The sequence below is a fragment of the Chromohalobacter moromii genome (assembly GCF_023091865.1).
In the GTDB taxonomy this organism is placed as follows: Bacteria; Pseudomonadota; Gammaproteobacteria; order Pseudomonadales; family Halomonadaceae; genus Chromohalobacter; species Chromohalobacter moromii.
This window is the reverse complement of the sequence record NZ_JAHXDI010000004.1, coordinates 284,631-399,973: the sequence shown is the minus strand read 5'-3', so window position 1 is coordinate 399,973 and position 115,343 is coordinate 284,631. Positions and strand designations below refer to the sequence as shown.

105 protein-coding genes and 4 tRNA genes (2 of these 109 cut by a window edge) are annotated in these 115,343 nt (G+C 59.9%); 34 read left to right on the top strand and 75 right to left on the bottom strand.

The features are described from left to right. Positions 1-491, bottom strand: partial view of an L-2-hydroxyglutarate oxidase gene (lhgO, locus tag KZO83_RS14825; RefSeq protein ID WP_247621317.1) — the beginning only. The gene continues 706 nt to the left of window position 1, outside the view; the window shows 491 of its 1,197 coding nt (coding positions 1-491); it begins with the start codon at positions 489-491; the stop codon falls past the left edge of the window. A gap of 131 nt (positions 492-622) precedes the next feature. Continuing rightward, positions 623-1,585, bottom strand: coding sequence for a glutarate dioxygenase GlaH (glaH, locus tag KZO83_RS14820; RefSeq protein WP_247621316.1), 963 nt, complete (start codon positions 1,583-1,585; stop codon positions 623-625). Positions 1,586-1,734: 149 nt separating this feature from the next. On the opposite strand from glaH, the gene csiR reads away from it, so the two are divergent. The 4 genes from csiR to glpK all read left to right on the top strand — a co-directional run bounded on the left by csiR (position 1,735) and on the right by glpK (position 6,724). Continuing rightward, positions 1,735-2,424: a DNA-binding transcriptional regulator CsiR gene (gene csiR, locus KZO83_RS14815; RefSeq protein ID WP_247621315.1), complete on the top strand. Its 690-nt coding sequence runs from the start codon at positions 1,735-1,737 to the stop codon at positions 2,422-2,424. Positions 2,425-2,719: 295 nt separating this feature from the next. Continuing rightward, complete coding sequence (gene glpD, locus KZO83_RS14810) at positions 2,720-4,240, top strand: glycerol-3-phosphate dehydrogenase (RefSeq protein ID WP_247621314.1); 1,521 nt, start codon at positions 2,720-2,722, stop codon at positions 4,238-4,240. 197 nt (positions 4,241-4,437) lie between these two features. After that, positions 4,438-5,166 (top strand): MIP/aquaporin family protein, encoded by a 729-nt coding sequence (locus KZO83_RS14805; protein WP_247621313.1) that lies wholly within the window; start codon positions 4,438-4,440, stop codon positions 5,164-5,166. A gap of 49 nt (positions 5,167-5,215) precedes the next feature. Then, positions 5,216-6,724, top strand: coding sequence for a glycerol kinase GlpK (gene glpK, locus KZO83_RS14800; RefSeq protein WP_247621312.1), 1,509 nt, complete (start codon positions 5,216-5,218; stop codon positions 6,722-6,724). 43 nt (positions 6,725-6,767) lie between these two features. Here the strand turns inward: glpK and cydC are convergent, their stop codons facing one another. From cydC to KZO83_RS14780, 4 genes are read right to left on the bottom strand one after another with little or no spacing between them, the layout of a single operon-like run. Continuing rightward, positions 6,768-8,477 (bottom strand): thiol reductant ABC exporter subunit CydC, encoded by a 1,710-nt coding sequence (cydC, locus tag KZO83_RS14795; protein WP_247621311.1) that lies wholly within the window; start codon positions 8,475-8,477, stop codon positions 6,768-6,770. Beyond that, positions 8,474-10,189, bottom strand: a complete 1,716-nt coding sequence (cydD, locus tag KZO83_RS14790) for a thiol reductant ABC exporter subunit CydD (RefSeq protein WP_247621310.1) — start codon at positions 10,187-10,189, stop codon at positions 8,474-8,476. Before cydD ends, cydC begins: the two co-directional genes overlap by 4 nt. Positions 10,190-10,192: 3 nt before the next feature. Continuing rightward, on the bottom strand, positions 10,193-11,194 hold the full coding sequence (cydB, locus tag KZO83_RS14785) for a cytochrome d ubiquinol oxidase subunit II (protein ID WP_247621309.1): 1,002 nt from the start codon (positions 11,192-11,194) through the stop codon (positions 10,193-10,195). Positions 11,195-11,197: 3 nt separating this feature from the next. After that, a complete protein-coding gene (locus KZO83_RS14780) occupies positions 11,198-12,619 on the bottom strand; it encodes a cytochrome ubiquinol oxidase subunit I (protein WP_247621308.1) in 1,422 nt (473 codons plus the stop codon). A gap of 324 nt (positions 12,620-12,943) precedes the next feature. Here KZO83_RS14780 and KZO83_RS14775 point away from each other — a divergent pair, with 324 nt between their 5' ends. From KZO83_RS14775 to KZO83_RS14765, 3 genes are read left to right on the top strand one after another with little or no spacing between them, the layout of a single operon-like run. Continuing rightward, a complete protein-coding gene (locus tag KZO83_RS14775; RefSeq protein WP_247621307.1) occupies positions 12,944-14,698 on the top strand; it encodes a carbon starvation CstA family protein in 1,755 nt (584 codons plus the stop codon). After that, positions 14,685-14,981, top strand: a complete 297-nt coding sequence (locus KZO83_RS14770; protein WP_178997480.1) for a cory-CC-star protein — start codon at positions 14,685-14,687, stop codon at positions 14,979-14,981. Before KZO83_RS14775 ends, KZO83_RS14770 begins: the two co-directional genes overlap by 14 nt. Before the next feature lie 42 nt (positions 14,982-15,023). After that, positions 15,024-15,965 (top strand): ArsA family ATPase, encoded by a 942-nt coding sequence (locus KZO83_RS14765; RefSeq protein WP_247621306.1) that lies wholly within the window; start codon positions 15,024-15,026, stop codon positions 15,963-15,965. 12 nt (positions 15,966-15,977) lie between these two features. Here the strand turns inward: KZO83_RS14765 and KZO83_RS14760 are convergent, their stop codons facing one another. Further along, on the bottom strand, positions 15,978-16,952 hold the full coding sequence (locus KZO83_RS14760; RefSeq protein ID WP_247621305.1) for a calcium/sodium antiporter: 975 nt from the start codon (positions 16,950-16,952) through the stop codon (positions 15,978-15,980). Positions 16,953-17,262: 310 nt separating this feature from the next. Between KZO83_RS14760 and KZO83_RS14755 the strand changes: the two genes are divergently transcribed. Genes KZO83_RS14755 through KZO83_RS14745 form a run of 3 tightly spaced genes read left to right on the top strand, consistent with a single transcriptional unit; the run spans position 17,263 to position 20,880 of the window. After that, positions 17,263-18,597, top strand: coding sequence for a paraquat-inducible protein A (locus KZO83_RS14755; RefSeq protein ID WP_247621304.1), 1,335 nt, complete (start codon positions 17,263-17,265; stop codon positions 18,595-18,597). Continuing rightward, positions 18,590-20,233 (top strand): intermembrane transport protein PqiB, encoded by a 1,644-nt coding sequence (pqiB, locus tag KZO83_RS14750; protein ID WP_246922163.1) that lies wholly within the window; start codon positions 18,590-18,592, stop codon positions 20,231-20,233. Before KZO83_RS14755 ends, pqiB begins: the two co-directional genes overlap by 8 nt. Further along, positions 20,230-20,880 carry a PqiC family protein gene (locus tag KZO83_RS14745; RefSeq protein WP_083632939.1) on the top strand — a complete coding sequence of 217 codons (651 nt, stop codon included), beginning with the start codon at positions 20,230-20,232 and terminating at the stop codon, positions 20,878-20,880. The genes pqiB and KZO83_RS14745 overlap by 4 nt, the downstream gene beginning before the upstream one ends. 98 nt (positions 20,881-20,978) lie before the next feature. Here the strand turns inward: KZO83_RS14745 and KZO83_RS14740 are convergent, their stop codons facing one another. The 23 genes from KZO83_RS14740 to fliD all read right to left on the bottom strand — a co-directional run bounded on the left by KZO83_RS14740 (position 20,979) and on the right by fliD (position 45,325). Beyond that, positions 20,979-21,677, bottom strand: coding sequence for an RNA polymerase sigma factor FliA (locus KZO83_RS14740; protein WP_247621303.1), 699 nt, complete (start codon positions 21,675-21,677; stop codon positions 20,979-20,981). Positions 21,678-21,813: 136 nt separating this feature from the next. Further along, positions 21,814-22,188, bottom strand: a complete 375-nt coding sequence (locus KZO83_RS14735; RefSeq protein WP_075369689.1) for a flagellar protein FlhE — start codon at positions 22,186-22,188, stop codon at positions 21,814-21,816. Between the two features lie 53 nt (positions 22,189-22,241). Continuing rightward, positions 22,242-22,679 (bottom strand): hypothetical protein, encoded by a 438-nt coding sequence (locus KZO83_RS14730; RefSeq protein WP_247621302.1) that lies wholly within the window; start codon positions 22,677-22,679, stop codon positions 22,242-22,244. Between the two features lie 7 nt (positions 22,680-22,686). Next, positions 22,687-24,888 carry a flagellar biosynthesis GTPase FlhF gene (flhF, locus tag KZO83_RS14725; protein WP_247621301.1) on the bottom strand — a complete coding sequence of 734 codons (2,202 nt, stop codon included), beginning with the start codon at positions 24,886-24,888 and terminating at the stop codon, positions 22,687-22,689. After that, positions 24,885-26,969 (bottom strand): flagellar biosynthesis protein FlhA, encoded by a 2,085-nt coding sequence (gene flhA / locus KZO83_RS14720; protein WP_040241439.1) that lies wholly within the window; start codon positions 26,967-26,969, stop codon positions 24,885-24,887. The genes flhF and flhA overlap by 4 nt, the downstream gene beginning before the upstream one ends. Then, positions 26,966-28,135, bottom strand: coding sequence for a flagellar biosynthesis protein FlhB (gene flhB, locus KZO83_RS14715; RefSeq protein ID WP_247621300.1), 1,170 nt, complete (start codon positions 28,133-28,135; stop codon positions 26,966-26,968). Before flhB ends, flhA begins: the two co-directional genes overlap by 4 nt. Before the next feature lie 198 nt (positions 28,136-28,333). Next, positions 28,334-29,023, bottom strand: coding sequence for a protein phosphatase CheZ (gene cheZ, locus KZO83_RS14710; protein WP_247621299.1), 690 nt, complete (start codon positions 29,021-29,023; stop codon positions 28,334-28,336). A gap of 22 nt (positions 29,024-29,045) precedes the next feature. Beyond that, on the bottom strand, positions 29,046-29,435 hold the full coding sequence (gene cheY, locus KZO83_RS14705; protein WP_246976929.1) for a chemotaxis response regulator CheY: 390 nt from the start codon (positions 29,433-29,435) through the stop codon (positions 29,046-29,048). Between the two features lie 87 nt (positions 29,436-29,522). Beyond that, the gene (locus KZO83_RS14700; protein ID WP_247621298.1) at positions 29,523-31,226 is read right to left on the bottom strand and encodes a methyl-accepting chemotaxis protein; all 1,704 of its coding nucleotides are present in this window, start codon (positions 31,224-31,226) and stop codon (positions 29,523-29,525) included. Positions 31,227-31,297: 71 nt separating this feature from the next. Then, entirely contained in the window at positions 31,298-32,362 is a 1,065-nt protein-coding gene (locus KZO83_RS14695; RefSeq protein WP_261505795.1) for a protein-glutamate methylesterase/protein-glutamine glutaminase, read from the bottom strand. A 97-nt stretch (positions 32,363-32,459) separates the two neighbouring features. Next, positions 32,460-33,332: a CheR family methyltransferase gene (locus tag KZO83_RS14690; protein WP_418904314.1), complete on the bottom strand. Its 873-nt coding sequence runs from the start codon at positions 33,330-33,332 to the stop codon at positions 32,460-32,462. Then, positions 33,329-35,545: a methyl-accepting chemotaxis protein gene (locus KZO83_RS14685; RefSeq protein WP_247621297.1), complete on the bottom strand. Its 2,217-nt coding sequence runs from the start codon at positions 35,543-35,545 to the stop codon at positions 33,329-33,331. Before KZO83_RS14685 ends, KZO83_RS14690 begins: the two co-directional genes overlap by 4 nt. Positions 35,546-35,614: 69 nt before the next feature. Beyond that, complete coding sequence (locus KZO83_RS14680; protein ID WP_040241454.1) at positions 35,615-36,109, bottom strand: chemotaxis protein CheW; 495 nt, start codon at positions 36,107-36,109, stop codon at positions 35,615-35,617. Next, a complete protein-coding gene (gene cheA / locus KZO83_RS14675; protein WP_247621296.1) occupies positions 36,102-38,285 on the bottom strand; it encodes a chemotaxis protein CheA in 2,184 nt (727 codons plus the stop codon). The genes KZO83_RS14680 and cheA overlap by 8 nt, the downstream gene beginning before the upstream one ends. A gap of 24 nt (positions 38,286-38,309) precedes the next feature. Then, positions 38,310-39,305 carry a flagellar motor protein MotB gene (motB, locus tag KZO83_RS14670; protein ID WP_075369672.1) on the bottom strand — a complete coding sequence of 332 codons (996 nt, stop codon included), beginning with the start codon at positions 39,303-39,305 and terminating at the stop codon, positions 38,310-38,312. Positions 39,306-39,307: 2 nt separating this feature from the next. Next, positions 39,308-40,189 (bottom strand): flagellar motor stator protein MotA, encoded by an 882-nt coding sequence (gene motA, locus KZO83_RS14665; RefSeq protein ID WP_247621295.1) that lies wholly within the window; start codon positions 40,187-40,189, stop codon positions 39,308-39,310. Positions 40,190-40,337: 148 nt separating this feature from the next. Then, positions 40,338-40,949: a flagellar transcriptional regulator FlhC gene (flhC, locus tag KZO83_RS14660; protein WP_040241462.1), complete on the bottom strand. Its 612-nt coding sequence runs from the start codon at positions 40,947-40,949 to the stop codon at positions 40,338-40,340. Positions 40,950-40,960: 11 nt separating this feature from the next. Then, positions 40,961-41,290: a flagellar transcriptional regulator FlhD gene (gene flhD / locus KZO83_RS14655; protein ID WP_040241465.1), complete on the bottom strand. Its 330-nt coding sequence runs from the start codon at positions 41,288-41,290 to the stop codon at positions 40,961-40,963. A 343-nt stretch (positions 41,291-41,633) separates the two neighbouring features. Further along, positions 41,634-41,942 (bottom strand): EscU/YscU/HrcU family type III secretion system export apparatus switch protein, encoded by a 309-nt coding sequence (locus tag KZO83_RS14650; protein WP_040241467.1) that lies wholly within the window; start codon positions 41,940-41,942, stop codon positions 41,634-41,636. Continuing rightward, positions 41,935-43,152 carry a flagellar hook-length control protein FliK gene (gene fliK, locus KZO83_RS16440; RefSeq protein ID WP_040241468.1) on the bottom strand — a complete coding sequence of 406 codons (1,218 nt, stop codon included), beginning with the start codon at positions 43,150-43,152 and terminating at the stop codon, positions 41,935-41,937. The genes KZO83_RS14650 and fliK overlap by 8 nt, the downstream gene beginning before the upstream one ends. Beyond that, positions 43,149-43,532: a flagellar protein FliT gene (fliT, locus tag KZO83_RS14640; RefSeq protein ID WP_052444954.1), complete on the bottom strand. Its 384-nt coding sequence runs from the start codon at positions 43,530-43,532 to the stop codon at positions 43,149-43,151. The genes fliK and fliT overlap by 4 nt, the downstream gene beginning before the upstream one ends. 1 nt (position 43,533) lies before the next feature. Then, entirely contained in the window at positions 43,534-43,932 is a 399-nt protein-coding gene (gene fliS, locus KZO83_RS14635) for a flagellar export chaperone FliS (protein ID WP_175575893.1), read from the bottom strand. 10 nt (positions 43,933-43,942) lie between these two features. Continuing rightward, the gene (gene fliD / locus KZO83_RS14630) at positions 43,943-45,325 is read right to left on the bottom strand and encodes a flagellar filament capping protein FliD (RefSeq protein ID WP_075369670.1); all 1,383 of its coding nucleotides are present in this window, start codon (positions 45,323-45,325) and stop codon (positions 43,943-43,945) included. Positions 45,326-45,574: 249 nt separating this feature from the next. On the opposite strand from fliD, the gene KZO83_RS14625 reads away from it, so the two are divergent. The 8 genes from KZO83_RS14625 (at position 45,575) to KZO83_RS14590 (ending at position 51,081) form a co-directional block, all read left to right on the top strand. Further along, positions 45,575-46,075, top strand: coding sequence for a hypothetical protein (locus KZO83_RS14625; RefSeq protein WP_075369669.1), 501 nt, complete (start codon positions 45,575-45,577; stop codon positions 46,073-46,075). A gap of 72 nt (positions 46,076-46,147) precedes the next feature. Continuing rightward, positions 46,148-46,762, top strand: coding sequence for a CBS domain-containing protein (locus KZO83_RS14620; protein WP_075369668.1), 615 nt, complete (start codon positions 46,148-46,150; stop codon positions 46,760-46,762). A gap of 70 nt (positions 46,763-46,832) precedes the next feature. Beyond that, positions 46,833-47,318 (top strand): hypothetical protein, encoded by a 486-nt coding sequence (locus tag KZO83_RS14615; RefSeq protein WP_247621294.1) that lies wholly within the window; start codon positions 46,833-46,835, stop codon positions 47,316-47,318. A 45-nt stretch (positions 47,319-47,363) separates the two neighbouring features. Continuing rightward, a complete protein-coding gene (locus KZO83_RS14610; protein ID WP_247621293.1) occupies positions 47,364-48,401 on the top strand; it encodes an asparaginase in 1,038 nt (345 codons plus the stop codon). A gap of 132 nt (positions 48,402-48,533) precedes the next feature. Beyond that, complete coding sequence (gene queC / locus KZO83_RS14605; RefSeq protein ID WP_075369665.1) at positions 48,534-49,289, top strand: 7-cyano-7-deazaguanine synthase QueC; 756 nt, start codon at positions 48,534-48,536, stop codon at positions 49,287-49,289. After that, complete coding sequence (gene queE / locus KZO83_RS14600; protein ID WP_247621292.1) at positions 49,289-49,933, top strand: 7-carboxy-7-deazaguanine synthase; 645 nt, start codon at positions 49,289-49,291, stop codon at positions 49,931-49,933. Before queC ends, queE begins: the two co-directional genes overlap by 1 nt. Continuing rightward, positions 49,933-50,772, top strand: a complete 840-nt coding sequence (locus tag KZO83_RS14595) for a 6-pyruvoyl trahydropterin synthase family protein (RefSeq protein ID WP_247621291.1) — start codon at positions 49,933-49,935, stop codon at positions 50,770-50,772. The genes queE and KZO83_RS14595 overlap by 1 nt, the downstream gene beginning before the upstream one ends. Before the next feature lie 48 nt (positions 50,773-50,820). Next, complete coding sequence (locus KZO83_RS14590) at positions 50,821-51,081, top strand: YkgJ family cysteine cluster protein (protein ID WP_247621290.1); 261 nt, start codon at positions 50,821-50,823, stop codon at positions 51,079-51,081. A 101-nt stretch (positions 51,082-51,182) separates the two neighbouring features. Here KZO83_RS14590 and KZO83_RS14585 read toward each other — a convergent pair whose 3' ends face one another. From KZO83_RS14585 to KZO83_RS14540, 10 genes are all read right to left on the bottom strand, one after another. Continuing rightward, complete coding sequence (locus KZO83_RS14585) at positions 51,183-52,994, bottom strand: SurA N-terminal domain-containing protein (RefSeq protein WP_247621289.1); 1,812 nt, start codon at positions 52,992-52,994, stop codon at positions 51,183-51,185. Positions 52,995-53,246: 252 nt separating this feature from the next. Further along, entirely contained in the window at positions 53,247-53,519 is a 273-nt protein-coding gene (locus tag KZO83_RS14580) for an HU family DNA-binding protein (protein ID WP_040241491.1), read from the bottom strand. Between the two features lie 176 nt (positions 53,520-53,695). Beyond that, positions 53,696-56,104: an endopeptidase La gene (gene lon, locus KZO83_RS14575; protein ID WP_178997410.1), complete on the bottom strand. Its 2,409-nt coding sequence runs from the start codon at positions 56,102-56,104 to the stop codon at positions 53,696-53,698. 173 nt (positions 56,105-56,277) lie between these two features. Next, positions 56,278-57,558 carry an ATP-dependent Clp protease ATP-binding subunit ClpX gene (clpX, locus tag KZO83_RS14570; protein WP_040241497.1) on the bottom strand — a complete coding sequence of 427 codons (1,281 nt, stop codon included), beginning with the start codon at positions 57,556-57,558 and terminating at the stop codon, positions 56,278-56,280. Between the two features lie 89 nt (positions 57,559-57,647). Continuing rightward, the gene (clpP, locus tag KZO83_RS14565) at positions 57,648-58,268 is read right to left on the bottom strand and encodes an ATP-dependent Clp endopeptidase proteolytic subunit ClpP (protein WP_040241499.1); all 621 of its coding nucleotides are present in this window, start codon (positions 58,266-58,268) and stop codon (positions 57,648-57,650) included. A gap of 96 nt (positions 58,269-58,364) precedes the next feature. Further along, on the bottom strand, positions 58,365-59,717 hold the full coding sequence (gene tig / locus KZO83_RS14560) for a trigger factor (protein WP_178997407.1): 1,353 nt from the start codon (positions 59,715-59,717) through the stop codon (positions 58,365-58,367). Positions 59,718-59,993: 276 nt separating this feature from the next. Then, positions 59,994-60,068: transfer RNA gene (locus KZO83_RS14555), tRNA-His, on the bottom strand. A gap of 33 nt (positions 60,069-60,101) precedes the next feature. Beyond that, a tRNA-His gene (locus tag KZO83_RS14550) sits at positions 60,102-60,176 on the bottom strand. Between the two features lie 56 nt (positions 60,177-60,232). Then, a tRNA-Arg gene (locus KZO83_RS14545) sits at positions 60,233-60,309 on the bottom strand. Positions 60,310-60,365: 56 nt separating this feature from the next. Next, positions 60,366-60,442 (bottom strand) — tRNA-Pro (locus tag KZO83_RS14540). A 209-nt stretch (positions 60,443-60,651) separates the two neighbouring features. Between KZO83_RS14540 and folD the strand changes: the two genes are divergently transcribed. Genes folD through mtnN form a run of 3 tightly spaced genes read left to right on the top strand, consistent with a single transcriptional unit; the run spans position 60,652 to position 62,767 of the window. Next, positions 60,652-61,515 carry a bifunctional methylenetetrahydrofolate dehydrogenase/methenyltetrahydrofolate cyclohydrolase FolD gene (gene folD / locus KZO83_RS14535; RefSeq protein WP_247621288.1) on the top strand — a complete coding sequence of 288 codons (864 nt, stop codon included), beginning with the start codon at positions 60,652-60,654 and terminating at the stop codon, positions 61,513-61,515. A 54-nt stretch (positions 61,516-61,569) separates the two neighbouring features. Beyond that, entirely contained in the window at positions 61,570-62,037 is a 468-nt protein-coding gene (locus tag KZO83_RS14530; RefSeq protein WP_040241507.1) for an S-ribosylhomocysteine lyase, read from the top strand. Positions 62,038-62,059: 22 nt separating this feature from the next. Next, positions 62,060-62,767 (top strand): 5'-methylthioadenosine/S-adenosylhomocysteine nucleosidase, encoded by a 708-nt coding sequence (mtnN, locus tag KZO83_RS14525; RefSeq protein WP_247621287.1) that lies wholly within the window; start codon positions 62,060-62,062, stop codon positions 62,765-62,767. Between the two features lie 89 nt (positions 62,768-62,856). Here mtnN and cysS read toward each other — a convergent pair whose 3' ends face one another. After that, a complete protein-coding gene (gene cysS / locus KZO83_RS14520) occupies positions 62,857-64,242 on the bottom strand; it encodes a cysteine--tRNA ligase (RefSeq protein WP_246894489.1) in 1,386 nt (461 codons plus the stop codon). Between the two features lie 12 nt (positions 64,243-64,254). Beyond that, on the bottom strand, positions 64,255-65,934 hold the full coding sequence (locus KZO83_RS14515; RefSeq protein ID WP_247621286.1) for a glutamine--tRNA ligase/YqeY domain fusion protein: 1,680 nt from the start codon (positions 65,932-65,934) through the stop codon (positions 64,255-64,257). Positions 65,935-66,101: 167 nt separating this feature from the next. Between KZO83_RS14515 and KZO83_RS14510 the strand changes: the two genes are divergently transcribed. Both KZO83_RS14510 and KZO83_RS14505 read left to right on the top strand, forming a co-directional pair. Beyond that, positions 66,102-66,596: a peptidylprolyl isomerase gene (locus tag KZO83_RS14510; RefSeq protein ID WP_178997395.1), complete on the top strand. Its 495-nt coding sequence runs from the start codon at positions 66,102-66,104 to the stop codon at positions 66,594-66,596. 85 nt (positions 66,597-66,681) lie between these two features. After that, on the top strand, positions 66,682-67,410 hold the full coding sequence (locus tag KZO83_RS14505) for a UDP-2,3-diacylglucosamine diphosphatase (protein ID WP_247621285.1): 729 nt from the start codon (positions 66,682-66,684) through the stop codon (positions 67,408-67,410). Positions 67,411-67,427: 17 nt separating this feature from the next. Here KZO83_RS14505 and KZO83_RS14500 read toward each other — a convergent pair whose 3' ends face one another. From KZO83_RS14500 to KZO83_RS14490, 3 genes are read right to left on the bottom strand one after another with little or no spacing between them, the layout of a single operon-like run. Beyond that, on the bottom strand, positions 67,428-71,303 hold the full coding sequence (locus KZO83_RS14500) for an ATP-binding protein (protein ID WP_247621284.1): 3,876 nt from the start codon (positions 71,301-71,303) through the stop codon (positions 67,428-67,430). Between the two features lie 43 nt (positions 71,304-71,346). After that, positions 71,347-71,973, bottom strand: coding sequence for a MiaE family protein (locus KZO83_RS14495; RefSeq protein WP_040241525.1), 627 nt, complete (start codon positions 71,971-71,973; stop codon positions 71,347-71,349). A gap of 33 nt (positions 71,974-72,006) precedes the next feature. Further along, positions 72,007-72,474, bottom strand: coding sequence for a DUF1289 domain-containing protein (locus tag KZO83_RS14490; RefSeq protein WP_247621283.1), 468 nt, complete (start codon positions 72,472-72,474; stop codon positions 72,007-72,009). A gap of 271 nt (positions 72,475-72,745) precedes the next feature. On the opposite strand from KZO83_RS14490, the gene acnB reads away from it, so the two are divergent. The 4 genes from acnB to KZO83_RS14470 all read left to right on the top strand — a co-directional run bounded on the left by acnB (position 72,746) and on the right by KZO83_RS14470 (position 78,787). Next, a complete protein-coding gene (acnB, locus tag KZO83_RS14485) occupies positions 72,746-75,349 on the top strand; it encodes a bifunctional aconitate hydratase 2/2-methylisocitrate dehydratase (RefSeq protein WP_247621282.1) in 2,604 nt (867 codons plus the stop codon). A gap of 295 nt (positions 75,350-75,644) precedes the next feature. Then, the gene (locus KZO83_RS14480; RefSeq protein ID WP_247621281.1) at positions 75,645-76,247 is read left to right on the top strand and encodes a porin family protein; all 603 of its coding nucleotides are present in this window, start codon (positions 75,645-75,647) and stop codon (positions 76,245-76,247) included. 162 nt (positions 76,248-76,409) lie between these two features. Further along, complete coding sequence (rraA, locus tag KZO83_RS14475) at positions 76,410-76,898, top strand: ribonuclease E activity regulator RraA (RefSeq protein ID WP_247621280.1); 489 nt, start codon at positions 76,410-76,412, stop codon at positions 76,896-76,898. Between the two features lie 74 nt (positions 76,899-76,972). Beyond that, positions 76,973-78,787: a glycerophosphodiester phosphodiesterase gene (locus KZO83_RS14470; RefSeq protein ID WP_247621279.1), complete on the top strand. Its 1,815-nt coding sequence runs from the start codon at positions 76,973-76,975 to the stop codon at positions 78,785-78,787. A gap of 87 nt (positions 78,788-78,874) precedes the next feature. Here the strand turns inward: KZO83_RS14470 and ppsA are convergent, their stop codons facing one another. Beyond that, a complete protein-coding gene (gene ppsA / locus KZO83_RS14465; protein ID WP_247621278.1) occupies positions 78,875-81,265 on the bottom strand; it encodes a phosphoenolpyruvate synthase in 2,391 nt (796 codons plus the stop codon). Positions 81,266-81,532: 267 nt separating this feature from the next. Between ppsA and ppsR the strand changes: the two genes are divergently transcribed. Beyond that, positions 81,533-82,366, top strand: coding sequence for a posphoenolpyruvate synthetase regulatory kinase/phosphorylase PpsR (gene ppsR / locus KZO83_RS14460; RefSeq protein ID WP_178997379.1), 834 nt, complete (start codon positions 81,533-81,535; stop codon positions 82,364-82,366). Between the two features lie 25 nt (positions 82,367-82,391). Here the strand turns inward: ppsR and KZO83_RS14455 are convergent, their stop codons facing one another. From KZO83_RS14455 to KZO83_RS14430, 6 genes are all read right to left on the bottom strand, one after another. Next, positions 82,392-83,495, bottom strand: coding sequence for an enoyl-CoA hydratase/isomerase family protein (locus tag KZO83_RS14455; protein WP_075370253.1), 1,104 nt, complete (start codon positions 83,493-83,495; stop codon positions 82,392-82,394). Between the two features lie 79 nt (positions 83,496-83,574). Then, positions 83,575-84,156, bottom strand: coding sequence for a hypoxanthine-guanine phosphoribosyltransferase (locus KZO83_RS14450; RefSeq protein ID WP_075370254.1), 582 nt, complete (start codon positions 84,154-84,156; stop codon positions 83,575-83,577). Next, a complete protein-coding gene (locus tag KZO83_RS14445; protein WP_247621277.1) occupies positions 84,149-85,477 on the bottom strand; it encodes a mechanosensitive ion channel family protein in 1,329 nt (442 codons plus the stop codon). Before KZO83_RS14445 ends, KZO83_RS14450 begins: the two co-directional genes overlap by 8 nt. A 55-nt stretch (positions 85,478-85,532) precedes the next feature. Next, positions 85,533-86,555, bottom strand: coding sequence for a beta-N-acetylhexosaminidase (gene nagZ / locus KZO83_RS14440; RefSeq protein WP_247621276.1), 1,023 nt, complete (start codon positions 86,553-86,555; stop codon positions 85,533-85,535). A gap of 82 nt (positions 86,556-86,637) precedes the next feature. Further along, a complete protein-coding gene (locus KZO83_RS14435) occupies positions 86,638-87,156 on the bottom strand; it encodes a L,D-transpeptidase (protein ID WP_178997561.1) in 519 nt (172 codons plus the stop codon). Then, positions 87,156-87,815 carry a TetR/AcrR family transcriptional regulator gene (locus KZO83_RS14430; RefSeq protein WP_178997371.1) on the bottom strand — a complete coding sequence of 220 codons (660 nt, stop codon included), beginning with the start codon at positions 87,813-87,815 and terminating at the stop codon, positions 87,156-87,158. Before KZO83_RS14430 ends, KZO83_RS14435 begins: the two co-directional genes overlap by 1 nt. A 193-nt stretch (positions 87,816-88,008) precedes the next feature. Between KZO83_RS14430 and lexA the strand changes: the two genes are divergently transcribed. Next, positions 88,009-88,647 (top strand): transcriptional repressor LexA, encoded by a 639-nt coding sequence (gene lexA, locus KZO83_RS14425; protein ID WP_178997368.1) that lies wholly within the window; start codon positions 88,009-88,011, stop codon positions 88,645-88,647. Between the two features lie 18 nt (positions 88,648-88,665). Beyond that, positions 88,666-89,712: a DNA polymerase IV gene (gene dinB / locus KZO83_RS14420; RefSeq protein WP_247621275.1), complete on the top strand. Its 1,047-nt coding sequence runs from the start codon at positions 88,666-88,668 to the stop codon at positions 89,710-89,712. Positions 89,713-89,718: 6 nt separating this feature from the next. Here the strand turns inward: dinB and purU are convergent, their stop codons facing one another. After that, on the bottom strand, positions 89,719-90,573 hold the full coding sequence (gene purU, locus KZO83_RS14415) for a formyltetrahydrofolate deformylase (protein WP_247621274.1): 855 nt from the start codon (positions 90,571-90,573) through the stop codon (positions 89,719-89,721). 171 nt (positions 90,574-90,744) lie between these two features. Here purU and KZO83_RS14410 point away from each other — a divergent pair, with 171 nt between their 5' ends. Then, the gene (locus KZO83_RS14410) at positions 90,745-92,427 is read left to right on the top strand and encodes a ribonuclease J (protein WP_247621273.1); all 1,683 of its coding nucleotides are present in this window, start codon (positions 90,745-90,747) and stop codon (positions 92,425-92,427) included. A gap of 54 nt (positions 92,428-92,481) precedes the next feature. Here KZO83_RS14410 and KZO83_RS14405 read toward each other — a convergent pair whose 3' ends face one another. From KZO83_RS14405 to KZO83_RS14360, 10 genes are all read right to left on the bottom strand, one after another. After that, positions 92,482-92,778, bottom strand: a complete 297-nt coding sequence (locus KZO83_RS14405) for an H-NS family histone-like protein (protein ID WP_247621272.1) — start codon at positions 92,776-92,778, stop codon at positions 92,482-92,484. 176 nt (positions 92,779-92,954) lie between these two features. Beyond that, positions 92,955-93,944, bottom strand: coding sequence for a GTP 3',8-cyclase MoaA (gene moaA / locus KZO83_RS14400; RefSeq protein WP_247621271.1), 990 nt, complete (start codon positions 93,942-93,944; stop codon positions 92,955-92,957). Then, positions 93,941-94,399, bottom strand: a complete 459-nt coding sequence (gene moaE, locus KZO83_RS14395; protein WP_247621270.1) for a molybdopterin synthase catalytic subunit MoaE — start codon at positions 94,397-94,399, stop codon at positions 93,941-93,943. The genes moaA and moaE overlap by 4 nt, the downstream gene beginning before the upstream one ends. A 10-nt stretch (positions 94,400-94,409) precedes the next feature. After that, on the bottom strand, positions 94,410-95,189 hold the full coding sequence (gene moaC, locus KZO83_RS14390) for a cyclic pyranopterin monophosphate synthase MoaC (protein WP_247621269.1): 780 nt from the start codon (positions 95,187-95,189) through the stop codon (positions 94,410-94,412). Next, entirely contained in the window at positions 95,186-96,457 is a 1,272-nt protein-coding gene (moeA, locus tag KZO83_RS14385; protein WP_247621268.1) for a molybdopterin molybdotransferase MoeA, read from the bottom strand. The genes moaC and moeA overlap by 4 nt, the downstream gene beginning before the upstream one ends. Beyond that, the gene (gene mobB / locus KZO83_RS14380; protein ID WP_247621267.1) at positions 96,454-97,020 is read right to left on the bottom strand and encodes a molybdopterin-guanine dinucleotide biosynthesis protein B; all 567 of its coding nucleotides are present in this window, start codon (positions 97,018-97,020) and stop codon (positions 96,454-96,456) included. The genes moeA and mobB overlap by 4 nt, the downstream gene beginning before the upstream one ends. A 145-nt stretch (positions 97,021-97,165) precedes the next feature. Continuing rightward, positions 97,166-97,765 (bottom strand): molybdenum cofactor guanylyltransferase MobA, encoded by a 600-nt coding sequence (gene mobA / locus KZO83_RS14375; RefSeq protein WP_247621266.1) that lies wholly within the window; start codon positions 97,763-97,765, stop codon positions 97,166-97,168. 96 nt (positions 97,766-97,861) lie between these two features. Beyond that, positions 97,862-98,530 (bottom strand): ABC transporter ATP-binding protein, encoded by a 669-nt coding sequence (locus tag KZO83_RS14370; protein WP_179861074.1) that lies wholly within the window; start codon positions 98,528-98,530, stop codon positions 97,862-97,864. Positions 98,531-98,559: 29 nt separating this feature from the next. Continuing rightward, positions 98,560-99,267, bottom strand: coding sequence for an ABC transporter permease (locus KZO83_RS14365; protein WP_040241559.1), 708 nt, complete (start codon positions 99,265-99,267; stop codon positions 98,560-98,562). 15 nt (positions 99,268-99,282) lie between these two features. Continuing rightward, positions 99,283-100,131 (bottom strand): ABC transporter substrate-binding protein, encoded by an 849-nt coding sequence (locus KZO83_RS14360; RefSeq protein ID WP_247621265.1) that lies wholly within the window; start codon positions 100,129-100,131, stop codon positions 99,283-99,285. Between the two features lie 205 nt (positions 100,132-100,336). On the opposite strand from KZO83_RS14360, the gene KZO83_RS14355 reads away from it, so the two are divergent. The 3 genes from KZO83_RS14355 to KZO83_RS14345 are packed head-to-tail and all read left to right on the top strand — an operon-like array spanning position 100,337 to position 104,437. Further along, on the top strand, positions 100,337-101,698 hold the full coding sequence (locus KZO83_RS14355; protein ID WP_040241562.1) for a sigma-54-dependent transcriptional regulator: 1,362 nt from the start codon (positions 100,337-100,339) through the stop codon (positions 101,696-101,698). Beyond that, positions 101,695-103,791, top strand: a complete 2,097-nt coding sequence (locus tag KZO83_RS14350; protein WP_247621264.1) for a sensor histidine kinase — start codon at positions 101,695-101,697, stop codon at positions 103,789-103,791. Before KZO83_RS14355 ends, KZO83_RS14350 begins: the two co-directional genes overlap by 4 nt. A 58-nt stretch (positions 103,792-103,849) precedes the next feature. Then, positions 103,850-104,437, top strand: coding sequence for a cupin domain-containing protein (locus KZO83_RS14345; RefSeq protein ID WP_075370270.1), 588 nt, complete (start codon positions 103,850-103,852; stop codon positions 104,435-104,437). 3 nt (positions 104,438-104,440) lie between these two features. Here the strand turns inward: KZO83_RS14345 and KZO83_RS14340 are convergent, their stop codons facing one another. The 12 genes from KZO83_RS14340 to KZO83_RS14285 all read right to left on the bottom strand — a co-directional run. Beyond that, positions 104,441-105,682, bottom strand: a complete 1,242-nt coding sequence (locus KZO83_RS14340) for a uracil-xanthine permease family protein (RefSeq protein WP_075370271.1) — start codon at positions 105,680-105,682, stop codon at positions 104,441-104,443. A 287-nt stretch (positions 105,683-105,969) separates the two neighbouring features. Then, entirely contained in the window at positions 105,970-107,712 is a 1,743-nt protein-coding gene (locus tag KZO83_RS14335; protein WP_247621263.1) for an ABC transporter substrate-binding protein, read from the bottom strand. 57 nt (positions 107,713-107,769) lie between these two features. After that, entirely contained in the window at positions 107,770-108,042 is a 273-nt protein-coding gene (locus KZO83_RS14330) for a DUF2160 domain-containing protein (protein WP_040241577.1), read from the bottom strand. 12 nt (positions 108,043-108,054) lie between these two features. After that, positions 108,055-108,951 (bottom strand): carbohydrate ABC transporter permease, encoded by an 897-nt coding sequence (locus KZO83_RS14325; RefSeq protein ID WP_247621262.1) that lies wholly within the window; start codon positions 108,949-108,951, stop codon positions 108,055-108,057. Position 108,952: 1 nt separating this feature from the next. After that, positions 108,953-109,831: a carbohydrate ABC transporter permease gene (locus KZO83_RS14320; protein WP_075370275.1), complete on the bottom strand. Its 879-nt coding sequence runs from the start codon at positions 109,829-109,831 to the stop codon at positions 108,953-108,955. Further along, entirely contained in the window at positions 109,824-110,924 is a 1,101-nt protein-coding gene (locus tag KZO83_RS14315) for an ABC transporter ATP-binding protein (RefSeq protein WP_178997337.1), read from the bottom strand. The genes KZO83_RS14320 and KZO83_RS14315 overlap by 8 nt, the downstream gene beginning before the upstream one ends. 1 nt (position 110,925) lies before the next feature. Beyond that, a complete protein-coding gene (locus KZO83_RS14310) occupies positions 110,926-112,014 on the bottom strand; it encodes an ABC transporter ATP-binding protein (RefSeq protein WP_075370277.1) in 1,089 nt (362 codons plus the stop codon). Between the two features lie 361 nt (positions 112,015-112,375). After that, positions 112,376-113,005, bottom strand: a complete 630-nt coding sequence (gene upp / locus KZO83_RS14305; protein ID WP_040241590.1) for a uracil phosphoribosyltransferase — start codon at positions 113,003-113,005, stop codon at positions 112,376-112,378. A 136-nt stretch (positions 113,006-113,141) separates the two neighbouring features. Further along, positions 113,142-113,834, bottom strand: coding sequence for a uracil-DNA glycosylase (gene ung, locus KZO83_RS14300; protein WP_075370278.1), 693 nt, complete (start codon positions 113,832-113,834; stop codon positions 113,142-113,144). Between the two features lie 36 nt (positions 113,835-113,870). Further along, the gene (gene gpt, locus KZO83_RS14295) at positions 113,871-114,359 is read right to left on the bottom strand and encodes a xanthine phosphoribosyltransferase (protein WP_075370279.1); all 489 of its coding nucleotides are present in this window, start codon (positions 114,357-114,359) and stop codon (positions 113,871-113,873) included. A gap of 63 nt (positions 114,360-114,422) precedes the next feature. After that, positions 114,423-114,968 carry an adenine phosphoribosyltransferase gene (locus KZO83_RS14290; RefSeq protein WP_040241597.1) on the bottom strand — a complete coding sequence of 182 codons (546 nt, stop codon included), beginning with the start codon at positions 114,966-114,968 and terminating at the stop codon, positions 114,423-114,425. A 123-nt stretch (positions 114,969-115,091) separates the two neighbouring features. Then, positions 115,092-115,343 carry the 3' portion of a riboflavin synthase subunit alpha gene (locus KZO83_RS14285; protein WP_247621425.1) on the bottom strand. 363 nt of this gene lie beyond the right edge of the window, so the window shows 252 of its 615 coding nt (coding positions 364-615); its start codon lies off the right edge, out of view; it ends in the stop codon at positions 115,092-115,094.

Sequence of the window (115,343 nt, the reverse complement as noted above, 5' to 3'; positions counted from 1 at the left end):
TCGCCGCCGGCGTTCTGAAACATCTCGGCCATCTTCGCGGCGACCTGACGATAGTCGACGATGCCGCTGGCAGGCACGAAGATACCGCCCTGCCCAGTGATATTGGGCTCTCGCTCGCGGAGTTGGTCGGCGTCGAGCCATTCACGCTCCAGGCCATTGGCCGCGGTGCGCTCCCACAGCGCCTGCATGCGCTGCATTTCCACCTCATTGGTGGCGACCAGCAGCTTGCCGCAGTTGTCATAGGCGATGCCGTGAGTGTCGCAAAACGCCTTGGTGGCGCGATTGCCTTCCAGACAAAAACGCGCTTTGAGGCTCCCCGGCGTGTAGTAGACCCCGGCGTGGATCACCCCGCTGTTGTGGCCGGTCTGGTGATGCGCCGGGCCGCTTTCCTTCTCGACCAGCAATATACGCTTGTCGGGATAGGCCTCGATCAGTTGCATGGCGGTGGACATCCCCAGGATGCCGCCGCCGATGATGATGAAATCGTACACCGCGTTCTCGCTTGTCAGAGTCGAATCGTTACAGCCTGCGCAACGCCCGGTTGGCGTTCAAGACATCCCTCACTCATCGCGCACTCACTACTAACTCAGGCGTGCTTGGCCACTCAGGCGTGCTGGGCCACTCAGGTGTGCTTGGGGTTGGCGAGCGTCTGCTTGTGCGTGAAGTAACCGCGTTGGCGCATCAACTCGCGGCGGAGGTCGGGATGCGGCGTGAAGCGATCGCGCCCATGCAGCCAGAAGTGATTGTTGAGCAGCAGGAAGCTGCCGATGGGCACCGGCACGGACAGGCGCGCCGCGCTACTTTCCAGCGACTCGGAAAGATCGCACAGCCAGTTGCCCTCCTCGAAATCGCGCGGCTGCACGAACTGGTCGATGTAGGACATCACCGGACGCCCCTCGGCATCCACGTCGAACACGGCATGATAGACGTCCTTGCCGACGTTCTTGCTCGGCGGCGCCGCCCAGCGCATTTCGCGACGCGCCATGGGATGCGCGTGGAAACGCTCGAGATCCGCCCAATCGTCGAGATGCAACAACAGAGAATTGCCGCCCTGCATGTGCTGCTCGTCGATTTTCATCATCAACACGTAGTCGGTGTCCTGCTCGACGAAGGTGCCATCGTTATGCAGTTCCATCACGCGATGCGGTTGACGCAGATAGCTGTCGGATTCATCGACGTTCTTGACCACGAAGCGCGCGTAATACTGCCCGCTCATGGCATCGAAGTTGGAGCGCCCGATGCAATGCGCCACCGCCGTGGCCACCTTCACCATGTCATCGGCCTGCGCCACTTCATCGAGCCCTTCCGGCGTTACCAGCAGCCCACCGGTAGCACGATCCACCAGCGTATCCACCAGCCACGGTTTGAGCGTATTGGCGCATAGATCGTCGAGGATTTTAGCCACACGAAAGCGCAGCATCGATTTGTACTCCAGCGCCTGAATCGGCCATTCGGCGGTGGCGTCGAGGAAAGCACGCACGGTCGCGGCGTCCAGGGTTAGCTGTAACAAGCGTGGCGATTGTGCGGAAGGCGCGGCGCTGAATCCCTGAGGAGCGCGATCGGCAAGCGTATTAAGGGCCGTCATGGGCGATCTCCGTGTTGTTTTAGATGCTTATAAAAATATCTACATTTTTATAAAACGTCAAAATTACACCCATGCATCGACGCAAGAACATTCCCCGCCTCTGGTGACGTCCGGTATCATGGCGCTCACATATCTGCTGGAACTGCCCCATGACCCGTGCTTCGCCGCGCCCTAATCTCGCCATCGGCGCGTATCGACATCTCAAACGCGACATCATCCGCGGCGTCTACACGCCGGGCGAAAAGTTGCGCATGAGCGATCTGAAGACACGTTACGATCTTGGCGTGGGACCCATGCGCGAGGCTCTGTCGCAACTCGTCAGCGAGCGTCTGGTGACGGCGGTGAGTCAACGCGGCTATCGCGTCGCCGAGATGTCGATCAAGGAACTCGAGGACCTCTACGACGCACGCGCACAACTGGAAGGCTTGGTACTGGAGCTGGCCATCGCCCGGGGCGGCGATGACTGGGAAGCACAGATCCTGGCTAAAGCGCATGCCTTGAGCAAGGTCGTGGAAGTGCATAGCGCCGACGAGATGCTGGATATCTGGGACACCCGTCACCAGGCCTTTCACGGCGCCATCGCGGCGGGCTGCGACTCGCCGCACTTGCTGCAGACGCGAGCCTGGCTATTCGATCAAGCCGAACGCTACCGCCATCTATGGCTGTGCCAAACCGTGTTCTCCGCGGAGGCGCTTGACGCCAAGCGCCGCGAGCATGCGGCGCTGACCGACGCCATCCTCGCCCGCGACGCAGCAAAAGCCTGCACGATGATGCGTGAGCATCTAATGACGCCGGTACCGATCATCAAAGAGGTATTAAGTGAACAGGGGCTCGTATAAATCCTTGAGTCGACCACGACCGTGCACTGCGCGATCGTACGTCGAATAGCCACACGATAGCCCCTCGCACCTGGCCGCAATGTTCTGATCCGAATTTCGATTTTTCACATCGACTCGCTTTTTCACTGACGAACCCTAGCCGCGAACGGGTTTTAGCGCTATCAGACCGAATCCCGCCCCATATGGCCGTCCTCAGCTATAACCCGAAATAGCGTCTACTACTTTTTGCCTAATTAAAAATGTTCGAATCCGAGCCACAATGATCTAACTCGAACACTGGTGAGCGGATCCGAACATGCGCAACGAAACCTACGACCTGATTGTCATCGGCGGCGGCATTAACGGTGCAGGCATCGCACGTGATGCTGCAGGCCGTGGACTTTCGGTGCTCGTCGTCGAGGCGGACGATCTCGCCAGCCACACGTCATCGGCGTCGACCAAGCTGATCCACGGTGGCTTGCGTTATCTAGAGCAATACGAATTCAAGCTCGTGGCCAAAGCCCTCTCCGAGCGCGAGATACTGCTCAAGGCCGCGCCGCATATCATCTGGCCGATGCGCTTCATCCTGCCTCACCAAAAACACCTGCGGCCGGCCTGGATGATCCGAGTCGGGCTCTTCATGTACGACCACCTGGGTGGACGACAGACGCTAGCAGGCTCCCATGGCGTCAAGTTCGCCGATCATCCGGCCGGGACACCACTGAAACCCGAGTTCACCAAGGGCGTCGTGTACTCGGACGCCTGGGTACAGGATGCCCGACTGGTGGTGCTCAACTGCATGGACGCGGCCAGTCGTGGTGCTTGCATCATGACGCGCACGCGTGCCGAGACTGCCGTACGCAGTCATGACGGTTGGACTATCACCCTGCGTACCGCCGCAGGCGATACGTTCCAGGTCGCCGCTCGCGGGCTGGTCAATGCGGCCGGGCCCTGGGCGGTGCGTTTTCTCGACGAGGTCGCCTCCCAGGATCACCCGTATTCGCTGCGCCTGATCAAGGGCAGTCATATCGTCGTCAATAAGCTGTTCGACCACGACTACGCCTATATCTTCCAGCAACCCGATGGCCGCATCGTGTTCGCCATTCCCTACGAGCGCGATTTCACGCTCATCGGGACGACCGATGTCGAGCATGAGGGCGCCCCCGGCGATACCGCCATCGAGGAAGATGAGATCGGCTATCTATGCGAGGCGGCCAATCGCTATTTCGAACGGCCTATCGGGCCCGACGATGTCGTCTGGAATTACTCCGGTGTGCGCCCCCTTCTCGATGATCGTGAGGACAACGCCAGCGAGATTACCCGCGATTACCGCATTCAGCTCGATACCTCCGGCGGCGCCCCACTGCTCAACGTCTTCGGCGGCAAGCTGACGACCTATCGACGGTTGGCTGAGGACGCCGTCGATCAATTGGCACCTGAGCTCGGCAACCAGGAAAAAGCCTGGACCGGTAAAGGTCATCCGCTGCCCGGCGGTGAAGAAGCGAAACCACAGCACCTGTTCAAGTCGCTACAGGCCAGTCACCCCTTCATTCCACTGGGCATGGCCAATCGCATGGTCTTCAACTACGGCACACGGGTCACGAACATCGTCGGCGATGCAAAAAGTCTGGACGACCTGGGTGAGCATTTTGGTGCCGACCTGTATGCCGCCGAAGTCGATTACCTGCGCGATCACGAATGGGCGCGCACGGCCGAGGACATTCTCTGGCGGCGATCCAAGCTGGGGCTGCGTCTCAATGACAGCGAACGGCGCCGACTCGCCGACTATCTCGACCGTTCCTTAGCTGAACCGACTAACGCCGGTCCAACTACTTAAAACTCACCTAAGGACTTAGCAACGCACCCAGCCGTCGTGAATAACGACCCAAACCCAACTGCCATCGATGTGGGTGGCGCAACAAAGAGGAGGAACACCATGACTCGCCAACCCATTGCTCATATTCCCATCGATATTGCAGGACATGCGTATCCCGCCTTATTCGACCGTAACACTCATTACCGCAAGGCATATTCATGGGAATCGTAGAAACGATACTGGTCCACGAGATCGCTGGCACAGCGTTCCTGACACTACTGGGTTGCGGCGTAGTGGCCAATGTCCTATTGAACAAGACGAACGGTAACGGCAGCGATGGCATCGTGATCTTCTTCGGTTGGGGGCTTGCCGTGTTCTGCGGTGTGTATGTCGCCTACGATACCGGTGCGCATCTCAATCCAGCCGTGACACTCGGTTTGCTCATTGGCCCGGCCAAAGAGTATGCCGAAGGCATTCCGATCAATCTCGTCACGACCGCCACCTATTTAGTGGCCGAATTCATCGGTGGTTTTCTAGGGGCCGTCATTTGCTATCTGGCCTACAAAAAACAGTACGATGACACGGAAGATAGCGCGCTCAAACTGGCCACTTTCTCCACGGCACCGACCATCCGTTCCTATGGTTGGAATCTGCTCAGCGAGATCATCGGCACCTTCGTGCTGATCTTCGTCATCATCATGTTCGGTCACACACCGTCCGGCCTCGGGCCTTTGGCGGTCGCCCTATTGGTGGTCTCGATCGGCGCTTCGTTGGGCGGGACGACGGGGTATGCCATCAATCCGGCGCGCGATCTCGGCCCGCGCATTGCCCACGCCATACTGCCCATCCAGAACAAGGGCTCTAACGACTGGCGCTATGCCTGGGTGCCAGTGGTCGGCCCTGTCATCGGCAGCACTTTGGCGGCGCTTGTGGCTTACGCCTACTAATCGTCCAGATTGATCGGTTTTTTGTAACGAACACGAGGAGTGACCTTCCATGAGCAATGAAAAGAAATACATACTCGCGATCGACCAAGGCACGACCAGCTCCCGCGCCATGCTGTTCGACCACGACGGCCAGATCGCCGGCATCGCCCAACGCGAGTTCGAGCAGATCTTCCCGCAACCGGGCTGGGTGGAGCACAACCCGCGCGACATCATGACCAGCGTGCTGACGACGCTGACCGAGGTGATCAATAACACGCAGGTCGATGTCTCGGAAATTGCTGGGATCGGCATCACCAACCAGCGTGAAACCACCGTCGTCTGGGACAAGCACACCGGCCAGCCGGTCTATAACGCCATCGTCTGGCAATCACGTCATTCGGCCGAGATCTGTGATGAGTTGCGTGAAGCCGGGCATGCGGAGATGGTCCGCGACAAGACCGGGCTGGTCATCGATGCGTATTTCTCGGGCACCAAACTCAAGTGGATCTTCGATAATGTCGAAGGCGTCAAAGAAAAAGCCGACAACGGCGACCTGCTGTTTGGCACCATCGACTCCTGGCTCGTCTGGAACCTGACCGGCGGCAAGGTGCATGTCACCGACGTGACCAATGCGTCGCGCACCATGATGTTCAACATCCGCACTCGCCAATGGGACCCGGAACTCCTCGAGCTGTTCGGCGTACCCGAATCGATGCTGCCCGAGGTCAAATCCAGCAGTGAAGTCTATGGCAAGGTGCTGCCGAAATATTTCTTCGGCAATGAACTGCCGATCGCCGGCATGGCCGGTGACCAGCAAGCCGCCCTGTTCGGCCAGGCCTGCTTCAAACCCGGCATGGCCAAGAACACCTATGGCACGGGCTGCTTCACGTTGATGAATACCGGCCCGGAAGCCACGGCCTCTGAAAATGGGCTGCTCACGACCGTGGCCTGGGAGATAGACGGGCAGCTCGAATACGCCCTCGAGGGCAGCGTGTTCGTGGCCGGTTCAGTGATCCAGTGGCTGCGCGACGGCTTGCGCATGCTGGGCAAGTCGTCTGATTCAGAAGCCTATGCCGAGCGCGCCGGTGACAACGACGGCGTCTACCTCGTACCGGCGTTCACCGGGCTGGGCGCCCCCTACTGGGACTCCAACGTCCGCGGCGCGATGTTCGGCCTGTCGCGCGGCACGAGCAAGGAGCATTTCATCCGTGCGGCGGTGGAATCCATGGCCTACCAGAGCGCAGACGTCCTCCATGCCATGCAGGCCGATGCCGATCTCGAGCTTACCGAACTGCGGACCGACGGTGGCGCCATCGCCAACGATTTTCTCGCCCAGTTTCAGGCCGACATTTTGGGTGTGGATGTGCTGCGTTGCGCGGTCAATGAAACCACCGCACTGGGCGCCGCCTACCTGGCCGGCCTCGCGCTGGGATTCTGGGAGTCGCGCGAACAAATTTCCAAGCAATGGGCCATAGATCACCGCTTCACGCCCAAGATGAGCGTGGAAAAGCGCGACGAGCTCTATGAGGGCTGGAAGCGTGCCGTCCAAGCGACCATGGGCTTTCATGTCGCCTCATAAGACGCCGTTGCCGCGCTTATAGCCATAGCTGAACGTGTCATAGTCAAAGCACTAACGCCCTATCGCAATGCGGTAGGGCGTCGCGGCGATGGGCGAACATCAGCGCGGTACGCCCATCGAGCCAGGTGTCGAGCCGCTCGGCGACCGTCGTCGCCGTAGTGGCGTCCAGCCCCGCCAGCGGTTCGTCGAGCAACACCAGCGGCGCATCGCGCAGAATGACTCGAGCCAGCGCCACGCGGCGTGCTTGCCCACCGGAAAGCTGGCGCCCGGCTTCGCCGACCCAGGTGTCGAGTCCGTGCGGCAGTTCGCGTGCCCAACCCTCCAGATCGACGATCCATAGCGCCTGCCACAGGGCACGTTCGACGGCCGCTTCATCCAGGTCGTGCTCAACCGGCAACCCCAGGCGCAGGTTGTCAGCCAGCGAGGCATGAAAAAGCTCGGTGTGCTGGGTCAGATAGGCGAGCCGCGAACGCAATGCCTGCGGCGCCAGGCTGCGTAGATCCTGCCCCGCCAGTTGCACGCTGCCCGCATCGGGATCGAAGGCCCGGACGACGAGTTGGGCAAGGCTCGACTTGCCGCTGCCCGAAGGGCCCAGCACGGCGACACGCTCGCCGGCCGCCACGTGTAGATTGACGTCTTCGAGCGCAGGCGTAGTCCCCATGCCCGGATAACGCAGCGTCACCGCCTCGAAGGTGAGTGACGGCGCCTCGACGCTAGCCAGGGAGATCCCGCCTTCGTCACTCGCAGGCGCCGCCGCCTCGGCATTGAGCCGCGCGGCAGCCGTACGCGTAGCCCCCAATTGCACGAAGGCGCCCGGCAGCATGGCGAGTCCTTCATTCAGCGCCAGCACCGCCAATGGCAACATGCTGGCCACGGGCGCCGAGAGCTTGCCCGCGGCGAACGCGAGCAGCGCCAAACATAGAATCGCCACGGCAGCGCCTTGCACGGTCACGGTGACTAGCGCATTACCCAGCGCGGCGCGTCGTCCCAGGCGCCGCTGATCGTCGAGCAACGTCCGCTGCTCGCGCTCCACCCTCGCTCGGTGGGCGCCGAGTACGCCAAAGGTGCGCAGCTCGGCAAGACCCTGAAGATGCTCCAGGGCACGAACGCGCAGGCGTTCCAAGGTCTCGACGCGCCGTGCGCTAGGACCGCTTCCCGCCACCGCCATGCCCAGCGTGACGATCCCCCATAACGGCAGCATGATCGCCAGCAGCACGCCGCCGAACGCGGGCATCGCCAGCGCCAGGATACCGCTGACCACGAGAACTGCGAGCAGTCCCACCAACGGCGGCGCCAGCAAGCGCAGATAGAGATTGTCGAGCGCATCGATATCGGCGGTCAGCCGGTTGAGCCATTCGCCGGCGCGGTAACGCGCCAATTCACGGCCCGAGAGCCGTGACAAGCCGGCAAAGGTCCGCCCGCGAATATCCGCCAGCAGGCGCAGCACGGTATCGTGGTTATAAAGTCGCTCGGCGTAACGTGCGGCGGTGCGCCCCACGGCGAAGAAACGAATGCCGCTACCCGGCGTGAAGACATTGATCGTCGCCGCGCCGCCCGCCGCGAGCGTCATCCCGGTCAGCGCGGTCGCGGTGATGAACCATCCCGATAGCGTCAGCAACCCGATGGCGAACAGCAGCGTCGCCAGCATCAGCAACGCCCCGATCAGCAAGCGTGTACGCCGCTCGCCCATCAGGCGCAACCATGGGCCCAGCGCCTTTACCGTAGCCCCTTTCATGATGATGGACTCCTTCATGACAAGGCCTCCGACGATGCCGGTACATCCTGTGAATGCAGCTGCCCCGCCTCGAGACGCAACACGCGGTCGGCCATGCCCATGACGGCCGGATGGTGCGTGGCGATGACCAGGGTGCGGCCTTGTGCGGCCAGTTGCGTCAGCCCCTCGATCACGCGTTGCTCGTTGTCAGGGTCGAGGCTGGCCGTGGGTTCGTCGAGCAGCACCAAGGGCGCATCGCTGAGAAACACCCGCGCCAGCGCCAGGCGGCTGGCCTGCCCGCCGGAAAGCCCCAGGCCGCGCTCCCCGAGAGACGTGTCGAGCCCTTCGGGCAAAGCGCTCAGCAAGTCACCGAGCTGTGCCGCGATCAACGCCTCGCGCAATCGGTCGTCACTGGCATCGGGCGCGACCAGGCGCAGATTCTCGGCCAGCGTGCCCTGCATCAAGAACGGACGTTGATCGAGCCAAGCCACGCGTGTCTTCGAACGCAGCACGACCTCGCCCGCCTCGGCATCGACGAAACCGGCGAGCACCTGTAGCAATGTCGACTTACCGGTGCCCGAGGGACCGACCAGCGCCACCACCTCGCCATCGTCGATATCGAGATCGAGCGGCCCCAGCACCCGGCCGCGTCCGGCATGCGCCACACTGACATCGGTCAGGCGCGCCCGCAGTGGCACCGTGTCGTCATGCCCACTGTTTAGAGCCTCCATTCGCGGGCCCTGTGGTGGCGTCTGCGCCAGCAGTGTGCGTAAGCCCTCGGCAGCGCCCAGGGCACTGGCGCGGTCGTGATAATGTTGGGCCAGCAAGCGCAGCGGCTGGAAGAAGTCCGGCGCCATGAACAACAGGAACAAACCGCTGAACAGCGTCAGTTGATCGGCGGGACCGAACTGGATGTAGCCCAGCAAGCCGAAGCCGATGTAGATGGCGATCACCGCAATCGACACCGAGGCGAAGAACTCCAGCACTGCCGATGAGAGAAACGCCACGCGCAGCGTTTTCATGTTGCGCCGCCGGTAGTCGTCGGCCACCGCGGTGACCTCTTCGGTGGCCTGACGGGTGCGCCCGAATAGCTGCAAGGTGGTCAACCCGCGCACACGGTCGAGAAAATGCCCGGCGAGACGCGTCATGGCCTGGAACTGCTGCTCGTTCAAGCGCTGGGCGCCCATGCCGATCAACGCCATGAAAAGCGGAATCAACGGCGCCGCGATCAAGAAGAACGACGCTGCCAACCAGTCCAGCGAAAACGCCACGCCGAGAAAGATCAGCGGCAGCACCACCGCCAGCGTGGCCTGGGGCACGTAACGCGCGATATAGCCTTCCAGCGCCTCGACCTGATCGACCAGTTGTGCGGTACTCCCGGCGCTATGCCGCTCGGCGAGATGCACCGGCCCCAGCGCCGCGAGTTGATCGAGCACTTGGGCGCGCACGCGTGCCTTGACGCGCAGCCCAGCTTCCAGACCGCTGGTTTCCTGCAGCCACTGCGCGAGCCCGCGCACGATCACCGCGCCCGCCAACGCCGCCGCATAGGGCCATAGCGTCACCAAGGGCGTGTCGTGGATCACGACAGAGCTGATCAACCATGCCATCAGGCCGAGTTGCGCGAGTGTCGCGAGCCCACCGATGACACCAGCGGCGATGGCCAGGCTCAACCAGCCGCGCACCTCACGGGATTGCGCGGCCAGCCATTGGCGCGACGCGCGCGCCGAGGTTTGGGCTTGAGATCGAGACACGGCTCAGTGGTACCCGTCGCCGACACGCACCTTGCCGCGGAACACCCAGTACGACCAGGCGGTGTAGGTCAGAATGATGGGTACCACGAACAGCACACCGATCAGCAGGAAGAACTGTGACTCCGGTGCCGATGCGGCGTCCCACAGCGTGTAGTCGGGCGGGATGACATACGGCCAGCGACTCACCAGCAAGCCCAGGTAGGTGAAGACGAACATGCCCAAGGTGAGCAGGAATGCCATCAACTCGCGCCCCTTGCGATTGGCAGTGTAGACACCGATCACGCAGGCCAAGGCCAGTGCGGGCAGCAGCCAGATTATCTGCATGTGGTCGAACCAGCGCTCCCAGACGCCCGGGTCGATCCATGGCGTCCAAAGGCTAACGACGGCGAACACCGCCACCACGCCGACGAGAAGCTTGGGCACCAGGCCACGCGCCCATTCACGCACATGCCCTTCCGACTTGAGCACCAGCCAGGTCGATCCCAGCAGCGCATAGCCGGCCACCAGCCCCAAGCCGGTGATCACCGAAAACGGCGTCAGCCAGTCGAGCGCTCCGCCGGTGAATACGCGATCGGCAGTCTCGAAACCTTCGATGTAGGCGCCTACCACGGCGCCTTGGGCGAAGGCCGCCACGAAGGAGCCACCGGCAAAGGCGGCGTTCCACCAGTTGCGCGTGCGCCGCGACTTGAAGCGGAACTCGAAGGCCACGCCACGAAAGATCAAGCCCGCCAGCATCAGGAAGACCCCGATGTACATCGCCGGCAGCAGGATCGAATAGACCAGCGGGAAGGCCCCGATCAGCCCCGCGCCGCCCAGCACCAGCCAGGTCTCGTTACCGTCCCACACCGGGGCGACGGAATTCATCATGACGTCACGCGCGTCTTCGTCCGGAGCGAAGGGAAACAAGATCCCCAGCCCCAGGTCGAAACCATCCATGAGCACGTACATGATCACACCGAAAGCGATGATGACGGCCCAGATCAACGAGAGATCGAACATTTCCATGGTTTAGCTCCTGTTCGGGGCGCGGTCGTCGCGCGCATCATCGAAGGGCACGTGGGCGGCGGACATGGGCCGCGCCGGACGGTCGTGACTATCCAAATCCTCCGTGTCGTCGTGCTCATCGAGGCCCTGGTCGATCACCTTGCACAGGTAATAGACACCGGCGATGAAGATCACGGCGTAGACGGCGATATACCCCAGCAGCGTGAATAGCACCATTCCACCACTCAGCGAAGGGGTAATGGCATCGGCATAGTCGAGCACACCGTAGATCAGCCACGGCGAACGCCCGGTTTCGGTCACGAACCAGCCCGCGACCACCGCCACGAACGGCGCTAGGCTCATGCCCTGCAACCCACGCAAGAACCAACGACTGCGGTAGACACGCCCACCCTTGCGCAGCACCAGCCCGGCAACGGCGAAGGCGATCATCAAGAGCCCTAATGCCACCATCACGCGGAAGCTATAGAAGGTGATCCACACCGGCGGCTGTTGCGCGCGGTCGATTTGATCGAGCCCCGGTACCACCCCGTCTGGATCGTGACGCAGGATGAGACTGGCGCCATTGGGAATGCCGATCTCGAAGCGGTTAGCCTGCAGATCGCGATCCGGCAACGCGAACAGCAACAACGGCACGTTCGACTCGGTTTCCCAGTTACCCTCCATGGCAGCGATTTTCATCGGCTGGTGTTCCAGCGTGTTGAGGCCGTGCTCATCACCGACGAAGGCTTGTAGCGGCGCTAGAAATAGCAGCAGCCATAGTGTCATCGACAGCGCGCGTTTATGAGCATCGACCTCACGACCGCGCAGCAAGAACCAGGCACTGACCCCAGTCACCACGAAGCCACCGGTCAAGAACGCCGCCAGGGCCATGTGCGTGAAGCGATACGGGAAGGACGCGTTGAAGATCGCATCGAACCAAGAGGTTACATGGATCACACCCTCGCGGATCTCATAGCCATCGGGCGTCTGCATCCAACTGTTGGTGGCAAGAATCCAGAACGCCGAGATGAAAGTCCCCACGGCGACCATCAGCGCAGCAAAGAAGTGCACCGCCGGCGAGACACGATGCCGACCGAACAGCAACACGCCCAGGAAGCCAGCTTCGAGGAAGAATGCCGTGACCACCTCGTAACTGAGCATTGGACCAATGAAGTTCGCCGCCATCTGCGAGAAGTTGCTCCAATTGGTTCCGAACTGGAACGCCATCACGATGCCGGACACCACCCCCATGCCGAAGACCACGGCGAAGACCTTGGTCCAGAACAGGCCGAGACGATCCCAGACGCGGTTGCCCGTGGATACGTAAAGGCCCTGGAGCACGGCGATATAGGAGGCAAGCCCGATCGTGAAGACCGGGAAGATGGCATGAAAGGAAACCACGAATGCGAACTGCAATCGCGACAGGAGGATCGGATCTAGCGCCATGGCTGACTCCTTGAAGCCCACGTAGTCGAAATGTCATCGGAAAGAGGTGGTCATAGCCGAAAAAGGCCCGCCGCCTGGATCTTATTGTTTCGTTTCCAATACCCCTACATCGTAGAGGTTTTATATAACCTTAAAAAGCGCTATGACTGGGTTTGGTATGTGTCGCGTTGCCGCAAGGCAAATTGCCGCATGCGCGCCGATGTCGCAGCGATTTCGTTTTGCGTCGTTCGTCTAACGGAGAACGCCATCCCTCTTTGGTAGGATAGCAGTCTCCATAAAAGCATGGTCGGCGCCCGGCGCGACCGCTCTCGACAAGGATCACTCATGAACGCTATCTGGATCGCCATCTTCGGCGCCGTGTGTTTCGTGATGGGCTATCGCTTCTATTCGAAGTTCATCGCCGAACGCATTTACCGTCTGGACCCCGATTTCCAAACGCCCGCTCACGCCTATCAAGACGGCGTCGACTATGTCCCCACCAACAAGTGGATCCTGTGGGGACACCACTTCACTTCGGTGGCAGGCGCGGCTCCCATTGTCGGGCCGGCCATCGCCATCTACTGGGGTTGGCTACCCGCCATCTTATGGGTCGTGCTGGGCACTGTGTTCGCAGCCGGCGTGCATGACTTCGGCGCCGTGGTGCTGTCCAACCGCCACAAGGGCCATTCCATCGGCACGCTGGCCAACAAACTGATCGGACAGCGTGCCAAGCTGCTGTTCTTGTTCATCATTCTGATTCTGGTGTTGATGATCAACGCGGTCTTCGCTTGGGTCATCGCCAAGCTGTTCATCACCTTCCCTGCCAGCGTGCTCTCGGTATTCATCCAGATTCCTCTGGCGGTGTGGATCGGCTATCGCGTCTATCGTCACTCGGGGTCGATGCTTCTGCCCTCGGTCATCGCCCTCGCCGTCATGTATGGCGCAGCGCTTTTGGCGAGCGAAGTCCCCTTCCTGCAAATCGATCTGGTCAGCTGGTTCGGTGGCGGTGACACTGCGGTGGCAGGCGGCTTCGATGCCACCTCGATGGCCTTCTTGGTGTGGATCGTGGTGTTGATGGCCTATGTCTATATCGCTTCCACGCTACCCGTCTGGAAGCTGCTGCAGCCGCGCGACTATATCAACTCGCATCAGCTAGTGGTGGGGCTCGCCCTGCTGTATCTGGGGCTGCTCGTCGGGGCGCCGGAGATGACCGCGCCCAGCGTCAACGGCGAAACCGATGTCAGCTGGTACCCGCTGCTGTTCATCACCATCGCCTGCGGTGCCATTTCCGGTTTCCATGGTTTGGTCGCCTCGGGCACCACCTCCAAGCAACTCGACAAGGAAACCGACGCTCGCTTCATCGGTTACGGTGGCGCTCTGGGTGAAGGTATGCTGGCGATGATCGCGATCATCGCCGTGGGCACGTTGTTCGCGTCCAGCGCGGATTTCACCGCCACCTATTCAAGCTTCTCGGCGGCCGGTTCCAGCGGACTCGGTTCCTTCGTGAAAGGCGCCGGACAGCTCGCGGGCAACCTCGGCATTCCCGAGCACATGGGCTCGACCCTGGTCGCGGTGATCGTGGTCAGCTTCGCCGCCACCACACTGGATACCGCCGTACGCCTGATGCGCTACATCATCGCCGAGCTGGGCAACGAGTACGGCATGCCAGTGATCGCGCGCAAGCATGTCGCGACCAGCATTGCCGTCATTACCAGCGCCGCGCTGGTGATTCTGCCGGAAGGCCCCAATGGCTTCGGCTCGGGCGGTTATCTACTGTGGCCATTGTTCGGCACCAGCAACCAGTTGCTGGCCGGTATCACCCTGATGCTGGTCTCGGTGTGGCTCAAGCGTCAGGGCCGCCCGGTGGTCTTCACGCTGGTACCGATGCTGTTCCTGTTGGTAATGACATTGTGGGCTATGGCACAGCAGGTGATCTTCACGTGGTCGGGCTTCGGCGATGCCGACCGTAACCTGCTGCTGTTCACCTTCGGCAGCTTGATCATGGTGTTCACGCTGTGGATCCTGCTCGAAGCCTCGCGTAGCTTCCGCCAGGACCCGACAGCCGTCCAAGAGTCGTTGAGTTCCGATGACACGCGCTGATGATGAACGTGCCGCGTCCGCCAACTGGCGGACGCGGATCAAACGACTCATCGAGGGCTACGACGCGGTATTAAGCCTTCAGCACCGCCGTGAGATCGTCCGCGAACTGCAGGATGAAGAAGATCTTTTCATGCTGCTGTGCTTCTGCGACATGATGGGTATCCCCAACCCCGTCGGCGACATGACCCTGGAACTTTACCCCTACATGCTGGACCGCTTTCATGAGTGGCATAAGCGTCAGGGTATGCCGCGCTCGCCCCTGGATGGTTTTCGCTGCTGCTGAACGAATCCGACGACGTAGCACAACCGAGGAGAGACAGCCGATATGGCCAAAAGCCTGTTTTTCGGCGGCAAGGGCGGCGTCGGCAAGACTAGCTGTGCGACCGCTTACGCGCTGAGCTGCGCGGATGCCGGATGGAACACCCTCCTGGTGTCCACCGATCCCGCCCACAATCTAGCCGACCTATTCGGTCGCCAACCCGGCCCGACGCCGACGCGCATGCGCCCTGGCCTGGATGTCGTCGAACTCGACCCCGACCATGAGACGAAACGCTATCTGGACCAGGTCAAGGCCAACATCAAGCCCATGGTGAGCGGCGAACGCAGTGCGGCGGTATTTCGTCAGCTCGACTTGGCTCGCCATGCCCCAGGCACCGAGGAAGCCGCCTTGTTCGATGCGCTGGTCGGCCTTTTGCTCGATACCGGACAGCACTACGACCGCTTGATCTTCGATACCGCGCCGGGTGGCCATACCGTGCGTTTGCTCGCGCTGCCGGAAATCATGGGCGCCTGGGTAGACGGCTTGATGCAACGTCGCCACAAGGTGCGCAGCGACTACAAGGCCTGGCTGGGAGACGGCGAAGTGGTCGATGACCCCATTCAGGAAGCGCTGATGCGTCGACGCGGACGCCTCGCCGCCGCTCGCGAGCACCTGACGTGCCCTGCGCACTCGGCGATGATTTTGGTCGCCAACCCGGAACGCCTACCGGCGCTGGAAACCGCGCGCACCCGTGACCTGCTGGAAGCCAACGGCCTGCATGTCAGCGCCGTCGTCATCAACAAATGCTTGCCCACTACGGTCGATAGCCAGTGGCTCGCCAATTGGCGCGAGGAACAACGCCCCTGGATCGAGCAGCTCGAGACATCCTTCGCGGACCGCCTATGCATACGCATCGAACATCAGCCCCACGCACCCGCCTCCATCGAAGATCTACGCCCGCTCTACGAGGCTCTTGGCGAGCTCTCACCCTGGCATACGCATGCCTGAACCGCTCTCCCGTCAATGTCCACCGATGACGGACACTACCAACCATGTCGTATAGGCGATAAACGTCGCCAACAGCAACGCCGCCTCCAAGCGGTTGATGCGCCCTTGGCCCTTCCAGCCGATGCCGAAAACGGTCAACGCCAGGGTCAAGCCCGCCATGACCGGCCAGTCCCGTACGAGTACCGCACTATCGACGTCGATCGGATCGATGATACCCGCCAGCCCAACCACGGCGAGAGTGTTGAAGAGGTTGGAACCCACCACATTCCCTATGACAAGATCATGCTCGTTCTTGCGCACCGCGCTGATCGAGGAGGCAAGCTCCGGCAACGAGGTCCCGATGGCAACCACCGTCAAGCCGATGACCAGATCGCTGACCCCAAACGCCGAGGCAATATCCACCGCGCCCCACACGAGTAAACGCGAGCTGACGATCAGCAGAACCAAGCCCACCAGGGTCCAGGTAATCGCCCGCTTTAGCGACATCGACTGCGTATCGAGGTTGGCGGTGGTATTGTCGGCCAGCGTGTCGCTGCCCTTCTGACGCCCCCGCATGACGCTATAGGTCAGAAACGCCACCAACATCGCGAGCAGTAACACGGCATCCCAGCGCGAGACGCTGCCATCTTGCAGGCACCACAACGAGGCCAGGGTCACCATTACCAACAGTGGGAGCTCTTGGCGCAACACTTGAGAGTGCATGGTCAATGGGCTGAACAATGCCACAAGGCCCACGATCAGGCCGATATTGGCAATATTGGAGCCATAGGCATTACCGAGCGCGAGGCCGGGATTGCCTTGCCAGGCGGAAAGTCCGGAGACCATCAGTTCCGGTGCCGAGGTGCCGAAGCCAATAATCACCATGCCGATCAGCAGCGGCGGTAGCCCCAGGTGGCGCGAGGTCGCCGCTGCGCCATCGACAAATCGGTCGGCGCTCCATACCAGGACCGCCAACCCCAACGCTACGGCAATGATGGCCATCAGCACGGTACGTCTCCTTGAATATCATTGTCCTTGAATGTCGTTTCCCTGAACGTTGTCGTGTCATGCATGCTATCGCGTTGCCCCGCTATTCTAGCGCAATCGAACGGTCATGCTACTGACAAACATACGCACGTGAATGTACGCTGTTCGCGCTTCTGATTTTCTCAGGCAAAAGTCTGTCGGAATATCCCCGCGCCGAATTGCTATAGTGCATGCATCATTCGGCACCATAAACCTATGAGCGAGACTGAGTTTGGCAGATAACGTTTCGTCACAAGCGCCTCATCACTCGCCATGCGACGCGGCAACGTCGATGGCGACGACGCGCCACTCACGGCGACGTCTGCGCGCCTGTCACGAATGCGATTTGCTAGTCGCGCTGCCGCCGTTGCGGCCGAGAGAAAAGGCCGACTGCCCGCGTTGCGAACATACGCTGGCCACGCGTCACGACAAGCCTGCCGAGCGTAGCATCGCGCTGGCGGTGGCCGCCTTGATCATGCTAACGCTATCGGTGGCTTTTCCCTTCATCAGTTTCGAGGCCCGTGGTGTCACTAATCGCATCGAGCTGACCGAGACCGCCTCGACACTGGTCGGCTTCCACGAACCACTGGTGGCGATTTGCGTGCTGCTGACAGTGATCATCCTACCCACGGTCTATCTATGTAGCGTCATCTGGCTCTCATTGGGGCTTCTCGGGCACCGCATTCTGCCCTATTCACGTGGCATCGCCCGCGCCCTGAAGCACTTGACGCCGTGGATGATGGCCGATGTCTTCGTCATCGCCGCGCTGGTCAGTCTCATCAAGGTCGCAGGAATGGCCGATGTCAGCCTGGGGCTCTCATTCTGGACGTTTTGCGCCTACGCCGTGTTATTGCTACTCACCACCCAGTCCATCGACACCGACTGGATGTGGTTCGCGCTAACCAGCGAGCCCTTGGCCCCGGAAGGCGCCCGCTCGGGTGAGCCCGCGACACCGCAAGGCTTGAGCGGATGCGCGACCTGTGGGCTGGTCAATCGTCTCGATGCGCAGGGCCGTGGGCGTTGTCGACGCTGCGGGGAAACGCTGCACGCGCGAACACCCGGCAGTCGCCAGCGCACGCTGGCCTTGCTGCTCGCTGCGGTGGTGATGTACATCCCGGCGAACCTTTACCCGATCATGAGCACGACGTCGTTGGGTAACACCTCGCTCTCGACCATCATCGGCGGGGTCATGCTGTTTCTACAGCACGGTGACATTCCCATCGCAGTGATCATCTTTACCGCCAGTGTGGTGGTGCCCATCGGCAAGATTCTCGCGCTCGGCTGGTTGTGCTACGCAGTACGTCATCGCGGCGAGCCGTTCAGTAATGTCACCCGTGTGCGTCTCTATCGCATCACCGAGTTCATCGGTCGCTGGTCGATGGTCGATGTGTTCGTGGTCGCCATCCTGGTTGCACTAATCCGTGCGGGCGAGTTGATCTCGGTCGAACCCGGAACTGCCGCGCTCTCCTTCGCCAGCGTTGTGATCATCACCATGTTGGCGGCCCACAGTTTCGACCCGCGCATGATCTGGGACGACCTCCCCCAGCGCCCTCGACGCGCATGGCGGGATCGTCTGCCGCGACGTATCGCTACCGTTTCATCACGCAAGGAATCCGACGATGCCTGAAGCTCCACAGCGTGCGACACGCCAATATCGCCGCCGCCTATCGCCGATCTGGATCGTACCGTTGGTGGCGGTCCTCATCGGCTTATGGATGCTTTACGACAATCTTTCCGGCCTTGGCCCCACGATCACGCTGCAGATGGAAAACGCCGAAGGCATCGAAGCCGGCAAGACGTTGATCAAGACACGCAATGTCGAGGTCGGCCGGGTCGAGGATGTGACGCTCTCCGATGACATGTCACACACTGTCATCACCGCGCGCATGCAACCCGACACCGAACGCATGCTCAATGACGATGCGCGTTTCTGGGTGGTCAAGCCACGCATCGATCGCGAAGGCATCAGCGGCCTGGGGACCGTCCTATCAGGGGCGTACATTCAATTGCTGCCCGGTCACGGCGGGGAGCCCCAACGCGACTTCGATGTGCTCGAACAGCCCCCGGTCGCGCCCCCCGACGCCCCGGGAATCCGCATCAACCTGGTCAGCCAGGTAGGCAGCTCGTTGAGCGCCGGCGACCCGATCACCTATCAAGGCTTCACGGTGGGGCGCGTGGAAAACACCGAGTTCGATCCCGACAAGAAGGAAATGCGCCACCGTCTTTACATTCAGTCGCCTTATGATGTGCTGGTCACCGACACCACACGCTTCTGGGTCTCGTCGGGAGTCGACCTGCGTCTGAACTCGCAGGGCTTTCGCGTCAATATCGAGTCGATGGAATCGCTCATCGGCGGCGGCGTGACCTTCGGGGTCCCCGAGGACGTGGAGATGGGTCAGCCCGCCGAATCGGAGGCGACCTATCAGTTGTTTAGCGACGAAGAAAGCGCCCGTGAAGGGACCTTCGATCGTCATCTCGACTATGTGCTACTGGTCGACGACACCGTGCGTGGGCTTAGCCACGGCGACCCGGTCGAATATCGCGGCGTGCGCGTCGGTACCGTGGAAACCGTGCCGTGGCGTTTCGCGGCCCCGCAGCCCAACGCCCTGGATCGCTTTGCGATTCCCGTACTGATTCGCATCGAGCCGCAGCGCTTCGACAACGCCCTGCAAGATTTCGATGCCGATGAATGGCGCGCGCGCCTCCAGGGCATGTTCGAGCACGGCCTACGGGCAACGCTCAAACGCGGCAACCTGCTGACCGGAGCACTGTTCGTGGACTTGAACTTCCATGACGATCCCGAGCCATACGAGCCGCTCACCTTCGAGGGCAAGAAGGTCTTCCCGACGACCACCGGTAGCCTGGCGCAGATCGAGGATAAGGTCTCGAACCTGCTGGATAAACTCAACGACGTGCAGATTGAGCCCGTCCTCGACTCACTGAATGAGACGCTGGCGACCACGCAGAACACGATGCGGCAAGTCAACGAGATCGCCGATTCGGTGGATGCACTGCTCGACGATCCAGCCACGCGCGAGCTGCCCGGCAATCTCAACAAGACGCTGCGCCAGACCCGCGACACGCTGGAGGGCTTCTCTCCCGACTCACAGGGTTACCGTGAACTCAACGATACGCTCTCGCGTCTCGAGTCACTGATGCGCGACCTGCAACCCGTGGCGCGCACGCTTAGCGAGAAGCCCAACGCACTGATCTTCGACAGCGAAGACGCCCCAGACCCGCAACCGAGGGCCCCACGCCAATGACCGAGATGACCTTCACTCATACTCGACGCCCGACATGCCCGGTGCGGTTTCTCGCCGCCGCCGGGCTGGGACTGTGCATGTCGATGCTGGTCGGCTGTGCCGGACAAAGCATCGACGAGTCGCGCTATACGCTCCCCAGTGAAACGCAAAACGTCGACGTCGCCAGCGACTTCAAGGGCAGTGTCTCGCTCGCGCCGCCACGCATGGCGAGCTACCTGAAGGATGATGGCATCGTCATGCAACTCGATGACATTCGTATCCATCAGGCACGCCACCATCTATGGGCCGAACCACTTGATCGTCAACTGCAGGAACGCATGCGCCAGCATCTCAGCCAGGCCTTGCCCAACGCCGACGTGCTACGTAGCGGTCAATCCTCCGAGGCATCTACACCGGCGCTGCATGTCCAGCTCGACGTCGACCGTTTCCAGGGTCGCGACGACGGCATGGCCGTGGTCGACGGCCAGTGGCGTATCCGTGACGACAACGACCGCACATTGTCGCGCGAATCCTTTGAGATCGAGCGCCCGCTGGAGGACGATGGCTATCCTGCGCTGGTAAGGGCGCTGGGCTCGGCTTGGGATACCCTTGGCGATCGTTTGGTCGATGCCTTGGTGGAGGTGGCCGACGCGGCGGAGACGAACTGACACGGCGCTTTATGAAGCCAGGTCACATGGTCGCAACCGGACGGACGGTCATGCTACGGCCGTTACCCATGACTAGCGTGGACGAGGAAGGATGAACCTCAGGCTGCGAGCCGCCCTCTGAGACGTGCCACGGCCTGGCTATGCAATTGGCATACCCGCGATTCGCTGACTCCAAGCACGGCGCCGATTTCCTTGAGGTTGAGTTCTTCCTGGTAATACAGCCCTAGTAGCAGCTTTTCACGTTCGGGCAATTGCTCGATGGCTTCGACCAGATGCGTCCGCGCATCGCCTTTCAACAAGGCGTCGTGCGGGGTCGCCGGTGCGGTCTCCCCCGCCGGGGGTTCGCCGAGTTCGGACACGACCTCGTCGAAGCCCAGCAGATAGCCGTTATTGGCATCCAGCAGCAGCTGATGATATTCGTCGACGCTCATGTCCAGGGAGCTGGCGATTTCGCGCTCGTCCGGGGCACGCCCTAACGACTGCTCGAGCCTGTGCACCGCCTGATCCAACGCCCGTACGCTGCGCCGCACGCTGCGTGGCATCCAATCGCGACTGCGCAGTTCATCGATCATCGCGCCGCGCACGCGCTGATTGGCGAAAGTGGAAAAACTCGCCCCTTGGGCGGTATCGAAGCGTTCCAGCGCGTCGAGTAATCCCACCATGCCAGCTTGAATCAAATCATCGAGTTCGACACTGGCCGGTAAGCGTACTTGCAATGCCAGCGCATGACGCCGTACGAGCGGCATGTATTGTTCCAGCAGTGCGCGTTGGTCGATTTTGCCCTGTGCCGTATACATCTCTATCGCCTCGGATGTTCGGGTCGACGCTCGACGCGACGCCCGCTGACATTATCGAGCTTCCGGCCCGATACCCAAGGCCGGAATAACCCCCGCTTGATAGGCCTTTTCCCGAATTCGTCTACACCGCCTTCTCTCAGCGGTAATTCACGATCAGTTGCAAGTCTTCGATGCGTACACCCGCGCGCGGCGCGTTCCGCGAGGCGGCACGCCGAAAGCGCAGGACAAAAGGCCCTTGCGCGGAAAGGCCTTGCAAAGCCCGCGTGCCCCCGCGACGCGTCGCCAGTTCGACACAACGACGCGGATGACACAGCCACGCCCGCACATCGCTCGGTCTCTTCGTGACGTAACGCCAGGACACCCGCGTGATATGGCCATCGCCGACCGTATGAGCCTCAGGCGGACGCAGGGGCGCCGTTCGCTCGTCACGCCCCGGCGTCGTCAGTAGCGGCCCACGCGGCAACGTCACCGCCCAACTGCCGGCCTCGACGGCTTTCGCGAATGGCGCCATGCTCAGCGTGGCGCCTAACGCCGCCCACAAAGCCAGGACGCAGCCAAGAGACTTCACGACCGACGCTCGCTTGACGGTAGCGTCTGCGCCAGCCACTCGGCGGGGTCGACGACAAGCTCGACCGCCAGGAAGCGGCGCGCCGTATCCACCAAGTTGCCAAGCGGCATATCGCCCGCGCTGGCCGGATCGCGTATCACCAATAAACGTGGCAGACGTTCGCGCTGCGACCATTGTTTGAGTTCGCGATAGGCGCGCTGTAAGCCTTCCGCACCGGAGGCGACCCAGATGCCCCAATGCGGCGAAGAACGCTGGGTGGCAGTCACATCACCGACGGCCAGCGGCAAGGTCTCCCAGGCAAGACCGCTGAGTGACGCAAGGCGTTCGCAGATCGCCGTCACCGCCTGAGGCGACGGATGGCCGATCGTCACCAGCGCCGCTTTGTCGCGTCGCTGGCTCGCATAGGCGCGCAATCCTGCCGCTTGATCGTTCATCGTCACCTCACGCGGCCTGTGACAGCGCCGCATGCGCCGTCAGCAAGTGCAACAACCCATGCAGCAGGGTATCGGGACTGCGTCGCTTGCGCTCACCGGCAAGACGCCTCACCACCGGGCGCGCATCCACCGCCCAGCCATCCTCGCTCAAGTCCATCCGTAGCGCCAAGGCCGCCAATTGCGCTGCAAGATAGACGCGCAGTTCGCAATCCAGAGGTGCCGATGCGCCCAACTGTTGCCACGCCGTGCGCATCAAACGCGATAGATCATCCTGTTCGAGCTGGCGATAAACGAAGGCGCGCATGTCGATATCCAGCGCGTCGCCCCCATGCCCCAACCAGTGATAGACGCCCCGCCGACGCCCGCTCTCGGGGTCGTGACTCATCGCAATCCACAGTTGCAGGCTGTCCGCGTCGGTCTCGGCCAAGGCCACGGGCAAGCGCGACAGCGTCACGCGTCGTGCGCGGCCACGCAGGCGACAGGTATGCTGGCCACAGGGCTCGGCGAGATCGACCAGCTCGCCGATCGCCAGACGTTCCCCGGCATGCCAGACGCGCTGCTGCACTCGTGTGCGTGCTAGCCAGGGGCTATCCGTCTCGCGCAACTGTTTCCTGACGTCGGCATCGGGTACCCGCGCGAACACATGCCAATGACTGCCCAGATGGCGACGCGCCAGGGTCAGGCGCTGCGTGTCGGACGGCGGCCAACGATGGAGAGGCCAGGCCAGCGGCAAGACATCGCCATTGGCGTCCAGTGGGAGCATCGGCGCCGCCCAATCCATTCCTCGCGGCTTCCCACCCGGCCAGAACAGGCCAGTTGCCTCGGCGTCATGCCACGCCTTGATCATCGACGGCGGTGCCAGGTGCTCTTCGAGCCAGGCTTGCTGTATGGCACGTGGCGACTCACGACGGTGCCACGCGGCATCAAGCCACGCCACGCCGGGTACGCCGCGTTGCAACGTTTCCATCACCCGCGTCAATTGATCGCGCTGTGCCAAGAGATCTCGCGATAGCGCTTGCAGGCCCTGCCCGGAGGCAGTGGGCCGCAACATCTCGGTGAGTACGCCTTCATCGAAGGTGAACGGCGAGCCCTGCCCCACGGCGAGCGCTTCATCCAATAACGCTGGCGCTTCGGCCAGGCGAATGTCTTCGGGCACGCGCTGGCCATGTAAGACGTAATAAAGGCGTAGCCGATGGCGCATCACGACATCCAGCGCGGCCCCTAGACGCGGCGCTTCGTCGACCTTGGTCAACAGGCAACCGTAAAGCGGCGCACCGGCGTCCTGCGAGGCTCGCTGATAGGTCTCGACAACCTCTTCGAGCGTATCGCCGTGGCTGGCCGCGTTCAGCAGCAAGAGACGGCGCACCGGACGCCCCGCACCGCCGAGGCGCGCGATCTGCCCCGTCACCCGCTGATCGCGCTGACTCATGCCCACGGTGTCGACGATCACCATGCGCTTGCCTTCAAGGCGCGATAGCAAGTCTTCGAGATCATCTTCATGGTGCACGGCATGCACATCGACACCCAGCAAGCGGGCATAGATGCGCAACTGTTCATGCGCACCGATACGATAATCGTCGGTAGTCACCAGGGCGACATCGTCTCCGCCGAAGCGCATCACGTAACGTGCCGCAAACTTGGCGGTGGTCGTGGTCTTGCCTACACCGGTCGGCCCCACCAGGGCGAACACACCGCCCTCATCGAGCATCGTCGCCTCGTCATCGAGCACCGCGAGCCGGGTCTCGAGTTGACGTCGGCTCCAGGCCAGTAAACGCGGGTCATCGGCATCGACATCGGCGAGTTCGTCGGGCAACGTCTCGAGCATTTCGCGTACCAGACGGGCGCTGAAGCCGGCAGTAATCAAGCGCTGGCGCAAGACGCCGCGCACGCCGGGACTTGCACTGCGCGGGCGTGGTGTCTCGGCGATATGCGACATCAACAATTCGCGCATGGCCTGCATTTCAGCATACAGGCGATCTTGCCCCGGCGCGGGCGAGGTCTCGACTGAAGGAGCACTAGCCTGCGCGGGCGCGGCGACGTCCTCTGCCTGCTCGACCAGTGACGACTGGGCCTCTTCGGCCACGGCCACAACCTCGACACCGTCATCCACGCGCCGGTTGGAGAGGATCAGGGCGTCATCCCCCAACGCGTCTCGTACCTGTCGCATCGCCTCGCGGCTATTGGCACCGAGAAACCGCATCACGCTCATGAACGTGCTCCGACGGTAGCGGTGACACGCAAGGTGCGGTCATCGGGGATTTCGGCATTGGACATCACCACTAGATGGGTAATGCGGCGGCGTAGGAAGCGGGCCAGCAAGGCACGCAGACCGTGCTGGACGACCAGCACCGTCGGCTCGCCACGCGCTTCCTGACGCTCCACGGCGGCCATCGACTGCTCCATGAGGGTGTCGGCCAGTCCAGGCTCCAGGCCACCGCCATTGCTCAGTGCCTGAGTGAGAACTTGTTCGAGATTGGCTTCCAAGCCGATGACATGCATCTCCTGGTCCCCTGGGAACCACTGCTGGGTAATCGAGCGTCCCAGCGCCACACGCACCATGGCGGTCAACTCATGGGGATCGGCTTGCTGTGGCGCATGCTCGGCCAGCGTATCGAGGATGGTACGCATATCGCGAATCGAGACTTCCTCAGCGAGCAGGTTCTGTAGGATGCGCTGCATCGCGGTCAGGGTCAGCAGCTTGGGCACCACGTCTTCGACCAGCGACTTGTTCTCGGCGGCGATCTTGTCGAGCAATTGCTGTACTTCCTGGCGCCCCAGCATGTCATTGGCGTGGCGATGCAACAGGTGGTTGAGATGCGTGGCCACCACCGTACTCGCGTCGACTACGGTATAGCCGTAGACCTGGGCGCGTTCCCGCTGCGCGGCGTCGATCCATACGGCGGGCAGCCCGAAGGCGGGATCCTGGGTCGGCGTACCTTCCACCTTGCCCGATACCTGCCCCGGGTCGATGGCCAGCCATTGTCCCGGATGCGCATCGGCGCGGCCCACTTCGACGCCCTTGAGCGTGATGATATAGGTCGAAGGCCCCAATTCGAGATTGTCGCGGATGTGTACCACCGGTGGCAAAAAGCCGACATCCTGGGCGAATTTCTTGCGCACGCTCTTGATACGCCCCAGCAACTCGCCCTTCTGGCGATGGTCGACGAGCGGTATCAAACGGTGGCCGACTTCGAGGCCCAGGGTATCGACGAGCTGCACATCGTCCCAGCTCGCCTCCGGCACTTCGGGCTGAGGAGGCGGTGTCTGGGGAGAGGCCTCTTCGGTGACTTGTTGCTGGTTGCGACGCCACATCCACCACGCCAACCCTCCGAGCAACGCGGTAAACAGCAAGAAGACCAGGTTGGGCATCCCCGGCACGAGACCCAGCAGCCCCATGACGCCTGCGGCCAGCATCAGGACCTGCGGGTTGTTGAAGAGCTGGCTGATCAGTTGCTGACCGACATCCTGATCGGTGTTGACGCGCGAGACGGTGACACCCGCCGCAGTCGAGATCACCAGCGCCGGAATCTGTGCCACCAGCCCGTCGCCGATGGTCAGCAAGGTATAGGTATGGGCAGCTTCGGAAAAGCTCAGGCTATGTTGCGCCATGCCGATCGCCAGACCGCCGATCAAATTGATCATCATGATGATGATGCCGGCGATGGCATCACCGCGCACGAACTTGCTGGCCCCGTCCATGGAACCGTAGAAATCGGCTTCCTGAGAGGTTTCCTGACGCCGCGCCCGCGCTTCGTCCTCACCGATCAAGCCGGCATTGAGGTCGGCGTCGATCGCCATTTGCTTGCCGGGCATGGCATCCAACGTAAAGCGCGCGCCTACCTCGGCGATACGCCCCGCCCCTTTAGTGATGACCATGAAGTTGATCACCACCAGGATCATGAACACGACCAAACCGACGGCGAAGTTACCCCCGATGAGAAAGGCGCCGAAGGCCTCGATCACCTTACCGGCCGCATCGCCGCCTTCGTGCCCCTCCATCAAGACCACGCGCGTAGAAGCGACGTTCAACGACAACCGCAATAGGGTCGAAAACAACAGCACCGCCGGGAAGGCCGCGAAATCGAGCGGCTTCTGCGTGAACATGCTCACCAGCAGCACCATGACGGCCAGGGTGATATTGAACGTAAAAAGAAGGTCCAGCACGAAAGCCGGCAATGGCAGGATCATCATGCTCAGGATCATGATGATCAGCAAGGGACCGGCCAGCACCTTCAAGCGGGTGTCGTTCAGCCACTCACGACGGCCCCATAACTGACTCAACGCATTCATGGTGTGTCCTTGGCGTCGGCAACGTTTTGCCGAGACGGGTCTAACTCATCGGGCACGGGCAGGTCATATGGCGTTTGTGGCCAGTCACCCCCTTCCTCGCGCACACGTTTCAAGCGGTAGGCCCAAGCCAGCACCTCCGCCACGGCGGTATACAGATTCGCGGGGACTTCTTGATCGATGTCCACATGCTGATGCAGAGCACGCGCTAACGGCGGCGCCTCCAGCAAGGGCACGCCATGCGCTTCGCCAAACTCGCGAATGCGCGTGGCCACCATATCCGAGCCTTTGGCCACGACGCGCGGCGCCTCCATCTGAGTCCCCTCGTACATCAGCGCCACGGCATAATGCGTGGGATTGGTGACGATGACATCCGCATCCGGCACCTTGGCCATCATCCGCCGCCGAGCCATGGACTGCTGCTGAGCGCGCATGCGGGCCTTCACCTGAGGGTCGCCTTCGGTTTCCTTGTGCTCTTTCTTGATCTCGTCCTTGGTCATGCGCAGCTTCTTGGTAAAGCTCCATAACTGGAAAGGCACATCGATCAACACGACGACGATGAGTGTCGCTACGCAGAAAGCCAGGCACAGCGCAGCGAGGTTCATACCTCGCGCCAAGGCCTCGCTCAACGGCAAGCTCATCAGACCTAGCAGATCGCCGCGATGCCACCATAGAAAGCTCACGGCGACACCGCCCACCAGCGTCGACTTGGCAACGGCTTTGCCCAATTCCGCGACCGCTTGCGATGAAAACATGCGCTTCAATCCCTTCAGGGGATTGAGCTTGGACACTTGTGGCTGCAGCGACTTCGCCGTCATCAGCCAGCCACCCAGCATGACCGGTGCTACCAACGCGACGACCGATACGATGAGGAACAGCGGCAACAAGGACATCAACATGTTTTTGCCCAACGCCCAGACATGCGACATCAGCACGGCGGTATCGAACGCCTCACCACGCGAGAAGATGAACGACTGCTCCATGACTCCCCCTAAACTCTCGTAGAGGTGGCCGCCCAGCGACCATAGCGTCATCACCCCCGCCGCCAACAGCATGAAAGTGGTCAGCTCGCGCGAGCGCGCAACCTCACCGTCCTCCTTAGCCTTATCGAGTCGGCGAGGCGTCGGGTCTTCGGTCTTTTCCTCGTCGCTGTCGCTACCCTCGGCCATGGGCCCTCTGACGTCGTGGCGCTAGAAGCCCTTCGCCAAGGCAAAACCCAGGCGCCGAACAACCGCATTCATCGAATGCGGGCTATTTTCTCGGGAACGCAGGACAGCCGATCACTGGAATAGCGGCTACTTAGCCTTGCTATTCAGGGGACGCGAGACTGAAACGCTGCCGGCGGGCACCGGCAGCGCAGGGAGGGATCAGAAACCCAGGCTATCGAGGAGGTCGTCGACCTGGTCCTGGTTATTGACAACATCGGTACCTTCGGGCTTGATCTGCGGCCCGTTGAGCAACGCCTCATCGCCCTTCTGAGATTTACGCGAACGCTCGTCGGCAAGTTGCTGCAGCTCTTCCTTGTCATGGCTCTCAGGAGCGGTATCGATCAGCACCTGCACTAGCTGCTGCTCGATCTCACGAATGACATCCATCATTTTCTTGATGACCTGACCGGTCAGATCCTGGAAGTCTTGGGCCATCATGATTTCGAGCAACTGCGCATTGGTTGCCTTGGTCTGAGTCGGCACATCGCGCAGGAAGTCACGCGTATCCTTCACCAACTCCTTGGCATCGTCCAGCTCGACAGGCGCGGCGAACCATTCTTCCCAGCGTTGATCGAGTTTCTCGGCCCCCGACTCCATACGCTCCTGCAACGGCTGTGCCTGATCGATCGCGTTCAGAGAACGCTCCGCCGCTTGCTCGGTCATGTCCGCGACATAACTAAGACGATCCCGCGCGTCGGGAATCGCTTCGGCCGCCTTTTCGATCTCCTTATCCAGCCCCAGCTCGCGCATGCTTTCATGAAGCATACGCGTCATCTTGCCAATCTTGTGGATCAGATCGTCAGCGGGGATGCCATCCGCACTGTTCTCCGGCTGCGTTTCACCGCTCATGGCCTGCCCTCCTCGTGCGAACTTACTTGCCCAGTTTCTCGAAAATCTTGTCCAGCTTCTCTTCCAGCGTCGCAGCGGTGAACGGCTTCACGACATACCCATTCGCCCCGGCCTGTGCAGCGGCGATGATATTTTCCTTCTTGGCCTCCGCCGTCACCATCAATACTGGCAGTTCCGACAGCGCATCATCCTGGCGGATCTCCTTGAGCATCGCGAGACCATCGAGGTTGGGCATGTTCCAGTCAGAGACCACGAACTCGAAGCCACCGGTACGTAGCTTATTGAGCGCCTCCTGGCCGTCTTCAGCTTCATCGACATTATTGAAGCCCAGTTCCTTGAGCAAACTGCGCACGATGCGCCGCATGGTCGGGAAATCATCCACGACCAAAATGCTCATATTCTTGTCTGCCATACATCCTCCGATTCACTAAAAGCTGACCCATTGACTGACAAACCCGCCCGGGCGACGCCCCAAGGCACCACCCGGCGTGCGGCATGCTTAGAATTCTTCCCACTCGTCCTCTTCGTGGGCGGCCGGCGCGCGCTTGGCCGGCACACGCTGAGAGGCCCCCGGCGCAGAGGTCGACGCCGTAGCGGACGATCCGGCGGACTTGCTGGCCGGTGCGCTCGTACGCGGCAACTGGTGCGTGCGACCACCCGGCAGACGGAACGTCGACACCACGTCTTCCAATCGCTGCGCCTGCTCTTCCAGCGACGCAGACGCGCTCGACGCTTCCTGGACGAGAGAGGCGTTCTGCTGTGTCACCTGGTCCATTTGCGTCACGGCTTGACTGACCTGCTCGATGCCATCGCTCTGTTCCTGCGAGGCTGCGGAGATCTCGTCCATGATATCGCTGACGCGCTTCACCGCCTGGACGACATCGCGCATAGTGGTTTCGGCGTTGCCCACCAGCTCGGAGCCCTGCTCGATCTGCGTGGTCGAGGTGTGAATCAGCCCCTTGATTTCTTTGGCCGCCTCGGCACTGCGGCTGGCCAAGTTACGCACTTCACTGGCGACCACCGCGAAGCCACGCCCCTGTTCACCGGCACGTGCCGCCTCGACCGAGGCATTCAATGCCAGAATGTTGGTCTGGAAAGCGATGGAGTCGATCATGCCGATGATGTCGGAGATCTGCTTGGAGCTTTCGGTGATGCCCTGCATGGTCGTGGAGACCTCCTGCATGACATCGCCGCCACGCCCCGCAGTGGTCGAGGCATCGCTGGCCAGGGAACTCGCCTGACGCGCATTGTCGGCGTTCTGACGTACGGTAGAAGTCAGCTCTTCCATGCTGGAAGCCGTTTCTTCGAGTGAGGCAGCTTGCTGTTCGGTGCGCGACGACAGGTCGGCATTACCGGAGGCGATCTCGCGAGCTCCGCCATGAATCGACCCGCTGGCGTCACGCACGGACGTGACCGTCCCCACCAGACCGTTTTGCATGTCGCGCATGGCGGCGAACAGGCGCCCGATCTCGTTCTTGCCGCGCTCGGCGATGCGATGGGAGAGATCGCCCTTGGCGATGTGTTCGCAATGTTCGACCGCTTCATCCAGTGGCTTGACCACGGACTTGACCAGCACCATGCGAACCAGCACGGCCACGATCACGGCAAGCACCAGCAGTACGATGGACAAAATTTCCATCAGCTGGCTGTTATCGGCATCGGCCACGATGGCGTCGTCGACACGTGTTTCGGCGTATTGGATGAACTCGCGCACGCTATTGTCGAGGTCGTCCATCAGCGGGTTGATGCGCTGATCGTCCTCGGCACGCACAGCGTCCTCACCTTCGTTCATCTGACGGTCGACTTCATCGCGGAATGCCGCATAGGCCTCGCCAATACGTGCGGCATATTGCTCCCCGGTATCGGTCTTGGAAACTTGTGAAAACTCGGTGAAACGGGTTTGGGCGCTATCCAGGGCATCCTCGACTCGTCCCTGTAAACTTGCCGCCCGATCGCTATCGCCGTCTTCCACGGCGTTGCGATAGCTAGCCAGCAGGCTGCGCGCACGCACCAGGTTCAAGGTGGCCCGGTTAACGGTATTCGTCTGCTCGAAACCGATGGTGCCGATGGTATCCATCGCCTCGGCGCTTTTTTGGTTGGAATAGAAGCCCAATGCGCTGATGATCGCAATCATCACGACCATGATCGTCAGCGCAATTGTCAGACTAGCCCTGACCGAAAGGTCATTGAGTATTTTCCCCATGTCGTCTCCTGGTTCCCTGGCATAGATTGAGATGATGAGTCGTTTTTGTTCTTCGAATTCGCCCGATAGGGCTATACCCGCTGTGCGCGACCCGAGGCTTCGGCACGTCTCATCAAGGCAGCGGGGATATCGGAAAGTGCAATGGTATCGGCGGCGCCACCGAGGATGACCGCTTCGCGCGGCATGCCAAAGACCACGCAACTCGCTTCATCCTGGGCAATCGTATAGGCGCCTGCCTGATGCATTTCGAGCAGACCCGCCGCACCGTCCTTGCCCATGCCAGTGAGAATCACACCAATGGCATTGCGGCCCGCGCTTTGCGCGGCGGAATGAAACAACACATCCACCGACGGACGGTGACGGTTGACCGGCGGCGCATCGTCCAAGCGAATGACGTAGTTGGCGCCCGAGCGCGCCAGCTTCATGTGCCAGTCCCCCGGCGCGATATAGACGTGGCCGGGTAGCACACGCTCACCGTCCACTGCCTCTTTGACCGAGATACGACATAACTTGTCGAGACGTTCGGCGAAGGATTTCGTGAACCCACCCGGCATGTGCTGGGTTATAAGAATCGCCGGGCTATTGGCTGGCAGAGGCTCCAGCACATGTCGGATGGCTTCGGTACCGCCTGTCGAGGCGCCGATGATGATGACTTTTTCGCTCGACAGAATAGGCGCCTTGAGCGGCTCTTTATCCTTCGCCGGGACCTGCTTGGCCACGGCTTTCGGACGCGAACGTGCCGCTGCGCGAATCATGTCGGCAATCATCTGCGTATACTCGAGCATGCCTTCACGGATGCCCATTTCAGGCTTGGCGACGAAATCGACCGCGCCCAGTTCCAATGCGCGCAGGGTTATTTCAGAGCCCTTCTGGGTCAGTGAAGACACCATCAGCACCGGCATGGGGCGCAAACGCATCAAACGCTCGAGAAAATCGAGACCGTCCATGCGCGGCATTTCCACATCCAGGGTCAATACGTCAGGGTTGGTGCGCTTGATCAGATCCCTGGCCACCAAGGGGTCAGGTGCCGTAGCAACGACCTCCATATCCGGCTGACTGTCGATGATTTTGCTCATCAGGTCGCGAATCAGCGCCGAATCATCGACACATAGCACCTTGATCTTGTTCGAGGACAACGCCACCACTCCTTACGCATGAAAACCGCCGACCTACTGCCGGGCACGGCGAACCGATATGCATGGTCTATCGGCCGGTTGCATGAACACTGAAGGGTCAGCGCGATAATTCGTACACGGTCTGCCCTCGCAACTTGAAGCGCTGCGTCAGGTAGGAGAAATTTTCCGAGTGGCCGGTAAACAACAGCCCATTGGATTTCAACAACGGAGCGAAGCGCTCCAAAATGCGCGCCTGTGTCTCCTTGTCGAAATAAATCATCACGTTACGGCAAAAGATGGCATCGAATGGCCCCTTCGCCACCCAATTGCCCGATGTCAGATTGAGTGATTGAAAGTCGATCATCGAGGCCAGTTCGGGACGAATCTTCGCCATCCCGGCGCGTGCACCACTGCCCCGCAGGAAAAACTGCCGACGGCACGCTTCGGAAACCTTCTCAAGCTGGTCCAGCGCATAGATCCCCTTGCGCGCCTTGGCTAGCGCGTCGGTATCAATGTCGGTGGCCAGAATCTGCGCCTGTGAGGCCCGGCTACCCAGCGCCTCACTCAGGGTAATCGCCAACGAGTAGGGTTCTTCTCCCGTCGACGCCGCAGCACACCAGATCCGTACGGGAGAGGTCGCTTGCTTGACGTGCTCCGCGAGCAACGAGAAGTGATGTGCCTCGCGGAAAAAAGACGTCAAATTCGTCGTCAGTGCGTTGGTAAACGCCTCCCACTCTGGCGACTCAGGATGTTGGTCCAGACGCGCCAGGTAATCACTGAAGCGGCGCATACCATGCAGCCGCAGCCGCTTTGCCAAGCGGCTGTAGGCCATTTCACGCTTGTGCGACGCCAGCACGAGGCCGGCGCGCTGATAAATGAGCGTGCGTATCTTGTCGAAATCCGCCTCCGTGAATTCAAGATCCCGGTCGGCGGCTCCGAACAAGCTAGGATGCTCTTCCTGCGGCGCAGGGGACTGACGAAATTCGCTCAAAAGGACTCCCACTCTTCTTCATGTGATGCCTGGTGAGCGCCCGCCTCCTGTGATTCCTGACGCCGAGACACCAGTGAAGTCTCTTGACGCTGCGCTGAATGTGACGTCGCCTGCTTGTCGCCACTGGTACTTGCGGAGGCCTGCGGCTTGGCGAGACTCGCCGAATTCTTGTTGCGACGCACCGTTTCAACACCACTGCCGGCGAGGCGGAAGACAGCCACGGAGCGCGACAGCTCGTTGACGCTTGACTCGAGATCGGCAGCCACCGAGGCCGTTTGCTGTACGCGATGAGCGTTCTGCTGGGTGACATCGTCCATCTGCGTGATGGCCTGATTGATCTGTTCGATACCGCTGCTCTGCTCGTCGGACGCCGCAGTGATCTCGTTCATGATGTCGTTGACACGCGTGACAGAGTTGACCACCTCCTCGATGCTGCCCTCGGCCTTGCGTACCAGATCGGTACCGCCTTCGACTTCCTTCGTGGAGTTGTCGATCAGCTCGCGAATTTCCTTCGATGCTTGGGCGCTACGGCTCGCCAGGTTACGGACCTCGCCAGCGACGACGGCGAAGCCACGCCCCTGCTCACCCGCACGGGCTGCTTCGACTGAAGCGTTCAAGGCTAGGATATTGGTCTGAAAGGCAATCGAGTCGATCATCCCGACGATATCGGCTACCTGATGAGAGCTGTCGCGGATACGCCCCATGGTACTGACCACCTGCCCCATGACCTCGCCGCTCTGCCGCACCGTCTCGCTCGCCGTGCTCGAGAGCTGGCTAGCCTGACGCGCGTTGTCGGCATTCTGCTTCACGGTGGCGGTCATTTCTTCCATGCTTGAGGCCGTCTGGGCAAGCGATGCGGCTTGCTGCTCGGTCCGCGAGGACAGGTCTTCGTTGCCTTCGGCAATGTTGCGGGTCGCCGGTGTCACCACGCCCACGTTTTCGTTGACTTCCTTGACGATATTGCCAAGGCTGCGACGCATGGTATCCAGCGCACGGGTGAGGCGACCGATTTCATCTTGCTTGCCGCCTTTGAGACTGGCGCCGAGGTTACCGGCTGCGATCTGTAGTGAGAAATCCAGGGCCTCGCGCACCGGGCGCAGCGTCGAGCGCACCGTGATGATCCCTAGCACCACCAGCATGAGCAGCCCGAAGATGAAGACACCCGCCTGCCACAGCAGCATATCGTGCTGTGTCTCGGCCGCTTCTTTGGCCATGCTCATGGCATCGTTGCGCTTTTCGTCGACCAGGCTATTGAGCTGCTCGCTAACCTGATCGCGTTCGCCTTCCAACACATCGTTGTAAGCCACATAGGCTTCATAGAAGTCGCCGGCATTCAGAGTATCCAACACTACCCGCAGCCCATCGTCCAGATAACGCTGGACGGAAGCATCGAAGCTTTCTGCGGCATCACTGTGATTGGCGGGACGGCCGTCGTAATACGCGCTCCAGGTTTCGGAAAGCCGGGTCATCAGTGCTTCGGCCTCGGCCGTTACCGCTTCCATGTCACCCGACATCGGGTTGCTCACGGGCTTATCGACCAGGTTTCGACCGCTGGACATCAGCTGATCGATTTTCTGCAAGCGGGCAACGTCTTCCAGGCCTTGCTCTGAGAGTGCCTGCAACTTGTCACCGGCGCGCTGCAAGCTGACCATGGACAGGACACTGCTGACCGCTAGCATCAGCACCGCCGCGACGATCATGGTCACCAGCCGGCCCTTGAAGGTATTGAACTTGAGACCCTTGAGACGCGCCAAGACACCGGTATGCTGAATCTGGCCATGGTCGAGCTTGACCCCACGACGTTTGCCCGCTGACATGGCCGCATAGGCGCGCTCCGCATCGGCACGGGCCTTGGCAGTGGGTTTGACGCGCACCGAGGTATAGCCAACGATCTCGCCGCCTTCGAAAATCGGCGTCACGGTGGCATGCACCCAATAAAAATCACCGTTCTTGCAACGGTTCTTAATCACCCCGCTCCAGATCTCTCCCTTCTTCAGAGTGACCCAAAGGTTTTCGAACGCCGGCGGCGGCATGTCCGGATGACGTACGAGATTGTGTGGCGCCCCCACGAGCTCTTCATAGCTAAAGCCGCTGATCTCGACGAAAGCCGGATTCGCGTAGGTGACGACCCCTTTCAAATTGGTGCGGGACAACAGGTAATCTTCATCCGAGAGCTCATGCTCACGCTGAGTAACGGGCTGGTTATTGCGCATGATACGGTTCCCTGGTGTTCGTTTTTATTGCTTTGTGTCGGCGCGCTCTGATGACGCCTCGCGACAGCGTTATTGTGCTTGTTGCTCGACCAAAGCCATTTCCTCGCTGGTCAGCAGTTTCTCGATATCGACGATGACCAGCATGCGATCCTCAAGACTTCCCAGGCCGCTTAGATAATCGGCGGATAACGTTTCACCAAATTCGGGCGCTGGCTTGATCTGGTCGGAGGTAAGCGTCATGACATCGGATACCCCATCAACCACGATGCCCACGATCCTGTCGGCGACGTTGACCACGATCACCACGGTCTGTCCTTCGTATTCGATCTTGTCGAGATGAAACTTGATGCGCAGGTCGACGATCGGCACGATCACGCCGCGCAGATTGGTTACGCCCTTGATGAAGTCGGGGGCATTGGCGATACGCGTTACGTTTTCATAGCCACGGATTTCCTGAACTTTCAGGATATCGACGGCGTATTCCTCGCTACCCAGCGAGAACACCAGGTATTCCTGACTTTGCGTATCGATAGCCGCTTCGGCGGCTTGGGTCATATCACTCATGAACTACGTCCTCCTGGCGTGATGCGGTTAGTTCAGCGTGCCTGGGAGCGTTGGCACGCTGACGGTGCAAGCGGTTGACATCGGCGACGTCGAGGATCAGCGCCACGCTGCCATCCCCCAGAATCGTCGCGGCGGAAATGGCCGGCACCTTGCGATAGTTGGTTTCGAGGTTCTTGACCACCACTTGTTGCTGACCGACGAGATCGTCGACCAACAAGGCATAGCGCCGCCCCTCGGCCTGCAGGATGACCGCAATGGATTGGGTCGGATCCTGCTCGGAGCCGTCTATGTTCAGGATGTCGTGCAAGGCGATCAGCGGTAGGTACTCGTCGCGTACCTTGAGCAACTTGTCGTTGCCCGCCATCGAGTAGATATCATCGTTGCTGGGCTGTAGTGACTCGAGCACTGCAGAAAGCGGCAAGATGAAGATCTCCGATCCGCTCTTGATCGACATGCCATCGAGAATGGCCAGGGTCAGCGGCAATACCACGCGGGTCGTGGTGCCTTTCCCAGGCCAAGACTGAATCTCGACGTGGCCGCCCATGGCCTGAATGTTGCGCTTGACAACGTCCATGCCCACGCCGCGTCCGGAGACGTCGCTGACCTGATCGGCGGTCGAAAATCCCGCCGCGAAGATAAGCTGCCAAACCTCGTCGTCGCTCATGCTATCGGAAACGGCCAGTCCGTTATGAGCCGCCTTGGCGAGGATCTTGTCGCGGTTGAGACCGCCCCCATCGTCCTTCACTTCGATGAGGATGTTGCCACCCTGGTGTTGGGCGGACAGCGTCAGTGTGCCGGTGCGCGGTTTTCCGGCGGCCTCGCGCGCATCAGGCATCTCGATGCCATGGTCGAGGCTATTGCGCACGAGGTGCGTCAAAGGATCGATGATGCGCTCGGTCAGGCTCTTGTCGAGCTCGGTGGACTTGCCCTCCGTGACCAGCTCGATGTCCTTGCCTAGCTTGCCGGTAAGATCGCGCACCAAGCGAGGAAAGCGGCTGAACACGTAGTCCATCGGCACCATGCGGATCGACATCACCGACTCCTGCAAGTCACGCGCGTTGCGCTGTAGCAGGTTCATGCCATTGACCAGCGGCCCATGCGAGGCCACGTCGAGTTCGCTGGCGGTTTGATCGAGCATGGACTGGGTAATGATCAGCTCACCGACGAGGTTGATGATCTGATCGACCTTTTCCACCGGCACGCGAATCGTCGCCGATTCCCCACCCGCCTTTTTCTTGGCACCGCCGCCCTTGTTTCCTGGCGCCGCATTCGCGGGTTTGTCGTCGGTCGCGGCCTGGGCCGGCGCTTTTTCTGCGGGGGTCTCCGCCTGCTCGGTAGGGGTCGGCGCCTCGGGTGCCGGTGCATCGTCCTGAGACACAGCAGGTGCCGAAGCAACTTCGGCCTCTCCTTGCGCCGTCTCGGTCGGTGCAGCGATCGCAGCAATATCGAGTTGCTCAGGCTCGACGATGAAGCACATCACAGCTTCGATATCGTCGCGGCTGGAGGCACTTTCCAGCACCACCTCATAACGTGCGGCATCACCGTGCTGCTCTTTCACGGTCCCCAGATTGCCGAGTTCCTCGACGAGAAGCTCACGATCCTTGTCGGATACGTTCAAAAGCACGACACGCAGCCAGCCGCTATCGGCGTCGGCGTCCTGAGCCACCTGCGCCTGCTCCTCCGACGCTTCCTCGCCAATCATATTCTCGGCTGCTGGGCTTTCGGTTTCACTCGGCGCCCGCTCGGGGGGCGCGATGTCGGCCTCGGGCTCGCTGCCTACGCCATGCCCAAGCTCATCCAGCGCTAGCTGTTTCAGTGTCTGGCAAATGCGGGCATAGGCTTCCGGATCCGGTTCGGCGCCATTGCGGTAGGCATCAAGTTGGTCGTGAAGCATATCCTTGGTTTCCAGAAAGAGGTCGACGATATCCGTGCGCAAGGTGAGCTCGCCCTGCCTGGCATAATCCAGCAGGTTTTCAAGCATGTGCGTGGTTTCTTGCAGCACGCTGAACCCGAAGGTGCCCGCGCCGCCCTTGATCGAGTGCGCGGCACGAAAAATGGCGTTGAGTTGCTCCGGATCCGGCTCGTCGAGATCCAGCTCGAGCAGGTGGCGCTCCATGTCGCCCAGTAGCTCTTCGGCCTCTTCGAAAAAGGTCTCGTAGAATTCTGTTATATCCATGCTCGTTCCACGTGATCGTGATCGTTAGGGCGATGGCTGATCTTGCCCTTCACCGCCACCAGTGGTGCGTTCATACACTTTCGGGAGTGCGTTACGCATTAATGAGTCGGCGCCCTGCGTCGGCGACAATCCATCTCGCCGCGTATCATCCATGCCGCCGAGTATCGTCTCGGGGTTCGCCGCGCCGGCCTCGCCCTGATCGCGCATTTGTTCGGCGGCGTGCTCCGACAATACGACGATGCTTATACGACGATTGACAGCATCACTGGGCTTTGTGCCTTCCAGGTTGACGCGTGACCCCATCCCCGCGACACGCAGCAGCTTGCCGGAATCGAGTCCAGCCGCGACCAGGGTGCGCCGCGACGCGTTGGCACGGTCGGCGGAAAGTTCCCAATTGCTGTATCCGGCTTCCCCACCGGCGTAACGTAGGTCGTCCGTATGTCCGGTGAGGCTAATCGCATTGGGCACCGTGTTGAGCTCCGGCGCCAGGGCTTGCAAAAGATCGCGCATATACGGCGCGAGCCGGGCACTGCCCAACTCGAACATGGGCCGCTTGTCGGTATCGACAAGTTGAATGCGTAGGCCCTCGGGTATGAAATCGGTACGCAGCTGCGAACTCATCTGACGCAGATTTGGATCTTCGCGAACCTGGCGTTCCAGACGGTCACGAAGCACCCTCAAGCGTCGCATCTCGTCACTGGGACGGGATTGCTGGCGAATGTCCAGGCGCCGCTCTTCACCTTCGGAAAAGGTGGGGTCCGCGCCGCCACCGGGGATCGCGCTGGTACTTGCCGTCGACTTGTCGCCGCCGGTCATCGCCACCGCTAAGGGCGTTCGGAAATACTCGGCGATATTATCTAGCTCGTTTTCAGGCACCATCGACAGGATCCAAAGCACCAGAAAGAGCGCCATCAGCGCAGTCATGAAATCGGCATAGGCAATCTTCCAATTGCCCCCATGATGCCCTTTGCTGACGACCTTCTTGCGTTTGACGATGATTGGACGGCGTTCGCTACTCATGCTTAGCCCGTCCCAGTGCCGCGTGTGCCACTTCCCTCTGCCCGAACATGTTCTTCGAGCTCAGTGAATGAGGGGCGCTCGGCGGTGAACAAGGCCTTACGCCCAAACTCCACTGCCAATTGAGGCGCCAGACCGTTCAGGCTCGCCATCAGCGTCACACGAATGCATTGCAGCATTTTGATGGCTTCAGTGATTTGGAGTTGAAGTCGCTGGGCGACGGGCAGGACGAAGCCGTAGGCGAGCAGAATCCCCAAGAACGTTCCCACCAATGCCTGAGCGATCATCTGTCCCATGGCCGCCGCGCCCTGATCAGCGGCTCCCAGGGCATGAACGACGCCCATGACGGCCGCCACGATGCCAAACGCAGGTAGGCCATCGCCGACACTGTGCAGAGAATGGGAGGGGATTTCCGCCTCGTGCTGGAAGGTATCGATCTCATGCTCCATGAGCGTATCGATCTCGAACGGATCCATGTTGCCACTGACCATCAAGCGCAAGTAGTCGGTGATGAACGCCATGATCACTGGATCACTAGAGATCTTGGGATAGTCGGAGAAGATCGCACTATCCTCGGGAGCGTCGATATCACGTTCGATGGCCAGCATGCCGTCCCGCCGTGCCTTGGTCAGCAGACGGTACTGCAAGGCCATCAACTCCATGTACATCGCCTTGTTGTACTTATTGGTACGCTTGAGCCTCGAAAACGCACGCAGGGTGGCCTTGATCGCCTTGCCATTGTTGGCAGCGATAAAGGCACCCACGGCAGCACCGACGATCATGAGAATTTCGGATGGCTGGAATAGCGCACCGAAGTGGCCTCCGACGAGGGTATAACCGCCCCCGATCGATGCGATAACAACCAAATAGCCGATTAGAATCAACACAGCAGAACGCTCCTAGCGGCATGCATGACTGGCCCGTTGATATCTCTATCGGCAGGAAGCGACACGCCTTGAATGAAAAAACGCAGAAATGCGTCGTGCTGCTTCCTTGTATCGGCCGTTACCCCCTAATGTCGCGACGACAGAACGCCTATCTAGCGACGAGGCGTCGCGCCGTCATCCCATCCGACTCAGAAGGCGACACAGGCTGACGACGCGGCGTGGTCACCCGTTCTTCGGCCTGACGCTTCTTACGTGTCTTGCCGGCACGCGATGGTGGCTGACAAATACCGCACACGAAGTCGTGATCGGGACTGTATGCGTGGGCGACGAACCGGCCACCGCAACTGGTGCACGGCGAGAGTTGCATCATGCCACTTTCGAAGAAGCGAATGAGCGTCCAGGCGCGCGTCAACCCCAGCACCGGCTCCCCCGCTTCGAGGCTGACTTGCTCTAGGTAGAGCCTGAAGGCTTTGACGAAAGCCGACATTCGCTCGCAACCGCAGTCTTCGAGCAGACTCGAGTAAATGTTGTAAAACAACGAGGAATGGATGTTCGGCATCCAGGTAATGAACCAGTCGGTCGAAAACGGCAGCATGCCCTTGGGGGGCGACATGCCACGCACTTCCTTGTAGAGCTTGACCAAGCGCCCACGACTCAAGTCCGTCTCGGTCTCGAGTACCTGCAGGCGTGCCCCCAGATCGATCAATTCGATGGCGAGCTGCACCTGCAGCATTTCGCCCACTAGACTTTTCTCGCTCACGACGATACTCCTCAGTTCGAAGAGACAGACGAGCACTCGTTACGTGCGCTCGCCATCAACAGGGCAGCATGCGTCTGCCCCAACCCCTGCTCCCGCTGATTGTGGGTCAGCTTTCGCAGTTGCTCCGGCTCGTCATAGCAGAGTCGGCAGAGCAGTTGATTCGTTCGCGCGAGTTGTGTCAGTTGCTTGATCGACAAGGAAGCGATGAGATCCGCCATTTCGTCGTCCATCTTGAGACGAAAGAGCGCGGTAGTACGATCTTCGCTGATCATGCGCTGCGTAAGCAGCAGGTAGGACAGGTTGATATCTTGGATATCATCCAGAAGGCTATCGGTTTCCATATAAATCCCTGCGTACGACGTTATTGTGGTGAAGGAGGCTTCTACGGCCTCTCTCCGATGAGCCAGTTTTTTTGCTTTTTCGGCTGACTCGATTCTTACCGTCGCATCATTTTGAGACGTTTTTATGAAAAGATTCAACATCTCCTACATGGAAACCAACAATTCCTTACAAAAAAAGAATGAGGCTTCTCATCCGTAAATTCGATATCACCCATGCTGCATGGGGCGATAACACGCTAACGGCAAGCGTTGCCGAGGGATCAGAGGCCTGCCACAGCAGATTAATTATTAACAAGCTACATGACGCGGGGTGCGTCAATAAACCGCATCCCTTCGTCGCAATTCAGCGACGCGCGGACGTTTCTGACTCAGTATTCAAGCTCGCCTCTTCACGCTCCAGGTCATAGACCCAGGCCAGTAGCTCGGCAATGACTTGATACAGAGTGGGAGGGATTTGAGCATCCAGATCGACCTGCATCAAAAGCGCCACCAGCTCGGGGGCATCATGCACGAAAATACCCTCGCTCTGGGCTGTCGAGACGATGCGTTCAGCCAGGTCTCCATACCCCTTGGCGACCACCACAGGCGCCGCCGAGGGGTCTTGATAAGCCAACGCAACGGCGCGTCGCCTTTCGTCGGGCGTGTCATTCATGGTGCTGCTCGCTTGCGTCGTTGCTAGACATGCGGTGCACGTCGATCACAGCCTGAACGCCTAGGGCATCAAGGCGCTCATGCAGGGCCGACGCCTGTTCCGAAAGGCGCTCCAAGGCCGCCCCCTCAGGCGCCGAGATCGTCAACGAGGCCCGCTCGGCACGTAATGTCATGGCGATATGCACGTCACCGAGGTGCGGCAAGGAAATATTCATCTCACTATGCCAAGGTGATTTGTCGTGCCCCTGCGATTGCGACTGACCGTCGGCATCCTGACCATCGCCCCCCGACCATTGCTGCAAGGTCATGGCCAACATGACACCCGGCCACAGCATGCCTTCCCAACGCAACGACGGCGTCACCAACATCTCCAGTTGGTGGCGGACGACAGACTGCAAGGTATCGTTTTGATCCGTGCCGATTTGCTGCAAGGCTGAACTCGCCAGTGTCTGGCGCTGTCCGCTCGTTGACATATCCCCCCGTGCCGCCAGCAACTCCGGAGAAGCGCCTTGCTGCGCGAGCCAGGGCGCCTCGGCGAAACGATTGGCCGTGGTCGCGGGGCTTAAGGAAGTTAACGTGGCCGGTGATGCCATCTCGGCCATGGCCGCGCGTGAAGTGGGCGGCCCCGTGTCTGCCATACGCGCCGCATGAGGCGTTTCGGCCGCAGCGAGTCCGGTTGCCACCATGCGCGGTGCCAATGCCATCTGCGGTTCGCGCGCCAACGCAGCCGTCGACCATTCGCCCTTCAGCCAACGCGCCAGATGCGACTCGTAGAAGACACCACTGTGTTGAATATTTTGCTGCAATTGAGATGCGAGAAGCCTCGGCGACGCATCCCCCTCCTGGAGCAACGGCTGCGGAGAGGTTATCGACGAAGGCGGGGCCGGGAAACGCACAAGCACATCGGCAATGGTGCGTGCGGCAGTACTAAAATGGGTAGTGGATGAGCTGGGCGTCGCCGTCGAGTGCTCTCCCGACTTGCCTGAAGACATGCCCGACTCAAGAAGCGCCGAGGCACGTGCCGCGGTGAGTTCAGCCTGTGAGGAGCCGCGCTGCTGAAGTCCGCCGCCTTCACGGGTCAATGATTCGATGGCATTCCCAGAGAGCACCGGCTTGACCGGCGCAGGCAGGTCAGTCGTTCGAGGCGCGTCGATACGTTGCCCCAGCACCTGATGGAGCAGCGTGTCGATAAGGGGCGTGATGCCACTCACGTGCGCCCTTCAGTGCCCCGAGAGGGACGTGTGCGTTGCGATAGCGTGCCCTGACCTTGATTATAGGCACGCACCAACGCTTGCTGGCGCCGAGAATTGCCGATCAATTGCGTAAGCTCCTCGCAGCGGGCATCGAGCTGTTCTCGAATGACGCGATCATGCTCGAGAATTTCCTCGATCATACGCGCGCAATACTGGCGGTCTTGCTCACTGAGCTGTTCACCTTGAGGTGCGCGCCGCAATGTCTCGACATCGGCCACATAGCGGGCACGCTGCTGAATCAGCGCATCCCACTCCTGGTGACGTGCACTTTCGAGCATCGCCCGAGAACGCTCGAGCATATTCTCGTAGATGTCTAGACGCTCCGACGCATTGCTCATGTCATGACCCATCCACTTGCGGGGCAATTTCGCGCCAAGCCGACCCGATATCTTCCAACAGATGCGCGGCCTCGTCGAGCGCGGCCTGATCGTTGCGCAAGTTGGCCCTCAGCAACAATCGCGCGACATAGTCATACAGACTGCCCAAGCGCTCCGAGAGTTCGCCGCCGCGCTCATAATCGAGCGCCGCAGCCAACCCGTTGTTGACTATATTTAGAGCCTTGGAAATGGCCTGCCCCTTGGCGGAGATATTGCCATCCTCCATGTGCATCTTGGCAGCCCGAATGGAGGCTTGCGCGCCGTCGAACAGCATCACGATCAACTGGTGGGGGCTGGCCGACATCACCCCGGATTCGACGCCGACACGGGCATAGGCCTGGGCGCCTCGCATCATATTCATGATAGTTCCCCTACTGGTTCATTTGTGCGTTCAAGCTGTCGAATTGCTGAGTCAGGTAAGAACTCGTCGAGTTCATTTGCGACACCAGTGAGTCCAAATCGGCGAATTGGGTGCGGTAGCGCTCCACTGTCGCATCGATGGAGGCTTGCATACTGGTATAACGCTCACCAAGACGCTCGATGGAGGTATCGATACCGCTAGTAGCAGTATCCAGCGCTCCCCCCTCATCCAGCAGGTTGCCCAAGACCGTGTCCAGACTCGCGGCGAACCCATCACCTTCTTCAGCGTCGACATTCCCGACGAAAAACGAACTGACACTGTCGAGATTGCCTTCGATCGCTTCGTCCAATGCTTCGTCGTCAACCTCAAGCGTTCCATCGAGCGCCAAGGAAATTCCCATATTGGACAGCAACGCAAAATCACCGTCCCCAACATACCCCATGGCATTGCGCAGTTGCGATTCCACGCCACGCAACGTGGAGTTGCCGAGCAACTCCCCTGCTGCTCCGGACTCGGCGTCGAACGACGTCAGGCTCGACATGCGCTCTTGCAACGAATTGTAGGCCTTGACGAAATCATTGAGAGAATCCTTGATCGCGCCGTCGTCGCGGCTGAGCGTCAGCGCATCCGGCTCACCTTCGTTGGTCGCCTGCAGGTCGAGAGTCACCCCTTGCAGTGCCCCTTCGACATGATTCGACGCACTGGTGATATCGATACCGTTCACGCTCAACCGTGCATCCTGCGCGGCCACTGTTTGACGCATATCGCTGGCCTCGGGGGCAGCGGCATCAAAACCGAAAGCCGCTTGCAGCCCTGCCTCTGCAGAGGAGATCGCGATTTGATTCGCTTCGCCCGTCTCGGAGGCAGTCAGCACCAGACGCTGGGGCGTATCGCTGCCATCGTGGATGATCGAGGCACTGATACCGGCACCTTCCGAGTTGATAGCGTCCCGCAAGCCTTCCAAGGTGTTGTTGCTATCGTCGAGGGTGATGGAAAACGCCTCGTCACCGACACTGAAAGAAAGCTCGCCAGTATCGAGTTCGGCCTCTGCTTCGAACCCCTCGGAAGCAAGCGTCTGCGACCGCGCCAAGGCGCTAACTTCCACCTGATAACGCCCCGGAACGGCCGTATTGTCAGTCGATACGCTGACGGCATCGCCCTGCATTTTGCTGCTCAGCGCCTGGAAGGTTTCGGGATCACTGAGCGCCGTTGCCGACTCACGCAACGAGTCCAGCGCGCTTTCCAGGCGCCCGAAGGCTGACAGCTTGGCTTCGTAGCTTTTCTTCTGTTCGGTAATCGGCTCTAGCTTCGCGCTTTCGGCCTCTTCCAGTTCGTCCAGCAAGCCACTCAAATCCAGCCCCGAGCCAACACCCAGGGAAGTAATCGTTGGCATGACATGCCCTCAGCGAATAGGTTGATCTTTTTACCATGAGGCTCGCCGACGCTAGCGCCGAAAAGACTAACTTTACGAGCTTTATTCATACATCGGCCCCAGGTGCATAAACTTTAGCCCTTGCGCGCGATCGTTTCTCACGGCTCTAGACAGGGCGGCGCGCCCCGCCCCTACCGTCGACGCTGGCAATATCACGCCTCGATGAGCGATGATAGGCAACTCGAATCGACCCCAGGAGCCACAGCCACGATGGACTCGACATCGCTTTTCGCCGACTACGCACGCTGGCAACGCTTTCAACGTCAAGACCAGCTACATCGCGAGCATAACGCTGCCGTGCGCAAACTGGCCGAGTCAGGCGCCATGGCGTCGCGTGTCGCCGAAGGGTACCGCAGCATGGCGGAAAAAGGTGCCGCCGAGAGCGCTTGTTACCGCACTCTATTTCTGCGCCAACGCTCCCATGAAGCCTCGCTGGCATGCGAAGGCTGGCTCTTCGTGCGCCGCGTTCTTTCTGAAGGCGGTATTACGCGTGTACGCGGCACGCTGCTTGAAAGCTTCACACTCGAAGATGGCAGCCTCACACCTGGCGACAAGCCAGCGCTCAAGGTCACACTGGATATTTACGACGAAATTCTCGTCAAACGTACCATGAAGATGGGATGCCGCATCGACCGTCAGGATGACGATCGAGACATCCATTTCATTACTTTTCTCGACAGTGTGCGTGGCGATCTTCGCCAGCACATGTAAATCCGCCCGCCAAGCCTCGTCCAACGGTTTACGACGCGGCTTAGCGGCTCAGCTAATGGGGCAAAATCCATCATGACGACATCTCCTTCACCGAGCCTCTATTCCACGCTGACTCTATCGGAGCTGGACGGCGTCACCGGCATCGCTCAACCACGCGCCACTCATCATAAGCTGACGCTGGATAGCCCGGCGGCACGACTGCTGACCGATTTCAGCACGCAGCGCGCCCAGACCATCCTGACTTCCAACACCATCTCGCAGGCTCTCAACACCATGAAACAGGCAGGCGTGCGCTTGCTCATGGTCATGGGCCCGGACGGGCGATTCACTGGTGTCATCAACGCGCGCGAGCTGGTCGGAGGCCGCAAGATCACCATCGCCATGCAGAAACATGATGTGCCGCGCGAGGAAGTCACCGTGGATATGATCCAGACGCCGCGCGCGCAGTTGCATTCACTGTCGCTAGCACAGCTGGAAGCTGCACGAGTGGGTGATCTCGTGGAAACGCTCAAGGCATCCGGCGATCAACACTTGCTGATTACTGCACCTGGAGAGCAGGCCCCGATCATTCGCGGCCTGATTTCGGCCTCCGATATCAGCCGGTCGTTGGGGATCGACCTCGATCACCCACCGGAAGCGCGCAGCTTCGCGGCCATCTGCCAGGTCATTCTCGGGCACGACCTGTAATACATGCCCCACCGGGTTCGGGGCCACTCCCGAGCCCGGTGGCGCTTATCGACGGCCGAAGGAGTTTTGCATGCTCGAGTGGTTGCAAGATCGCCTATTCCGCCAACACGGTATTGCTATCTGGGTCATCAAACAATGCGACGACACGACCTTACATCTTTGCGGCAAGGGGATGGCAGAAGGCACGGAGCGGATGTCGCGTCGCCGACGCACATTGGCCCGCGGCACGTTCGTGGGACCGGTGCGCATCGGTGAGCACCATGAGGTCTTGCACTCCGATCTCTTCGCACGGCTCCCCCTACGCGACGAATTACGCCTGATCGATGAGCGTGAAGCCGAGTATGCCGGTCGACGTTATCACGTCTCCTGGGTTCCCGAGCGTTGCTGGCGCTTCCAAGGCCCTCTGATTTCTCAACCCCAGCGCAACGACGGAAAATTGCGCTTCGTCAGCCACGAAGACGTCGCCTCGATACGAGAAAAGACCGCCGCTTCCAGCGCGCAAGCAATGCCACCGCGCACCTCCGATGGGTGGTCGCTGGCTGCACGAGACGACTAGCCATCATCGCGCCATCCCGATATCTTTCCGGACATTCGTGACACCATGACTTCCAACACCGTTCTCGTTCTTTATGCTGGCGGCACTCTGGGCATGCTCGACGGGCCTCGAGGACTTCGCCCCGGCAGCGACTTCGAGACGCGTCTGCGCCAAGCTTTTACGCATCTCGCAGCGCACCGGCGCGATGCCATACCACCTTTCGAAATGCTCGAATACACGACGCCCATCGACTCGAGCAGCGCCACGCCCGCCGACTGGCAACGCCTGGCGCGTGACATCGCCGACCGCTATGCGGCCTATGCCGGCTTCGTGGTGCTGCATGGCACCGATACCTTGGCGTGGTCCGCCTCGAGCCTAGCTTTTCAATTGCAGGGCCTGGGCAAGCCCGTCGTCGTCACGGGGGCGCAGAAACCGCTGGAAGCGCCTCACAGCGATGCACTCGACAACGTCGAAATGGCGCTGCGCTTCGCCACTCGGTCGGATCTCACCGAAGTCGCCATCGCCTTCGGCGGCAAACTCATGCGCGGCTGCCGCACCCGTAAATGGGAGACTCAAGCGTTCGATGCCTTTTACGCCCCCAACTGGCCATTACTGGGCGAGATCATCGATGACGAGCCGGTCCTCTATGCCACGCGATGTCTATCGCCTAGCGGCGCGCCACGCTTCGAGCTACCCGACTTGATGCCCACCTCGGCGGTCATACGCCTGCCACTGTGGCCCGGCATTCACGCACGTCAGATCGCGCGACTGCTCGACGACGACACGGTCCACGGCGCCGTTCTCGAAAGCTGGGGCAGTGGCAATATCCCTGAAGACGCTGCCTTGGCAGGCGAGCTGGCCGCCGCCAGTAGCCGTGGCACGTTGCTCGCCGTCATCAGCCAGTGTCCGCACGGCCCCGTGACGCTAGGCACGTATGCCAGCGGCAATGTACTCAAGGATATCGGCGCGCTGGCCGGCGACGACATGACGCCAGAAGCGGCGTTTACCAAGCTCGTCCATCTGTTATCACAGCCGCTGCCCGAGGCCCAGCGCCGGCGTCAGTTTCTATCCTCGCTATGCGGCGAGCGCAGCGCGCTGACTTGACGCCACGCTAGCCGGCAAATGATTCGCCGGTTACACTGTGCGCGCTTCGTCCGGACCGGATCCCGGGCGTGTTTCCCACACGTGTCGTGACACGTGTGGGAGGCTACAAATTCTCCGCTCAGGACAACTCTCATGACCGACATATCGCGCCATGCGCCTCACCCTTCCGGCGCTGAATCAAACGCCATTACCGCGCTCACCACACCTGACGATACCGCCAAGGCGGTGGTCATATACTCCGGCGGGATGGATTCCTATACCGTCCTGCATCGCGCCTTGCGCGCCGGCTTCGAGGTGCACGCTTTGTCGTTTCACTACGGCCAGCGCCATTCGCGTGAACTCGAGACTGCAAGCCAGGTCTGCCAGCAGTTGGGTATCGCCCATCAAGTAGTCGACATTCGTGCCATCCACGGCCTGATCGGCAACTCCGCCCTGACCGATGCCGATCGCGACATGCCTGGGGGCGACTACGATGCCGACAACATGGCCGCCACGGTGGTGCCCAATCGCAACATGATCCTGCTCTCCCTAGCCATCGGCCACGCCATCAACATCGGTGCCAATGTCTGCTTTTATGGCGCCCATGGCGGCGATCATGTGCTGTATCCCGACTGTCGTCCCGAGTTCGTCGAGCGAGTGAATGACGTCGCCGCCATCGCTGATTTCAATCCCGTGCGTGTCGCCGCACCCTATTTGTATGTCAGCAAGCACGCCATCCTGGCCGACGGCTTGGCGATGGGGCTCGATTACGCCCAGACCTGGACCTGCTATCTGGGAGGCGAAAACGCCTGCGGACAATGCGGTAGCTGCCGGGAACGTCTGGCGGCCTTCGCCGCGCAGGGGGTCGATGACCCTCTGACCTATTCCGCTGCGGAGAAGATGTCGTAATGTACAGCGTCAAAGAAGCTTTCTATACGCTCCAGGGCGAAGGCGCGCGCGCTGGGCGTGCCAGCGTGTTCTGCCGCTTCACGGGCTGCAATCTCTGGTCGGGGCGTGAACGCGACCGCGCCACCAGCCACTGCCGCTTTTGCGATACCGACTTCATCGGTACCGACGGTCAGCACGGCGGTCGCTTCGCGGATGCCCAAGCCTTGGCGGCTCATCTCATTAGCCTCTGGCCTCACGCACAGGAGGCCGCCGTGCCCTACGTGGTCTTCACCGGCGGCGAGCCGTTGCTGCAGCTCGACACACCGCTGATCGAGGCCATGCATGCTCAGGGTTTCGAAATCGCCGTCGAGACCAACGGCACGCTCCCGTCACCCGACGGTATCGATTGGCTATGCGTCAGCCCCAAGGGCGATGCGACGTTGCGCATCACACAAGGCGATGAGCTGAAACTGGTGTTTCCGCAGTCCGATGCCATGCCCGAGCAGTTCACGCATCTCGCCTTCAAGCATTTCTATCTGCAGCCAATGGATCTCGCGCCACGCGGCGGACAAGGCACGACCATGAAGGACACCGTGTCTTACTGTCTCGCTCATCCACAATGGCGACTGTCGCTGCAAACTCACAAGATCGCGGGAATCGACTGATGACGCTTTTCGTCAACCACCTCACCCATATCGACGCCTCGCTATGGTCGCCCGAACATGGCTTGACCGGCGTGAGCTGGCATGTCGATGCCGAGCTCGAGGGCGAACTCGGTCCCGACGGCATGCTGTTCGACTTCGGAGAGGTCAAACCCTGGATCAAATCGCGGCTCGACGAAGGGCTCGACCACACTTTGCTGGTACCGACACAAGCACCAGGAATCCAGGTGTTCGATTGCGCCGAAGGGCTCTGCCTGCGCACGCAATTCCCTTATCCCATGGAACTCCGGGGCCCGCGTCAAAGTTTCACCTTACTACCTTGGCCAGAGATCACCACAGAGCAAGTGGCCACGCACCTCTCCACCGAACTCAGCCGTCGACCGCCCGCCAAGGTGGAAACGATTCGCCTGCGTTTACGCGACGAAGATATCGAGACGGCCGCCTATACTTACAGCCATGGGCTCAAGCACCATTCGGGCAATTGCCAGCGTATCGCCCATGGTCATCGATCGCGCCTGCATATCTGGCGGAACGGCCGACGCGACCCTGAGCTGGAGAGCCAATGGGCACAGGCGCTGGATGCCTGCTACTTGATTCACGACGAGGACCTCGCGCCGCAAGCCGATGAGTCTCTAGATACGTTGAGTGTTGCCTATCGCGCCGATCAAGGGCGATTTCACCTGACACTACCCCGCGAGCGCTGTCATCTACTTTCCACGCCCACGACCATCGAGCATATCGCTGCCTGGCTAGCGGAAAAGATCGCCCAAGAGACGCACAGCCGGATTCGCGTGCAGGCTTTCGAGGGAATCGACAAGGGCGCCATCGCCGAATCGGCGTGACCGAAACGTCGAACGCATCACCCATCATTCGCTATACGGAACATCTTCATGTCTTGCCGCGTCGGTTGTGGCGCGTGTTGCATCGCGCCGACCATCAGTTCCCCCATTCCCGGTATGCCCGATGGCAAACCGGCGGGCGTGCGCTGCGCTCAACTCGATGAAGACAATCGCTGCCGCCTGTTCGGCGATTCCCGGCGGCCTGCCGTTTGTCATGCCTTCGATTACGACCGCGCGGTTTGCGGCGACAGTCGCGAAGAAGCGCTGACCATCCTCGAGGATCTAGAGCGGAATACCGAAACGCCTTCCTGAGCCGCTTCCCTAGACCGCCAAACCATGAGCGATCTCCTGCACAAACTAAAAAAGCGCGACTCCAGGGAGCCGCGCTTTTTACCTTTACCCGTGGGTATCGATCAATGACGCTCGATATCGGCCTCTTCGCGTAGTGTCTCGGTCAAGCCTTGAATGGCTGCCTGGGCACGCAACCTCTGGGTCATCATTTGCGTACTATCACCCGCGTTACCGGTATCGCCGTCGCGTACGTTGGTCAATTCGATGACGGCGACCCCCTCATCGGTAGAAGCCTGCCCGAAGCTGCTTCCCTGATCGGGATGCGGCAGGCGGAAAGCCTGACGCAACACGCCGTCGGGGGCTTTGTCACCATCGCGTGTGGCATTCTCGATGCTCTGCCAGTCGAGTGACACCGACTCTCCCTTCTTAAGTGCCTCGACCGATGCTTGGGCGCGGGCTTCCAGCGCTTTACGTGTCTTGACGGCCTGGGTCGCTTCACGCACCTGATCCTTCACATCATCGAGCGGCAAGGTCGTGGCATCACGATGATCGGTGACACGCACTACAGCACGGCGTTGATCGTCGAGTTCCAACACATCGCTGTTATAGCCATTTTCCAGCACATCCTCGCTGAAGGCAGCATCCATCACACCTGGCTCAGCGAGCACGCCATCGACACTGTCCCTGGAGACCCAATCGCTCGTCTGCATCTCAAGGCCGAGCTCGTCGGCAACGCTCTGTAAGTCCTCTGCCGCATAGCTTTGATCTTCCAGCGCCTGGACCTGCTCGTTAAACGCATCACTTGAGTTGTCGAGACGCACTTTCTCGGCGAGCTGGTCGCGCTTTTCGTCGAAACTGGGGAAATCGATGTCGGTGACCTTGATTAGATGCAAGCCATCGCCACCATCGACGATCGACGACACGTCGCCCTCGCCCAGCGAGAAAGCGGCGTCGTCGAACGCTTCGCCCAAGAAGCCGCGGTTGATCACGCCGAGATCCCCGCCCTGGTCGGCGGATGCCGAGTCGTCGGAGTATTCAGCCGCCACCGCGGCAAAGTCCTCACCATCGTCGAGCTTGTTCTGAGCTTCTTCGATCCTTGTCATGGCCTCGTCGCGAGAACGCTCGTCGCCATAATCGACCATGATGTGTGCAACTTCACGTGGAGCGTCCTGGCGCTCTTCTGCGTAAGCGTCTCGCAGTTGCTGCTCATCGACGTCGACATCCTGGGCCACCTCTTGCTGATCCAGCACGACGTACGCGATCTTGACCTGCTCAGGACGTTGATACTGATCTTGGTGCGCGTCGTAATAGTCCTGCATGTCATCTCGACTCACCTCGACCGGGGTATCGAGATCGTTTGCCGTCAGCGCGGCATAGCGGAAGTCACGCGTCTGATTCTCCAAGGCCTGCAAGCGTTTGGCTTCCCCCGGCAACACCAAGGTCGACAGTCCGATGCCCTGCTGAAGCTGCTGGCGCTTCATGTCACTGCGAAGTTCCCTACGAAACGACAACGGCGTGTAGCCCGCTTGAGAAAGACGGTTAGAGAAGACGTCCTGGGAAAAGTTTCCCTCTGAATCCTGAAACTCAGGACGGCTCACGATGAGCCGATCGATCTGGGCATCGGAGAGATGCATGCCCCCTTCCTCGGCGTATTGATCCAGCAATTCAGTAGAGATCAGTTGGTCGATAACCTGTTTACGCAACTCGCGTTCTTGGTCGGGCGGGACTTGCCCAGAACGAATAGCGCGCTGCACCTGCATCTCGACCGCTCGCTTACCGATCGACTCGCCGTTCACAGTCGCGGCGTCATTACTGCCGGAGGTAAAGACCCCGACCAGGGACTCGGCCCCGAAGAGTGCGAACGTCACGATGATCGCGCCGACGATCATTTTGGCGGCCCACCCTTGGGAACCCTCTCGAATTCGTTGCAGCATGCTTGCCTCGACGTGATGGAGATTCTTGAAACCAAAAGGGATTATACCGGCATCGAGTGTGTCCCGGTCAAAATGGGCTCACACTTCCAGCACAGCTACCGGCATGCAGCACAGCCACCGGCATGAAAAAGGCGCACCGCTTACGCGATACGCCTCTTTGGCTGGACCGAACCGACACGACATCTCGCTTCAGACACGGCTTTTGTCATGCGTCGCGCTCATGACGACCACCTCGGTCCCGCTCGACCGGTCTTAGTTGACCGAGTCCTTGAGCGCCTTGCCTGCCTTGAACGTCGGCACCTTAGCGGCACTGATTTCGATCGTCTGACCGGTCTGAGGGTTACGACCGGTACGCGCGGCACGCTCCTTGACGGAGAATGTGCCGAAGCCAACCAGTGCGACGGAATCGCCCTTTTTCAGACTATCGGAGACGGTCTCGACCATCGCGTCGAGCGCACGGCCTGCAGCCGCCTTGGGAATGTCGGCAGATGCAGCAATGGCTTCGATCAGCTCGGACTTGTTCACACTTCACCCCTTGACTGTTTCGGTAATGACTGGAAATCGGCGCGAAACTTCCACTTCCTGAAGCGTCACAACAAAGGCTGGAATTTATAGCAATGCCACGAAACTCTTGTCAAGAAAGCTTCGCGCCGAGCCGCGCCATGCGTGGGTTCATACCACGACATGGCCGCTAAATTCTGTCAATGCGTGCTGATATTGGAACGCGAAGGCTGACTAGTTTCCGCTAGGGAATCACCGGTTTCAACCTCTGCCTTTCCGACCAGCGCCGCGTCGAGAACTTCATCAATCCATTTAACGGGCCGGATATCCAAAGCATCCTTGATATTGTCCGGCACTTCCTTGAGATCCCGGCGGTTTTCCTCCGGTATTAGCACCGTCTTTATACCACCGCGCCGCGCTGCCAGCAATTTCTCCTTGAGACCGCCGATCGGCATCACTTCCCCACGCAGGTTGACTTCACCGGTCATCGCCACGTCACAACGGACCGGACGCGCGGTATACGCCGACACCATCGCGGTGACCATAGCGACGCCAGCGCTGGGGCCGTCCTTGGGCGTTGCCCCTTCCGGCACGTGAATGTGCAGATCTTCCTTCTCGAAACGGTCAGGATCGATGTCCAGCGCTTTGGCACGAGCCCGCACCACGGTATGCGCGGCATCCACGGACTCCTTCATGACATCGCCAAGAGAGCCCGTCTTGTTGAGACGTCCCTTGCCTGGGGATACCACCGACTCGATATTGAGCAACTCACCGCCCACAGACGTCCAGGCAAGCCCAGTGACACGCCCAACCTGATCCTGCTGATCGGCCAGGCCATAGCTGAAGCGACGTACGCCAGCGTAGGCCTCGATATCCGATGCGGCAAGCAACTGAGGACCTTGCGCGCCTTGTTGCTTCTCGGCCTCGACACGTTCACGCAGCACCTTACGGCTCACCTTGGCGACCTGGCGTTCCAGCTCACGAACGCCCGCCTCGCGGGTGTAGTAACGCACCAGCTCTAGCAGAGACTCGTCCGAGAAGCTCAGCTCGTCCTCCTTGAGCCCATTGGCCTTGAGCTGCTTGGGCACTAGATACCGCTTGGCGATAGCGAGCTTTTCGTCTTCCGTGTAACCGGGCAGACGAATGATCTCCATGCGATCGAGCAACGGCTCGGGAATGTTCATCGAGTTCGCGGTGCAGATGAACATGACATCGGACAGGTCGTAATCCAGCTCCAGATAATGATCGCTGAAGCTATTGTTCTGCTCGGGATCGAGTACTTCGAGAAGAGCCGACGACGGGTCGCCACGATGATCCATGCCGATCTTGTCGACCTCGTCGAGCAGGAAGAGCGGATTGCGCACTTCGGCCTTGCTCATGCGCTGGATCATCTTGCCCGGCAGTGAGCCGATATAGGTACGCCGATGGCCACGAATCTCCGACTCATCGCGAATCCCGCCCAATGCCAGGCGTACATAGCGTCGATTGGTAGCCCGCGCAATCGATTGCCCCAACGAGGTCTTACCAACCCCCGGCGGGCCCACTAGGCAGAGTACTGGCCCCTTGAGCTTCTTGACGCGCTTTTGGACGGCAAGGTACTCGAGGATGCGTTCCTTGACCTCTTCCAGACCATAGTGGTCTTCATCGAGCACCTTCTGCGCATTCGCCAAGTCGTGCTTGACGCGCGAGCGCTTCTTCCAGGGCACCGCCACCAGCCAATCGAGGTACGAACGCACCACCGTCGCCTCGGCCGAGGTCGGCGCCATCATCTTGAGCTTGCCCAGCTCCTGACGCGCTTTCTCGGCCGCTTCTTTGGGCATGCCCGTGGATTCGATCAGCTGCTCGTACTTGTCGGCCTCGTTGGGCGCATTCTCGAGCTCACCCATTTCCTTCTGGATGGCTTTCATTTGCTCATTGAGATAGTACTCGCGCTGCGACTTCTCCATCTGGTCCTTGACGCGCGAGCGAATGCGCTTTTCCACCTGCAGCAAATCGATCTCGGATTCGATCAACGCCATCAGGTGCTCGATGCGATCACGCACGCGATCCATCTCGAGCAATTCTTGCTTGTCGCCGATCTTGAGCGACAGGTGGGCACAGATGGTGTCCACCAAGCGGCTGGGATCCTCGATTCCGGACAACGAATTGAGTACTTCGTTAGGAACCTTCTTGGACAGCTTGACGTACTGCTCGAACTGATTGAGTAGCACGCGCACCAGCGATTCTTGCTCACGTTCGGTCAGCGTCTCGCTTTCGCGGCGAACGGCTTCGGCCGAGACGTAACCCGCGTCGTCCTCATGAATATCTCGGACATCGGCACGGTAATCACCTTCAATCAATACCTTGACGGTACCATCAGGCAGCTTCAGGAGCTGCATGATTTCGGCCACCGTGCCGACATCGAAGAGATCGCCGAATTCCGGGTCATCTTGACCGGCCTCGCGCTGGGCAACGAGTAATATCCGCTTGTCGTTTTCCATGGCCGTCTCGAGCGCGCGAATCGACTTCTCGCGCCCCACGAACAGCGGAATCACCATCTGCGGATAGACAACCACATCCCGCAGCGGCAAAAGGGGAAGACTCAAGGTCTGTTCAGCGTTCTGCTCCATCGCAGACGTTCCTCAACAAATTCGGTGGATGGGCCGCGAGACGGCACTAATGCCAGAGAAATGGGGGCGCATCCAGCATGATGCAACCGTGCAGCCCTTCGGTTTCATGGCGCAAAACAGGGACACATACGAAAAGGGGGCCCTTAGGCCCCCACGGTGACTCAGGCTAGAGCTCAACCGTCCTTGCCAGCTACCTTGCTTTCTTCCTGTTGGGAATAAATCAGTAGCGGCTCACTGTCACCGGTGATGACAGAGGCGTCGATGACCACCTTGGTGACATCCTCCAGCGATGGCACCTCGTACATGGTATCGAGCAGCACGGACTCGAGGATCGAACGCAAACCACGTGCCCCCGTATTGCGTTCCATGGCCTTGTGAGCCACGGCACGCAAGGCATCCTCGCGAAACTCCAGCTCGACACCTTCCATGTAAAACAGGTGCGTGTACTGCTTGATCAGCGAGTTCTTGGGCTCGGTGAGAATCTGGATCAAAGCTTCTTCGCTGAGCTCGGTCAGCGTCGCGATCACCGGAACACGACCCACGAACTCAGGAATCAAACCGAACTTGACCAAGTCCTCAGGTTCGACACCCGCAAGGACATCCCCCATCGATTTTTCAGAGTCCTTGCTCTTCACTTCTGCGTTAAAGCCGATACCACCTTTCTCGATACGGTCCCGGATCACCTTCTCCAGCCCTGCAAACGCCCCGCCGACGATGAACAGCATGTTGCTGGTATCGACCTGCAGGAATTCCTGCTGGGGATGCTTGCGACCACCTTGTGGCGGTATCGAAGCTGTCGTACCTTCGATCAGCTTGAGAAGCGCCTGCTGAACGCCTTCACCGGAGACATCGCGCGTAATCGAGGGATTGTCCGACTTACGCGAAATCTTGTCGATCTCGTCGATGTAGACGATCCCACGCTGCGCCTTGTCGACATCGTACTCGCACTTCTGCAGCAGCTTCTGGATGATGTTCTCAACGTCTTCACCCACATAACCGGCTTCGGTCAGCGTCGTCGCATCGGCGATCGTGAACGGAACGTTAAGCAAGCGGGCCATGGTCTCGGCCAGCAAGGTCTTACCACTACCGGTCGGGCCGATCAGGAGAATGTTCGACTTGCCGAGTTCGACATCGTCGGTCTTCACATCGGCACGAAGACGCTTGTAGTGGTTGTAGACCGCCACCGACAGCACCCGCTTGGCACGGTCCTGCCCGATGACATAATCATCCAATGTATAACGGATCTCGCGCGGTGCCGGTAGGCGCTCGTCATCGCCCTCGGCATCGGCCTCCAGCACTTCTTCGCGAATGATGTCGTTGCACAGATCGACACATTCGTCACAGATGTAGACGGAAGGACCCGCGATCAGCTTGCGCACTTCGTTCTGGTTCTTGCCACAGAACGAGCAGTACAGCAATTTGCCGCTCTCGTCTTTGCCTTTGCCGTCAGCCATTCGTGTACCTCGTGATAGCGGCGGCCCTGACGAACCGCCGGTAATAAATGCATGTCTCGCTAATCGCTACCATGTTTGGTTAAACGCTATCAGGATACAGGGCGCTTATCCAGCATGGCATCGATGAGGCCGTACTCGGCCGCCTGGGCGCCGTTCATGAAATTATCGCGATCCGTATCTCGTGCAACCGTTTCCACATCCTGGCCGGTATGCTTGGCAAGAATTTCGTTGAGTTGCTGGCGGATGTTGAGAATTTCCTTGGTGTGGATCTCGATATCGGCGGCCTGCCCCTGATAACCACCCAACGGCTGATGAATCATCATCCGTGAGTGCGGCAGGCAATAGCGCTTACCCTCGGCGCCACCGGCAAGCAGCAACGCTCCCATGCTCGCGGCCTGACCGACGCACACGGTGGACACGTCAGGCTTGATGAACTGCATGGTGTCATAAATAGACATTCCCGCAGTCACAGAGCCGCCCGGCGAATTGATGTAAAGGTGGATGTCCTTGTCGGGGTTCTCGGATTCGAGAAACAACAACTGAGCCACCACCAGATTGGCCATGTAGTCCTCGACCGGGCCAATCAGAAAGATAACGCGCTCTTTGAGCAGGCGAGAGTATATGTCGTAGGACCGCTCGCCACGCGCGCTCTGCTCCACCACCATGGGGACCAAACCGCCGGCGTTGCTGATATCGAACTCGTTGCCCATTGCGTGGCTTCCTTAATTCGGTGACTGATTGCTCCAGTGACTAGAGACCCGGCCGTAGCCGGGTCCAGGCACTTGCGACGGCACGCGAGAAAGCGCTTAGGCGCTAGTCTCTTCCTGCGCTTCGTCCTCATCATCTGCTTCTTGCTGCTGCTGTGCCGCTTGCAAAGCCTGCTCATAGGACATCTCGACGTCCTTAACCTGAGCTTGCTCCAGCAGCTTGTCAACCGCCTTGTCTTCTAGAACCGAGGACTTGACCTGGTTCTTCATGTCCTCGTTTTTGAGGTAATGCTCAACCACTTGCTCAGGCTGCTGGTACTGCTGCGCCAACTCTTCGACGCGTGCCTTGATTTCGTCGTCGCTGGCGTCGAGTTCATTGACCTTGACGACTTCGGCCAACAGCAGACCGACCTGAACGCGCTTCTTCGCCTGGTCGGCAAACAGCTCGTCAGGCAGTTGGGAAACATCGAAGTCTTCCCCCAGACCAAACTGCTGTGCAGCCTGGCGCTTGAGACCCTCGGTCTCCTGCTGAATCAATGCTTGCGGGACCGGAATATCATTAGCCTGCTGCAACGCTTCGAGCGCTTGCTGCTTGACGCGATTGGTCACGGCCTGAGATAGCTCGTGCTCCATGTTCTTCTGCACGTCGGCGCGGAAGGCAGCGACGCCGCCCTCTTCGATACCGAAGCGCTTGATGAACTCATCGTCGACCTCGGGCAACTGCTTGCCAGCCACCTTGTGGACCTTCACTTTGAAAGTGGCTTCCTGCCCCGCAAGGTGCTCCGCCTGATAATCTTCGGGGAAGGTCACCTTGATCTCGAGATCGTCACCGGCCTGGGCACCCACCAGTTGCTCTTCGAAACCAGGGATGAAGCTATTGGACCCAAGCTCCAGCTCATGGCCTTCGGCGGCGCCACCTTCGAACGGCTCATCACCCAGGAACCCTTGGAAATCGACGGTCACCTGATCGCCATCGGCCGCGGCACGCTCGACCGTTTCCCACTCGGCGTTCTGTGAACGCAGCGTGTCGATCATCTGATCGACATCGGCCTCGGTCACCTCCGCCTGGGGGCGCTCGATTTCAGTGTTTTCGATCGTGTTGAGCTCGAACTCGGGATATACCTCAAGAATAGCGACGAACTCCAGGTCCTTACCGTCTTCGTCGACGGTCGGCTCTACCTGAGGAGAACCCGCTGGATTGAGGCTTTCCTGAGTGATCGCCTGCACATAGTGCTGGCGCATCATTTCGCCCACCACCTCGTTGCGGACTTCTTGGCCGAAACGCTGACGCACAACCGTCTGCGGAATCTTGCCACGCCGAAAACCGTTCAGCCGCACGTTCTTGGCGGTTTCCTGGAGACGGGTAGCCACGGCTTGATCGACTTCGGCAGCCGGCACTTGGACGGTGACACGACGTTCGATCTGGGAAGTCGACTCAACGGAAACTTGCATGAATGATCCTCTACCGACTGGGGGCGTTCTGAAAATAAGTATAAGACGAGGATTCTATGAATCCCCATTCACGCTGGCAAGCGTGCTGCGAAGTTTATGGGGCTGTATGCCTCATCTTACAAGGGAAAAGGCACGAAAAAAGGGCGAATGATCGTCGTGAAGACGCAAGAAAGCCGAATGAGGCATACCGATGCAGGCGTGCGAGGTGCAACTCACGAAGACTGAGGTTACGCCAGGAGAAACAAACAGAGGGGGCAAGTAAGGAAAAGACATCGCTGGGGTGGATGATGGGGATCGAACCCACGACCACCGGAGCCACAATCCGGGGCTCTACCACTGAGCTACATCCACCACGACGACGATTTTTTGCAGCATATTCAAGCATGGGGTGGATGATGGGGATCGAACCCACGACCACCGGAGCCACAATCCGGGGCTCTACCACTGAGCTACATCCACCATAACTTGAAACACACGGGCGTTACCGCGACATCGACACTTTTCGGATTTTCGCTTGGCGCGCCCAGCAGGACTTGAACCTGCAACCTACGGCTTAGAAGGCCGTTGCTCTATCCGGTTGAGCTATGAGCGCTTTATAACGCTGGCCCAGACCCAACCTGGAACCGATCCTCGAGAGGATCCGGATGCTGGTCGGGGTAGAGGGATTTGAACCCCCGACATCCTGCTCCCAAAGCAGGCGCGCTACCAGACTGCGCTATACCCCGTTGCCCCGAGACCGCTTGGGCGTGGCCAATCGAGCCCGTCGATGCGCAGCGTATTCTACGCATCTTCCTTGCCAGGTCAAGCCCTTACGTTTCATATTCCGCCTCATCCCAGCGCAAGATACATTGACTGCGCCTCCCAGCGTGCGAAAATTGCGCTTCTTTCAAAACGCCGCCCCTCACCGGGCCACGCACGCCAAAGGAACGAGTCGATGACCGCTCAGTTGATCGACGGCAAAGCGATTGCCGCCAATGTCCGCGAACAGGTATCTCGTCAGGTCCAGGCACGCCGCCATGATGGCAAGCGCGCTCCCGGGCTCGCGGTCATCCTCGTTGGTGAGGACCCTGCCTCCGAAGTCTACGTTCGCAACAAGCATCGCGCCTGCGACCAAGCCGGCCTGCACTCGGTGCAACACCAGCTTCCCGCCACGACCACGCAGACGCAACTCGAGGCATTGGTCGACTCGCTGAACGCCGATACCGACATCGATGGCATATTGGTGCAGCTCCCCCTGCCCGAGCATCTCGACGAACGCCCGATTCTCGAGCGTATCCGGCCCGATAAGGATGTCGATGGTTTTCATCCATACAACCTCGGCCGCCTCGCGCAACGGCTTCCCGTGCTGCGTCCTTGCACCCCCAAAGGCATCATGACGCTTTTACAAGAGAGCGGCATTCAGGCACGTGGCTTGGATGCCGTCATCGTCGGCGCCTCCAATATCGTCGGGCGCCCCATGGCCATGGAGCTGATGCTGGCGGGTAGTACGACCACTGTCTGTCACCGTTTCACCCGGAATCTCGAATCGCACGTACGCCGTGCCGACTTGCTCATCGTCGCCGTCGGCAAACCCGGACTCGTCAAGGGCGAGTGGGTCAAGGAAGGGGCCGTCGTCATCGACGTGGGTATCAATCGCCAGGCCGATGGCAAGCTCGCGGGTGATGTCGAGTTCACGCCTGCTGCAGAGCGTGCCAGTTTCATCACCCCCGTACCCGGTGGGGTCGGCCCCATGACGGTCGCCTCACTGCTGGAGAACACCCTACATGCCGCCGAACTCCACGACGGCATGCACGCCTGACATACAGACGTTACAATGAATGATGCTACCGAGATCGCGAGAAGGAGTGGATAGATGAGCGATAAAGAAATGAACGTCGAAAGCTTTAACCTCGACCATACAAAGGTCAAAGCACCTTATGTACGTCTGGCTGGCATCAAGACAGGCGAGCAAGGCGATGCGATTCACAAGTACGACCTGCGCATCTGCCAGCCCAACAAGGCACACATGGAAATGCCCGCGCTGCATTCTCTGGAACACCTGATGGCCGAACTGTCGCGCAACCATACCGACAAGATTCTCGACATCAGCCCCATGGGTTGCCAGACCGGCTTCTATGTATCGTTAATCAACCACGATGATTACGACGATGTACTCGATCTGATCGACAAGACTCTCAATGATGTCCTTGTCGCCGAGGACGTGCCGGCCTGCAACGAAATGCAGTGCGGCTGGGCCGCCAGCCACAGCCTGGAAGGCGCTCAAGCCCTAGCCCGCGATCTGCTGGCCAAGCGCAATGAATGGAACCAGGTGTTCGCCTGATCGAGAAAGAGGCCACACCCCCATGCGCAAGATCGCCATCATCGGTGCCATGGCCGAGGAGGTCGAACTCCTCGCCTCGCACCTTGAAAACGGCCAGACCCGCCAGCACGCCGGTTCGACCTTTCACACCGGCTACTTGCACGGTGTCGATGTCGTTATCCTTCAATCGGGTATCGGCAAGGTGAATGCCGCCGTTGGCACCACTCAAATGCTCGAGCTTTATAAACCCGACGTGGTCATTAACACCGGCTCGGCTGGCGGCTTCGGTGCCGATCTCGAAGTCGGGAACGTGGTCATCTCCAGCGAGGTACGCCACCACGACGTCGACGCCGTGGTCTTCGGCTATGAGTACGGCCAGGTGCCGCAGATGCCAGCCGCCTATCTCCCCGACCCTCGCCTGGTGAACGTCGCCCGCGAGTGCATCGAGGGGCTCGGTGAGTTGCGCGTCACGGAAGGCCTCATCTGCACGGGTGATGTCTTCATGGCCGATGAGGCCATGGTGGCAACGGCACGCGAGCGCTTTCCGAGCATGTTGGCCGCCGAGATGGAAGCGGCGGCCATCGCCCAGACGTGCCACCTTTACGACTGTCCGTTCGTCGTCATTCGTGCGCTTTCCGATATTGCCGGCAAGGAGTCCGACCTTTCCTTCAAGGCCTTTATCGATAAAGCTGCCACGCATTCGGCGCTGATGGTCGAAGCCATGGTCAAGCGCCTGGGCACGACATCTTGAGCCAATAACGATACCTGTCGGCAAGAAACAACAAAGCCCGCGACTATAACGTCGCGGGCTTTGTGTATCGGGTTTCCGATTGACGGAAATCAGCCGCCTTCGACCACCCAAGTCGTGCCTTCGCGGCTATCTTTCAACACAATCCCCAGCGCCGCCAATTCATCGCGAATGCCATCGGCGGTGGCGAAATCCTTGGCTTTCTTGGCCTGCGCCCGAGCCTCGATGCGCGACTCGATTTCTTCTTCGGTCATCGGCAGTTGCCCCGCCCCCGCCTGCAGGAAATCAGCCGGCGCTTGCTCGAAGAGGCCCAGCACACCGCCCAGGGAGATGAGCTCGTAAGCCAACGCTGGCGCACGCTCCGGAGCCTCCTGCTTGGCCCGGTTCAGCTCGCGCGCAAGATCGAACAACACCGCCAAGGCCTCAGCGGTATTGAAATCGTCATCCATCGCGGCCACGAAACGCTCGCGATGACGCGCGTCCACATCGCCCTCGACCGGCGTGACGCTCTGCAACGCGTTGTAAAATCGCTCCAGAGAACGGCGCGCCTCGCCCAGCGCGTCGGGGGCATAATTGATGGGACTGCGGTAGTGGCTGGCCAGAAGCAGATAGCGCACCACTTCAGGGGCATGCACCTCCAACACCTCGCGAATCGTGAAGAAGTTGCCCAGAGACTTGGACATCTTCTCGTGATCGACACGCACGGCGCCGGCATGCATCCAGGTGTTGACGTAGGCCTGTCCGGTCGCAGCCTCGCTTTGCGCGATCTCGTTTTCATGGTGAGGAAAGACAAGGTCCGGGCCACCGCCATGAATATCGAAGGTATCGCCCAAGCAGCACGTCGACATCGCCGAGCACTCGATATGCCAACCCGGTCGCCCCGCGCCCCACGGCGACGGCCAACTCTCCTCACCGGGCTTGGCGGCCTTCCACAGCACGAAGTCCAGCGGATCTTCCTTGGCGACCTCGACTTCGATACGCGCGCCCGAGCGCATGTCATCGAGATCGCGATTGCTGAGCTTGCCGTAGCCCTCGAAACGCCGCACGCGATAATAGACGTCACCGTTGGCGGCCGGATACGCATAGCCCTTGTCGATCAAGCGCTGGACCATGGCAACGATATCATCGACATGGGCCGTGGCACGCGGCTCGCGATCCGGACGCAATACGCCAAGGCGTCCTTCGTCTTCATGCATCGCGTCGATCATTCGTTCGGTCAGCGCCGCAATCGGCTCGCCATTCTCCTCGGCCCGCTTGAGGATCTTGTCGTCGATGTCGGTGATATTGCGTACGTAATCGACCTCAAAGCCGCGCCAGCGTAGATAGCGCGTGATCATATCGAACGCCACCATGACGCGAGCATGGCCGATATGGCAGTAGTCGTAGACGGTAATCCCGCAGACATACATGCGCACCCGTCCCGCGTCGAGCGGCGTGAACGTTTCCTTGCGTCGCGTCAGCGTGTTGTAGATCTGCACGGTAATCCCCTCTCAGCCTTTCTTCTGCGCCTTGGCCCAACCATCCTTGAGCCCCACCGTACGATTGAAAACGCGTTTGCCATCACGACATTCATGTCGATCGGCGCAGAAATAGCCTACGCGCTCGAACTGGTAGCGGCTTTCAGGTTCGGCATCGGCCAGACTCGGCTCGGCGTAGCCTTCGACGATACGCAGCGACTCAGGGTTCAAATGCTCGAGAAAATCGCCGTCGCGGTCTCGATCCGGCGCCTCGACCTGGAACAGGTTATCGTACAGACGTACCTCTACCGGCACGGCGTGTGCAGTGCTCACCCAGTGGATGACGCCTTTCACCTTGCGCCCTTCGGGGTTCTTGCCAAGTGTGTCGAGATCGACACTGCAGCGTAGCTCCTGGATCTCGCCGTCGGTGTCTTTAATGACCTCGTCGCAACGAATCACGTAGGCATTGCGCAGACGCACTTCCTTGCCCGGCGCCAAGCGGAAGAACTTCTTGGGTGGCTCTTCCATGAAGTCGTCATGGTCGATCCACACCTCACGCGTCAGCGGCAAGTGACGCACGCCCATATCGTCACGTGCCGGATGGCCAGCCACCTCAAAGGTTTCCTGATGATCCTCGGGGAGGTTGGTCAACACCACCTTGAGCGGCTTGAGTACACACATCGCGCGCGGGGCGTTGTCTTCCAGGTCGGAGCGAATCGCATGGTACAGCATGGCGATGTCTACCATGCCGCCATCGGCCCGCGTCACGCCGATCATCTCGCAGAACTTGCGCACCGAATCCGGCGTGTAGCCGCGCCGACGCATGCCCGAAATCGTCGGCATGCGCGGGTCGTCCCAGCCATCCACGATGCCCTGATCGACCAACAGCTTGAGCTTACGCTTGGAGGTCACCGTGTGCGCAAGATTGAGACGTGCAAATTCGATCTGACGCGGCTTGGCTGGCACCGGGAGGTTCTCAAGAAACCACTCGTAAAGTGGACGGTGATCTTCGAATTCCAGTGTACAGATGGAGTGCGTGACGCCCTCGATCGCATCCGACTGACCATGCGTGAAATCGTAAGACGGGTAAATCTTCCACTTGTCGCCCGTCTGATGGTGGTGGGCGTGTCGAACACGATAAAGGATCGGGTCACGCAGATTGATGTTGGACGCCGCCATGTCGATCTTGGCACGCAACACCTTCTCGCCCTCGGCGAACTCGCCCTTGCGCATGCGCTCGAGCAGATCGAGGTTTTCCTCGGGCGTACGATCGCGATACGGACTCGGCTTTCCGGACTCGGTCAAGGTGCCGCGATATTCACGAATCTCGTCGGGAGACAGATCATCGACATACGCCTTGCCCTCGCGCACCAAGTACTGCGCCCAGGCATACAACTGATCGAAGTAATCCGAGGCATAGCGCACTGCCCCATCCCACTCGAAACCTAACCAAGTGATATCGGCCTTGATGGCGTCGATATAGGCTTGCTCTTCCTTGGCGGGGTTGGTGTCGTCGAAACGCAGATGGCATTGACCGCCAAACTGCTCGGCAAGCCCGAAATTCAGACAGATCGACTTGGCGTGGCCGATGTGCAGGAAACCGTTGGGTTCCGGCGGAAACCGAGTGACGATGGTATCCTGGCGACCGGCCTCGATTTCCTCGCGAACCTGATTGCGGATGAAATTCGGGGCGGAGTGGCTATCTACGCTCATGGGCTGTCTAAAGAACCTCTGTTCGTTCGCGAAGTGACCGGAGGGCACGTCAAAGCACTGGCTGGCGCCTCGACACGGTTTCGCCCGCGGGTGCAAAGCCGCTATTATAGCGCGACGCCAGCGCGCGACGCCAAGTCGCGCTCAGTTCTCTTCGCCAGGATACGCCCATGATCGTTCTGCAAACCAATTACGGCAGCATTCGTCTGCGCCTCGACCATGATAACGCGCCCAAGACCGCGGCCAACTTCGAGCAATACGTGCGCGACGGCCATTACGACGACACCCTGTTCCATCGCGTCATCGATGGCTTCATGGTCCAGGGCGGCGGCTTCGACACCCAATTCGAGCAAAAGCCCACCCGTGCGCCGATCGACAATGAAGCGGATAACGGCCTGAAGAACGTCAAGGGCAGCGTGGCCATGGCGCGCACGCAGGATCCGCATTCCGCCAGCGCACAATTTTTCATCAACGTCGCCGACAACGACTTCCTCAACCATCGCGATAAGTCCATGCAAGGCTGGGGATACTGCGTCTTCGCCGAGGTCGCCGAAGGCATGGATGTCGTCGAGAAGATCAAGAACATCCGCACCACGCGCCGCGGCATGCATGCCGATGTGCCCGCCGAAGACGTCATTCTCGAGCGTGCCTACATCGAGGATTGACGACGCACAGCGTCGCGCCGAATAACGGTGCGACGCTGAGGTACCTGACTCCAGCCACAAGCACGCCCATGAGGACGCCAGCACGATGACCACCCTGCTGATTTCCGATTTGCACCTCCACGCAGGCCAGCCGGACATCGTTCACGGCTTTCTGAATTATCTAGAGACCGAGGCGCGCCACGCCGATACGCTCTATCTGCTCGGCGATATCTTCGAAGCCTGGATTGGTGACGACTACCTCGGTGACTTGGAGCGTCAAGTCATTGATGCGCTCAAGCGCCTCAGCGACGCCGGCACCCAGCTTTATTTCATGCATGGCAATCGAGACTTCCTGGTCGGTAACGCCTTCGCCGATGCCGCCGGCGCCACCCTGCTCGATGACCCGAGTCTCGTGACCCTGGGCAACCAGCGCGTACTACTGATGCACGGCGATAGCCTGTGCACTGGCGATGAGGAGTACATGAAGTTTCGCGCCATGTCGCGCGATCCAGAATGGCAAGCTCAGATTCTCGCGCTGCCCGTCGAGCAACGCCTGGAGCTCGCCAAGAGCCTGCGCCTGCAATCCGCGGACGCCAACACGCAAAAAGCCGATGCGATCATGGACGTGACGCCGGCGGAAGTCGAAGCAGCCATGCGCGCGCATGACGTCACCACGCTGATCCATGGACATACGCACCGCCCGGCGGTACACGACTTCGATCTCGACGGTCAGCCTGCCCGACGCATCGTACTCGGCGACTGGCGGCCCAGCAGTGGCTGGGAAGTGCGAGTCGAGGACGAAGCCACGCCCCAACTACGCGAATTTTCGATCTGACGACGCTGAGCTTGCAATCATGACTGCTCGTGCTGCGGTTCGAAGGCACGATCGAGTTGCAAGCGCCAGCGCACCAGCATCGGAGCGTCGGTCAACGAGACCTGGCCCAGCAATTGGCGGAACCGTTGCCGCATATCGTCATCATGGGGATCGACGAGCATTAACCATACTTCGCAGGCATTGATCTGGTGATGCCGATTCTCCTGCTCGCTCGCCGCGCGATAGGCTTGTTCAGCCAAGCGACGCACGTCCTGAGGCGCATGTCCGAGGGCATGGCGAACGCGCACCATTTGCAGGGTCAGCTCCGGCAGATACAACGAATCGCGTTCACGCGCGACCATCAAGCATTGGTCCAGATAATCCTCAGCCCGGGCATATTCTCCCAGCGCCAAGCAAGCATCGCCGTACCATAGCAAAGGCCGCTGATAGCGATCCTGTCCCGTGGCCTCGGTTACCCGCTCCATGCTCTCTTCGAGCAGCTCCAGGCCCTGCGGGTCGCCACTCATCGCCTTGTGCCAGCCAAGAATGCCTTGCGCCGAGTAATGCCAGAGATGCAGATCCGGCGTCGACGTCACTTCGCGCGCGCGTTCGGCGCGTGTCGCCGCCATGTGCACATGGCCTAACTGGCGATACAACGCCGCGGCGAAAATCAACGACAGCGCCAACGAGCCGGGATGCTTGATCGACTCGGCCAGGCGTATGGCCGCCTCGATCTGTTGCTCGGCACGCAGATAATCGCCGCGTAGGCACAAGGCCCAAGCATGGTAGCAAGCCGCGGCGATCTGCGGATGATCGGAAAATGGCAACCAATCGAGCACCATCGGCTGATGCAACGGATCGATTTCCTCGAGATGCTCGAAAGCATGGCGTACGCGTCCCGCCCAATATTCGCAATGCGCACGCGCGTAATCCGCGAGACGCTGGTAACGCGGATCGACGAGGCCCTCGGCGAATGTCGACAAACGTGCCGCTAATGCAAATGCATCGGCATGCGCATGGCGCTGGCTGCAACCGACCCAGAGCCCCCAGGTCACCAGAAACGGTTGCTCGTCATCCGGTTCGTCGTCTTCGACGCGCCGCGCTTCCAGCGTCCCCAGCATATCCTTGGCGCGCACGAAGCTCTCATGCGCCGTGGGTGAACCGTGCCCTTCGAGTGCAAAGGCAGCCTGGCCGCGCACCGTCAACAGGCTGATATGGCGCTCTTCTTGAGAGGCGAGATCTTGCAGGCACTCCAGGCCAGAGTCGGCCATCTGAAGCGCCGTGCGGTTGGCACTGAGTTTGAGAGCGGCCCGCGCGGCAAGCTCGAAGTAGCGCGCCGCCCGCGCATGGTCGCCGCTACGACGTAAGTGAGACGCAAAATAGCCCGGATGCTGGCCAATCAAGGCCGGAAAGCGTTCCTCGATGAGCGTGACGACCTGGTGATGGAGCCGCTCCCTGACATCGCGAGGACAAGAAAGGTACGCGGCTTCCTGCAACAGTTGATGAACGAACTGGTAGTCGAACGGACTATCGCCATGACAAGGCTCGATGATCTCCAGGCGCTGCATATGATCGAGCACCTGCTTGAGACGTGTGTCGCCGAGCCCGGTGCATTCACGCAAGAAGGTGATCCGGAATTGGCGCCCGAGCACCGCCGCGACATGCGCCACATCACGGTCGGCATCGAGCTGCTCGATGCGGCTGGAAAGAAGCCCCAGCAACCCGCGTGGCAGCTCATCCACTTGGACGCGTCGCCCCTCGCGCCGATCCATGTCGAGCCGCCGACAAATTTCCTGCAAGTAAAGCGGTACTCCGTCGCAACGCTCAATGAGCTGCTCACGCAGACGCGGACTGATATGCAGCCGATAATGCTTGGCCAGCTGCACCAGCAAGCGTGACGACTGCGTGCTGTCCAGACGCCCCAGCACGATGTGCTGGTCCCAGTTGAGCCGCACCGGCAACGCCTCGCGCCCATGATGACTAGCAATCAGCATGAAGGGGACATTGATCGACAGGCGTGCCTGCAATGCCAGCAATACCTTGAGCGAGAGTTCATCCAGCCATTGCAGGTCATCGATGACCAAGGCCAGCGGACGGCTCGCGGTGATACGTTCTATCAGCGAATGGAAGAGTTGCGTGACCGGCTCGAGAATCTCACCGATGTCATCGCCATCGCCATCGCTCAGCGCATGGTAGAGCACCTCACGTCGCGACTCGTCCAGCGTCGGTTCATTGGCCAACCAGGCGGCCAGTGTTGAGCTATCGACATCTCGGTCGAGATACCAGCGCAATAGCGAGCGCACCACCCCATAAGGCGTCTGGGTCGACAACCGGGTCGTCGGCTGCCAACACAAGGCGATCTCCTGGCTTTGTTCCAGCTGTCGGAAGCTTACAAGCAACGCCGACTTGCCCATGCCTAGCGCCCCTTGCACTAGCACGCTCTGGCGCAACCCGATAACCACTCGGGCCAGCGCATCACGCAATTGTCTCAGTGCTGCTTCACGTCCGATCAAGCTCGGGGGCGTGGCATCGCGCCCGCCTTCGTCGACCCCAAGCACCAACGCACGCAGGCGCACTCGCCCATCGGCGGTCAACAAGCGTGTTGTCAGGCGTGGCTGCAGATCCAGCGCGGGGGGCATGTGCTGGCTCGACTCTTGCGAAATCACCAGCTCGCTACCCTGGGCGGCGCTCATGAGCTCGAGTGCCGGCTGCGTCACCTGCCCCAGGGGATCGGCCAAGCGGCGTTCGGGCAGATACAAGCCACGCCCACTGTTGAGCCCCGCCGCCAGTTCGAAACGCGGCGCCGGATCGCCACCCGACCAATGACGCTGAACTTCTTCGGGTAACTGGCGGCGACAATGCTCGTACAATGCCACCAGCTCGGCCAATTGGTGTGTCGGCCCGTGAGTGCCGAAACAGGCTAGCCCCAGGCCTCCAGTAGCGCCAGGCAGCCAGAATCCACCCAGTAGATGACATTGGCGCTCCAGCCAACGCATCAATTCCACCTGCAGAAGCAGACAGGCATGGCCCTGGGCACGCTCCTGCCAGTCGCCCTGCAAGTGCAGGCGAATCGCCATCACCGATAGCTGGCGATAGTCGATTTCGTCTTCGCGCACGGGGGCACTATCCAGTGCCACGGTCCGCGAAAAAGCGCCTTGGGGCGAAGTGGGCGCCGTCGGCTGCGCACCGCCCGACCAGTAGCGCGCCAACTGCAAAAACTCAGCCTCGGGCTGCTGGCCTGACAACGCCAGCAGCTCCAGATAAGCGTTGAACTGCTCATGCGCAGCGGCTATTTGCCCTTTCTCGGCTAGCTGGCGCACCAGGCGTTCATGAAAGGGACCATACCCCGAGAAACGGCTCACCAACTGACGCAATATCTCCTCGGGGACATCATCGATCCCGTCCAGCGCATGCTCGATATAGGCGATCATGCGTTGACGCCATTCGCCACGCATCTTGACCAGCCAGCGCTGGAAGTCACTGCACTGCGGCAAGTGCAGTTCTTCGACCATGTCGCCGCGATACAAGGTGAGCAACTCGTCGATGGCCCCGATCTCGGGCGGCGCTTTCAGCAGCGTCTCGAGGCGACGCACATCCATCACCCAATGCGATCCCAGACGCAACTCGATGCTTTGGCGTGAGACCGTCAAGGCCAACTCAGCCTCATCGCCGAGACGTTGCCGCAGGGAATGCAAAGCATGGCGCAAATTGGTTCGCCCCGACGACAGGCCTTGATCGGGCCACAGCATTTCAGCCAGTCCGGCACGATTGGTCGCTTGCTCGTTGAGCAACAGGTAGACCAACAACGCCTTGACCTTGTCATAGCTGAACTGGGTGAGCGTGGTCCCCCCCAGCGTCATCGAAAAATGCCCGAAAAGCGTCAACCGAGGCGGTACCGGGGTGTCCTGAGTCATCGTCGTCATACCCTGATTGGGCTGGCACCGCCGGCGAGCGCGATCACGCTGCCGACGGCACACCACTGTGGAAACGAAAGCAGGTATCCGGTGATTCGATCAGTTCGCGCTCACGCTCGGCGAAAAACGCGATACGCGGCGCGATATCCTGCGTGGCGTACTGCTGCGCCAGCGCCAGATAATCTTCGTAATGGCGTCCTTCCGACTTAACCAGAGCGCGATAGAACTTGGCAAGCTCATCATCCAGAAAAGGGATTAGAGACGCAAAACGTTCACAGGAGCGCGCTTCGATGAAGGCGCCGACGATCAGGGTATCGACCAGCCGTTGCGGATCATCCTTGCCGACATGCTGCCGCAATCCCGCTGCATAGCGCGAGGCGCTAAGTTGGCGGTAGCGCACGCCACGCGCGCGCATCAAAGTGACCACCTGCTCGAAATGCAAGAGCTCCTCGCGGGCTAGCTGCGACATTTTGGTCAGCAACTCAGTATGCTCGACATAGCGATACATCAAGTTCATCGCCGTGGATGCCGCTTTTTTCTCGCATTGAGCGTGATCGATGAGCAATAGCGAGGGATGCGCCAGCGCTGCCTGAATCCAAGCATCCGGAGTCGCGCACGGCAAGAAGTTCAACAGTTCCTGGGGCAGCAAGGCGCTTACGTCAGTGGACATGGCTTTCTTCTATCAGGTGAAGGGGATTTAACGTTAAACGGTGTGCTCGGTCGGCGCTGTGGTCAGGCGGTGGAGCGCTTCCTGCGTCAACGCTTCCTGAAGCGCCGCGTATAAGGCATCGGGCGTGTATAGAGCGACGCTTGCATGGCGTCGCAATCCATAGCGACTCAAATCCTGCATGCGCGTGCGTCCCACACGCAGCAGTTCCACGGCGCGTGATAACGATGGCTGGTCGCTGCGAAAGCGGATTCGATGACGTATCAATTGCGCCTCGAGACATGCTGGATCATCGACATGTAGCAAGCGTGACGCAACACGTACACGCAGCGCATCCAGTGCCTGCATTCGCGCTGCCCGGGCCTCAGCGTCGAGCGTGAACCAGTCGCGAATTTCGTCCTCTGTACGTTGGCAACCGCGGCATACGCGATCACCGACAGTCGTCGAGCACAATCCCACGCATGGTGACTGGATACGCTTTGCCTTGCTCTCGTTGCCGGTCATCTCCACTCCCCTTTGCCCGAGCACTCATGATATCGCGAGCGCGCCGCTACAGCGACCGCCGTGCATGAGCATGCCTTCGACCTTTCTCTCAACGCCCGGCACAGAAGGCCTTCTTAACATTGTCGACAGTTTCGAGTAGAATCTCGCTGCCTACTTAGACCGGTGACAACCTGCCCCAGGTCGTGTCCGCCGTGCGCGTGCGTATATAGAAGTGATTAGCGCCACGCGCATCGCCCCCGCCCTGGTTTCGATGACTGACGAGGGTCCCAACGTGCTTGAAGCCTACCGCCAACATGCCGAGGAGCGCGCGCGCGAAGGCGTGCCATCCCAGCCGCTCAACGCCGAGCAAACCGCTGAACTGGTCGAGTTGCTCAAGGCGCCGCCCGCCGGCGAGGAAGAAACGCTTCTCGAGCTTCTCACCAACCGCGTTCCCCCCGGCGTGGACGAAGCCGCTTACGTCAAGGCCGGCTTTCTGACCGCCATCGCCAAAGGCGAGGCGACGTCACCGCTCATCGACAAGACCCATGCGGTCAAGCTGCTCGGTACCATGCAAGGCGGTTACAACATCGCCACCCTGGTCGAACTCCTCGACGATGACGCCCTTGCCCAGGAAGCCGGCGAACAGCTCAAGCACACCCTGTTGATGTTTGATGCGTTCCACGATGTCGCCGAACGTGCCAAAAACGGCAATGCCGTCGCGCAAGCCGTGCTCGAATCCTGGGCCGAGGCCGAATGGTTTCTAGCCAAGCCGGCCCCCGCCGAGAAAGTCACGCTGAGCGTGTTCAAGGTACCTGGCGAAACCAACACCGATGACCTTTCCCCCGCGCCGGACGCTTGGTCGCGCCCCGATATTCCGCTGCATGCCAACGCCATGCTCAAGAACCCGCGCGACGGCATCGTGCCGGAAGCACCGGGCAGCAAGGGACCCATCGCACAGATCGACGAGGTCAAGGCGAAAGGTTTCCCGGTCGCCTATGTCGGTGATGTCGTGGGCACCGGCTCGTCGCGTAAGTCGGCCACCAACTCCGTATTGTGGTTCTTCGGCGACGACATCCCCAACGTGCCCAACAAGCGCGCTGGCGGCTTCGTCTTCGGCGGCAAGATAGCACCGATCTTCTTCAACACCATGGAGGATGCAGGCGCCCTGCCGATCGAGATGGATGTCTCCAAACTCGAGATGGGCGATGTCATCGATGTCTATCCTTATGAAGGCAAAGTGACGCGACACGGCAGCGACGAAGTCGTCTCCACTTTCGAACTCAAGACTCAGGTCATCCTCGATGAGGTGCGTGCTGGCGGCCGCATTCCGCTGATCGTGGGCCGTGGCCTGACCGAGAAAGCACGCAACGAACTCGGCTTACCCGGCTCCAAGGTCTTTCGCAAGCCCGAACAACCCATCGATACCGGCAAGGGCTTCACCTTGGCGCAGAAGATGGTCGGCAAGGCCTGCGGCATGGGCGGCGTACGCCCCGGCATGTACTGCGAACCCAAGATGACGACCGTCGGCTCGCAGGACACCACCGGCCCGATGACCCGCGACGAGCTCAAGGACCTGGCCTGCCTCGGCTTCCAAGCCGATCTGGTGATGCAGTCCTTCTGTCATACGGCGGCTTATCCGAAGCCGGTCGATGTCGAGACCCATCACACCCTGCCTGATTTCATCATGAACCGTGGCGGCGTTTCGCTACGTCCGGGTGACGGCATCATCCACTCGTGGCTCAACCGCATGCTGTTGCCGGATACCGTCGGTACCGGCGGCGATTCCCATACCCGTTTTCCGATGGGGATCTCTTTCCCGGCGGGCTCAGGGTTGGTCGCCTTCGCCGCCGCCACCGGCGTCATGCCGCTAGACATGCCGGAATCCGTTTTGGTGCGCTTTAAAGGCGAACGCCAGCCCGGTATCACGCTGCGCGATCTGGTGCATGCGATTCCCTATTACGCCATCAAAGACGGCCTCTTGACCGTCGAGAAGTCGAACAAGCAGAACTTCTTCTCGGGCCGTATTCTGGAAATCGAAGGCCTCGAGGACCTCACCGCCGAACAGGCGTTCGAGCTTTCCGATGCCTCCGCCGAACGCAGTGCCGCTGGCTGCACGATCACCTTGGGCGAAGAGCGGGTTTCCGAGTATCTGACCTCCAACATCACGCTGCTCAAGTGGATGATCGATAACGGCTACGGTGATGCTCGCACGCTCGAACGTCGCATCCAGGCAATGCAGGAATGGCTGGCCGACCCCAGCCTGATGCGCGCCGATGCCGACGCCGAGTATGCAGCAGTGATCGAGATCGATATGAGCGAACTCGACCAGCCCGTGCTGTGCGCGCCCAATGACCCGGACGACGCGCGCCTGCTCTCCGAGGTCGCCGGCGAGCAGATCGACGAAGTCTTCATTGGCTCGTGCATGACCAACATCGGCCACTTCCGCGCCGCCGGTAAACTGCTCGAAAAACAGCCCCCCGGCAGCCTGAAGACCCGTCTGTGGCTTGCACCGCCGACCAAGATGGATCAACATCAGTTGACGGAAGAGGGCTATTACGGCATTTACGGGCGCGCCGGCGCACGCATGGAAATGCCGGGCTGCTCGTTGTGCATGGGCAACCAGGCACGCGTGGCGCCCAAGTCCACCGTGGTCTCGACCTCCACGCGCAACTTCCCCAACCGCCTGGGCGATGGCGCGAATGTCTATCTTGCCTCCGCAGAGCTTGCCGCCATCGCGGCCGTCGAGGGACGTTTGCCGAGCGTCGAGGAATACAAAGGTTACATGAGTGAGTTCAATGCCATGGCGGGTGAAATCTACCGCTACATGAACTTCCATGAAATCGAAGAGTTCCAGAACGCGGCCGCGAACGTGATTCCGGTCGCCGAGGAAGCCTGACCACTCGTCTCCAATGCTCGCCTATTGAGGAAGAGTGCAGGTCACCGAAACGCCCCGCCAATGCGGGGCGTTTTTTATAGTGTCGCCATCTACCAACGCCCGAATACGTTTTTTAACACTGTTCGACTTGTCAGTAGGCAGGACAGACGCTTAGATATGAAACGCTCGTTCGCGCTCCCATTCCATACGAGTATGGGATGAGACGGCAGGATGCCATGACATTCCGTCCACCCGGTGCTGCGCCTCGAGGCCGGCACGCCAGGGTACGTCGTGATGAGAAAATCAAGGAGAACCCATGAAACTCAAGGCTTTGATCACCGCTTCCGTGGCCACGTCGAGTCTTCTCGTCCTCGCCCCCAACGCCATGGCCGCCCCTAACCCTGAAGGCTTGTACTTCGGCGTCGGGACCGGCTTCAGCTCGCTGGAAAACGATGACGATGACGTTGACGATTTCATCGAGTCAGGCAGTGAGGACTTCGATGTCGACGATGACGACAACAGCTTCAAAGGCTTCGTCGGCTACAACTTCAACCGCTACTTCGCCACTGAGGCGTTCTATGCAGACCTCGGACGTGTCGAGCTCAAGGGCAACGACACGGCCAATACCGACCTCGAGTCAGAAGCCTACGGCGTCAGCCTCGTCGGCAAGCTGCCCATCACGAATTGGTTCGAACTTTTCGCCAAGGCGGGCATGGCGAAGTGGGAAACCGACATCGACGGTAATCTCGGTGGCGCCAGCACCGATCTGAAGGATAACGATGGCGTGGACCCGGTCTACGGCGCCGGCGCGCAATTCAACTTCACCCCCTTCCTAGTGCGTGCTGAATACGAACGCTACGATTTCGACAGCGACTACCAGGTGGACTCCTTCTCCGCATCCGTGGGCTGGCAGTTCTAAACAACACCTCATCGTGCACCGCTATAAAAGACGCCGGGCCTCGCCCGGCGTCTTCCTGTCATTTTGCTAGTTCTTCTTCCCCCAAGGCCGCACTGGCGCAACGTATCAGGCATGGCATGATGACATCTGTTTCAGCGAATGCCGCACAGGCGAGGAGACAGCATGCCCACTATCATTACTCCCGATATTTGTGACGCCTATCCCGACGTCAAGGTGATCGAGCCATCGTTGGTCAATGTCGGCGGACACGACGCCTTCTACGGGCCAGTACGCACGGTCAAGTGCTTCGAGGACAACTCGCGCGTCAAGGAAGCAGTCAACGAACCCGGCGATGGTGCCATCCTGGTCGTTGATGGCGGTGGCTCCTGGCGTTGCGCTCTGCTGGGCGACATGCTGGCCGCCAAAGCCGCCGACAATGGCTGGGCCGGCATCATCGTCCATGGATGCGTACGCGATGTCGATATTCTCAACGAGACACCACTCGGCATCCAAGCGCTTGGCACGCATCCGCGCAAGAGCGAGAAACGTGGCGAGGGCCAGCGCGATATTCCCATCACTTTCGGCGGCGTGACGATCGCACCAGGGCAGTGGCTTTACGCCGACAACAACGGAATCGTGATTGCGCATGAGCCGTTAACGCTAGACGACTGATAGCACTGCTATTTGCCAGCGGCGAGCGACGATGCGAGGCTTGCAATATCCTGATAGGAAACGAAGGAGTTGCCATGCTCGCCACCCGCACGTTGCTGGGTGACATTGCGACCCAATTGCGCGCTCAGGGACGAGCGTTACTGGTTTTTCATCTATTTTTCACTGTCCTTGCCACGGCCGTCTTGGTGCCGTTGACAACCTGGACCCTGACCAGCCTGCTGCATGCCTTCCATCGTCAGGCACTCAGTAATGCCCAAATCGTCGACATGGCACTTTCTCCCTTGGGTCTCGCCTGGGGGCTCGTGGCGCTGGGACTGAGTTTCCTGCTGATCTTCCTGCAGCAAAGCGGCATGATGCGGCTGGTCGCCGCACCCGGCCCGGGACGCTACCGGGCAACGATGAACACACTGTGGCAAATCGGTCGCCGCTTTCCGGATATCGCCGGGCTCACATTCCTGCAGGTCGGCGCCCACTTATTACTCGCCGTCCCGTTTGCGCTGCTGATCGCCTATTGTTATGACGCCTTGCTCGGCGATGCCGAGCTCTACGTCGTGATGCGCATGAAGCCCCCAGACTTATGGTATTTCGCCATGCTCGGCGGCGGCCTGGCACTCCTCGCTCTCTGGCTGCAAGCACTGCTTTACGCGCGTTGGTTCTTGGCACTACCCGCCTTAGTACTCGACCGTCTTTCCCCACTCCAGGCGCTGACACGCAGCCGTGCGCTAACACGAGGGCGACATGCGCGCATCACGGCCCTGGCACTGACATTCGCCCTAGGTGTCGCCGCGCTGCCGGTCCTGTTCAGCATCCTATTCAATAGCCTGGCATCACCGCTGATCAGCCACCTACCGGATCGCATCTCACTGCTGATTCCCGTCATGCTGGTCTACGTGGCGGCCTATACGCTGTCGATCATCGCCGTGACGTTTCTGGGTGTCGCGGCCAATAGCCTGCTCGTGGCCAATCTCTATCGACGCTTGGGAGGCGGCGTACTCGGTGTCGCGGACGCACCGGCTCCCCGACAGTCGGGATGGTGGGCCTGGGCCGCCGAGGCCGCCTTGCTGGTCTTCGCGCTGCTCCAAGCGGGATGGGTGCTGAGCGACTTCCAACTACGCGACGACGTCACCGTCACCGCCCATCGCGGCAGTTCGTTGGCGGCACCGGAGAATACCCTAGCGGCGATGCGCCAAGCCATTCAGGAAGGCGCCGACTATCTGGAGCTGGACGTCAGGCTGTTGCGCGACGGCAATGTCGTCCTCTCTCACGACCGCACGTTAGAACGCCTCACCGGTCAGGCACTGAATATCAACGACCTGACGCTAGAAGAAACGCGCGATATCGATATCGGCAGTTGGTTCGGTGATGACTTTTCCGATGAACGCTTGGCAACGCTCGATCAGGTGATTGGCCTCGCACATGGCAAGTCGCGCCTGTACGTCGAGCTCAAGCCCACCCCCGGCAACGAGCAAGCACTCATCGAGGCAGTGGTCGAACGTTTGCGGCATTACGGCATCGCCGACAGCGCAGTCATCGCGTCGTTATCGCCGACGGTGATTCGCGACGTCGAAGACTATGCCCCTGATATCGATACCACGCTGTTCGTTCAATTCCTGCTGCCCGGCGCTCTGACCTCGACCCCAGCCGACATCATCGGCCTGCGTCACACCCGCGCCGATGCCGGCACCGTCAGCATGGTGCATGACAGTGGCCGCGAGCTGCACGTCTGGACCGTCAACAGCGCCCGTGACATGTCACGCTACATCGATATGGGCGTCGACAACATCATCACCGACCGCCCCGCGACGTTGATCGATTTGCTCACCGAACGCGCTAGCCTCAGCGATGGCGAACTGCTGCTGCTCAAACTACGCAACTGGCTGCATCAGTAATGCACCGTCCGGAAACGAAAAAGGCGTGCCCATCATTGGGCACGCCTGATACCGCATGGAGATGTATCGCGCCGATGAAGGAACACGTCAGCCGACTTTTTCCCCGGCCAGCATGAACCAAGTTTCAAGTACTGCGTCAGGATTCAATGATACGGAATCGATTCCCTGCTCCATCAGCCATTTAGCAAGCTCGGGGTGATCCGACGGCCCCTGCCCACAGATGCCGACATACTTGCCCTGTTCCCGGCACGCCTGGATGGCCATGGACAACAGTTTTTTGACCGCCGGATTACGCTCGTCGAAGAGATGCGCCACGATGCCTGAATCGCGGTCGAGCCCCAGCGTCAACTGTGTCAGGTCATTGGAGCCGATGGAGAAGCCATCGAAATGTTCCAGAAACTCATCAGCCAAGAGCGCATTGGCGGGCAACTCGCACATCATGATGACCTTCAGGCCGCGGCCTTCGGGAGACGCCGCCTCGCCCCGCTTGAGCCCGTTGGCAGCCATCAGCGACACGACTTCGCGCCCTTCGTCGGGCGTACGTACGAACGGCACCATGATCTCGACGTTATCGAATCCCATGACATCCCGGACGCGTTTCAGGGCGCGGCACTCCAGCTCGAAGCATGGGCGGAACGTCTCCGAGATATAACGCGAAGCGCCACGGAAGCCGAGCATCGGATTCTCTTCGCCGGGCTCGTAGAGCTTTCCGCCGATGAGGTTCTCGTATTCGTTGGATTTGAAATCGGAGAGCCGCACGATGACGCGCTTGGGATAGAACGCCGCCGCCAGCGTGGAAATGCCCTCCACCAACCGATCGACATAGAAGCTCACCGGATCGTCATACCCAGCGGTACGTAGGTCGATGGTCTGCTGTAGGTCAGCGGGTAGCGTGGCGTAATCGATCAATGCCTTGGGATGCACGCCGATCATGCGATTGATGATGAATTCCAGGCGTGCCAGCCCGACACCCGCATTGGGCAAGCTAGAAAAGCCAAAGGCACGATCAGGATTGCCAACGTTCATCATGATATGGAAAGGCAGCGCCGGCATGTTGTCGACCGTCGTCGTCTTACAATCGTAATCGAGTAGCCCGTCGTAGACATGACCGGTGTCACCCTCGGCGCAGGACACGGTCACCTCGCGGCCATCGGCAAGCGCCTGGGTTGCGTCGCCACAACCCACCACGGCGGGAATGCCCAATTCGCGCGCAATAATGGCCGCATGGCACGTACGCCCGCCGCGATTGGTGACGATCGCAGAGGCGCGCTTCATGATCGGCTCCCAGTCGGGGTCGGTCATGTCCGTCACCAGCACATCGCCGTCGTACACCTTATCCATCTGCTCGGGACTGGCCACGATCTTGACCGCACCCTGGCCGATGCGCTGGCCGATGGCGCGGCCATCCACCAGTACGCGGCTTTTTTCCTTGAGCTGAAAACGCTCGAGCTTGCCGCCTTCCACGTTGGAAACTACGGTTTCGGGACGTGCCTGAACGATGTACAGCTTGCCATCGTCGCCATCGCGCGCCCATTCGATGTCCATCGGACGTCCGTAGTGCTCCTCGATGGTCACCGCTTGCCGGGCCAACGCCATGACCTCGTCATCGTCGAGACAAAAACGTTGACGGTCGGCATGCGGCACATCCACGGTCTGCACCGAACGGCCAGCGGCGCTTTCTTCGCCGTAGACCATCTTGATCAGCTTGGAGCCCAGTGTCCGACGCAGCACGGCCGGACGCCCTGCCGCCAGCGTCGGTTTGTGGACGTAGAACTCATCGGGATTGACCGCCCCCTGCACGACCGTCTCGCCCAGCCCCCAGGAGCCCGTCACGAACACGGCATCGCGATAACCGGATTCGGTATCGAGCGTGAACATCACACCGCTGGCCGCCGTTTCGGAGCGCACCATCTTCTGCACGCCGGCGGAAAGCGCCACGTTCTCGTGCGGATAACCGCGATGCACACGGTAGGCAATGGCACGGTCGTTGAACAGTGACGCGAAGACCTCGTGAACCGCGCGCTTGACGTTGTCGAAGCCCTCGATATTGAGGAAGGTTTCCTGCTGCCCCGCAAACGACGCGTCGGGTAGATCCTCAGCCGTCGCGGAAGAGCGTATCGCCGCCTTGAGATGCGGATGCTTGTCCTGCAGCTGGCCATACGCCTCGGCCAAGACCCGTTCGAAAGCCGGCGGCAGTGGTGTGTCGATGACCCACTGACGGATTTGCGCCCCCGTCTTGGCCAGGGCCGTGACATCGTCGACATCCAGACGGGCCAACGCGTCGTTGATGCGCTCGTTGAGTCCCTCATGCGCGAGGAATTCGCGATATGCGACGGCGGTGGTGGCAAAGCCGCCGGGCACGGTGACACCGGCATCCGCCAGGTTGGAGATCATTTCACCGAGTGACGCGTTCTTGCCGCCCACCCGCTCAACATCATTCATGCCAAGCTGATCGAACCAAACGATATACTCTTCCAAGAGAACCCCCTCGAGTCAGGACGGTCGCGATGACGACGTCGTCACAGCCAGTGCCGCGCGGGGCGCGGCGAATGCTCGTACCCTACCAAGGGGCCTGGCTATTCACCATTGGTCTAATAGCGAAGGGGTTGGAGTATTTTTACAACAACGCGGCATTTTCGAACATTCTTGTAGTCGCCGTGCCGAGCGCGACGAACGCCTATTTGCGCTTGTTAGAAAGGAGCCAGAGAATAGACACATCATTTTCGCCACGTTCGGACATTCGCCATGCCCCGCACCGCTTACTTCATATCCGATGGTACCGGCATCACCGCGGAAACACTGGGCCGCAGCCTGCTTGCTCAATTCGAGGACGTCGAGCTCAACCTGGTGGTCAAACCCTATATCGACACGCTGGAAAAAGCCCACACTCTGGCGGCCATCATCGCCCAGACCGCCGATCGTGACGGCGCTCGCCCTATCGTGATCGACACCATCGTCGATCAGGCAATCCGCGCCATCATTGCCGATGCGCCGGGCTTCAAGATAGACATCTTTTCGACATTCCTGGCCCCGCTCGAAGAAGAGCTTGCGACCCACTCCACGTATACGGTGGGACGCACCCATGCCATTGGCCGCGACGACATTTATATGCATCGCATCGATGCCGTGCACTTCGCGCTCGACAATGACGATGGCGCACGCACGCACCAATACGATCAGGCCGATGTCATCCTGGTCGGCGTCTCACGTTGCGGCAAGACACCCACCTCGCTTTATCTGGCGCTGCAATTCGGCATTCAAGCCGCCAACTACCCCCTTACCGAGGATGATTTGGATGAAGACGGCACGCTGAGCATGCCTAAGGCGTTGGCGCCTTATCGCCACAAGCTATTCGCCTTGACCATCGACCCACGCCGACTCGCGGCGATTCGCAGCGAGCGTCGCCCCAATAGTCGGTACTGTTCAATGGATCAATGCATGCAGGAATTGCAGCAGGCCGAGGCACTGTTTCGCCGCTACCATATCCCCTATATCGACACTACACGTTTCTCCATCGAGGAGATTTCCACGCGCATGATCGCCGAGACCAGCCTGACGCGACGCTTCAGTCCGCGCTGATGCTCGACTCACCAGCTCGGACAGCTCAAAGATCGGCCAGCGGATGCGTTTCAGCATCCCAAAGCGGCATGAAAAAGCCATCAATGTAGCTCGCTGGTACGTTGGCGACATCCGTATACGCCCATTGCGGCGTCCGATCCTTGTCGATCAGCAGCGCGCGAATGCCTTCAGCCAATTCCGTATGTCGACAACATTGCACCGAGAGCATCAACTCATCGCGAAACGTCTCCGCCAAGCTACCATGCCGGTGCCGACACAGCATGCGCCACACCAAGTGCGCCGTGGCCGGACAACCTGCCGCCAAACGCGCGCGGTTGGCGGCCAGCCAGGCATCCTCGCGGGGGTCATCGAGAATGCGGCGTACTACTTGCGTGATATCCGCCGCATCGCTCAAGACCTGAAGATGATCCAGACGCGGCATGACCTCGGCCTCAGGTGCCAATGCACGGTTCTCGAAACCACGCAAGACCTCCCTCACCGCCTGCTGCGGGTGGCGATAATCGGCATTTTCCAAGGCCTTGAGCACGTCCTGGCGCGCCTCACTGGCGATGACGCGATCCGCCAATCCCAGTTCAAGGGCATCGCGTGCATTGAGCTGGGCACCGGTCACGCCCAGATAAAGCCCCACGCCACGAGGCATGCGCTGGAAAAACCAGCTGGCTCCAACATCAGGATATAGACCAATGCTTATTTCCGGCATTGCCAGGCGGCTGGTGTCGGTCACGATACGGTGATCGGCGGCAACCAATAGCCCCAGACCGCCCCCCATGGCGACGCCGTCGCCCCAGACGACAAGGGGCTTGGGGTAGTGATGAAGGAAATGATCGAGACGATACTCGGCCCCGAAGTAAGCCCGAGCGGCCTCTCCCTCGTCCCCTGGCGACGTCGTCATGGCACGATACAAGGCGACCACATCGCCGCCCGCACAAAAGGCCTTGTCGCCCATGCCTTGCAGCCACACCGCATGCACCGACACGTCTTCCGCCCAGGCGTCGAGCTTGGCATGCAGCGCGGTGATCATCGCCAGTGACAAGGCATTGAGGCTGCCGGGCGCATTCAACGTGGCGATGCCGAGGCACCCGCCGTCACGTGTGGGCCGCTCCTCGAAGAGTATCTCGGATTCCGTCATCACTACCCCTCACCTTCTACTGCGAAAAGACGATGCGAGCTAGCTCATGCATACGGCTTCATTGTGGCAGAGCGTACGCTCACATACCGCGCGGAGCGAAAATCCCCGGCGCATTGCGCCAGTAGCCCTTATAGTCCATACCGAAACCGAACACATAGCGGTCGACGACCTCAAGGCTGCAATAATCCGCCTGAAGCCCCGGCACTGCCTTACGATCGTGACGCTTGTCGACCAGTACCGCTGTCGAAATACTCGCCGCACCCGCCTGACGGCAATAGTCCAGAATCGCCGCCAGCGTCGTGCCCTCGTCGAGAATGTCGTCAACGATCACTACATGGCGACCGGCCATGGGAATCTCGGGCGAGACGCGCCAGAATAGCTCGCCCCCGCGCATCCCACCGCGATAGCGTGTCGCATGGAGATAATCCACTTCCAGCGGGAAGCCGAGCCGCGTCAGCAGATGCCCCGTGGTGATCAGTCCGCCGTTCATCACGCAGTAAAAGACCGGCAATGTGTCACCCAGATCGTGAGTGATCTCATCAGCCATACGGTCGAGGGCGCGCTCGACTTCCTGCTGAGAAATGAGGCAATCGGCATGCGCCATGACATCGCGCATGGTCGCCAGGGATTCCTGGCACACGGGAGTAGATTGATTAGGCATCGGATTCCTGATCGTGATCCTGGGAAGCATCGTTCACTTCGCCTCGACCAGCGTTTCGCGAACGCTGGCGAGACGACGTATAGGGGGCCTCGCGGTCAGGCGCCGCCCGCGAGTGGGTATTGTCGGATGCCTCATGCTGGACATCGTCATCGGTGTTTTCGCTGCCGGCATCACTGTCATTGTCGGCATCATCCTGGACGTTATCACGGTTCGTCTCGTCGGTGAGCGCGACCGGCCCGGCAATATGTAGTTCGGAGGCGGGCAACGCCAGACGCGCCTCATGCTCGCGCACGATATCGTAGACACGCAGCAAAATGTCCTGCTTCATCGTCTGGAATTCGGCCCAGTCAGTCGTCTTGGCAAACGCATATACGATCAGCTCTAGTGCATGTTCGCCATAGCTCTGAAAGTACACCAGGATTTGCTCATTGGCATCTACGTCATCATGCGCATCGAGCATCGAGCGAATCGCCTTGACGATCCCCGTTACGCGTTCGATATCGGTATAACGTAGCCGGATGGTCTCGAAAAGGCGCCGATTCCACATCCGCGAAGGGTTCTCGAGCACCAGGTTACTGAAGGCGGAGTTAGGGATATAGATCGGACGCGACGCGAAGGTGCGGATACGCGTCAAGCGCCAGCCGATATCTTCCACGACCCCTTCTATATCGCGATCTGGAGATTTGATCCAATCGCCAACACGAAACGGCTTGTCCAGATGAATCATTAAACCGCCCAAGAAATTGGCCAGCATATCTTTGGCAGCGAAGCCGATTATCAGCCCGCCGGCCCCACCGAAGGCGGCCACCCCCGAGGGCGAGACCCCCAGGCTCGAAAGAATCAACAGCCCGATAATGACGACGACTATCGCCCCCAGTATCTTGGACACGGCCGACGCCGTATCGGCATCCATGGACTTGGCGCGATGCCCGCCCGGGGGAAAAACTAAGCGTTTCTCGAGAAGCTTTACGGCCCTGAGCCCCGCCCAGGCCAACAAGAGCAACGTAATGACGGCGCGCGCCTGGGCCAGATGCCCCTCCGCCCACTCGATGTCCCAATGATAACGAACGACGGTCAGGCAGAGCGTAGCCCCCATCAGCCAGATCCAGAGGCGCAGCGGTCGCCGCAGTGCCTTGATCAGGATGTCCGCCCAGCGGTTGCTGGTTTTCTCCAGCAACGGCCCCACACGCCAGATGACAACCCAGCTCACCAGATCGACGATCAGCGTCAGGGCGACGACTAGGCCAATCGCCGCCACCCAAAGCGGCATGCCCAGGGTGGTTTGAACCCAATCCATCACGGGAGAGAAAAAATCGAACACGAGGATCCTTCCTTCTAGCTAGTACAGGTAGCGACGTCGATAGCCAGTGGCAAGGTCAGTTCGTAGGCGTTTCCGAGAGTGCCTCGAAACGTGCATGGGCGCGACGCCACCGCGCCAGCGCGGGTAGTGTTTCAAGCTCAGGGCGGGCCCGACCGTAACGCAACTTGCCCAGGCGCTTGGAAGAATGGCCCGCCGCCGCGTCGATGATCTCGAGCGCCGCCGGGCGATCGTTACACACCAGTACCATGTCACATCCCGCTGCCCAGGCGGCCACGGCACGTGCCGTGGGCGGCCCAGCCACGTGTGCACCGGCCATGCTTAGGTCATCGGAAAACACCACGCCCTTGAACGCCAACTCCTCGCGCAACATGCCAAGCCAGGAAGGGGAAAAGCCCGCCGGGCGCGAATCGAACGCGGTATACACCACATGCGCCGGCATCACCGCATCCAACTTGCCGGAGAGCCTCTTGAAAGGAACCAGATCATGCTCGCGCAACGCCGATAATGAACGTGTGTCCTCGGGCAAAGCATGATGCGAGTCGAGGCTGACACCGCCATGGCCTGGGAAGTGCTTACCCACAGCGATCATGCCGGCCTCGTGCAACCCATCGATAAAAGCCTCGCCGAGCACCGTGACGACCTCGGGGTCGGCGGAAAAGCTCCGATCGCCGATGGCCGGCGAACGCTGGTCATCAACGTCGAGCACTGGGGCAAAGGTAATATCGAACCCGCAGGCCGCCATTTCCATGCCCAACAGCCAGCCGGCTTCATGGACCAGGGTGCGAGTCGCGTCAGGGGCCTCGGCATACCCGGCAGCCAGCGTCGCCATGGACGGCAGCCGCGTGACGCCGTTCTGCAGGCGTTGGACACGCCCGCCTTCTTGGTCGATCGCCAGCAGCACGTCAGGTCGCACGTCGCGAATCGCTCGGGTCAAGGCGCGCACTTGCTCGGCATCGTGCGTATTGCGCTTGAACAGGATCACCCCACCGATCTCGGAGCGAGCCAGAAGATGACGTTCGTCGTCGCTGAGTTGAGTACCTTCGATGTCCAGCATGACCGGGCCGAGAGGTTGGGTCATCGTCGCGCTCCTGGCAAATGGAGGAAGGATTCTAGGCGGTGAGCAGCACTACGTCGAGCGCAGCCCTTGTGTAAACACCCTCTCAGTCATGTAGCCAAACCGGCGTGCCGGCCGGTGCGGCCTCGAACACGGCCAGCAATGTCTCATCGCGTAGCCGAATGCAACCGTGCGAAGCCGGCGTTCCCATTGGCTGGTCGGCGGGCGTGCCATGCAGGTATATATAGCGGCGCTGACTATCCACATCGCCGCCGCGGTTGACACCGCGTTCCAAACCACACAACCACAGGATACGCGTCAATATCCAATCCCGCTCGGGATGGGCACGGGCTAGTTCGGGCGAAAATATCTCGCCGGTGGGACGCCGTCCGCGAAAGACACTGCCGGGCGCCATTCCCTCACCGATGACCGCACGCACATAGTGCCACCCCACAGGCGTCTGACCGCTGCCCTCGTGCTGCCCAATACCGTGCTCCCCCGAGGAAATCGCGAACGTCTCGCGGCACACATCGCCTTCGCGGATCGTCAGCGACTGCGCGCCAAGATCGATTTCCAGCCAGACACCCCGCTTGGGGGGAAGATCGGCGAGTTGCGGCGTTCGCATCATCCCGCCACCTTGAGAGCATCATCGGGCAATGGCGCCTGCATGCCAGCCACGACCACCGGACGTAGACGTCGAATCAAATCGCGGACACTGACATGCTCGTGATAATCCTTGTCGGCGATATCGCGCAAGGCATCGAGCCCCGACAGCGTGAAGATCACTGTACCCAGCATGAAGTGTAATCGCCAGAAGCGCTCCGCCTCGGGTAGTTCCGGCGTGGCACGACGCACTAGGTCGCTGAAGCGTGAGAATACATTGCCATAGTGCTCCTGAATGTAACGGCGCAAGTGGCCCTGGGCCTGGGTATAAGCCAGTCCCAGTAAGCGCATGAACACCTTGAGGCTATTGCGCTCGGCGGGGACTTCCAACACCGTACGTGCCAGCGTCTCCAACAACACTTCGAGAGGAATGGCCTCGCCCCGATATTGCACCTCGAGCTCATCCAAGGCTTGATGAAAACGCTCTGAAAAAGGATCGAGATAGCGTGCAAAGACCGCCTGGATGAGCGCCTTTTTGGACCCAAAATGATAGTTGACCGCCGCCAGATTGACCTTAGCCTTGCTGGTGATGGTACGTAGCGAGGTCTCGGCGAACCCCCGCTCGGCAAACAGGACCTCGGCGGTATCGAGAATGCGCGTCACTGTATCTGTCTGAGCCATGGGGGCGCCCCGCGTGGAATAAACGAATGTTTAAAACAATTCGATTCTAAGCCTTGAGGTCGATAACGACAAATCTCCACGTTTGAAACACTCTGCCCTGAGAGAATGCCCCCGCGGATGGTTGCACCGCGCCAAAGACTGGATACAATCACATACTGTATGCTTGAACACGTCAGCGCCTGCCGGAGGCCCCATGTCTCGCTCGTTAACTTCGCGCCAGCAACATGTCTTTGATTTTATCGTCAAAACCATGAATGAGCTTGGCTACCCACCGACGCGCGCCGAAATTGCCCGGGCCTTGGGCTTTCGCTCGCCGAACGCCGCCGAGGAACATCTTCGTGCGCTCGACCGAAAGGGGGTCATTCGCATGATCCCCGGCACGTCGCGTGGCATCCGCCTCACTGCAGAAGACGACACCGCCTTAACCAACGACGACGGCCTGCCGGTCGTCGGTGAGGTCGCCGCCGGTAGCCCAATTCTCGCCGCAGCGCACATTGACCGACACTGCCCGCTCGCACCGGACTACTTCACACCCCGCGCCGATTATCTGCTACGTGTCCGCGGGCTCTCGATGAAAAATGCCGGCATTCTCGATGGCGATCTGCTCGCCGTGCATCGCACCCAGCAGATTCGCGACGGCCAGATCGTCGTCGCCCGTCTGGAAGACGATGTCACCGTCAAGCGCTTCAAGCGTCAAGGTCATCATGTCTGGCTGCTCGCCGAGAACGAGGATTTTTCCCCCATAGAGGTCGACCTACGTCACCAGGATCTCGAGATCGAAGGCCTCGGCGTCGGCGTGATTCGTGGCGGTGGCGGTAACGGCCTGCACTGAGCCGACACGCCGTTCATCATGCGCAAGATCCTTCATGCCGATTGCGACTGCTTTTATGCCGCCGTGGAAATGCGCGACGATCCAGCGTTACGCGACATTCCCTTGGCGATCGGCAGCAGCCCTGAGATGCGCGGCGTTGTCGCCACTTGCAATTACCCCGCGCGCGCCTTCGGCATCCATTCAGCCATGCCCATGGCGCGTGCCATGCGCCTGTGCCCGCATCTGACGCGACTCTCCCCGGACTTCGACAAATACCGTGCCGTCTCGGCTCGCATCCAAGCGCTGTTCCAAGAGCTGACGTCACTGGTGGAGCCCCTGTCCCTCGACGAAGCGTATCTGGATGTCAGCGAGGTCACACGCTTTCAGGGAAGCGCGACCTGGATGGCCAAATGGCTCAAACAAGAAGCGTTGGCGAGAACGGGAATCGTCATCTCTGTGGGGGCGGCGCCCAGCAAGTTTCTCGCCAAGCTGGCCAGCGACTGGGACAAACCGGATGGGCTCCGAGTGATCGCACCCGATGAAGTCGAGGCTTTCCTCCTCGCGTTGCCCGTCAAGCAGTTGCACGGTGTCGGCCCGGCGACGGCGGCCAAGCTCGAGGCATTGCAGATCGTGACCTGCCACGACCTGCGCGAATGGCCCCTCGAATCTCTGGTGGAGCGCTTTGGCAAGTTCGGACGGCGGCTATTCGAGCTGGCGCGAGGCATCGACGAACGCCCGGTACAGATCGAGCGTGAACGCAAATCCGTCAGCGTGGAGACGACATATCACCGCGATCTGCCCGACTTGGCTAGTTGCCATGACGCACTCGCGCCGCTCATTGAGCGCTTGCTGGCGCGTCTGAGACGGCACGGCACACCGGGCATTCAAAAGCTGTTCGTCAAGGTTCGCTTCAATGATTTCAGCAGCACGACCCTTGAAGCCACGGGCCGCGAGGCGCTCGCGGCCCGCTTTCAAGCCTTGCTGGACGGCGCCTGGGCACGCGGCGAGCGCCCCGTTCGCCTGCTGGGGGTCGGCGTGCGACTAACGCCCGAGGCGCAACAACGACAGATGACGCTCTTCGACTGATTCCCTTCAGGCAAAGACGACCGTCTTATTGCCATGGATCAGGACTCGGTCCTGTAAATGCCAACGTAGTCCCCGCGCCAACACAGCTTTTTCGACGTCACGCCCTAGACGCACCAGATCCTCAGCGGTATGGCAGTGCGTCACGCGCTGTATGTCCTGCTCGATGATGGGTCCCGCATCGAGCTCTTCAGTGACGTAGTGGCACGTCGCGCCGATCAACTTGACGCCCCGCGCGTAGGCCTGATGATAAGGCTTGGCGCCCGCGAACGAGGGCAGGAAGCTGTGGTGGATATTGATGATCCTCCCGGCATATCGCTGACACAAGTTGGGCGGCAAAATCTGCATATAACGCGCCAGCACCACCGTGTCCGCCCGAGCCTCCTCGACCAGTGCCTCGACCCGAGCGAATGCCGCCGCCTTGTCGTCCGCATCGACCGGTACATGGTGAAAAGGAATGCCATGCCATTCGACCAGCGCACGCAACGATTCATGATTGGAGATCACGCACGGGATCTCGCAATCGAGCTCACCCGCGGTCCAGCGGTACAACAGATCGACCAAGCAATGCGAAGCACGCGAGGCCATCAGAACGACGCGCTTGGGTTTAGCAGTATCGCTCAGTGCCCAATCCATCGAGAACTCACCGGCAATGGCGGCGAAGTCGTCGCGCATCGCATCAAGACTCAGCGGCAACGACTCAGCCTTGATTTCGTAGCGCATGAAAAAGCGTCCAGTAGCCAAGTCCGAGTGCTGATTGGCCTCGGTGATCCAGCCTCCGTGGCCAGCGATGTAACTGGATACGCGAGAAACGATGCCCACGCGGTCGGGGCACGAGACGATAAGACGATACGAATGGGACATGCGCGCTACCATCAATCCTGAAATGAGGCGGTGATCGGCGCGCTCTCGAGGAAGGCGCCTCTCACCAAAGGGCGCCTATTGTAGCGAATTCGATCATGACAAGAAGCCTCGATTGTGGCCGCGCCGGGGCATCCCGTATAGTAATGGGCATCTTCACGTTAAGGGATAACGATGTCCCAACCACGCATCCAGATACGCGCCCGCCGCAAGCCTCCTCTTCAGATACTGCCCCTCGGCGGCTGCGGTGAAATCGGCATGAATTTCACCCTTTACGGGCACCTTGATCACTGGATCGTGGTCGACTGCGGCATGATGATTCGCCAGGACCTCCCACAGGCGCCCTTGCAAGTCCCCAATGTCGACCTCCTGCCTTCTCAGGATATCGTTCCTCAGGCAATCCTCGTCACGCACGGACATGAAGATCACATTGGCGCGATTGCCTGGCTGTGGCCACGTTGGCAATGCCCCATCCATGCGACGCCACTGGCCGCCAGCTTGCTGCGCCTACGCTTCGCAGAGCAGCAATTGCCTACCGCTGCGATTCACGTCATCACGCCCGACGAAGCCATGCAAAGCGGCCCTTTCGATGTGCGCTTCTTACCACTGCCGCATTCGATTCCCGAAAGCTGTGCCCTGCTATTGGCGACACCCGATCACCGTATCCTGCACACCGGCGACTGGAAACTCGACCCTGAGCCTTTGATCGGTGATCCTGTATGTCCGCAACGATTCCAGGCACTGGCACCTATCGACCTCGTCGTCGGCGACTCCACCAATGCCCCCGTCTCCGGACACTCACGCAGCGAAGGCGACGTCGCACGCGCACTTGAAACGACGATCGGCGCCTGCCCCGGCCGCGTGATCGTCAGCTGTTTTGCCAGCAACCTGGCACGCATTCTGGCACTGGGCCGTGCTGCCAAGGCATGCGGACGACGCGTCAGCCTCATGGGCCGTTCGATGGAGCGTATGGTGAATGTCGCTCGAGGACTGGGCTATCTCGAAGACTTCCCTTCCCTGGTCCCCGTTCGCGACCTTGGCTATTTGCCACCCGAAGAGGTTCTGGTCATTGCCACCGGTAGCCAGGGAGAGCCACGCTCCGCGCTGTCTCGCCTGGCTCAGGGACAGCACGCCGATTTCGAACTCCAGCCCGGCGACAGCGTCATTTTCTCGGCCAAGGCGATCCCGGGTAACGAATTGCTGATCGAGCGCTTACAGGCTGGACTCAAGCGTGCCCGCATCACTCTGTACGATGAGCGCAACCATCCCGAACTGCATGCCTCGGGGCATCCTGCACAAGACGAATTGCAGCGTCTTTATGGCTGGCTTGCCCCCAGATATTTGCTCCCCGTACACGGTGAGTCGCAGCACCAACAAGCGCATCGCACCCTGGCGGAATCGATCGGTATCGAGGTGCCCTGGATCCCACGAAACGGCGATATGCTTCGCTTCGATAACGAGGGTTTGAGCTGCATTGCGCGCCACTCGTTGACGCCGCATATCGTCACTCAAAATCGCATTCATCCTCTAGAAGGGTTGCGTGCTCCCGCCCTGTCGAGCATGAATCGCCGTAGCGGCATCTTGAGTTTGACGCTTCCGGTCGTACGACAGGCGTCGGGATGGGCCCGCGTGGGACGTTTGTTATGGGATACGAGCCACGACCTGGCGCTGGACGATACCGCTCTCGCCGATTGGCTCGACGATCAATTAGCCATCTACGAGGCGGACACCATCGCCAGATTACGCCAACAACTACACGCCCCCTTGATGGATTGGCTCAATCAGCATCTTCGACGTCTTCCCGACGTCCATCTGCATATCATGGCTGCGGAAGAGACCTCGCCGATCGATTTTTGATCCAATATGAAAAAACGGACCCGGAGGTCCGTTTTGATCGTTTAAGCGTGTCACTTACTGCTTGCGTTCCTTATCTTTCTTCGGCGGACGTCCCCGACGCTTGCGCGGCTGTTCGGATATCAAGTCGTCCAGAGAAAGGCCGGCATCGCTCATCGCTTCACGAATTTCCGCCAACTTCCGTTCTTTTGCGGCTTCTTCAGCTTGGCGCTTGTGATCTTCCTGCTGCTTCTGTTCGATCACTTCACCGATGACTTCCGACAGCTTGTGGAGCTGCTCCATGCTGAGCTGTCGCGCGGCAGCGCGAGCCACGTTTTTATTTCGCGCAATGCGCTCCAGAGTATCAGTGGACATTCGCCTCCTCCATTTAAAATAACCAACCTGCAGCATAACGCCTTGGCGTTTCTGAAAAGTATATGACTCGAACTTGGTTTAGCAAGAAAATAATGTCCTCGACCCAAGTCGAACCTTATAACTTTATGGTCAGGAGACGCATCACGCTACCGCGAATAAAGCACTCACACAAAACATTATCCGCCCGTCATATTCATGAAGCGTACGATATCCACATCACCATCCGTGCGGAAATGATGGCGCTCGGGTTTCAGTGGCATAGCCTCGATGATGCGCTGCTTGAGACGCTCCATATCACCGGGATAACGCCGTAAAACCTCGCGCAGATCGACCGAATGCTCGTTACCGAGACACAGTAACAAGCGCCCTTCGACCGTGACCCTCACCCGGTTGCAGGTGTCGCAGAAATTATGGCTGTGCGGTGAAATAAAACCGATGCGTGAATCGCTATCCGGCATCCGGAAATAACGCGATGGCCCCAAGGTATTCTCGGTGGTCGGTAGCAACGCATATCGCGATGCGATGGCCGCATGGACATCATCGCTGGAATAAAAGGTTTCTTCACGCGAGTGGTCAGACACATCGCCTAGCGGCATTTCTTCGATGAAACTGATATCCACGCCTTCTCGACGCGCAAAGTCGACCAAATCGAGAACTTCATCGTCGTTACGCCCTTTGAGCACGACGGCATTGAGCTTGATACGCTCGAACCCGGCATCCCGCGCGGCACGAATACCGGCAATGACATGCTCGAGATTGCCGGTGCGCGTCAAGCTGCGGAAGCGCTCGGGATCGAGTGAGTCAATACTGATATTGAGGCGCTGCATACCGCCTTCTCGCAATGCCTTGGCATGCTTGACCAGCCCCGCTCCATTGGTGGTCATGGCGAAGTCCTTGAGGCCCGGAAGCGCGCCGACACGCGACACCAGATCATCGATGCCACGTCGCACCAACGGCTCACCGCCGGTCAAGCGAATCTTTTCCACGCCCAGTTCGACGAACGCACGCGCCACCTGCTCGATCTCTTCAAGCGTCAATATCTGTGCACGCGGCAGGAACGTCATGTCCTCGCTCATGCAGTAGACACAGCGAAAGTCACAGCGATCGGTCACCGAGATCCGCACATAGCGAATCTGGCGCTGAAAGTTGTCGATCAGCTCGGTCATGCTTCCTCCCAACGGTCCGCGTCCCGCACGTCACTGTCACGTGCCGAGACCCAATACGTCCCGCTTGCAGTGTGTTCTTTCTTCCAGAATGGCGCACGTGTCTTGAGGTAGTCCATCAGAAAATCGCACGCGTCGAATGCTGCGCGGCGATGGGCGCTCGCGACCATGACCATGACGATGGGATCACTTGGCGCCAAGCGGCCGACACGATGCACGATGCGTATTCCATCGAGCGGCCAGCGCGACGTCGCCTGCTCAGCAATGTCGCGCAGCGCCGCCTCGGTCATGCCGGGATAATGCTCCAGCGACAGGGCCTGTACGTCCGGGCGCTCATTGAAATCGCGCACTAGGCCGGTAAAGGTCACCACGGCACCGATATCGCGACGCCCCGCCAGCAATTGACGCTGCTCCTCGCCCACATCGAAGACCGGGGCCTGCACACGTACATCGATCATGATTGCCTCCTCACCCGCCGGTGACCGGCGGAAAAAACGCCACTTCATCCCCATCGGAGAGCGGCGTTTCTTCATGCGCCATGGCATGGTTGACGGCACATAGAATGCGCGCGGCGGACAAGGCCGCGAAGCGGGAATCCTGTGCCTCAAGCACGGTCTTGAGACTGGCGACATCGGGGCTTTTCAGCGATTCAACCGGCACTTCCACCTCTTCAACATCCAGCCGCTCACGCAATTCGGCGAGAAACTTGACGCGTATTGCGGCGATTTCGACGGGGGGCGTTTCGAACGCTTCGCGCGTCGCGGATTCATCCTCGGAAGCGCGATGCCAATCACCGGACTTGCCGCCCGTCTTGTGCTCCAGGCGCACGCCTTCGACCGTCATATCCTTGTCGACCGCCTTGCACATATCGTAGAGGGTCAGACACGCAACCGAGACCGCGGTCAGCGCCTCCATTTCCACACCGGTGCGGCCCGCCAGACGGCAGCGTGACTCCACATGCACGCAAGAAGCTGCGTCGTCGAGGCGAAAATCGACACTCACCTTGGACAGCAACAACGCATGACACAGGGGAATCAGCTCATGCGTACGCTTGGCGGCCTGAATGCCGGCAATACGCGCCGTGGCCAGTACATCCCCCTTGGGCAAGCCACCCTCGGCCAGCAATGCAAGCGTTTCTGGGCGCATGACGATGCGTCCGCTTGCCACGGCCTCGCGCTGCGTTTCGGCTTTGTCGCCGACATCCACCATGTGGGCTTCGCCACGCGCATTGAGATGGGTCAAACTCATGTCAGGTCACCGAACGGTTGTATCGTCACCGGCGTCCCCGCCTCCACGGCGGCACATCCGTCACCGATTTCGATAAGGCAATTGGCCGCCACCATCGAGCTAAGAATGCCCGACCCCTGGCGGCCCGTGGTACGCACCCACAGCTGACCAGCGTCATCACTCGTATAAATACCACGATGATAATCGACACGCCCCTCACGACTTTTCAATGGCTCGCCAGCCAGCGCCGTGAGACGGGACGGTTGCCAGTCATGCTCTCCCTGCATGCGTCGTAACATGGGTTGAACGAACTGCAAGAACGTCACCATGACCGCCACGGGGTTGCCGGGCAGTCCGAAGAAAGGCACCGTCACGCCCTTCGTATGGTGAATACGACCGAACGCCAAGGGCCTTCCGGGACGCATGGCGATCCGCCATAGGCCCAGCTCGCCTATAGCCGTAAGTGCGGGTTTGACCCAATCGGCCTGGCCGACCGACACGCCCCCGCTAGTCACCACCATGTCCGCCTCGTGGGCCGCCGCCGCCAGGGAAGCCCGCATGCTGTCCAGGTCGTCGTGCAGGATGCCCAGGTCGATGACTTCACAGCCCAAGCGACTGAGCAAGCCCTGCAACGAAAAACGATTGGTATCGTAGATGCCGGCGGGTGGCAGCGACTCGCCCGGCGCCGTGACTTCATCGCCGGTGGAAAACACTGCCACGCGTAGTGAGCGAAACACCTCGATCTCCACATGCCCCAGCGAGGCCAGCAAACCCAAGTGCTGCGGTCGCAACCGAGTCCCTGCACTCAGCGCACGCTGGCCGCACGCAATGTCCTCGCCGGCCTGGCGTACGTTCTGCCCACGCCGCACCCGCTCGGGTTGTTCGACACGTATACGATTGGGGATGCCAATGTCGGCGAGCTGCTCGCTCATGACGACGGTATCCGCACCGGCCGGCAGCGGCGCCCCGGTGGTGATCCTCACCGCCTCGCCTAGCGCCAACGATGTCGTCAGCCGCGTACCCGCCAGGACATCACCGACCACGTCCACGAGCATGTCGTCTTCCGGCGCATCGGTGGGCCACGCCAGTGCGATGCCATCCATGGCGGCATTGGTATTCTGCGGCACGTTGATAGGCGATACCGCATCCACTGCCAATATACGATTGCCGGCCGCCGCCAAGCTGACCCGATGCGTGGCGACCGGCGGCGGCGTCATCGCCGCCAAGGCTTCGAGCGTCTCATCGACGCTGAGCATGCGCTCACCCAACTCAAAACACGATAAGGTCATGACGTCTCCCGAGGACCACGGCGCATCTCGTGCCAACGTTGCGGCCAGGCCTGCAGCCAGTCTATCAAGGCGTCATGATCGTCCATCGACAAGCGTTCGACACCGTCCGGCAGCGCTACATCATCGGGCGTCGCCACGGCCCGCACCCAGGGGTCATCGACCGCCATAAGCGGTTTTTCCAAGGCCTGACGATGCAGCTCCAGCTTGGGCAAAGGCCAGGCTTTGAAGCCTTCGACCAGAATCAAATCCGGCGCCAAGGGCAGAACATGGGGGATCAATGCCGCGAGATCGGCTTCTTCGCGTTCGGGCGTTTCCATCATCAAGGCAAACCGCTTGCCCGACGCCACCAGCATCGGCGTCGCACCTGCCTGACGCAGACGGTAGCTATCCTTACCGGGACGGTCGATATCGAAGGCGTGATGGGCATGCTTGATCACGGCCACCTGCATTCCCGCATCGGCTAGCCTGGGTAAAAGTGCCTCGAGCAGCGTCGTTTTGCCGGTCCCGCTCCAAGCGGCGATACCCAGCAGTGGCGTGTCTAGCGCGTCAAGCGATAACGTCATCGCGTTTCGTCGTCCTCATGCCATGTCGTTGAGGGAGAAGCTTCAATGGGTAACAGGAGGCAACAAACATGCCGAGCGAACGCCATTGACGCGATAGCGAGTCGCTTTGGCTCTCCGAAAATCGCATGAGAAGGCAGCCACCGGGTCAAAACGACTCATCAGAGCGCCAGCGCCGCTCCATAACGTCACGATCATCGGGGGAGTTGAGGTTGGCGAACGCCTCGGGTTGATCGGAAAAATCCACATGACACCAAGGGTGTCGCGCATACCAACGATCTATCTTGCGCTCGCCATCGCGCAGGGCCGCGCCGAGATCATCGCGCAACGCGGTATCGATCAAGGCCACGACCGGGTGCGCTCGATGGCCGTCGTGCGCGACCGCGATACGCTGTTGGCCGATCCCATCCTGGAGACGCGTCACCAAGTCCGCTGGCAGCACCGGGGAATCGCAGGGCACGAATAACGCCCAAGGGGTCTCCACGGCACATAGCGCACTCCACATGCCCATGAGCGGCCCATGATAGCCTGTCTCGCGATCGCTGATGAGGGGATATCCCAGCGCCCGATAACGCTCGAGACTACGATTGGCATTGATCGCGATACGACCGACCTGAGGCGCCAAACGGTTCACCACGTGCGTGATCAAGGGCTCACCCGCAAACGACTCCCAACCTTTATCGCGACCGCCCATGCGACGCCCTTCCCCACCCGCCAAGATCACGGCGGTCACTTCATCCTCGTGCATGCCTATCGCCCCCGCACTGGCTATCACTTCCATCATCATACTCGGCTTCTATGTACACGCCGAGCCCACCTCCAAGTGCGTACGGCAATGACCGCCTCACACCGCCACTGCCTGCTTGAAGGCACTTACCTGTAGACATCGCTGCTCGAGACACCAGTACTCATCGCAGCGCTCGGTCAACACGCTCGGTTGATGAGCACTGAGCACGATGGCACAGCCCGTCTCATGCAGCGACGAAATCAATGTACTGACATCGGCAATCGCCTGACGATCGAGGCTGGCGGTGGGCTCGTCGAGCAACAACACGCGTGGCGACAATAGCCAGGCACGTGCCAATGCCAATCGCATGCGCTCACCGCCGGACAGCGACCGTGCCCGCTGCGCTGCATGCGCGGCCAGACCGCAGCGTTCCAGCATCGCCGCTACGCGGTCATGTGCCAGGTTTCCACGCCAGCCATGCCAGCGGGCAACATAGCGCAGATTGCCGGCAACACTGGTATCGAAGAGATAGGGCTGTTGATGCAGGTAGAGTACACGCCCTGGGCAAGGCGGTGAGGCGGCAGGCATCGCCCCCGTCAAGGTCCAGCGTATGGTGCCTTGACGGGGCGTCTCCAATCCCGCCAGTAGACGCAGCAATGTCGTTTTGCCGCTGCCATTATCGCCGCGCAAGTGCACCAGCGAGTGGCCCTGCCATTGCAAGTTAGGTATTTCCCACAGCGCAGGCTGGCGGTCGAAGCCATGGGCAAGCTGGCTAACCTCGAGCATGTGCATCCCTCTCGATGGACGATACGCGATCAGACGCTCACGGTTTGATGACCGCGTCCGCGCATTACGCCCAGTAATACATTGAGCACCAGCGCCAGCAGCAACAGGACGAGCCCCAGGGCCAGGCCCTGAGCGAATTCACCCTTGAGCGTTTCCAGGGCGATCGCCGTGGTGATAGTGCGCGTGAAATGCTCGATATTGCCCCCGATCATCACCGCGCTGCCGACCTCGGCGATGATGCGCCCAAACGCGGCCAACACAGCAGCAATGACCCCGAAGCGCGCTTCGCGGATCAACACCCACAGAGATTGCCACCAGCCGGCGCCTAATTGCCGTGCCGTCTCCCAGGCACGCTGATCGATGCTTTGCAGCGTGCTGTGCAACATCGCGGTCAACACCGGCATCGCCAGCAGAATCTGGCCGAGGATCATGGCACGTTGGGTGAACAGCAAACGCAACTCCCCCAGCGGGCCACTGCGCGACAGCAGCATGAACAGCACCAACCCCACCACCACGGTGGGCACGGCCATGAACGTATTGACCAACGAAATCGCGAACCAGCGCCCCGGAAAGGCAACACGCGCCAGCAGCAAGGCAATCAACAACGAAGGCGGCAAGGCCACGAGTATCGCCGTCAGTGAGACACGAAAAGAGACGCCGATGATTTCCCACAAGGCTGGGTCGAGAGAGACCAGCAAGTGTAGCGCCTCCCTCGCCGTGTTCATGAGCTCATGCATCGGCGCCTCCGAACGTCAGTCACTTTCATGGACGGCGCTGGTGGGATCGACCTTCTCACCGGCGCTGGCATGGAACAAGACCTTGTCATTGAGACGGAAAGCATCGATCAGGTCTTGCCCTTCATCGGAAATCAGCCACTCGGCCAAGGCCCGTGCACCTTGGGTATTGAGGCCATCATAACGCTCGGGGTTGACCAGGATGACCTGGTACGGATTGAACAACGCAGCATCGCCTTCGACCATGATCTCAAGATCGAGCTTATCTTTCATTGCCAACCACGTACCGCGATCCGTCAGCGTATAGCCTTGCAGTTCGCTGGCCATATTCAGCACTTCCCCCATGCCTTGACCCGCAGCGCGAAAGCCCTCGAAATCAGGCGTCACACCCGCCTCATCCCAAAGATGCTTTTCTTTCTTGTCGGTGCCGGAGTCATCACCGCGCGAAATGAACGTCGCGCCTTGATCGGCCAGAGCGGCAAACGCGCTAGTGGCATCATCGCCACCATCGATTCCAGCAGGGTCGCCGGACGGCCCTACGATCACGAAATCGTTGTACATCACGCCATGCGGTTCGACGCCGTAACCGGCATCGACGAAGGCCTTCTCCGCAGCGGGCGCATGTGTCAACACCAGGTCGACATCGCCGTCACGCCCCAGGCGCAGCGCCTTGCCGGTGCCCACGGGGATGACCTGGATCTGGTAGGGATGATCTTCTTCGAACTTGGGCAACAGGTAACCGAGCAACCCAGAATTGTAGGTGCTGGTAGTGGTCGCCAAACGAACGGTATCGGCCGCCTGGGCTCCGGATACCAGCAACAACGATAGCGCCAGGGTGGCGAACAGCGAGAGACGGCGTGTCAACATGGGAACCCCTCATTATTGTCGAGTCGTGAACGTGCCCAACTCTCCTTGCAATTGGTATGCCTGACGTGACCACGCTGCCAAAAACGGTGACAATTGCCGGATTGCATCGCGCCTTTTACCATGAAAATAATCCAGGTGCGCAACGAATGTAACAAATTGACCCAATGACGGGACACTATGTCCCGCCGCGCAGGGAACGTCGCTCATGACCGCATCCACCGAACTGCCGACCGCCTCCGTGTTGATCGTCGATGACGAGCCCGGCATGCGCAGCTATCTTGCCAAGGCCTTGGCATCACGCTTCGCGCTGGTCGAGGTCGCCGACTCGCTCAGCGCCGCGGAAGCCTTGCGTCAGCGGCTGCACTTCGATCTGCTGTTGGTCGACATCCGTCTCCCCGACCGTTCGGGCATTGAATGGCACGAGGCGCTCGGCCCCGAACGGCGCAGCGATATCATCTTCATGACCGCCTACGCCGATCTCGATATGGCCGTCCAAGCCTTGCGCGCCGGGGCCAGCGACTTCATCATCAAGCCGTTTCGCCTCGAGCAGTTGCAAAGCGCCGTCGACCGTTGCCTAGCCCAGCGTCGCCTGGCGCGTGAGAATTTCGTGCTCAAGCGTGAGACCCAGCGCCTGCACCACCCCGATGAGAGCATGATCGGGGATAGCCATGCCATGGTTCAGGTCAGAGCGATCACCGAACGCGTCGCACCGACACCCTCGGCCGTCTTGATCCATGGCGAGTCGGGCACCGGCAAGGAACTCGTGGCCCGCGACCTACACCGCCTCTCGGGGCGATTCGGCGCTTTCGTGCCCCTCAACTGTGGCGCCATCGCCGGCGACCTGCTGGAATCGGAGCTCTTTGGCCACGTAAAGGGCGCCTTCACCGGCGCTGTCAAGACCCGCGAAGGACTGTTCACCTATGCCGATGGCGGCACGTTGTTCCTCGATGAAATCGCCGAGATGCCGTTGGCAATGCAGGCCAAGCTTCTGCGCGTGCTCGAAAGCAAGCGCATTCGTCCGGTAGGCAGTGAGCAAGAGCAGCCCGTAGACGTGCGCATTCTTGCCGCCACTCACCGCAACCTGCAGCACGAAGTCAGTGAGGGGCGTTTCCGCGAAGACCTCTATTTTCGCCTCAACGTTCTTACCTTGACGCTCCCCGCATTGCGCGAACATCCTGAAGACATCCCGGCTCTGGCCCATCATTTTTCTCGACAGCTGTCTCGCGATCTGGGTCTCGCCGCCCTGCCATGGCAACATGCCGATCTGGAACGCCTAACGCATTACCCTTGGCCCGGCAACATCCGCGAGCTCAAGAATTTCATCGAGCGTTGTATCCTGCTCGGCCAACTACCGAGCGACATGCTCGACGAGGCGACTACCGCCCCCAGCGCCATTGCCGCGAATGGCTATCCCAGCGACTGGTCTCTGGAAGCTGTCGAACGTGCGCATATATTGGGTGTCCTAGAAGCCCACGGCCATAATAAATCCAGTGCCGCGCGCGCGTTGGGCGTCTCGCGCAAGACCCTCGACCGCAAGCTCAATGCCTGGCAAGACTCGAACGCATGAAAGGTCTACGCCGCTGGTTGCGCGCCTCGATTCGACGCCGACTATTGTGGCTCGCCTTCGCTCCACTGGCCTTGCTAGCACTTGCCTTGGCGGGACTCACTGCGTATTGGACTTCGACGTACAACGACCGCCAACTGTACATGAAAGTGCGTGCCGATCTGGCCGTTGCCTCGCGCGTGCTGGACGGCGTGAGCCAGCAACAGCAAGCGCGCCTCGAGGAATTGGCACGCAGCCACGCGCTCGCCTCGGCACTGCAGGGCCAAGGATCTCAGTCACTCGAGGCACTGCTCGACGAAACGCAAAACGCGATGCAACTGGACTGGTTGCGCGTGGTACCGCTCGCGGCACTGGGAGATAGCCCCGAACTGCAACGCCGCTTGCAAACATCAGACAATGCACAAGGCATGTCAGGACTGGACGTTCTCACAGCACCGCGTCTTGAAACACTGTCCCCTGGGCTTGCACGACGAGCACGCCTTGCGCTGCGCGACACACCGCAGGCGGCACCCAGCGATCGCCGCCGCGAGACGCGCGGCATGGTCTTGCGCACGCTGTACCCCATCCATGATGAACAAGAAAATCTGCGCCTTCTCTTGGATGGTGGGCGGTTGCTCAACGGCGATGCCGAGCCCGTGGATGAGATTCGTGATCTGGTCTATGGGCCTGGCACGCTTCCCGAAGGTAGCACCGGCAGCGTCACCTTGTTTCTCGATGACGTACGCATCGCCACCAATGTGCGACTGGCCAATGGCGAGCGCGCCCTCGGCACGCGTGTCTCCGAGCCTGTCAGTCAACAGGTCCTGGGACGCGGCGAGCGCTTCATCGATAACGCCTTCGTGGTCAGTGGTTGGTATGTCGCCGCTTATGCCCCCCTCGCGTCGCTAACTGGGCAGCGTATTGGCATGATCTATGCCGGTTTCCCTCTGGCGCCATATGAAGCCCTCTACCGGGACACACTGCTGCAGATCGGCGCCGTTTTACTCGTCATTATCCTCATCTCGGGCTTGATGGTCATTCGCGGCGTCGACGCTCTCGCCAGTCCGGTGCGCCGAATGCATCGCGTGATACACGGCATCCGCGAGGGCCGGCACCTACGTATCGGCCATTTGGATAGCCAGGACGAACTGGCCGAACTGGCGCATGAATTCGATGCCATGCTCGATCGTTTGGACGCCCATCAGACCGCTTTGCAACGTGCTGCTCAAACCCTCGAACGACGCGTCGAAACACGTACCCAATCACTGACCGAGAAAACACGTGCACTCGAGGAACACGTCGCCTTGCTCAAGCAGGCCCGTGCCAGTCTGATGACGCAGGAAAAGCTTGCCGCGCTGGGCGAGATGACTGCCGGTATCGCGCATGAAATCAACAATCCCGCCGCCGTGATCCTTGGCCACGTGGAGTTACTGGCCGAGAACCTCGGCTCCGAGGTCGCCCCAGTACGCGACGAAGTCGACACCATCATCGCCCAGGTCGAACGTATTCGGGCGCTGATCGACAATCTGCTGCAATATTCGCGTGCCAGCAGCCATGAGCCCACCTTCGTCCCCGAAGACATCAACGCCATCGCCGCCGGCACCGAGCTCTTGATCCGACACGCTCTGGACAAGCACGGTCATCGCCTGATCAGTTCGCTGCACGCCACCCGGCGCGCCGAATGTCATCGCGGTCAGTTGCAACAGGTGCTGATCAACGTGCTGCTCAATGCCACCCAAGCCAGCACCTCGCCGATGCACATTCATCTGGCCACACGCGATACCGTGCACGAGGTCGCCGGGCACGGATGTCTCGACGGTGTGGAGATTCGCGTCGCCGACCGAGGGCCAGGCATACCACCCGAGCTACGCGGCCGAATTTTCGATCCGTTCTTCACTACGCGCGAAGCGGGATCCGGGCTCGGGCTGGCAATCAGCGCGGGCATCGTGAGACGCAGCGGCGGCGAGATGTGGGTCGTCTCTGCACGCGGTCGCGGTACTATCTTCCACATCTGGCTCCCCTGCCAAGCGCTTCCCAGCGGTGCCGAAGAAGCTACCACACGCAAACTGATCGCATCGCTCAGCGACATGAACTCACCTTCCTCACGCGGCGGTTAAGATCGACGCGCCGAGGCGCTATCATGACCCGATAACGTCTCATCACAAGGGATCATCCATGAGCGGATTCGACGTCGGCGCACGTCTCAAGCAATTGCGCATGTTGCGCGACTTATCGCAACGCGAGCTGGCAAAACGTGCCGGCGTGACCAACAGCACGATTTCACTCATCGAGCAGAATAGCGTGAGCCCTTCGGTAAGCTCGCTGAAGAAGATCCTCGACGCCATGCCGGTTTCTATCAGCGAGTTCTTCGCCGGCGAGGAAAACAGTCCCCAGGAAAAGTTCTTCTACCGGGCCGAAGAACTGACGGAAATCGGCGATGGCAACCTTTCCTGGCGTCTGGTCGCCGCACGCCACCCCAGCCGCGATATGTCGATCATCCACGAGCATTACCCATCAGGCGCCGATACCGGCGAAGACATGCTCGAACACGAGGGTGAGGAAGGTGGCGTCATCATTACCGGCACCATCGAGCTTACCGTCAACGGTGAAACGCAATGCCTTCATGCGGGCGACGCCTACTATTTCGACTCGCGCCTGCCGCACCGCTTTCGCAACACCGGCGACGCGGACTGCGTTATCGTCAGCGCCAACACCCCGCCGGGCTTCTCAGAGGGCGGTGCGAGCACACATCATCGCCGCTAAGCGTCATTCATGCTCGGCGGCCGGCGGCAAGATCCAGTTGAGGACGATGCCAACCAAGGCGGCTAGGCTCACGCCCTGCAAGGCGTATTCGCCACTCCCAAGCTGCATGCCGCCGATCCCGAAGACCAGGATCAGCGATACCACCACGAGATTGCGCGGCGCGGTCAAGGACTGACCACCACGCACCAAAGAGTTCATCCCGACCACCGCGATAGAACCGAACAACAGCGTCATGATGCCGCCCATCACCGGCGTAGGAATGCTCTGCAGTAACATACCGAGCTTGGAGACGAACGCCAACAGGATGGCGGTACAGGCTGCGACGATCATGATGGCCGGATTGAAATTGCGGGTCAGCGTCACCGCCCCAGTGACCTCCGAATACGTCGTATTGGGCGGCCCGCCAAAAAGCGCCGCCACGGAGGTCGCCAAGCCGTCTCCCAGCAAGGTGCGTTTCAATCCCGGTTTTTCAAGATAATTGTGACCCGTCACCGAGCCAATCGCCACCATGTCGCCGATATGCTCGATCACCGGTGCTATGGCCACCGGGATCATGAACAGAATCGCCGCCATGCTGAACGTCGGCGCCACGAAATCGGGCCACGCGAGCCAAGCGGCAGCATGTACTGGTGTCAGGTCGACCACGCCCATCGCTAGCCCTAGCGCATAGCCCACGACGACCCCGCCCATGATCGGGATCAGGCGAATCAAACCACGCCCGAAGACCGCCAATATCAGCGTCACCAGCAGGCTCACCATCGACAGTGTGATGGCCTGAGCATATCCCATGTCGCTGTTCTCGCCCGTCGCCATGTCTACCGCGACGGGTGCCAATGCCAGACCGATGACCATGATCACCGGCCCCACCACCACAGACGGCAGCAATCGGTGCAACCAGGCGGTGCCTTTCAAGCGCACGATCTGCGAAATCACCACATAGACGAGCCCCGCAACGAACAACCCGCCCAGCGTGGCGGGAATGCCATAGCTGGCTACCGAGCCTTGAATGGGCGCGATGAAGGCAAACGAGGATGCCAGGAACACCGGGATACTGCGTTGCGTGACGAACTGGAACATCAAGGTGCCAATGCCCGCCGTGAACAACGCCACGCTAGGGTCTAGCCCTGTCAAAAGCGGCACCAGCACCAGGGCCCCGAACGCGACGAATAGCATCTGTGCACCTACTAGCAGGGTGCGCACCGGGGTATCGGCCGGCGTGCCTGAAGCCACCGTTTCGTCGGTCATGAAAAGCTACTCCTAGCATTGGCGGAGGGAAGGAAGAAAACGCGCGCTATTCTAGCAATCCCGAGCGTTAAATCGCAGCCGCCAGGGCCTCAAAGCTCTTGAGGGAAGCCTACCGAGCTCGTTCTTTTGCTGAATTGCATGTGTGGCCCGTGTTTCGAAGCAAAGGGCCCTGCTCGATATGCATCGAGCAGGGCCCAGGCTCCATTCAGGCAACCGGTTACGCGATCTTGCATTGTCCCGGGCGCACCCGGGGCAGTGGCAGGCGAGTCAGATGGCCCGCGCGCTAATCACTCGCGAGAACCGGCGGCCATCCACGCCTCCATCATCTCGTCATAGGGAACGGTGGTACCCTGCGGCATCTCATCATCCAGCTTCGCCTTGGGCGAACCCGGCTGGTCGAGCCAGTACTGAGGGTCACGTTCCTCGTTGAGGTTGGGGGAATACGTCTCGAAGACCTTCGCCCGAGCCAGGCGACTCATGATGCTGTCGAGGTCTCTGGCCAAGTTGTCGAGCGCCTCTTTGGGTGCAATATCGCCGCTGACAGCCGGTGCCAAGTTCTGCCACCACAACGGTGCCATGCGTGGATAGTCCGGTACGTTGGTGCTCGATGGTGTCCAATTGGCAGCGTTGGGGCTGCGATAAAACTCCACCAAGCCGCCCAGCTTAGGCGCCATTTCGGTCATTTTATCGGAGAAGACATCAGACTCACGAATCGGCGTCAGCCCCGCCAACAACTTCTCGAGCGAGACGGTTTTGGAAACGGTGAACTGAGCAAAAAGCCAGGCAGCCGTACGCCGGTCTTCAGGGGTGGAGTCGAAGAAAGTCCAACCCCCCACATCCTGATAGCCGACTTTCATGCCCTCTTCCCAATATGGACCAGTCGGTGACGGTGCCATGCGCCACTTGGGATTGCCTTCATCATCGGTGACCGGCAGATCAGGCGCCGTCATGTCAGCCGTAAACGCGGTGTACCAGAATATTTGTTGGGCGACGTTGCCTTGAGCCGGCACCGGCCCGGCCTCACCGAACGTCATGCCGCTGGCTTCAGGAGGGGCATACTTATCGAGCCAATCCACCATCTTGGTCACAGCGAAGACCGAAGCCGGCGAGTTGGTCGCCCCACCCCGGGAAACACTCGCTCCGACAGGTTGGCTCTGCTCGTTGACACGAATACCCCAGTCGTCAACCGGGTTCCCAAATGGCACACCGGGGCTTCCCATCCCCGCCATGGAGAGCCAGGAGTCGTGGAACCGCCATCCCAGCGAGGGATCACGACGACCGTAATCCATGTGGCCATAGACCTTGGTGCCATCAATCTCACCGACATGCTCGGTGAAGAACTCGGCGATGTCCTCGTAGGCGGTCCAGTTGGTCGGCACGCCCAGGTCATAGCCATAGAGATCGCGGAACTGGTTCTGCAGATCCTCGCGCTGAAACCAGTCATAGCGGAACCAGTAGAGGTTGGCGAACTGTTGGGTAGGTAACTGGTAAACGCTACCATCCGGGCCAGTGCCATACTGCAAGCCCATGAAATCGTCGAGGTCTAGTGTCGGCAAAGTATAGTCCGCCCACTCGTTCTTCATGGCCTCGGAAATATTGACGGTCGTACCGTAGCGGATATGCGTCCCGATGGAATCCGTGTCATTAACGTAGCCATCGTAGATATTGCGACCCGACTGCATCTGGGTCTGCATATTATTGACGACATCGCCCTCGCCGATGATGTTATGCGTCAACTCGATGCCGGTCAGCTCGCTGAATGCTTCAGCCAGCACGTCACGCTCATAGACATGCGTCGTCAAACCTTCGGCAACGGTGTTGATCTCCATTCCCTGAAAGGGCTTGGCCGCCTTGGCAAACCACATCAATTCTTCAATCTGTTGCTCACGCGTCAGTGTCGATTCTTGGAAGTGTTCATCCACCAATCGCTCGGCGATAGCTCGGGTATCTTGCTCATCGGCGTGCACGCTACCACATGCCAGCATGACACCTGCCGCGAGTAGAGAGAGCCGCATTGTTGTCGTTTTCATATTGACCTCTTTGGTTGTTGTCATCCGTTCCTGGACATTTAGCTCCATCCCTTTCTGTCAGCCCCAGCGCATCAACACCAGTAGCCAGAGCACTGATACCCCCAAGGCCAGCCAGATACTCAATGGGGTGAAGCCCACTACCACCAGATGGATATAGGCCGCGCTGAGCAGTCCTATGAAGAACCGATCGCCGCGCGTGGTCGAGATCGGCAAGAAGCCCTTGCGCTCGACCGTCGGTGAGATGATCTCCCAGGTGGTCATCGCCGCCAGCATGGCGGCGATGACCACGAAGAAGACCATCGTAGGTGTCGTCCAAACCATCCATGCCATGTCGCATCCTCCTCAGGTACGGCCTAGAGCAAAGCCCTTGGCGATGTGATTGCGAACGAAATAGACCACCACGATCCCCGGCAGGATGGTTAGGGTGCCGGCGGCAGCCAATGTGCCCCAGTCGATTCCCGAGGCGCCCTTGGTCTGGGTCATCACCGAGGCGATGGGCTGAGCCCCCGTAGAGGTGAGAGTGCTGGCCAGTAGTAGTTCCACCCAAGAGAACATGAATAGAAAGAACAGAGTCACGCCAATACCCGAGCTGATCATGGGGATGAATATCTTCACGAAGAATCGTGGAAAGCTATAGCCACCAATAAAGGCAGTCTCATCAATTTCCTTGGGAACACCGCTCATGAAGCCTTCCAGAATCCACACGGCCAGCGGAATATTGAACAGGCAATGCGCTAAAGCAACTGCCACATGGGTGTCGAAAAGCCCTACGGTGTAATACAACTGGAAATACGGCAGCAAAAAAACGGCTGGTGGCGCCATCAAGTTGGTCAGCAACCAGAAGAAAAGATGCTTGTCGCCGATGAACTGATAACGGCTGAAAGCATAGGCTGCCGGCAAAGCAACGACGATGCTGATCAACATGTTCATCAACACGTAGGTGATCGAATTGATGTAGCCCATGTACCAGCTGGCGTTGGTCAATATCTTCGCGTAGTGCTCAACGGTAAAGTTCTCCGGCCACAGAGTCAGTCCACCGAGGATCTCGTTGTTGGACTGAAAGGACATATTGAGTAGCCAATAGACCGGTAACAGCACGAACACGATGTAGGCAGCCATTAGCCCCCGGCGCCGCCATTGACGAGGCGCCGAGCGAGCCTTGCGTCGACGTCGGTTATCGGCAACTGCCGCACGCTGACGCACTTCTTCGGGTGTTTTCGGCGATGACGAAGCACTCATCTCATGCTCCCTTATTGTTGTCTTTCTGCATATTCATGATCGCGGTGTAGAACACCCAGGTGACCAGTAGAATGATCAGAAAATAGATAAGCGAAAACGCCGCCGATGGCCCTAGATCCTGCTGCCCAATAGCCATGGTCGTCAGCGACTGACTGAGAAAGGTCGTCGAGCTCCCCGGACCACCGCCTGTCAGTACGAAAGGTTCGGCATAAATCATGAACGAGTGCATGAAGCGCAGCAGCACCCCAATCACCAGTACGTTGGTGAGCTTGGGCAGTTGGATATATCGGAACACAGCCCATTTCGAAGCGCGGTCGATACGCGCTGCCTGGTAATACGCATCCGGGATCGAACGCAGGCCGCTATAGCAGAGCAAGGCGATGAGCGACGTCCAGTGCCAGACATCCATCAGAATGATGGTCGCCCAAGCATCCACCGGGTTCGAGGTGATATTGTATCCATAGCCAAGCTCGCGCAGGCTCCAGCCCATCAGGCCGATGTCGCCGCGCGTAAATATCTGCCAGATACTGCCCACTACGTTCCAAGGAATCAGTAATGGCATCGTCACCAGAATCAGCGCAACCGATGCCTGCCAGCCCTTTTTGGGCATGATCAGCGCAATGCCAATCCCCAACGGCACCTCGATGGCCAGGATTGTCAACGAGAAGGCAAACTGACGCAGCACAGCCGCCTGCAAAGCCGGGTCGTTGAGCATCTCCTTGAACCATTCGGTGCCCGTAAAGAACCGTGTGTTGGCATCGAAGACGTCCTGGACCGAGTAGTTCACTACCGTCATCAGCGGTATGACAGCTGAAAAGGCCACCAACAGAAGCATGGGCAAGATCAGCCACCATGCGCGGTTGTTGTAGACTTTATTCATGGTCGACCTCCACGCGATATTCATCGACGTAAAGCCCGAGGCGTTCATCGGGGAAGCGCAGCCAAGCCGTACCGGTCGGAGTCGTCTGGTCTTCTTCGATACGTGCCTTGAGCGAGATGCCACCAAGGGTCAAATAAACAATCGAATAGGTTCCTAGATCCTGCGCGTGATCCACTTGAGCCGACATCCCCCCTTCCACCGGCTCGGTATGCACCTCGATGAATTCAGGCCGGATCCCCAACTTGATGTTAGAGGACGACGCTTTCTCGATGGCATCTCGAACCCCTTGTTCCACCGTGAGCGCAGTATCGCCTGCCCAGACCGCGCCATCGCGAGCGGAGACGTCCAGGAAATTCATCCCCGGGCTGCCGATAAAGTAGCCGACGAAGGTGTGATTCGGGGTCTCGAAAAGTTCTCTAGGGGTGCCGAACTGTACCACCTGGCCCTCGTACATCACGGCAATCTTGTCAGCGAAGGTAGAGGCTTCGAGTTGGTCATGAGTCACGTAGACCATGGTGATCTGGAAACGTTGGTGAATATCCTTGAGCTTACGTCGCAATGTCCACTTAAGCTGCGGATCAATAACCGTCAACGGCTCGTCAAACAGAATGGCCGAGACGTCATCACGTACCAAGCCGCGACCCATGGACACCTTCTGCTTCTCATCTGCCGTCAAGTTCTTGGCTTTGCGCTTTAGCTGGGAAGTCAGTTCCAAAACATCAGCCACTTCCATGACACGCTCATGGACCCGCGCCTCAGGAGTTTTTACGTTGCGTAGCGGAAAAGCCAGGTTGTCGTAAACCGTCATCGTGTCGTAGATGACAGGAAACTGAAAAACCTGGGCTATATTGCGCGCTTCGGGGGGCAAGTCATTAACCACTTCACCATCAAAAAGCACTTCGCCACTCGACGGTTCTAGCAAACCAGAAATGATATTGAGCAATGTCGATTTGCCACAACCCGAAGGCCCCAACAAGGCATAGGCACCTCCCTGCTGCCAGACATGATTCAGCTCACGGATGGCATAGTCTTGAGGTGACTTGGGGTTCTCCAAATAAGTATGTGCCAAGGATTTCAGGGTGATCTCGGCCATCTCAAATACCTCTCAGGTGAGTCGGTATATGAACGACCGCACCTTCATGATCGAAGGCATAAACCTTATGCGCCGGAAAGTAGAGCTTGACCGGCGAGTCAACGCGAAATTCGTGCACCCCCTCAAGATGTACCGTCATGTAGAAATGTTCGTTATGTACATGCAGGAAGGTTTCAGAGCCACTTATCTCGGCCAAGTCAACGATCATATGAATCTCGATATCGCTCTTGGCTCGCGGGGTCAACGAGATATGCGAGGCACGAATGCCAAATCGGTATTCACCTGGTTCTAAAGTGCTAAGATCGTTGCCCACAGGAAAGTGCAACGTATTATCGAAGCTGATTTCAGAGCCGGAAAGGGTTCCTTTGACGATATTGATAGGGGGCTCCGAGAACATCTCAGCCGCTCTGATATCGATCGGACGGTGATAAACATCGGCAGTCGGGCCATACTGGAGTAGGCGCCCTTGATGCAGTATCGCTGTATTGCCTCCCAGTGCCAGCGCTTCAGCAGGCTCGGTAGTAGCATAGACAGCAATGCAGTTACGCTCGCTAAAGACCGCCCGCAGCTCTTCACGAAATTCCTCGCGAAGCTTGTAATCCAGATTGACCAGTGGTTCATCGAACAACACCACATCGGCGTCCTTCACCAAGGCTCGCCCCATGGCAGTACGCTGCTGCTGGCCACCAGACAGCTCCAGTGGCTGACGATCGAGCAGGTGCTCGATATGCAGCATCTCAGCGATGCCACGAACCCGACGGTCGATCTCGGCGCGCCCTACCTTCGCCAGCTTCAACGGCGAAGCAATATTATCGTAGACGGTAAGGCTGGGGTAGTTGATGAACTGCTGATAAACCATCGATACATTACGGTGCCTTACTGAACGCCCGGTCACATCCTGACCATTCATTAAGACTCGCCCTCGGGTCGGCGTGTCGAGTCCCGCCATCAGCCGCATCAGAGTGGTCTTGCCAGAGAGCGTCCGGCCCAAAAGGACATTGAACGATCCGGGCTCGAGGGTCAGATTCATATCAGCGATATGCGTCTCGCCGCCGACCACCCGATCGATGTTTTCTAGGTTCAATGACATACGGATCTCGGCTGTTATTCGTTATGAGATCACGCTGAGTAAGCGTGTAAAATCACGTTAGTCGAGATTCGAATTCAGACACAAATGTTATTTATCGAAAACGATGCTCACACCACTCAATATGACCCAAAAGTAAGCGTAAACTATTGTTTATAGAAATAAAAAACAGCTTATAGAACTTTTGTCTACTCTGCGCAAAAAAAGCAGCACTCGACGCTTTCCCAAAGAAGACGGCCGGACTATTCGATTTCGAACATAAAAAAGGTCGCATAAAGCGACCCGAGTTCTTGGCAATGATATCCAAGGATGAGAATAATCTAAGCCCACATCCAAAAATTCGATGTGGGCTTGCTGAAGAGTGTCAGCGCGTGCCGAATATTTTATCGCCGGCATCGCCAAGACCAGGGACGATGTAGCCATTCTCGTCGAGGCGCTCATCGACGGAAGCGGTATAGATCTCCACCTCAGGATAAGCTTCCTGCACCCGGGCGATACCTTCCGGCGCCGCGACCAGGACGATGACTTTCACCAGCGGGCAGCCACGTGCCTTGAGCATATCCAGCGTTGCCACCATGGAACCCCCCGTGGCCAACATGGGATCGATGACGATCGCCAAGCGCTCATCGAGATCGCCGACGAACTTCTCGAAATACGGCACCGGCTCCAGCGTTTCTTCGTTGCGGTAAAGTCCCACCACACTGACACGCGCGCTAGGGATGAGATCGGTAACGCCATCGAGCATGCCCAAACCGGCGCGCAGAATGGGAACCACGGTGACCTTTTTGCCCTTGAGCAGTTCGACCTCAAGCAAGCCACCGCTCCACCCCGGAATCTCGGTTTTCTGAGTCTCGAGATCCTGCGTCGCTTCATAGGTCAATAACTTGGCGACTTCGCTGGCCAGCTCACGGAAGCTCTTGGTGCTGATACCGGCTTCGCGCATCAGGCCCAGCTTATGCTTGACCAGGGGATGTTGGATGGCATGAACGCTCATGTCGGGGGATATCCTTTCGGCGATGACGAGCCGAACCGCACTCCACACCGGCCATGCGGGTACGTCACGGATGCGGCCGGAAAGCGGTTCGGATTTGCACGTATTCTAGCGTGCCAGGGAGCGTGGGTTAAGAGGACTAGATGAACTCAGGCTGCGCCGGCAATTGCCAGTCGATGCCCTCTCGGCCCCGTGCGGCCAGAAAGGCATTGGCTTGAGAGAAGTGACGCTGGCCGAAGAAGCCACGATGCGCCGACAAAGGTGAGGGATGCGGGGCATGCAGCACTAGGTGTTTCTGACGATCGACGAACGATGCCTTCTTTTGGGCATAACTGCCCCACAGCAAGAACACCACCCCATCGCATTGCTCGTTGACCACCTGAATTGCACGGTCGGTGAAGGCCTCCCAGCCCTGCCCGCGATGGGCGCCGGCATTGCCCTGCTCGACGGTCAACACACTATTGAGCAGCAAAACGCCCTGACGCGCCCAAGACTCGAGGAAACCGTGCGAGACCGGGGTCGTGCCTACATCCTGCGCCAGTTCCTTGTAAATGTTCTGCAACGAAGGCGGCGCGGGAATGCCGGGGCGTACCGAGAAGCACAACCCATGCGCCTGGTGTGGCCCGTGATACGGGTCCTGCCCCAGGACCACGACACGGACCTGATCCAACGGCGTCAGCTCGAAGGCACGAAACCAATGGTCCGAATGCGGATAGATCACCTTGCGCGCGGCTTTTTCACGCGCCAGAAACGCACGCAGCGCCTGCATGTAGGGCGCTTCGAATTCTGCGCCCAGATGATGCTGCCAGCTATCCGGCAAGACTTGAGACATCACGCACCTTCCTTACGCTTACGTTTGGCGACGAACTCATGAATCGCGCGAACGCACCTGGTCGACCAACGGCTCGACATAGGCAATACCCATGTCCCAGGGGAACTGAATCCAGCAATCCTGCGCGACTTCGGTCAAGCACTGATCGACCAGCGGGCGACCTTCCGGCTTGGCATAGATAGTCACAAAATGCGCCTTGGGCAGCATCTCGCGCACCGCCTGCGCCGTCTTGCCAGTATCCACCAAGTCGTCGACCAGCAACCAGCCATCGCCATCATGATCGACGCCCTTCATGACGTTCAGGCCCCCCTGCTCCTTGTGCTCGTAACTCTTGATGCACACGGTATCGATCAGCCGCACGTTGAGTTCACGTGCAATCAATGCAGCGGGAATCAAGCCGCCACGGGTAATCGCGACGATGCCTTTAAAGTCTCGCTCGACAAGTTGGTGACACAGGACACGCACATCACGATGCAACTGGTCCCAGGAAACGGTGAACTGCTGATGATAGCGATCGGTACTCATGGGAAGACCACACGGGGGAATATAGGGGCTACAGGGCGCGTAACGGCAACGCGCCCACGCTCGTCATTCGTGTTCGGTAAAAGTACAAACGGCGAACACGCCATGGCCGGCATCGCGGATCTTCTGCGCGCCGCCGAGTTCAGGAAGGTCGATGATCGCAGCGGTCTCGACCACATGTCCGCCGCTGCGCTGGATCAGCGAGGCCGCCGCCAGCATGGTGCCACCGGTAGCGATCAAGTCATCCATCACCAGGATACGGTCGCCTTCGCGAAAAGCATCGGAATGCAGCTCGACGGTCGACTCACCGTATTCCAGCGTATAGGTTTCGCTGATGGTCTTGAACGGCAACTTCCCTTTCTTGCGCACCGGCACGAAACTACAGCCGAGCTCATAGGCGACCGGTGCCCCGATAATGAAACCGCGCGCGTCGATAGCAGCAATTGCATCCAGGTTGAGCTCCTGATAGCGATGCACGAAGCTATCGATGAGCTTGCGGAAAGCGGCACTGTTTTGCAGAACCGGCGTGATATCACGGAAATTGACGCCCGGCTGGGGCCAATCGGGGACGGTGCGAATGACCGACTTTATATAATCGCCATAAATGCTCATCTGAGGCTCCATCAGCAATGCACGCGGTTTAGCCGCGACGGGCAGCGGACAAAGCCGCAAATGGTACCCAATGCAACGCCAGGAATCGAGGGTAGGCGTCAGCACCTCGATTTTTGTGCAATTTCATACCGTGCCTCGCGCCGCCATGACCCGCTCGACCGTTTCGACGATGGCCTGGGTCTGCGGGTCGATCTCGATATTGACCCAGTCGCCAAGCATGCGCTCACCCAACGTTGTGCGCATCAATGTCTCGGGTATCAGGTCGACACAGAAACGCCCACCTTCGAGCGCGCCGATCGTCAAGCTGATGCCATCGACGCCAATATAGCCTTTTTCGAACAAGAACCGCGCATGCTCGTCGGGCAACGCAAACCA

What these genes read in the sequence shown, in the direction of transcription:
- glaH (WP_247621316.1), bottom strand. Translation starts at nt 1,585, where the DNA reads ATGACGGCCCTTAATACGCTTGCCGATCGCGCTCCTCAGGGATTCAGC.
- csiR (WP_247621315.1), top strand. Translation starts at nt 1,735, where the DNA reads ATGACCCGTGCTTCGCCGCGCCCTAATCTCGCCATCGGCGCGTATCGA.
- glpD (WP_247621314.1), top strand. Translation starts at nt 2,720, where the DNA reads ATGCGCAACGAAACCTACGACCTGATTGTCATCGGCGGCGGCATTAAC.
- KZO83_RS14805 (WP_247621313.1), top strand. Translation starts at nt 4,438, where the DNA reads ATGGGAATCGTAGAAACGATACTGGTCCACGAGATCGCTGGCACAGCG.
- glpK (WP_247621312.1), top strand. Translation starts at nt 5,216, where the DNA reads ATGAGCAATGAAAAGAAATACATACTCGCGATCGACCAAGGCACGACC.
- cydC (WP_247621311.1), bottom strand. Translation starts at nt 8,477, where the DNA reads ATGAAGGAGTCCATCATCATGAAAGGGGCTACGGTAAAGGCGCTGGGC.
- cydB (WP_247621309.1), bottom strand. Translation starts at nt 11,194, where the DNA reads ATGGAAATGTTCGATCTCTCGTTGATCTGGGCCGTCATCATCGCTTTC.
- KZO83_RS14780 (WP_247621308.1), bottom strand. Translation starts at nt 12,619, where the DNA reads ATGGCGCTAGATCCGATCCTCCTGTCGCGATTGCAGTTCGCATTCGTG.
- KZO83_RS14775 (WP_247621307.1), top strand. Translation starts at nt 12,944, where the DNA reads ATGAACGCTATCTGGATCGCCATCTTCGGCGCCGTGTGTTTCGTGATG.
- KZO83_RS14770 (WP_178997480.1), top strand. Translation starts at nt 14,685, where the DNA reads ATGACACGCGCTGATGATGAACGTGCCGCGTCCGCCAACTGGCGGACG.
- KZO83_RS14765 (WP_247621306.1), top strand. Translation starts at nt 15,024, where the DNA reads ATGGCCAAAAGCCTGTTTTTCGGCGGCAAGGGCGGCGTCGGCAAGACT.
- KZO83_RS14755 (WP_247621304.1), top strand. Translation starts at nt 17,263, where the DNA reads ATGGCGACGACGCGCCACTCACGGCGACGTCTGCGCGCCTGTCACGAA.
- pqiB (WP_246922163.1), top strand. Translation starts at nt 18,590, where the DNA reads ATGCCTGAAGCTCCACAGCGTGCGACACGCCAATATCGCCGCCGCCTA.
- KZO83_RS14745 (WP_083632939.1), top strand. Translation starts at nt 20,230, where the DNA reads ATGACCGAGATGACCTTCACTCATACTCGACGCCCGACATGCCCGGTG.
- KZO83_RS14740 (WP_247621303.1), bottom strand. Translation starts at nt 21,677, where the DNA reads ATGTATACGGCACAGGGCAAAATCGACCAACGCGCACTGCTGGAACAA.
- KZO83_RS14735 (WP_075369689.1), bottom strand. Translation starts at nt 22,188, where the DNA reads ATGGCGCCATTCGCGAAAGCCGTCGAGGCCGGCAGTTGGGCGGTGACG.
- KZO83_RS14730 (WP_247621302.1), bottom strand. Translation starts at nt 22,679, where the DNA reads ATGAACGATCAAGCGGCAGGATTGCGCGCCTATGCGAGCCAGCGACGC.
- flhF (WP_247621301.1), bottom strand. Translation starts at nt 24,888, where the DNA reads ATGAGCGTGATGCGGTTTCTCGGTGCCAATAGCCGCGAGGCGATGCGA.
- flhA (WP_040241439.1), bottom strand. Translation starts at nt 26,969, where the DNA reads ATGAATGCGTTGAGTCAGTTATGGGGCCGTCGTGAGTGGCTGAACGAC.
- flhB (WP_247621300.1), bottom strand. Translation starts at nt 28,135, where the DNA reads ATGGCCGAGGGTAGCGACAGCGACGAGGAAAAGACCGAAGACCCGACG.
- cheZ (WP_247621299.1), bottom strand. Translation starts at nt 29,023, where the DNA reads ATGAGCGGTGAAACGCAGCCGGAGAACAGTGCGGATGGCATCCCCGCT.
- cheY (WP_246976929.1), bottom strand. Translation starts at nt 29,435, where the DNA reads ATGGCAGACAAGAATATGAGCATTTTGGTCGTGGATGATTTCCCGACC.
- KZO83_RS14700 (WP_247621298.1), bottom strand. Translation starts at nt 31,226, where the DNA reads ATGGGGAAAATACTCAATGACCTTTCGGTCAGGGCTAGTCTGACAATT.
- KZO83_RS14685 (WP_247621297.1), bottom strand. Translation starts at nt 35,545, where the DNA reads ATGCGCAATAACCAGCCCGTTACTCAGCGTGAGCATGAGCTCTCGGAT.
- KZO83_RS14680 (WP_040241454.1), bottom strand. Translation starts at nt 36,109, where the DNA reads ATGAGTGATATGACCCAAGCCGCCGAAGCGGCTATCGATACGCAAAGT.
- cheA (WP_247621296.1), bottom strand. Translation starts at nt 38,285, where the DNA reads ATGGATATAACAGAATTCTACGAGACCTTTTTCGAAGAGGCCGAAGAG.
- motB (WP_075369672.1), bottom strand. Translation starts at nt 39,305, where the DNA reads ATGAGTAGCGAACGCCGTCCAATCATCGTCAAACGCAAGAAGGTCGTC.
- flhD (WP_040241465.1), bottom strand. Translation starts at nt 41,290, where the DNA reads ATGGAAACCGATAGCCTTCTGGATGATATCCAAGATATCAACCTGTCC.
- KZO83_RS14650 (WP_040241467.1), bottom strand. Translation starts at nt 41,942, where the DNA reads ATGAATGACACGCCCGACGAAAGGCGACGCGCCGTTGCGTTGGCTTAT.
- fliT (WP_052444954.1), bottom strand. Translation starts at nt 43,532, where the DNA reads ATGAGCAATGCGTCGGAGCGTCTAGACATCTACGAGAATATGCTCGAG.
- fliS (WP_175575893.1), bottom strand. Translation starts at nt 43,932, where the DNA reads ATGAATATGATGCGAGGCGCCCAGGCCTATGCCCGTGTCGGCGTCGAA.
- fliD (WP_075369670.1), bottom strand. Translation starts at nt 45,325, where the DNA reads ATGCCAACGATTACTTCCCTGGGTGTTGGCTCGGGGCTGGATTTGAGT.
- KZO83_RS14625 (WP_075369669.1), top strand. Translation starts at nt 45,575, where the DNA reads ATGGACTCGACATCGCTTTTCGCCGACTACGCACGCTGGCAACGCTTT.
- KZO83_RS14620 (WP_075369668.1), top strand. Translation starts at nt 46,148, where the DNA reads ATGACGACATCTCCTTCACCGAGCCTCTATTCCACGCTGACTCTATCG.
- KZO83_RS14615 (WP_247621294.1), top strand. Translation starts at nt 46,833, where the DNA reads ATGCTCGAGTGGTTGCAAGATCGCCTATTCCGCCAACACGGTATTGCT.
- KZO83_RS14610 (WP_247621293.1), top strand. Translation starts at nt 47,364, where the DNA reads ATGACTTCCAACACCGTTCTCGTTCTTTATGCTGGCGGCACTCTGGGC.
- queC (WP_075369665.1), top strand. Translation starts at nt 48,534, where the DNA reads ATGACCGACATATCGCGCCATGCGCCTCACCCTTCCGGCGCTGAATCA.
- queE (WP_247621292.1), top strand. Translation starts at nt 49,289, where the DNA reads ATGTACAGCGTCAAAGAAGCTTTCTATACGCTCCAGGGCGAAGGCGCG.
- KZO83_RS14595 (WP_247621291.1), top strand. Translation starts at nt 49,933, where the DNA reads ATGACGCTTTTCGTCAACCACCTCACCCATATCGACGCCTCGCTATGG.
- KZO83_RS14590 (WP_247621290.1), top strand. Translation starts at nt 50,821, where the DNA reads ATGTCTTGCCGCGTCGGTTGTGGCGCGTGTTGCATCGCGCCGACCATC.
- KZO83_RS14585 (WP_247621289.1), bottom strand. Translation starts at nt 52,994, where the DNA reads ATGCTGCAACGAATTCGAGAGGGTTCCCAAGGGTGGGCCGCCAAAATG.
- lon (WP_178997410.1), bottom strand. Translation starts at nt 56,104, where the DNA reads ATGGAGCAGAACGCTGAACAGACCTTGAGTCTTCCCCTTTTGCCGCTG.
- clpX (WP_040241497.1), bottom strand. Translation starts at nt 57,558, where the DNA reads ATGGCTGACGGCAAAGGCAAAGACGAGAGCGGCAAATTGCTGTACTGC.
- clpP (WP_040241499.1), bottom strand. Translation starts at nt 58,268, where the DNA reads ATGGGCAACGAGTTCGATATCAGCAACGCCGGCGGTTTGGTCCCCATG.
- tig (WP_178997407.1), bottom strand. Translation starts at nt 59,717, where the DNA reads ATGCAAGTTTCCGTTGAGTCGACTTCCCAGATCGAACGTCGTGTCACC.
- folD (WP_247621288.1), top strand. Translation starts at nt 60,652, where the DNA reads ATGACCGCTCAGTTGATCGACGGCAAAGCGATTGCCGCCAATGTCCGC.
- KZO83_RS14530 (WP_040241507.1), top strand. Translation starts at nt 61,570, where the DNA reads ATGAGCGATAAAGAAATGAACGTCGAAAGCTTTAACCTCGACCATACA.
- mtnN (WP_247621287.1), top strand. Translation starts at nt 62,060, where the DNA reads ATGCGCAAGATCGCCATCATCGGTGCCATGGCCGAGGAGGTCGAACTC.
- KZO83_RS14515 (WP_247621286.1), bottom strand. Translation starts at nt 65,934, where the DNA reads ATGAGCGTAGATAGCCACTCCGCCCCGAATTTCATCCGCAATCAGGTT.
- KZO83_RS14510 (WP_178997395.1), top strand. Translation starts at nt 66,102, where the DNA reads ATGATCGTTCTGCAAACCAATTACGGCAGCATTCGTCTGCGCCTCGAC.
- KZO83_RS14505 (WP_247621285.1), top strand. Translation starts at nt 66,682, where the DNA reads ATGACCACCCTGCTGATTTCCGATTTGCACCTCCACGCAGGCCAGCCG.
- KZO83_RS14500 (WP_247621284.1), bottom strand. Translation starts at nt 71,303, where the DNA reads ATGACTCAGGACACCCCGGTACCGCCTCGGTTGACGCTTTTCGGGCAT.
- KZO83_RS14495 (WP_040241525.1), bottom strand. Translation starts at nt 71,973, where the DNA reads ATGTCCACTGACGTAAGCGCCTTGCTGCCCCAGGAACTGTTGAACTTC.
- KZO83_RS14490 (WP_247621283.1), bottom strand. Translation starts at nt 72,474, where the DNA reads ATGACCGGCAACGAGAGCAAGGCAAAGCGTATCCAGTCACCATGCGTG.
- KZO83_RS14480 (WP_247621281.1), top strand. Translation starts at nt 75,645, where the DNA reads ATGAAACTCAAGGCTTTGATCACCGCTTCCGTGGCCACGTCGAGTCTT.
- rraA (WP_247621280.1), top strand. Translation starts at nt 76,410, where the DNA reads ATGCCCACTATCATTACTCCCGATATTTGTGACGCCTATCCCGACGTC.
- KZO83_RS14470 (WP_247621279.1), top strand. Translation starts at nt 76,973, where the DNA reads ATGCTCGCCACCCGCACGTTGCTGGGTGACATTGCGACCCAATTGCGC.
- ppsR (WP_178997379.1), top strand. Translation starts at nt 81,533, where the DNA reads ATGCCCCGCACCGCTTACTTCATATCCGATGGTACCGGCATCACCGCG.
- KZO83_RS14455 (WP_075370253.1), bottom strand. Translation starts at nt 83,495, where the DNA reads ATGACGGAATCCGAGATACTCTTCGAGGAGCGGCCCACACGTGACGGC.
- KZO83_RS14450 (WP_075370254.1), bottom strand. Translation starts at nt 84,156, where the DNA reads ATGCCTAATCAATCTACTCCCGTGTGCCAGGAATCCCTGGCGACCATG.
- nagZ (WP_247621276.1), bottom strand. Translation starts at nt 86,555, where the DNA reads ATGACCCAACCTCTCGGCCCGGTCATGCTGGACATCGAAGGTACTCAA.
- KZO83_RS14435 (WP_178997561.1), bottom strand. Translation starts at nt 87,156, where the DNA reads ATGCGAACGCCGCAACTCGCCGATCTTCCCCCCAAGCGGGGTGTCTGG.
- KZO83_RS14430 (WP_178997371.1), bottom strand. Translation starts at nt 87,815, where the DNA reads ATGGCTCAGACAGATACAGTGACGCGCATTCTCGATACCGCCGAGGTC.
- lexA (WP_178997368.1), top strand. Translation starts at nt 88,009, where the DNA reads ATGTCTCGCTCGTTAACTTCGCGCCAGCAACATGTCTTTGATTTTATC.
- dinB (WP_247621275.1), top strand. Translation starts at nt 88,666, where the DNA reads ATGCGCAAGATCCTTCATGCCGATTGCGACTGCTTTTATGCCGCCGTG.
- purU (WP_247621274.1), bottom strand. Translation starts at nt 90,573, where the DNA reads ATGTCCCATTCGTATCGTCTTATCGTCTCGTGCCCCGACCGCGTGGGC.
- KZO83_RS14410 (WP_247621273.1), top strand. Translation starts at nt 90,745, where the DNA reads ATGTCCCAACCACGCATCCAGATACGCGCCCGCCGCAAGCCTCCTCTT.
- KZO83_RS14405 (WP_247621272.1), bottom strand. Translation starts at nt 92,778, where the DNA reads ATGTCCACTGATACTCTGGAGCGCATTGCGCGAAATAAAAACGTGGCT.
- moaA (WP_247621271.1), bottom strand. Translation starts at nt 93,944, where the DNA reads ATGACCGAGCTGATCGACAACTTTCAGCGCCAGATTCGCTATGTGCGG.
- moaE (WP_247621270.1), bottom strand. Translation starts at nt 94,399, where the DNA reads ATGATCGATGTACGTGTGCAGGCCCCGGTCTTCGATGTGGGCGAGGAG.
- moaC (WP_247621269.1), bottom strand. Translation starts at nt 95,189, where the DNA reads ATGAGTTTGACCCATCTCAATGCGCGTGGCGAAGCCCACATGGTGGAT.
- moeA (WP_247621268.1), bottom strand. Translation starts at nt 96,457, where the DNA reads ATGACCTTATCGTGTTTTGAGTTGGGTGAGCGCATGCTCAGCGTCGAT.
- mobB (WP_247621267.1), bottom strand. Translation starts at nt 97,020, where the DNA reads ATGACGTTATCGCTTGACGCGCTAGACACGCCACTGCTGGGTATCGCC.
- mobA (WP_247621266.1), bottom strand. Translation starts at nt 97,765, where the DNA reads ATGCACGAGGATGAAGTGACCGCCGTGATCTTGGCGGGTGGGGAAGGG.
- KZO83_RS14370 (WP_179861074.1), bottom strand. Translation starts at nt 98,530, where the DNA reads ATGCTCGAGGTTAGCCAGCTTGCCCATGGCTTCGACCGCCAGCCTGCG.
- KZO83_RS14365 (WP_040241559.1), bottom strand. Translation starts at nt 99,267, where the DNA reads ATGCATGAGCTCATGAACACGGCGAGGGAGGCGCTACACTTGCTGGTC.
- KZO83_RS14360 (WP_247621265.1), bottom strand. Translation starts at nt 100,131, where the DNA reads ATGTTGACACGCCGTCTCTCGCTGTTCGCCACCCTGGCGCTATCGTTG.
- KZO83_RS14355 (WP_040241562.1), top strand. Translation starts at nt 100,337, where the DNA reads ATGACCGCATCCACCGAACTGCCGACCGCCTCCGTGTTGATCGTCGAT.
- KZO83_RS14350 (WP_247621264.1), top strand. Translation starts at nt 101,695, where the DNA reads ATGAAAGGTCTACGCCGCTGGTTGCGCGCCTCGATTCGACGCCGACTA.
- KZO83_RS14345 (WP_075370270.1), top strand. Translation starts at nt 103,850, where the DNA reads ATGAGCGGATTCGACGTCGGCGCACGTCTCAAGCAATTGCGCATGTTG.
- KZO83_RS14340 (WP_075370271.1), bottom strand. Translation starts at nt 105,682, where the DNA reads ATGACCGACGAAACGGTGGCTTCAGGCACGCCGGCCGATACCCCGGTG.
- KZO83_RS14335 (WP_247621263.1), bottom strand. Translation starts at nt 107,712, where the DNA reads ATGAAAACGACAACAATGCGGCTCTCTCTACTCGCGGCAGGTGTCATG.
- KZO83_RS14330 (WP_040241577.1), bottom strand. Translation starts at nt 108,042, where the DNA reads ATGGCATGGATGGTTTGGACGACACCTACGATGGTCTTCTTCGTGGTC.
- KZO83_RS14325 (WP_247621262.1), bottom strand. Translation starts at nt 108,951, where the DNA reads ATGAGTGCTTCGTCATCGCCGAAAACACCCGAAGAAGTGCGTCAGCGT.
- KZO83_RS14320 (WP_075370275.1), bottom strand. Translation starts at nt 109,831, where the DNA reads ATGAATAAAGTCTACAACAACCGCGCATGGTGGCTGATCTTGCCCATG.
- KZO83_RS14315 (WP_178997337.1), bottom strand. Translation starts at nt 110,924, where the DNA reads ATGGCCGAGATCACCCTGAAATCCTTGGCACATACTTATTTGGAGAAC.
- KZO83_RS14310 (WP_075370277.1), bottom strand. Translation starts at nt 112,014, where the DNA reads ATGTCATTGAACCTAGAAAACATCGATCGGGTGGTCGGCGGCGAGACG.
- upp (WP_040241590.1), bottom strand. Translation starts at nt 113,005, where the DNA reads ATGAGCGTTCATGCCATCCAACATCCCCTGGTCAAGCATAAGCTGGGC.
- ung (WP_075370278.1), bottom strand. Translation starts at nt 113,834, where the DNA reads ATGTCTCAAGTCTTGCCGGATAGCTGGCAGCATCATCTGGGCGCAGAA.
- gpt (WP_075370279.1), bottom strand. Translation starts at nt 114,359, where the DNA reads ATGAGTACCGATCGCTATCATCAGCAGTTCACCGTTTCCTGGGACCAG.
- KZO83_RS14290 (WP_040241597.1), bottom strand. Translation starts at nt 114,968, where the DNA reads ATGAGCATTTATGGCGATTATATAAAGTCGGTCATTCGCACCGTCCCC.